The organism is Microbacterium sp. 05N427, from assembly GCF_056397105.1.
Genome location: NZ_JBFTMT010000006.1, coordinates 57,383 through 169,871, shown reverse-complemented (window position 1 = coordinate 169,871; position 112,489 = coordinate 57,383). Strand labels below are relative to the sequence as shown.

Annotated in this window: 107 protein-coding genes (1 of these 107 only partly in view); 61 read left to right on the top strand and 46 right to left on the bottom strand. The window is 70.2% G+C overall.

Annotated features, from left to right (window positions below; all coding sequences use genetic code 11):
- A protein-coding gene (locus tag AC1DG4_RS07520; RefSeq protein WP_477375702.1) for a class I SAM-dependent methyltransferase crosses the window boundary here: on the top strand, positions 1-589 show its 3' portion. Its footprint begins 203 nt before the window's first position; the window shows 589 of its 792 coding nt (coding positions 204-792); the start codon falls outside the window, past its left edge; it ends in the stop codon at positions 587-589.
- A 217-nt stretch (positions 590-806) separates the two neighbouring features.
- Here the strand turns inward: AC1DG4_RS07520 and AC1DG4_RS07515 are convergent, their stop codons facing one another.
- Positions 807-1,724, bottom strand: coding sequence for a helix-turn-helix transcriptional regulator (locus AC1DG4_RS07515; RefSeq protein ID WP_477375704.1), 918 nt, complete (start codon positions 1,722-1,724; stop codon positions 807-809).
- Positions 1,725-1,826: 102 nt separating this feature from the next.
- Here AC1DG4_RS07515 and AC1DG4_RS07510 point away from each other — a divergent pair, with 102 nt between their 5' ends.
- The 4 genes from AC1DG4_RS07510 to AC1DG4_RS07495 all read left to right on the top strand — a co-directional run bounded on the left by AC1DG4_RS07510 (position 1,827) and on the right by AC1DG4_RS07495 (position 4,957).
- Entirely contained in the window at positions 1,827-3,026 is a 1,200-nt protein-coding gene (locus AC1DG4_RS07510; RefSeq protein ID WP_477375706.1) for an MFS transporter, read from the top strand.
- An 11-nt stretch (positions 3,027-3,037) separates the two neighbouring features.
- Complete coding sequence (locus tag AC1DG4_RS07505) at positions 3,038-4,066, top strand: zinc-dependent alcohol dehydrogenase family protein (RefSeq protein ID WP_477421160.1); 1,029 nt, start codon at positions 3,038-3,040, stop codon at positions 4,064-4,066.
- Between the two features lie 151 nt (positions 4,067-4,217).
- Positions 4,218-4,628, top strand: a complete 411-nt coding sequence (locus tag AC1DG4_RS07500; protein ID WP_477375710.1) for a (R)-mandelonitrile lyase — start codon at positions 4,218-4,220, stop codon at positions 4,626-4,628.
- Positions 4,625-4,957: a carboxymuconolactone decarboxylase family protein gene (locus AC1DG4_RS07495; protein WP_477375712.1), complete on the top strand. Its 333-nt coding sequence runs from the start codon at positions 4,625-4,627 to the stop codon at positions 4,955-4,957. Before AC1DG4_RS07500 ends, AC1DG4_RS07495 begins: the two co-directional genes overlap by 4 nt.
- A 77-nt stretch (positions 4,958-5,034) precedes the next feature.
- Here the strand turns inward: AC1DG4_RS07495 and AC1DG4_RS07490 are convergent, their stop codons facing one another.
- The 4 genes from AC1DG4_RS07490 to AC1DG4_RS07475 form a co-directional block, all read right to left on the bottom strand.
- Positions 5,035-6,198 carry a PQQ-dependent sugar dehydrogenase gene (locus AC1DG4_RS07490; protein ID WP_477375714.1) on the bottom strand — a complete coding sequence of 388 codons (1,164 nt, stop codon included), beginning with the start codon at positions 6,196-6,198 and terminating at the stop codon, positions 5,035-5,037.
- Positions 6,199-6,623: 425 nt separating this feature from the next.
- A complete protein-coding gene (locus tag AC1DG4_RS07485; RefSeq protein ID WP_477375716.1) occupies positions 6,624-7,349 on the bottom strand; it encodes a phosphotransferase in 726 nt (241 codons plus the stop codon).
- A 98-nt stretch (positions 7,350-7,447) separates the two neighbouring features.
- Positions 7,448-7,612, bottom strand: coding sequence for a hypothetical protein (locus AC1DG4_RS07480; RefSeq protein WP_181158297.1), 165 nt, complete (start codon positions 7,610-7,612; stop codon positions 7,448-7,450).
- 115 nt (positions 7,613-7,727) lie between these two features.
- Positions 7,728-7,973, bottom strand: a complete 246-nt coding sequence (locus tag AC1DG4_RS07475) for a hypothetical protein (protein ID WP_477420174.1) — start codon at positions 7,971-7,973, stop codon at positions 7,728-7,730.
- A 190-nt stretch (positions 7,974-8,163) separates the two neighbouring features.
- Here AC1DG4_RS07475 and AC1DG4_RS07470 point away from each other — a divergent pair, with 190 nt between their 5' ends.
- Both AC1DG4_RS07470 and AC1DG4_RS07465 read left to right on the top strand, forming a co-directional pair.
- Entirely contained in the window at positions 8,164-9,048 is an 885-nt protein-coding gene (locus AC1DG4_RS07470; protein WP_477421159.1) for an SDR family oxidoreductase, read from the top strand.
- Between the two features lie 61 nt (positions 9,049-9,109).
- The gene (locus AC1DG4_RS07465) at positions 9,110-9,652 is read left to right on the top strand and encodes an FHA domain-containing protein (protein WP_477375722.1); all 543 of its coding nucleotides are present in this window, start codon (positions 9,110-9,112) and stop codon (positions 9,650-9,652) included.
- A 62-nt stretch (positions 9,653-9,714) separates the two neighbouring features.
- Here the strand turns inward: AC1DG4_RS07465 and AC1DG4_RS07460 are convergent, their stop codons facing one another.
- Positions 9,715-10,329, bottom strand: coding sequence for a TetR/AcrR family transcriptional regulator (locus AC1DG4_RS07460; RefSeq protein WP_477375724.1), 615 nt, complete (start codon positions 10,327-10,329; stop codon positions 9,715-9,717).
- Between the two features lie 199 nt (positions 10,330-10,528).
- Here AC1DG4_RS07460 and AC1DG4_RS07455 point away from each other — a divergent pair, with 199 nt between their 5' ends.
- The 5 genes from AC1DG4_RS07455 to AC1DG4_RS07435 all read left to right on the top strand — a co-directional run bounded on the left by AC1DG4_RS07455 (position 10,529) and on the right by AC1DG4_RS07435 (position 15,953).
- Positions 10,529-12,061 (top strand): amidohydrolase, encoded by a 1,533-nt coding sequence (locus AC1DG4_RS07455; protein ID WP_477421158.1) that lies wholly within the window; start codon positions 10,529-10,531, stop codon positions 12,059-12,061.
- 21 nt (positions 12,062-12,082) lie between these two features.
- Positions 12,083-13,591: an APC family permease gene (locus AC1DG4_RS07450; RefSeq protein ID WP_477421157.1), complete on the top strand. Its 1,509-nt coding sequence runs from the start codon at positions 12,083-12,085 to the stop codon at positions 13,589-13,591.
- A complete protein-coding gene (locus AC1DG4_RS07445; protein WP_477375730.1) occupies positions 13,588-14,799 on the top strand; it encodes a M24 family metallopeptidase in 1,212 nt (403 codons plus the stop codon). Before AC1DG4_RS07450 ends, AC1DG4_RS07445 begins: the two co-directional genes overlap by 4 nt.
- 47 nt (positions 14,800-14,846) lie before the next feature.
- Positions 14,847-15,110, top strand: coding sequence for a hypothetical protein (locus AC1DG4_RS07440; RefSeq protein ID WP_477375732.1), 264 nt, complete (start codon positions 14,847-14,849; stop codon positions 15,108-15,110).
- 324 nt (positions 15,111-15,434) lie between these two features.
- Entirely contained in the window at positions 15,435-15,953 is a 519-nt protein-coding gene (locus AC1DG4_RS07435; RefSeq protein WP_477421156.1) for an LppA family lipoprotein, read from the top strand.
- A 71-nt stretch (positions 15,954-16,024) separates the two neighbouring features.
- Here the strand turns inward: AC1DG4_RS07435 and AC1DG4_RS07430 are convergent, their stop codons facing one another.
- Positions 16,025-16,243, bottom strand: a complete 219-nt coding sequence (locus AC1DG4_RS07430; RefSeq protein WP_477375736.1) for a hypothetical protein — start codon at positions 16,241-16,243, stop codon at positions 16,025-16,027.
- A gap of 226 nt (positions 16,244-16,469) precedes the next feature.
- Between AC1DG4_RS07430 and AC1DG4_RS07425 the strand changes: the two genes are divergently transcribed.
- On the top strand, positions 16,470-16,808 hold the full coding sequence (locus AC1DG4_RS07425) for a DUF7882 family protein (RefSeq protein ID WP_477375738.1): 339 nt from the start codon (positions 16,470-16,472) through the stop codon (positions 16,806-16,808).
- Between the two features lie 24 nt (positions 16,809-16,832).
- Here the strand turns inward: AC1DG4_RS07425 and AC1DG4_RS07420 are convergent, their stop codons facing one another.
- Positions 16,833-17,144, bottom strand: a complete 312-nt coding sequence (locus AC1DG4_RS07420; protein WP_477375740.1) for a hypothetical protein — start codon at positions 17,142-17,144, stop codon at positions 16,833-16,835.
- Positions 17,141-17,710, bottom strand: coding sequence for a DUF6328 family protein (locus tag AC1DG4_RS07415; RefSeq protein ID WP_477375742.1), 570 nt, complete (start codon positions 17,708-17,710; stop codon positions 17,141-17,143). Before AC1DG4_RS07415 ends, AC1DG4_RS07420 begins: the two co-directional genes overlap by 4 nt.
- Before the next feature lie 164 nt (positions 17,711-17,874).
- Between AC1DG4_RS07415 and AC1DG4_RS07410 the strand changes: the two genes are divergently transcribed.
- From AC1DG4_RS07410 to AC1DG4_RS07400, 3 genes are all read left to right on the top strand, one after another.
- Positions 17,875-18,117: a DUF7218 family protein gene (locus AC1DG4_RS07410; protein ID WP_477421155.1), complete on the top strand. Its 243-nt coding sequence runs from the start codon at positions 17,875-17,877 to the stop codon at positions 18,115-18,117.
- 169 nt (positions 18,118-18,286) lie between these two features.
- Complete coding sequence (locus tag AC1DG4_RS07405; protein ID WP_477421154.1) at positions 18,287-19,048, top strand: SDR family NAD(P)-dependent oxidoreductase; 762 nt, start codon at positions 18,287-18,289, stop codon at positions 19,046-19,048.
- Between the two features lie 135 nt (positions 19,049-19,183).
- On the top strand, positions 19,184-20,041 hold the full coding sequence (locus AC1DG4_RS07400) for an SDR family oxidoreductase (RefSeq protein WP_477375748.1): 858 nt from the start codon (positions 19,184-19,186) through the stop codon (positions 20,039-20,041).
- 65 nt (positions 20,042-20,106) lie between these two features.
- Here AC1DG4_RS07400 and AC1DG4_RS07395 read toward each other — a convergent pair whose 3' ends face one another.
- Positions 20,107-20,703: a ribosomal protein L7/L12 gene (locus tag AC1DG4_RS07395; protein ID WP_477375750.1), complete on the bottom strand. Its 597-nt coding sequence runs from the start codon at positions 20,701-20,703 to the stop codon at positions 20,107-20,109.
- Between the two features lie 75 nt (positions 20,704-20,778).
- Between AC1DG4_RS07395 and rlmN the strand changes: the two genes are divergently transcribed.
- Positions 20,779-21,879, top strand: coding sequence for a 23S rRNA (adenine(2503)-C(2))-methyltransferase RlmN (rlmN, locus tag AC1DG4_RS07390; protein ID WP_477421153.1), 1,101 nt, complete (start codon positions 20,779-20,781; stop codon positions 21,877-21,879).
- A 35-nt stretch (positions 21,880-21,914) separates the two neighbouring features.
- On the opposite strand, the gene AC1DG4_RS07385 is transcribed toward rlmN, so the two are convergent.
- Positions 21,915-22,511: a SixA phosphatase family protein gene (locus AC1DG4_RS07385; protein WP_477375755.1), complete on the bottom strand. Its 597-nt coding sequence runs from the start codon at positions 22,509-22,511 to the stop codon at positions 21,915-21,917.
- A 196-nt stretch (positions 22,512-22,707) separates the two neighbouring features.
- Complete coding sequence (locus AC1DG4_RS07380) at positions 22,708-23,622, bottom strand: LysR family transcriptional regulator (RefSeq protein ID WP_477375757.1); 915 nt, start codon at positions 23,620-23,622, stop codon at positions 22,708-22,710.
- A 63-nt stretch (positions 23,623-23,685) separates the two neighbouring features.
- Between AC1DG4_RS07380 and AC1DG4_RS07375 the strand changes: the two genes are divergently transcribed.
- Positions 23,686-24,459 carry a 3-hydroxybutyrate dehydrogenase gene (locus AC1DG4_RS07375; RefSeq protein WP_477421152.1) on the top strand — a complete coding sequence of 258 codons (774 nt, stop codon included), beginning with the start codon at positions 23,686-23,688 and terminating at the stop codon, positions 24,457-24,459.
- Positions 24,460-24,581: 122 nt separating this feature from the next.
- On the opposite strand, the gene AC1DG4_RS07370 is transcribed toward AC1DG4_RS07375, so the two are convergent.
- A complete protein-coding gene (locus AC1DG4_RS07370) occupies positions 24,582-25,205 on the bottom strand; it encodes an NAD(P)H-dependent oxidoreductase (RefSeq protein WP_477375761.1) in 624 nt (207 codons plus the stop codon).
- Positions 25,206-25,270: 65 nt separating this feature from the next.
- Between AC1DG4_RS07370 and AC1DG4_RS07365 the strand changes: the two genes are divergently transcribed.
- Together AC1DG4_RS07365 and AC1DG4_RS07360 are read left to right on the top strand one after the other, a co-directional pair.
- Positions 25,271-25,849, top strand: a complete 579-nt coding sequence (locus tag AC1DG4_RS07365) for a TetR/AcrR family transcriptional regulator (RefSeq protein ID WP_477421151.1) — start codon at positions 25,271-25,273, stop codon at positions 25,847-25,849.
- 193 nt (positions 25,850-26,042) lie between these two features.
- The gene (locus AC1DG4_RS07360; protein WP_477375764.1) at positions 26,043-28,052 is read left to right on the top strand and encodes a DUF4407 domain-containing protein; all 2,010 of its coding nucleotides are present in this window, start codon (positions 26,043-26,045) and stop codon (positions 28,050-28,052) included.
- A 164-nt stretch (positions 28,053-28,216) separates the two neighbouring features.
- On the opposite strand, the gene AC1DG4_RS07355 is transcribed toward AC1DG4_RS07360, so the two are convergent.
- From AC1DG4_RS07355 to AC1DG4_RS07340, 4 genes are read right to left on the bottom strand one after another with little or no spacing between them, the layout of a single operon-like run.
- Positions 28,217-29,110: a carbohydrate ABC transporter permease gene (locus AC1DG4_RS07355; protein WP_477375766.1), complete on the bottom strand. Its 894-nt coding sequence runs from the start codon at positions 29,108-29,110 to the stop codon at positions 28,217-28,219.
- Complete coding sequence (locus AC1DG4_RS07350) at positions 29,107-30,087, bottom strand: carbohydrate ABC transporter permease (protein WP_477375768.1); 981 nt, start codon at positions 30,085-30,087, stop codon at positions 29,107-29,109. The genes AC1DG4_RS07355 and AC1DG4_RS07350 overlap by 4 nt, the downstream gene beginning before the upstream one ends.
- A 4-nt stretch (positions 30,088-30,091) precedes the next feature.
- Positions 30,092-31,405, bottom strand: coding sequence for an ABC transporter substrate-binding protein (locus AC1DG4_RS07345; protein ID WP_477375770.1), 1,314 nt, complete (start codon positions 31,403-31,405; stop codon positions 30,092-30,094).
- A 53-nt stretch (positions 31,406-31,458) separates the two neighbouring features.
- Entirely contained in the window at positions 31,459-32,676 is a 1,218-nt protein-coding gene (locus AC1DG4_RS07340) for an aminotransferase class V-fold PLP-dependent enzyme (RefSeq protein WP_477375771.1), read from the bottom strand.
- Positions 32,677-32,852: 176 nt separating this feature from the next.
- On the opposite strand from AC1DG4_RS07340, the gene AC1DG4_RS07335 reads away from it, so the two are divergent.
- Together AC1DG4_RS07335 and AC1DG4_RS07330 are read left to right on the top strand one after the other, a co-directional pair.
- Positions 32,853-33,530, top strand: coding sequence for a FadR/GntR family transcriptional regulator (locus AC1DG4_RS07335; RefSeq protein WP_477375773.1), 678 nt, complete (start codon positions 32,853-32,855; stop codon positions 33,528-33,530).
- A 142-nt stretch (positions 33,531-33,672) separates the two neighbouring features.
- Positions 33,673-34,686, top strand: a complete 1,014-nt coding sequence (locus AC1DG4_RS07330; protein ID WP_477375775.1) for an aldo/keto reductase family protein — start codon at positions 33,673-33,675, stop codon at positions 34,684-34,686.
- A gap of 233 nt (positions 34,687-34,919) precedes the next feature.
- On the opposite strand, the gene AC1DG4_RS07325 is transcribed toward AC1DG4_RS07330, so the two are convergent.
- Positions 34,920-35,429, bottom strand: a complete 510-nt coding sequence (locus AC1DG4_RS07325; protein ID WP_477375777.1) for a glycine cleavage system transcriptional repressor — start codon at positions 35,427-35,429, stop codon at positions 34,920-34,922.
- A gap of 128 nt (positions 35,430-35,557) precedes the next feature.
- Positions 35,558-36,625: an L-cysteine desulfhydrase Cds1 gene (gene cds1, locus AC1DG4_RS07320; RefSeq protein ID WP_477375779.1), complete on the bottom strand. Its 1,068-nt coding sequence runs from the start codon at positions 36,623-36,625 to the stop codon at positions 35,558-35,560.
- 399 nt (positions 36,626-37,024) lie between these two features.
- Between cds1 and AC1DG4_RS07315 the strand changes: the two genes are divergently transcribed.
- Positions 37,025-37,513: a hypothetical protein gene (locus AC1DG4_RS07315; RefSeq protein WP_477375781.1), complete on the top strand. Its 489-nt coding sequence runs from the start codon at positions 37,025-37,027 to the stop codon at positions 37,511-37,513.
- Positions 37,456-39,444, top strand: coding sequence for a hypothetical protein (locus AC1DG4_RS07310; protein ID WP_477420176.1), 1,989 nt, complete (start codon positions 37,456-37,458; stop codon positions 39,442-39,444). Before AC1DG4_RS07315 ends, AC1DG4_RS07310 begins: the two co-directional genes overlap by 58 nt.
- A gap of 278 nt (positions 39,445-39,722) precedes the next feature.
- Here the strand turns inward: AC1DG4_RS07310 and AC1DG4_RS07305 are convergent, their stop codons facing one another.
- On the bottom strand, positions 39,723-40,259 hold the full coding sequence (locus AC1DG4_RS07305; RefSeq protein ID WP_477375785.1) for a CGNR zinc finger domain-containing protein: 537 nt from the start codon (positions 40,257-40,259) through the stop codon (positions 39,723-39,725).
- 39 nt (positions 40,260-40,298) lie between these two features.
- Between AC1DG4_RS07305 and AC1DG4_RS07300 the strand changes: the two genes are divergently transcribed.
- The 5 genes from AC1DG4_RS07300 to AC1DG4_RS07280 all read left to right on the top strand — a co-directional run bounded on the left by AC1DG4_RS07300 (position 40,299) and on the right by AC1DG4_RS07280 (position 45,894).
- On the top strand, positions 40,299-41,279 hold the full coding sequence (locus tag AC1DG4_RS07300) for an EamA family transporter (RefSeq protein WP_477375787.1): 981 nt from the start codon (positions 40,299-40,301) through the stop codon (positions 41,277-41,279).
- Between the two features lie 93 nt (positions 41,280-41,372).
- On the top strand, positions 41,373-42,113 hold the full coding sequence (locus tag AC1DG4_RS07295) for a GntR family transcriptional regulator (protein ID WP_477377318.1): 741 nt from the start codon (positions 41,373-41,375) through the stop codon (positions 42,111-42,113).
- On the top strand, positions 42,110-43,654 hold the full coding sequence (locus AC1DG4_RS07290) for an MmgE/PrpD family protein (RefSeq protein ID WP_477375789.1): 1,545 nt from the start codon (positions 42,110-42,112) through the stop codon (positions 43,652-43,654). Before AC1DG4_RS07295 ends, AC1DG4_RS07290 begins: the two co-directional genes overlap by 4 nt.
- A 104-nt stretch (positions 43,655-43,758) precedes the next feature.
- Entirely contained in the window at positions 43,759-44,658 is a 900-nt protein-coding gene (gene prpB, locus AC1DG4_RS07285; protein WP_477375791.1) for a methylisocitrate lyase, read from the top strand.
- Between the two features lie 102 nt (positions 44,659-44,760).
- A complete protein-coding gene (locus AC1DG4_RS07280; RefSeq protein ID WP_477375793.1) occupies positions 44,761-45,894 on the top strand; it encodes a bifunctional 2-methylcitrate synthase/citrate synthase in 1,134 nt (377 codons plus the stop codon).
- A 142-nt stretch (positions 45,895-46,036) separates the two neighbouring features.
- Here the strand turns inward: AC1DG4_RS07280 and AC1DG4_RS07275 are convergent, their stop codons facing one another.
- From AC1DG4_RS07275 to AC1DG4_RS07255, 5 genes are all read right to left on the bottom strand, one after another.
- Positions 46,037-46,633, bottom strand: coding sequence for an antibiotic biosynthesis monooxygenase (locus AC1DG4_RS07275; protein WP_477375795.1), 597 nt, complete (start codon positions 46,631-46,633; stop codon positions 46,037-46,039).
- 184 nt (positions 46,634-46,817) lie between these two features.
- On the bottom strand, positions 46,818-47,783 hold the full coding sequence (locus tag AC1DG4_RS07270; RefSeq protein WP_477375797.1) for an acetylxylan esterase: 966 nt from the start codon (positions 47,781-47,783) through the stop codon (positions 46,818-46,820).
- A gap of 10 nt (positions 47,784-47,793) precedes the next feature.
- Positions 47,794-49,131: a xylulokinase gene (xylB, locus tag AC1DG4_RS07265; RefSeq protein WP_477375799.1), complete on the bottom strand. Its 1,338-nt coding sequence runs from the start codon at positions 49,129-49,131 to the stop codon at positions 47,794-47,796.
- A 125-nt stretch (positions 49,132-49,256) separates the two neighbouring features.
- Positions 49,257-50,447, bottom strand: a complete 1,191-nt coding sequence (xylA, locus tag AC1DG4_RS07260; protein ID WP_477421150.1) for a xylose isomerase — start codon at positions 50,445-50,447, stop codon at positions 49,257-49,259.
- A gap of 90 nt (positions 50,448-50,537) precedes the next feature.
- Positions 50,538-51,536 carry a LacI family DNA-binding transcriptional regulator gene (locus AC1DG4_RS07255; protein WP_477375803.1) on the bottom strand — a complete coding sequence of 333 codons (999 nt, stop codon included), beginning with the start codon at positions 51,534-51,536 and terminating at the stop codon, positions 50,538-50,540.
- Between the two features lie 147 nt (positions 51,537-51,683).
- Between AC1DG4_RS07255 and AC1DG4_RS07250 the strand changes: the two genes are divergently transcribed.
- Genes AC1DG4_RS07250 through AC1DG4_RS07225 form a run of 6 tightly spaced genes read left to right on the top strand, consistent with a single transcriptional unit; the run spans position 51,684 to position 60,070 of the window.
- On the top strand, positions 51,684-52,976 hold the full coding sequence (locus AC1DG4_RS07250) for an extracellular solute-binding protein (protein ID WP_477375805.1): 1,293 nt from the start codon (positions 51,684-51,686) through the stop codon (positions 52,974-52,976).
- A gap of 27 nt (positions 52,977-53,003) precedes the next feature.
- Entirely contained in the window at positions 53,004-53,993 is a 990-nt protein-coding gene (locus AC1DG4_RS07245) for a carbohydrate ABC transporter permease (RefSeq protein ID WP_477377320.1), read from the top strand.
- Positions 53,990-54,880 carry a carbohydrate ABC transporter permease gene (locus AC1DG4_RS07240; RefSeq protein ID WP_477375807.1) on the top strand — a complete coding sequence of 297 codons (891 nt, stop codon included), beginning with the start codon at positions 53,990-53,992 and terminating at the stop codon, positions 54,878-54,880. The genes AC1DG4_RS07245 and AC1DG4_RS07240 overlap by 4 nt, the downstream gene beginning before the upstream one ends.
- A 2-nt stretch (positions 54,881-54,882) precedes the next feature.
- The gene (locus AC1DG4_RS07235) at positions 54,883-57,306 is read left to right on the top strand and encodes a beta-xylosidase/alpha-l-arabinosidase (RefSeq protein WP_477375809.1); all 2,424 of its coding nucleotides are present in this window, start codon (positions 54,883-54,885) and stop codon (positions 57,304-57,306) included.
- Positions 57,303-58,871: a glycoside hydrolase family 43 protein gene (locus tag AC1DG4_RS07230; protein ID WP_477375811.1), complete on the top strand. Its 1,569-nt coding sequence runs from the start codon at positions 57,303-57,305 to the stop codon at positions 58,869-58,871. Before AC1DG4_RS07235 ends, AC1DG4_RS07230 begins: the two co-directional genes overlap by 4 nt.
- Before the next feature lie 38 nt (positions 58,872-58,909).
- Positions 58,910-60,070 carry an ROK family transcriptional regulator gene (locus AC1DG4_RS07225; protein WP_477375813.1) on the top strand — a complete coding sequence of 387 codons (1,161 nt, stop codon included), beginning with the start codon at positions 58,910-58,912 and terminating at the stop codon, positions 60,068-60,070.
- 126 nt (positions 60,071-60,196) lie between these two features.
- Here AC1DG4_RS07225 and arfA read toward each other — a convergent pair whose 3' ends face one another.
- The 5 genes from arfA to AC1DG4_RS07200 all read right to left on the bottom strand — a co-directional run bounded on the left by arfA (position 60,197) and on the right by AC1DG4_RS07200 (position 66,100).
- Entirely contained in the window at positions 60,197-61,732 is a 1,536-nt protein-coding gene (gene arfA, locus AC1DG4_RS07220) for an arabinosylfuranosidase ArfA (RefSeq protein WP_477375815.1), read from the bottom strand.
- Positions 61,733-61,751: 19 nt separating this feature from the next.
- Positions 61,752-62,648 carry a carbohydrate ABC transporter permease gene (locus tag AC1DG4_RS07215; protein ID WP_477375817.1) on the bottom strand — a complete coding sequence of 299 codons (897 nt, stop codon included), beginning with the start codon at positions 62,646-62,648 and terminating at the stop codon, positions 61,752-61,754.
- On the bottom strand, positions 62,645-63,601 hold the full coding sequence (locus AC1DG4_RS07210) for a carbohydrate ABC transporter permease (protein WP_477375819.1): 957 nt from the start codon (positions 63,599-63,601) through the stop codon (positions 62,645-62,647). Before AC1DG4_RS07210 ends, AC1DG4_RS07215 begins: the two co-directional genes overlap by 4 nt.
- Positions 63,598-64,932, bottom strand: coding sequence for an extracellular solute-binding protein (locus AC1DG4_RS07205; protein ID WP_477375821.1), 1,335 nt, complete (start codon positions 64,930-64,932; stop codon positions 63,598-63,600). The genes AC1DG4_RS07210 and AC1DG4_RS07205 overlap by 4 nt, the downstream gene beginning before the upstream one ends.
- 121 nt (positions 64,933-65,053) lie before the next feature.
- Positions 65,054-66,100, bottom strand: coding sequence for a LacI family DNA-binding transcriptional regulator (locus tag AC1DG4_RS07200; protein WP_477375823.1), 1,047 nt, complete (start codon positions 66,098-66,100; stop codon positions 65,054-65,056).
- 79 nt (positions 66,101-66,179) lie between these two features.
- On the opposite strand from AC1DG4_RS07200, the gene AC1DG4_RS07195 reads away from it, so the two are divergent.
- The 13 genes from AC1DG4_RS07195 to AC1DG4_RS07135 all read left to right on the top strand — a co-directional run bounded on the left by AC1DG4_RS07195 (position 66,180) and on the right by AC1DG4_RS07135 (position 81,893).
- Positions 66,180-67,427, top strand: coding sequence for an FAD-binding protein (locus AC1DG4_RS07195; protein ID WP_477375825.1), 1,248 nt, complete (start codon positions 66,180-66,182; stop codon positions 67,425-67,427).
- 158 nt (positions 67,428-67,585) lie between these two features.
- Positions 67,586-68,617, top strand: coding sequence for a LacI family DNA-binding transcriptional regulator (locus AC1DG4_RS07190; RefSeq protein WP_477375827.1), 1,032 nt, complete (start codon positions 67,586-67,588; stop codon positions 68,615-68,617).
- A 171-nt stretch (positions 68,618-68,788) separates the two neighbouring features.
- On the top strand, positions 68,789-69,736 hold the full coding sequence (locus AC1DG4_RS07185) for an endonuclease domain-containing protein (RefSeq protein ID WP_477375829.1): 948 nt from the start codon (positions 68,789-68,791) through the stop codon (positions 69,734-69,736).
- 228 nt (positions 69,737-69,964) lie between these two features.
- Entirely contained in the window at positions 69,965-70,687 is a 723-nt protein-coding gene (locus AC1DG4_RS07180) for an L-ribulose-5-phosphate 4-epimerase (RefSeq protein WP_477375831.1), read from the top strand.
- Positions 70,688-70,793: 106 nt separating this feature from the next.
- Positions 70,794-72,377 carry a xylulokinase gene (locus AC1DG4_RS07175; RefSeq protein WP_477375833.1) on the top strand — a complete coding sequence of 528 codons (1,584 nt, stop codon included), beginning with the start codon at positions 70,794-70,796 and terminating at the stop codon, positions 72,375-72,377.
- A 10-nt stretch (positions 72,378-72,387) separates the two neighbouring features.
- Positions 72,388-73,905, top strand: coding sequence for an L-arabinose isomerase (gene araA, locus AC1DG4_RS07170; protein WP_477375835.1), 1,518 nt, complete (start codon positions 72,388-72,390; stop codon positions 73,903-73,905).
- Between the two features lie 2 nt (positions 73,906-73,907).
- Positions 73,908-74,921 (top strand): aldose 1-epimerase family protein, encoded by a 1,014-nt coding sequence (locus tag AC1DG4_RS07165; protein WP_477375836.1) that lies wholly within the window; start codon positions 73,908-73,910, stop codon positions 74,919-74,921.
- Positions 74,922-75,007: 86 nt separating this feature from the next.
- Positions 75,008-76,384: a hypothetical protein gene (locus AC1DG4_RS07160; protein WP_477375838.1), complete on the top strand. Its 1,377-nt coding sequence runs from the start codon at positions 75,008-75,010 to the stop codon at positions 76,382-76,384.
- Positions 76,385-76,699: 315 nt separating this feature from the next.
- Entirely contained in the window at positions 76,700-78,202 is a 1,503-nt protein-coding gene (locus AC1DG4_RS07155) for a CoA-acylating methylmalonate-semialdehyde dehydrogenase (protein ID WP_477375840.1), read from the top strand.
- A 40-nt stretch (positions 78,203-78,242) separates the two neighbouring features.
- Positions 78,243-79,478: an acyl-CoA dehydrogenase family protein gene (locus AC1DG4_RS07150; RefSeq protein WP_477375842.1), complete on the top strand. Its 1,236-nt coding sequence runs from the start codon at positions 78,243-78,245 to the stop codon at positions 79,476-79,478.
- Positions 79,475-80,359, top strand: a complete 885-nt coding sequence (mmsB, locus tag AC1DG4_RS07145) for a 3-hydroxyisobutyrate dehydrogenase (RefSeq protein ID WP_477375844.1) — start codon at positions 79,475-79,477, stop codon at positions 80,357-80,359. Before AC1DG4_RS07150 ends, mmsB begins: the two co-directional genes overlap by 4 nt.
- A gap of 215 nt (positions 80,360-80,574) precedes the next feature.
- Entirely contained in the window at positions 80,575-81,351 is a 777-nt protein-coding gene (locus tag AC1DG4_RS07140; RefSeq protein WP_477377322.1) for an enoyl-CoA hydratase-related protein, read from the top strand.
- Entirely contained in the window at positions 81,348-81,893 is a 546-nt protein-coding gene (locus AC1DG4_RS07135) for a putative immunity protein (protein WP_477375846.1), read from the top strand. Before AC1DG4_RS07140 ends, AC1DG4_RS07135 begins: the two co-directional genes overlap by 4 nt.
- A gap of 18 nt (positions 81,894-81,911) precedes the next feature.
- On the opposite strand, the gene AC1DG4_RS07130 is transcribed toward AC1DG4_RS07135, so the two are convergent.
- The 4 genes from AC1DG4_RS07130 to AC1DG4_RS07115 form a co-directional block, all read right to left on the bottom strand.
- Entirely contained in the window at positions 81,912-82,334 is a 423-nt protein-coding gene (locus AC1DG4_RS07130) for an organic hydroperoxide resistance protein (protein WP_477375848.1), read from the bottom strand.
- Between the two features lie 41 nt (positions 82,335-82,375).
- Positions 82,376-82,825, bottom strand: a complete 450-nt coding sequence (locus tag AC1DG4_RS07125; protein ID WP_477375850.1) for a MarR family winged helix-turn-helix transcriptional regulator — start codon at positions 82,823-82,825, stop codon at positions 82,376-82,378.
- Between the two features lie 132 nt (positions 82,826-82,957).
- Entirely contained in the window at positions 82,958-83,398 is a 441-nt protein-coding gene (locus tag AC1DG4_RS07120; protein WP_477375852.1) for a YdeI/OmpD-associated family protein, read from the bottom strand.
- A gap of 60 nt (positions 83,399-83,458) precedes the next feature.
- Complete coding sequence (locus tag AC1DG4_RS07115) at positions 83,459-83,995, bottom strand: MarR family winged helix-turn-helix transcriptional regulator (protein ID WP_477375854.1); 537 nt, start codon at positions 83,993-83,995, stop codon at positions 83,459-83,461.
- A 219-nt stretch (positions 83,996-84,214) separates the two neighbouring features.
- On the opposite strand from AC1DG4_RS07115, the gene AC1DG4_RS07110 reads away from it, so the two are divergent.
- From AC1DG4_RS07110 to AC1DG4_RS07100, 3 genes are read left to right on the top strand one after another with little or no spacing between them, the layout of a single operon-like run.
- On the top strand, positions 84,215-84,991 hold the full coding sequence (locus AC1DG4_RS07110) for an electron transfer flavoprotein subunit beta/FixA family protein (RefSeq protein ID WP_477375856.1): 777 nt from the start codon (positions 84,215-84,217) through the stop codon (positions 84,989-84,991).
- A gap of 2 nt (positions 84,992-84,993) precedes the next feature.
- On the top strand, positions 84,994-85,974 hold the full coding sequence (locus tag AC1DG4_RS07105) for an electron transfer flavoprotein subunit alpha/FixB family protein (RefSeq protein ID WP_477421149.1): 981 nt from the start codon (positions 84,994-84,996) through the stop codon (positions 85,972-85,974).
- 2 nt (positions 85,975-85,976) lie between these two features.
- Positions 85,977-87,767 (top strand): cytochrome b/b6 domain-containing protein, encoded by a 1,791-nt coding sequence (locus AC1DG4_RS07100; RefSeq protein ID WP_477375860.1) that lies wholly within the window; start codon positions 85,977-85,979, stop codon positions 87,765-87,767.
- Positions 87,768-87,921: 154 nt separating this feature from the next.
- Here the strand turns inward: AC1DG4_RS07100 and AC1DG4_RS07095 are convergent, their stop codons facing one another.
- Positions 87,922-88,428 carry an N-acetyltransferase family protein gene (locus AC1DG4_RS07095; RefSeq protein WP_477375862.1) on the bottom strand — a complete coding sequence of 169 codons (507 nt, stop codon included), beginning with the start codon at positions 88,426-88,428 and terminating at the stop codon, positions 87,922-87,924.
- 141 nt (positions 88,429-88,569) lie between these two features.
- Between AC1DG4_RS07095 and AC1DG4_RS07090 the strand changes: the two genes are divergently transcribed.
- Positions 88,570-89,133, top strand: coding sequence for an acyl-CoA thioesterase (locus AC1DG4_RS07090; RefSeq protein ID WP_477421148.1), 564 nt, complete (start codon positions 88,570-88,572; stop codon positions 89,131-89,133).
- A gap of 59 nt (positions 89,134-89,192) precedes the next feature.
- On the top strand, positions 89,193-90,563 hold the full coding sequence (locus AC1DG4_RS07085) for a hypothetical protein (protein WP_477375866.1): 1,371 nt from the start codon (positions 89,193-89,195) through the stop codon (positions 90,561-90,563).
- 7 nt (positions 90,564-90,570) lie between these two features.
- Here the strand turns inward: AC1DG4_RS07085 and AC1DG4_RS07080 are convergent, their stop codons facing one another.
- From AC1DG4_RS07080 to AC1DG4_RS07070, 3 genes are read right to left on the bottom strand one after another with little or no spacing between them, the layout of a single operon-like run.
- Positions 90,571-91,122 carry a hypothetical protein gene (locus AC1DG4_RS07080; RefSeq protein ID WP_477375868.1) on the bottom strand — a complete coding sequence of 184 codons (552 nt, stop codon included), beginning with the start codon at positions 91,120-91,122 and terminating at the stop codon, positions 90,571-90,573.
- Positions 91,122-91,763 carry a DUF4352 domain-containing protein gene (locus tag AC1DG4_RS07075; RefSeq protein WP_477375870.1) on the bottom strand — a complete coding sequence of 214 codons (642 nt, stop codon included), beginning with the start codon at positions 91,761-91,763 and terminating at the stop codon, positions 91,122-91,124. The genes AC1DG4_RS07080 and AC1DG4_RS07075 overlap by 1 nt, the downstream gene beginning before the upstream one ends.
- Positions 91,760-92,452 carry a hypothetical protein gene (locus AC1DG4_RS07070; RefSeq protein WP_477375871.1) on the bottom strand — a complete coding sequence of 231 codons (693 nt, stop codon included), beginning with the start codon at positions 92,450-92,452 and terminating at the stop codon, positions 91,760-91,762. The genes AC1DG4_RS07075 and AC1DG4_RS07070 overlap by 4 nt, the downstream gene beginning before the upstream one ends.
- A gap of 122 nt (positions 92,453-92,574) precedes the next feature.
- Here AC1DG4_RS07070 and AC1DG4_RS07065 point away from each other — a divergent pair, with 122 nt between their 5' ends.
- From AC1DG4_RS07065 to AC1DG4_RS07050, 4 genes are all read left to right on the top strand, one after another.
- Positions 92,575-96,411, top strand: a complete 3,837-nt coding sequence (locus tag AC1DG4_RS07065) for a proline dehydrogenase family protein (RefSeq protein ID WP_477375873.1) — start codon at positions 92,575-92,577, stop codon at positions 96,409-96,411.
- A gap of 161 nt (positions 96,412-96,572) precedes the next feature.
- On the top strand, positions 96,573-97,484 hold the full coding sequence (gene ddaH, locus AC1DG4_RS07060; protein ID WP_477375875.1) for a dimethylargininase: 912 nt from the start codon (positions 96,573-96,575) through the stop codon (positions 97,482-97,484).
- Positions 97,481-98,752, top strand: coding sequence for an ornithine--oxo-acid transaminase (gene rocD, locus AC1DG4_RS07055; RefSeq protein WP_477375877.1), 1,272 nt, complete (start codon positions 97,481-97,483; stop codon positions 98,750-98,752). The genes ddaH and rocD overlap by 4 nt, the downstream gene beginning before the upstream one ends.
- Positions 98,753-98,872: 120 nt before the next feature.
- A complete protein-coding gene (locus AC1DG4_RS07050; RefSeq protein ID WP_477375879.1) occupies positions 98,873-99,148 on the top strand; it encodes a helix-turn-helix domain-containing protein in 276 nt (91 codons plus the stop codon).
- A gap of 68 nt (positions 99,149-99,216) precedes the next feature.
- Here the strand turns inward: AC1DG4_RS07050 and AC1DG4_RS07045 are convergent, their stop codons facing one another.
- The 7 genes from AC1DG4_RS07045 to AC1DG4_RS07015 form a co-directional block, all read right to left on the bottom strand.
- Positions 99,217-99,705, bottom strand: coding sequence for a GbsR/MarR family transcriptional regulator (locus AC1DG4_RS07045; protein WP_477375881.1), 489 nt, complete (start codon positions 99,703-99,705; stop codon positions 99,217-99,219).
- Positions 99,706-99,733: 28 nt separating this feature from the next.
- Complete coding sequence (locus AC1DG4_RS07040) at positions 99,734-101,344, bottom strand: ABC transporter permease (protein ID WP_477375883.1); 1,611 nt, start codon at positions 101,342-101,344, stop codon at positions 99,734-99,736.
- Entirely contained in the window at positions 101,344-102,342 is a 999-nt protein-coding gene (locus tag AC1DG4_RS07035) for an ABC transporter ATP-binding protein (RefSeq protein ID WP_477375885.1), read from the bottom strand. Before AC1DG4_RS07035 ends, AC1DG4_RS07040 begins: the two co-directional genes overlap by 1 nt.
- 216 nt (positions 102,343-102,558) lie before the next feature.
- Complete coding sequence (locus tag AC1DG4_RS07030; protein WP_477375887.1) at positions 102,559-104,217, bottom strand: molybdopterin-dependent oxidoreductase; 1,659 nt, start codon at positions 104,215-104,217, stop codon at positions 102,559-102,561.
- Between the two features lie 69 nt (positions 104,218-104,286).
- On the bottom strand, positions 104,287-105,510 hold the full coding sequence (locus AC1DG4_RS07025; RefSeq protein WP_477375889.1) for a multidrug effflux MFS transporter: 1,224 nt from the start codon (positions 105,508-105,510) through the stop codon (positions 104,287-104,289).
- A complete protein-coding gene (locus tag AC1DG4_RS07020; RefSeq protein ID WP_477377324.1) occupies positions 105,507-106,868 on the bottom strand; it encodes an MFS transporter in 1,362 nt (453 codons plus the stop codon). Before AC1DG4_RS07020 ends, AC1DG4_RS07025 begins: the two co-directional genes overlap by 4 nt.
- Before the next feature lie 5 nt (positions 106,869-106,873).
- Positions 106,874-107,320: a MarR family winged helix-turn-helix transcriptional regulator gene (locus tag AC1DG4_RS07015; protein ID WP_477375891.1), complete on the bottom strand. Its 447-nt coding sequence runs from the start codon at positions 107,318-107,320 to the stop codon at positions 106,874-106,876.
- 149 nt (positions 107,321-107,469) lie between these two features.
- Between AC1DG4_RS07015 and AC1DG4_RS07010 the strand changes: the two genes are divergently transcribed.
- Genes AC1DG4_RS07010 through AC1DG4_RS06995 form a run of 4 tightly spaced genes read left to right on the top strand, consistent with a single transcriptional unit; the run spans position 107,470 to position 111,262 of the window.
- Positions 107,470-108,213: a copper homeostasis protein CutC gene (locus tag AC1DG4_RS07010; protein WP_477375893.1), complete on the top strand. Its 744-nt coding sequence runs from the start codon at positions 107,470-107,472 to the stop codon at positions 108,211-108,213.
- A 57-nt stretch (positions 108,214-108,270) separates the two neighbouring features.
- A complete protein-coding gene (locus AC1DG4_RS07005) occupies positions 108,271-109,137 on the top strand; it encodes an alpha/beta fold hydrolase (RefSeq protein ID WP_477375895.1) in 867 nt (288 codons plus the stop codon).
- Between the two features lie 44 nt (positions 109,138-109,181).
- Positions 109,182-110,231, top strand: a complete 1,050-nt coding sequence (locus AC1DG4_RS07000) for a lipoate--protein ligase family protein (protein ID WP_477375897.1) — start codon at positions 109,182-109,184, stop codon at positions 110,229-110,231.
- Between the two features lie 20 nt (positions 110,232-110,251).
- On the top strand, positions 110,252-111,262 hold the full coding sequence (locus AC1DG4_RS06995; protein WP_477375899.1) for a DNA-methyltransferase: 1,011 nt from the start codon (positions 110,252-110,254) through the stop codon (positions 111,260-111,262).
- A gap of 77 nt (positions 111,263-111,339) precedes the next feature.
- Here AC1DG4_RS06995 and AC1DG4_RS06990 read toward each other — a convergent pair whose 3' ends face one another.
- Positions 111,340-112,236 carry a LysR family transcriptional regulator gene (locus tag AC1DG4_RS06990; protein WP_477375901.1) on the bottom strand — a complete coding sequence of 299 codons (897 nt, stop codon included), beginning with the start codon at positions 112,234-112,236 and terminating at the stop codon, positions 111,340-111,342.
- Positions 112,237-112,489 lie beyond the last annotated feature (253 nt).

The following is a 112,489-nucleotide window of genomic DNA, read 5'->3' as shown; positions in this document are numbered from 1 at the left end:
GCTGCAGCTCAGCCGCACCACCGCCGCGGAACGCGGTGTGACGAACATCGAGTTCCGCGTCGCCGACGTGCACGCCCTGGACTTTCCGGACGACAGCTTCGACGTCACCCACGCGCACCAGGTGCTGCAGCACGTCGCGGATCCGGTGCAGGCGCTGCGCGAGCTGGCCAGGGTCACGAAACCGGGCGGGATCGTCGCCGTCCGCGACAGCGACTACGGCGGATTCCGGTGGTGGCCCGCGTTGCCGGCGCTCGACACGTGGCTCGACCTGTACGGCACCGCGGCTCGGGCGAACGGCGGAGAGCCCGACGCGGGACGCGTGCTGCTGTCGTGGGCCCACGCTGCAGGGCTCACCGACGTCGTGGCCACCTCGAGCACCTGGTGCTACGCGAACGCCGGGGACCGCGCCTGGTGGGGCGGCATGTGGGCGGATCGGATCCTCGACTCCGCGATCGCGCCCCAGCTCCTGGATTCGGGAGCGGCGACCCCCGACGACCTGCAGCGCGTCAGCGACGGCTGGCGGGAGTGGGCGGCCAGCGAAGACGGCTGGCTCTCGCTCCTCCACGGCGAGCTCCTCTGCCGCGTGTGAGCCTGCCCCCCCGGGGGTCCGGCCCGTCCCGCTTCCGCCTCCCCGGTGACACCCTCCCCACCTTCGAGTCGTCCCCACCAGCGCACGCCAGAGGCTCCGCTGGCGGGGACGACTCGAAGGTGGGGAGGCAGAACCGGGGGGCGTCCCTGTGAGCGCACGCTAGAGGGTGCGCTGGCGGGGACGACTCGAAAGGTGGGGGATCCGGGAGCCAGGGGGCTCAGGCTTCGGAGGGGGCCGAGGTCGCCGGATCCGGTTCGTGGGAGGGGGCCGGATCCTGTTCGTGCGAGGCGGCCCAGGAGGCGAGCAGACTGAGACGCTCTGCCGATGGCGAACCCGGTTCAGCGGTGTAGACGAGGAGCACGTTGCCGGGCTCGGCGGTGAGGGCCAACTCCTCGTAGGCGAGGGTCATCTCGCCCACGACCGGATGGTGGAAGCGCTTGGTGCCCGCGCCGTGGGTGCGCACGTCATGCGCGGCCCACAGCCGGCGGAACACGTCGCTGCGCGTGGACAGCTCGCCCACCAGCTCCTGCAGCGCGGTGTCGTGCGGGTCCCGCCCCGCCTCGGCCCGCATGACGCCGACGCACATGCGCGCCATCAGATCCCACTCGGGGTAGAAGTCGCGGGCGACCGGATCCAGGAATTGGAAGCGGGCGAGGTTCGGGGCGCGTCCGCCGTCGCCGATCACGGGCGAGTAGAAGGCCCGACCCAGGGTGTTGGTCGCGAGCAGGTTCTGCCTCGGGTCGCGGACGAACGCCACGCCGTCGGTGATCGACGACAGCGCCCACTGCAGGCTTGGACGCAGCGCACCCGGACGTCCGCTGCCACGCCGGCGGGCCCGACCGCTGGTGGGGATGCCGTCGGCGGCGCGGGCGAGGTCGAGCAGATGCGTGCGCTCGGCGTCATCGAGCTGCAGCGCGGTGGCGAGCGCGTCGAGCACCGCCGAGGAGGCCCCGGCGATCGCGCCGCGCTCGAGCTTCGCGTAGTACTCCACACTCACCCCGGCGAGCGCGGCGACCTCGCTGCGGCGCAGACCCTCCACACGGCGGTTCGGGCCCGCGGGCAGCCCCGCGAGCTCAGGGGAGAGGCGGGCGCGGCGTGTCATCAGGAACTCACGCACCTCGGCCCGGTTGTCCATGCACAGCAGAGTATGCCGAACCCGGCGCCGGAGGGAGTCCCTGCCGGTACACCCCTCATCAGGGACTCCCGGGCCCGTGCGCAGCGGAGGACAGTGGAAGCCATGACCACGCCGAAACGCACGCCCGAGGCCGCGAACTGGAGCGGCGTGCTCGCAATGACCCTGTGCGTCTTCGCGCTCATCGCGGCGGAGTTCATGCCCGTGAGCCTGCTCACCCCGATCGCGGCCGGGCTGCACGTCACCGAGGGCGCGGCCGGGCAGGGGATCGCGATCTCCGGCCTGTTCGCCGTCGTGACCAGCCTGTCGATCTCGCGCCTTGCGGGAACGATGAATCGCAAGACGCTGCTGCTCCTGCTCACGGCGGTGATGTCGGTCTCGAGTGCGCTCATCGCCGTGGCGCCCTCCTATCCGGTCTACATGATCGGCCGGGCGCTGATCGGCGTGGTGATCGGCGGCTTCTGGTCGATGTCGATCTCGGCGGCGATGCGGCTCGTGCCGGATCATCATGTGCCAAGGGCGCTCGCGATCTTCAACGGCGGGAACGCTCTCGCGGCCGTCGTCGCCGCCCCGATCGGGAGCATCCTCGGGGCCACCGTCGGCTGGCAGGGCGCGTTCTGGTGCCTGGTTCCGGTGTCGGCGCTCGCCCTGGTCTGGCAGTGGATCAGCCTGCCGTCCATGCCGGCCCTGCGGAGATCCGCCACGCACGTGTTCGGTGCGCTCCGGTCGCGCACCGTCGCACGGGGAATGGCCGCATGCGGGACCTTCTTCGCCGGGCAGTTCCTTCTGTTCACCTATGTGCGACCGTTCCTGGAGCGCGTCACGCACCTTGACGCGACCACCGTTTCCGTCGTCCTGCTCCTGGTCGGGGTCGGGGGGCTGCTCGGTACCGTCCTGATCGACCGAGTGCTCCGGCGCGGGCTGCACATCGCGCTCGTGGCGATTCCGGTGCTCATGGCCGTCATCGCCTCAGCTCTCGTCCTGCTCGGATCCTGGCTCGCGCCTGTCGCCGTGCTGCTGGCGCTGTGGGGCATGCTGGGCACCTCGGCGCCCGTGGGCTGGGGCAGTTGGGTCGCGCGGACCATGTCCGACGACGCGGAGGCCGGTGGCGGGCTCCAAGTGGCGGTGATCCAGCTGTCGATCGCGCTCGGATCCACCGTCGGCGGCGTGCTCTACGACCACGCCGGCCATGTCGTCACGTTCCTGACCAGCGCCGCGGTGCTGTTGCTCTCGGCGGCGCTCGCCGCCTCCATCCGTCCCCTGGGGCGCCAAGGAGTCCCTGCCGTCATCACCACCACCAATTGAGGAGGACCACCATGCGTGGAGTCGTCATGCACGCCCCGGGCGATGTCCGGACCGAAGAACTCGAGATGCCCGTCATCCTCGAGCCGACCGACGCGATCATCCGCGTCACCGCCACCTGCGTCTGCGGATCCGACCTGTGGCCCTACCGCGGCGCGGAGGCGATCCGCGCCGGTGGRCAGCGGATGGGCCACGAGTACATCGGCGTGGTCGAGTCCGTCGGCGGGGAGGTGACCCGGATCCGGCCAGGGGATCACGTCGTCGGATCCTTCGTCGCGAGCGACAACACCTGCGAGATCTGCGCGGCGGGCTATCAGTCCCGCTGCGTGCATCAGGTGATGATGGGCTCGATCGGCACCCAGGCGCAGTATGCGCGGATCCCCCTCGCCGACGGGACGCTCGTGGCAATGCCGGGGGAGCCGCCCGCAGACCTCGTCCCGTCGCTGCTCGCCGCATCCGACGTGCTGGGCACCGGCTGGTTCGCGGCGGTCGCCGCCGAGGCCGGTCCCGGCAAGACGGTCGCGGTCGTGGGCGACGGCGCCGTGGGCCTCCTCGGCGTGCTCGCCGCGAAGCAGCTCGGCGCGGAGCGCGTCATCGTGATGTCCCGCCACGCCGACCGGCAGGCCCTCGCCCGCGGCTTCGGGGCCTCCGACGTCGTCGAAGAGCGCGGCGAGGAGGGCGTCGCCCGGATCAAGGAGCTCACGGGCGGTCTCGGAGCGCATTCCACGATCGAGGCCGTCGGCACCCAGGAGTCGATGGAGCAGGCGATCCGCGCCACGCGCGCCGGAGGGCACGTCGGGTTCGTAGGCGTGTCCCACGACGTCGCGCTGGACGGCGCGGAGGTGTTCTTCTCGAGCGTGCACCTGCACGGCGGCCCGGCGCCGGTGCGCCGTTTCCTGCCGGAGCTCGTCGAGCTGATCTTCCAGCGGCGCATCGATCCCGGTGCCGTTTTCGACCTCACGCTCTCGATCGAGGATGCCGCCGAGGGCTACCGCGCGATGGACKAGCGCCGCGCCACCAAGGTGCTGCTCACGACGGACTGACCCCCCGGATCCAGTTCGTCCCGGGGCGTGGATTCGGGGTGGGTCTCGGGTGGATATGCGTGGATCCGGGTCGTCCCCGTCAGCGCACGCCAGGGGGTGCGCTCCGGGGGACGACTCGGAGAGAAAGAAAGAAGCGAAGGAGAGAGTACGCATGAACATCGAACCGGCCGCTCCGACGGTCAAGAACCCGCCGGAGCAGTTCCACGGCGACGTGTGGCTGGACCGCATCGCCGCTCCGCATGAGGCGGATCAGCGCATGAACGTCGCCCTGGTGCGCTTCGCGCCCGGAGCCCGCACGGCCTGGCACTCGCACGCCCGCGGTCAGTACCTGCGCGTGACCAGCGGCGTCGCGCGGTTCGGCAGCCGCGACGGCAGCATCATCGAGGTGCACGCCGGCCAGACGGTCTACACGCCGCCGGGCGAGGACCATTGGCACGCGTCGGCACCCGGGTGCTTCATGGAGCACCTGGCCATGTTCGAGTCCGGCGACGATCCCGCCACCTCGACGGTGTGGATGGAGCACGTGACCGACGCGCAGTACGAGGGGCGGGCGGACGCGTGACCGGCTGGACCGGCGGGCAGCGCTCCGTGGGCGACATCGCCCCCGCGCTCGCGCACTACACCGACGCGGTGCTGTTCGACGAGGTGTGGGAGCGCGAGGCGTTCACCAAGCGCGATCGCAGCCTGGTCACGGTATCCGCCCTGGTGACGCTCGGCGCGGTGGAGCAGCTCGACTTCCACCTCGTCTTCGCCCGAGACAATGGTGTCACCGAGACGGAGCTGGTGGAGGCGATCACGCACCTCGCGTTCTACGTGGGGTGGCCCCGCGCGATGGCCGCGGCGGCTCGCGCCAAGGCGGTTTTCGCGGACACGGGCGAAACCCCGGCCTGACGCCCCCACTGTCGAGTCGTCCCCCTGAGCGCGACCTATAGACCGCGCTCAGAGGGACGACTCGGAAGATCGCCGGCTCAGGTCCGCGGCGGGAGCTGCAGTAGGCGGTCGTCTCCGTCCCGCGGTGAGCCGCGGCCGTCGGTGTTGTTCGTGAGCGCCCAGAGTGCGCCGTTCGGGGCGGCCACGACGTCGCGCAACCGGCCGAACTCGCCGGCGTACGCGGCCTGCGGCTGCGGATCCGGCGTCGTCGTGTCGAGCGTCCAGAGCCGCTCGCCACGCAGGCCAGCGACGTAGACGACGTCGTCGACGATCGCGATGCCGCTCGGACTGGCTTCCGACGGACGCCAGGTCACGACCGGATCGATCGCATCGGCTGCACCGGCGCGGCCCTCGTGATGGGGCCAGCCGTAGTCCCCGCCGGGCTGGATGCGGTTCAGCTCGTCCCAGGTGTCCTGCCCGAACTCGCTCGCCCACAGCGTGCCCGCACTGTCCCATGCCAGCCCTTGCACGTTGCGGTGCCCGAGACTGTAGACCGCGGTTCCGAACGGATTGCCCGGCGCGGCCCGGCCCTCGGACGTGAGCCGCAGGATCTTGCCGCCGAGATAGTCGGGGTCGCGGGCGCGATCGCGCTGCCCGGCGTCGCCGGTCCCGACGTAGAGCATCCCGTCCGGGCCGAACGCGATCCGCCCGCCGTCGTGGTTCGCAGCCCGGGGGATGCCGGCGAAAACGACCTCCGCCGTCGCGGGATCGAACCGCAGCGCGCCCGGATCGCCGGTGAGTCGCAGCCGCACCACGCGGTTGTCGGCTGAGGTCGCGTGATAGGCGTAGAGCCACCGCGTTCCGCCGACATCGTGGATCGCGATCCCGTTCAGACCCGCTTCGCCGCCCGAGACCACATCGGGAACCACGCCGACATCGTGCACGCCCGCGGTCGGGGTCCACTCCATGACGCGCCCGTCACCCCGCTGCGAGATGAGCGCCCCGGATCCGATCGGCACGACCGACCAGGGCGCCACGAGCCCGGTCGCCAGGACGGAGGGCGTGGTCGGCGCCGAGGGAGATGAGGGAGACGAGGGAGCCGAGGGCGTCGGGGTCGAGGAGGCGACGGGCCGGGTCGGAGCGCCCGTCACGGTCGGCGCGGTCGGTGCGCAGGCCGTGAGCGCGCCGCCCGCCAGCACGATCACGAGCAGTGCGCTGGCATGCGCCGAGCGCGCCGGCATGCGCTGTGCGGATCCGCTCATGGTCACCTCCCGTCGCCGGTGCGTCCTCTCAGGATCCTCGCCGTCCGGGGTTCCCGCCAGAGCCACGCAACCCGCGCCCAGGTCCGCCCCGGCGGGACCGCCCCACTTCCGAGTCGTCCCTAGGAGCGCATGCCATAGCGTCCGCTGACGGGGACGACGCGGAAATGGGGGAACACCACAGGGGAGTCGTCCCCAGGAGCGCACGTCATGGGGTCCGCTGACGGGGACGACGCGGAGTGGGGAGCCACGGGGACGACGCGGAAATGGGGGAGCACCACAGGGGAGTCGTCCCCAGGAGCGCACGCTATGGGGTCCGCTGACGGGGACGACGCGGAAAGTGGGGAGCCACGGGGACGACGCGGAAAGTGGGGAGCCACGGGGACGACTCAAAGTGGGGAGCCACGGGGGCAGCGCCCCGTGACGCGTCAGCTCGCGTCCCAGAGGGCGCGGTAGTAGGCGAGACGTTCGCGATCCGGATCCAGGCCGTACGCCTCGATGAGGAGGTCTTCGTATCCGGGACCGTAGTTCCACTCGGTGCTCATCGAGGCGACCGCGATGTCGGCCCAGCGGTCGGCGGTTCCGAGCGCGGCGAGGTCGACGTGCGCGATGCCGTGACCGGCATCGTCGAGCAGGGTGTTCGGCACGCACGCGTCGCCGTGGCAGACGACGAGTCGGTCGACCGGCGGCGCGGCGTGCAGGCGCTCCGGCACGACGATCCCGCGCTCCGCGGCGTTCACGATCCGGTCCTCGACGCTCCAGCTCCACGGGCATTCGCCGGCCGGGAGCGCGTCGTGCAGCTGTCGCAGCGCCGATCCGACGGCGCGCACGGCCAGCTCGGGCCGGGCGATCCAGTACGGATCCACGGCGCTGCGTCCGGGGATCGACGACGTCACGAGCCATTCGTGCGTGCGGTCCTCACCCTGGTCCAGGACGTGCGGCACGAGGGTCCAGGCGCTCGCCCAGCGCATCCGCTCCGCCTCGGCGCGCATCGACGCCTCGAGGTGCCGCGGGCCCCATTTGAGGTATCGCCCGTCGTCGGTGCGGAAGGTGAGCCCGCCGATCCCGTTCTCCCACACGGGAGTGAGGGCGGCGGATCCGGCCAGCGCCCTCACGCGGTCGGGAACCTTCACGTCGTCGACGGGGATGCTCATGGTTCCATCCTGCCCGCACGTGGGGGAGCACGTGAGGGAGCACGTGAGGCAGGGGGAGCCGACGACGCCGGCTCCCCCTGATCAGCGACCTGCGGTCGTCAGGGCGCCCGGCGACCCGTGACAGACCGGAGCAGCCAGGCGATCACGGCGAGGACGAGCAGTACCAGACCCACCCAGAGCAGGAAGTTCAGGGACTGCACGAGACCACCCGTGATGGCCAGGATGATGGCCACGATGATGATGATGACGAAGAGGATGTTCATGACGGACTCCTTCCACGTGCCGCAGGTGCGACCGCTGACCCACCGTAGGCAGCGACGGCCGCCGCTGCACAGGGGCTTGACGGCGGGGGCTTCCAGATGGCAAGGGGATCTCTCTTCACGCCGTGCCTCCCGCGAGACTCGCACGGGAGGCCGCGCTCCGGACGACGTCCAGGACATCGGCGACCGTGGGGTAGTGCCGTCTCTCGGCGACCGGTCGCAGCCAGACGACCTCGACCTCATCGGCGGAGACGCGGCTCACGCACGCGACCGTGTGCCTCGCGTCCGTGGGGTCGAAACCGTCGTCCAGGATCAGCCATTCGCTCTCGGTGAGCCGGCGCATCTCGAAGCGGGTCGGAGTCATCATCGACATCTCACTCCCATCGTTCACCGACGAGGATGAGCCCTTCATTGCCCGGCGTCACGGCTCTTGACAGCCTGGGCGACGGAGGGCTATCAGGCGCGTCTGTCCGCCGAAGCCGGACCCGTAGACAAACCATGCGCGAACGTCAAGCCCCTCGTCGATCCGGTGCGTCCTGTCTACCGTGCCGGGCATGAGCTACCGAATGACCGACCCACGCACCAAGTACCCTCCGCTGCCCGATCCTCCGGACCCGAACAACGATCAGCCAGGGCTGCTGGATGAGACGGAACCGCGTCCGGACCACGGTGAGGAGAGCTATCGAGGTTCCGGCCGTCTCCCCGGCCGCCACGCGCTGATCACCGGTGGCGACTCCGGCATCGGCCGGGCCGTCGCGATCGCCTTCGCGCGCGAGGGGGCGGATGTAGCGCTCAGTTATCTGCCCGAGGAGCAGCCGGATGCCGAGGAGACCGCGGAGTGGATCCGCAGCGCCGGGCGGCAGGCGACGCTGCTCCCCGGGGATCTGACGGATGAGCAGCAGTGCGCGGATCTGGTCGCGGACGCGGCGGAGAGCCTCGACGGTCTCGACATCCTCGTGCTGAACGCCGGATACCAGCGCAGCAGGGGCGAGGTCGACGAGATCCCCACGGAGGAGTTCGACAAGGTGATGCACACCAACCTCTACGCGCCCTTCTGGCTCGCGCAGGCCGCGCTGCCGCATCTTCACCCGGGATCCTCGATCATCGCGACCACCTCCATCCAGGGATACGACCCGTCGCCGGGGCTCTTCGACTACGCGCTCACGAAGGCGGCCCTGGTCGCTTTCGTGCAGATGCTCGCCGAACAGCAGGGCCCGCACGGCATCCGCGTCAACGGCGTCGCCCCCGGTCCCATCTGGACGCCCCTCATCCCTGCGACGGACTGGCCGGRGAAGCTGCCGACGTTCGGGGATGACACCCCGCTCGGGCGCGCCGGCCAGCCGGCAGAACTCGCGGGCGCGTACGTCTTCCTCGCGTCCGAGGACGCTTCCTACGTTTCCGGTGGAATCATCCCCGTCACCGGGGGGCGCCATCTCTGACCGGCGACGGCACGCGGCGGATGAGACCGCACCCGGCGGGACCCACGAAAGGAGCGGCGCCATGAATGAGGCGGAAGAGCAGACCGGTACGACCGAGACCACGACTCACGCGGACTGGGGGGCCGGGCGGCCCCGGCTGCTCGTCGCCTCTGCGACGAGCAGGTTCGTGTTCGACATCCCGGACGAGGACGTCGTCACGATCGGCTCGGCCGCGGACGCCGGCCTGCGTCTGCCGGACACGGATCCGGTGCACGCCGTGATCCGGCACGATTCCCACGACGAGTACGCGCTGGAGATGCGCGGGCCGGGGGAGACGAGCGCGAACGTCGAGAAGTCGGCCGAAGAAGAACGCAGGGCCGTCGAGGTCCTGCGCACCGGGGCGCGCTTCACCCTCGGGCCGTGGCGGCTCGTGTTCATGCGCGAGGAGTTCGCCGACCACGGCCGCCCTTTCGGTGGACGCGAAGGAGGGGAGTTCTCGGATCAGCAGGAGCAGCCGGACCGTCCCGACTACGCGCGACGGTCGCCGCAGGCGAGGGACGCCGCGCGGCACGAGGCCATGGCCGAGCAGCGCGATCTGGAGGAGCGACGCGACGCCGAGCGCTAGGGCGTGTCTCCTCATCGGTGATCGGTCGGTGACCGATCGACGCTGGGAATCGGATGCACCGACTACCGGGCCCGCCACTGGCGAAGCCCGGTGATCAGGGCTTCGAGCCCCAGATTGAATGCTTCGAGTGCGCGAGTTTTTGGCGCAGGCGCTTCCTGCAGGATGCGTTCCAGCACCGGGTAGCCGCCGATGTCCGGGCGCACCATTTCGACCGGTGCAACCAGGTCGAGTACGGAGCCGAGGACGAGGCTCTCCACCGAGGTTATGACCGCCATCACCTCGCTGGCGGGCCATCCCGCTGTGAGCAGCGCCCCGGCGACCGTCTCGTATTGCCGGATGAGATCGGGGCTCTGCACCGGGTTGGTGGCGAGCAGGGGAATCGTCTCGGGATGCCGCGCGAACGCGGCTGCATAGGAGCGGGCCCAGTCGGCGAGTGCCAGATCCCAGCTTTTCGTCGCGAACGAGGAGCAGTCGATGCTGGCGACGACCTTGGAACGGACCCGCTCGATGATGTACTGCTTGCTCGGCACGTGGCTGTAGAGCGACGGGGCGCTCACCCCAAGCCGCTTCGCAAGCGCGTTGAGCGTGAAATCCCCTGAGCGTTCCTCGGCGATGAGCTGCATGCTCATCTCGACGATGACCTCTTCGGTGAGGTGCGCGCGCGTGGTCCGTGCCATCTCGTCCCCCTTACCGGTATCGGACAGAACGCCTCTTGACAGAACCGCCTAGGAGGCCCATCCTAATGAAACTAGTGATTCCTAATCACATTAGGAATACCTATCAGGATTAGTCACTTCGCGAAGGAGCGAGATCATCGAGACGGTTGTCTTCCGCAATGCGATCATCTTCGACGGAGATCGCTTCGACCTTGCCGACGTGGTCGTCGCTGCCGGGCGGATCGAAACCAAGTCCGCTCCGTGGTGCGCTGTCGTCCCGTCGGACATTGAGGAAATCGATGCGACAGGGCGCACTCTGCTTCCGGGGCTGGTGGACGCGCACGCACATCCTCTTATCGCGGGTTCCGAGGCAGCGGGTTTGAGCGTGCGCGGCTGCCGCTCGGTCTCAGAAGTCGTCGACCGGGTCGGTGCGTACGCTGCGGCTCACCCCGCGCAGGGCTATCTGATCGGCGAGGGCTTCGAACTGTCAATCGCCGACGGTGGTCGGTTCTATGCTGCCGAGCTGGACGCGGTGGTGAGGGACCGCCCGGTCGCGTTGCGTTCGAATGACATCCATACGTACTGGGCCAACTCGGCGGCCCTGCGACAGGCCGGCATCGAGGCACAGACCCCAGACCCGATAGACGGCGTGATAGAACGCTTCGGCGACGGCACGCCGACCGGAACGTTGCGGGAGTGGGGCGCGTTCCAGGCTCTCCGGGCTTCGTTCCCTGCGTCTGCGGTCTCCGAACGTGCCGAGCAACTGCTCGCTGGACTGTCCGACCTCGCCCGATGGGGCATCACCTCCGCCCTCGACGCATGGGTAGACCCCGTCGACGTCGATGCGTACGTCGTGGCCGCGGAGAAGGGGCTGCCCCTGCGACTGGACATCGCGCTGCGCGCCGAACCGTCACGCTGGCGTGACCAGCTTGCGGAGTTCGCCCGCATCCGCGCCAGGCTCGCGTCCTTGCCCGACTCGGCACGACTAACGGCCACAACGGTGAAGTTCTTCGCCGACGGCATCATCGAAGGCGGGACTGCCGCCGTGCATGAGCCATACACGGGGTCGTCCTGCTGCGGGCTGCCGAACTGGCCTTCGGAAGAACTCGCCTCCGCTGTGCAGGCGTTCGACGCTGTCGGCTTTGGCATCCATATACACGCGATCGGTGACGCCGCAGTGTCCTCCGCGCTTGATGCGATCGAGGCCGTTCCCGGTGGAACCAAGCACGGCGCGGCCATCGCCCACGCTCAACTGSTCGCCGAGCGCGACCGCGTCCGGTTCGCGAGAACCGGGACGACCGCGGTCATGCAGCCGTACTGGGCGAAGCTCGACGACACGATCGTCCGGCTCACGCTGGGACGACTGGCCGACGGTCGCGATCTCGCGCAGTATCCCGTGCGCTCGTTGCTCGCGACCGGCGCCCCCGTCGCGTTCTCCAGCGACTACCCCATCAGCACAGGCGACCCGCTAGCCGGCGTCGCAGTCGCGATGACCCGCAATGAGATCGGTGACCCATCCGGGGCATGGATGCCTGACGAGCTCTTGACCCGGGAACAGGCACTTGCCGCGTACACCGTAGGTGCCGCTGGCATTACCCGTTCCGCCTCTGGCGACGGCCGGCTCGAGGTCGGCGCCATCGCCGATCTCACGCTGGTCGATACCGACCTCCGGACGGCGTCTCCCGCCGTTCTCCTATCCGAGCCCGCCCGCACCACATGGCTCGCTGGCGAGCGTCCCTTCATCGTCGCATGACCCGAACCTAGCGAGGCTGAGATGAGTACCCCACGCAGTGCCGCCGCCCCTCCGTTCCCGGAGAGCCCACGCACGTCGCCCGTCGCCACCGGTCCCGGCCCCATGAAGAGGGAGTTCACGCTGTGGTCCGCGTTCTCCCTCGCCTTCGTTTTCGTCTCGCCCATCGTGGCGATGTACGGCATCTTCGGCCTAGGGCTGCAGAGCATCGGTCCCGGGTTCTGGTRGGGTTGGGTCGTCACCCTGCTGGGCCAGCTGACCGTCGCGATCGCGTTCGGGGTGCTCGCCTCTCGCTGGCCCTACGCCGGCGGCGTCTACCAGTGGTCGCGACGTCTGCTCGGCCGCACCTACGGGTGGTTCGCCGGTTGGGCGTACTCGTGGGCACTCATCATCGCCCTCGCAAGCGTGTCCTACAGCGGCGCGCGCTTTGTGGCGCTGCTCGTGGGTGTCGATGCCGACAGCACGCTCGTCCTGACTCTGCTCGCGATCGGGCTGCTCGTGGTGACGTCGGCCGTGAACTTGATCGGCCGGACCGCGGTCAAGGTCGTGAGCACGCTATGCATCATCGCGGAGATCGTCGGCTCGATCGGGATCGGCATCTGGTTGCTGGTATTCGACCGGATCCAGCCGCCCAGCGTCATGTTCGACGGTCTCGCGAGCGATCCGGCAACACCCGCGATGATGACGCCGATCATGCTGGCGGTGGCGATCGCGGGGTGGACGTTCCTCGGTTTCGAGAGCGCAAGCAGCATCGCGGAGGAGGTTGAGAACCCGAAACGATCGGTGCCGATCGCGATTGTGGCCTCGCTCGTCGGCGTCGCGGCGGTAATCCTGTTCACGAGCTTCGCGATCATCCTCGCGATCCCCGACATCCCCTCTCTAGCCAAGAGCGGTGGAGATCCCGTCATTGCCGTCCTCACCCACCACTTCCCTGCACCGGTGATGGAGGGCATTCTCGCTCTTTTCGTTGTCGCATTCCTCGCGAGCCTGGTGGGGATCCAGGCGGCGGTTTCCCGGGTCATCTGGGCGAATGCGCGTGAGGGCGAGCTGCCAGGTGCGCGCTGGCTTTCCGGGTTGAGCGGCCCCAACAGGCTGCCCCGACGTGCGATCGTACTGGTCGGCGTGGTGTCGATCCTGCTCTTCCTGCCGTTGCAGAACCCCTACATCAACACCCTGCTCGTCGCCTTCACGACGGTCGGGTTCTACGTCGCGTTCCTCTTCCCCATCCTCGCTCTCGCGATCGCCCGACTCACCCGGAAGTGGCGCCCCGAGGGACGTCTCTTCCTCGGGCGCACCGGCCTCACGATGGCGTGGATCGCCCTCGCCTGGCTGCTCTTCGAGATCACAAATGTGCTGTGGCCGAGAGAATCGGCCGACCTGTGGTTCGTCAACTGGGCTCCGCTCATCGTCTCGGTCGGAATGGCACTCATCGGCGGAATCGTCATGCGCATGTCGCCCGCCTTCCGATCCTCGGCAACCCACATCGAACGCACGGAATCGGCCCCAGAGAAGCAGAAGGAGTACACAGAATGACTGGCTACTACCGTTGGCCCGAGATCGATGCCGCCCAGCTGCACCGCGACCGCTTCGCACGTGTGTCCGAGGTGATGCGCACCGCAGACCTTTCCGCGCTGCTGCTCGTCGCACCAGACAATATTCGGTACGCGACAGATTTCCGGGCACACCTGACCAACGAGTCAGAGTGGTTCACCGCAGTCGTCCGACGCGACGGCGACGTCGACGTCTTCGTGCCGTACGTCGACGAGGTCATCGATGCCCCGTTCGCCGACAAACCGTGGATCCAGTCCCTGCGGCCGCTGCCCTCATGGGCGCCCGTGACAGCGAACCCAGCAACCTGGACCCGAGACGTCTCGGCTGCCCTAGAGGGGCTCGCTGGACGGGTAGGTGTCGACGGGGTCGACCTCGGTCTGCTCACCCGCCTCGCTGCCGCACGGCCCGACGCCCAGTTCGTGTCGGTGTCGTACGAGCTACAAAAGATCCGCCGCCAGAAACTCCCCGCAGAGGTCGTGCTGCTGCGCGCCGCCTCACGCGTCAACGCCGGAGCGATGCAAGCAGCACTCTCGGCGGCGCGCATCGGCGGCACTGACCATGAGGTGCTCGCCGCCGCGATGCACTTTCAGCAGACGTCCGGTGCCGAGTTCGTCACGCACTCGGTCTGCAACCTGCGCAACGGAAGCGGTGACTGGTTCGCTGCAGGCCGCCGCTTCGCGGAGGGCGACCCGTTCTTCTTCGATATCGGAATGTACGGCCCAGGCGGCTACGGCTCCGACGCGGCAAGGACCGGCTTCGTCGGCGAACCAGCACCGAGCCTGCATCGCGCGCACGACACGCTGGTCGAAGCGCACGAGCTCGCCCAGTCACTCATCCGCCCGGGTGTCCGTGCGTCAGCCGTCCAGATCGAGGTCGAGGCGTTCCTGGCAGGGCACGGGCTCCGCGGCACGCCCTACGGCATCGGACACGGAGTCGGCCTGCGGATCTGCGAGCTACCCACGATCTTCGTCGCACAGTATCAAGACGAGGACGCAGTGTTCGAGGAAGGAGAAGTCATCGCGCTCGAGCCCGAAGCAACCCTCATCGAAGGCGACTGTGAGACCGTCATGAAGATCGAGGACAACTTCGTCGTGACGTCGACAGGTCTCGAACGCCTGACCGAAGTCCCCGCCGCGGATGAATTCGTCGCGGCTTCGATGGGATCGCCGGCATCGCCGGCGCCGCGGTGAGCGCTGCGGGATACCTCGTGAGTCGGACGTCGACGCCGTTGATCGCTATGGCACTCGGCATCGTACCGATCTGGCTGTTCCTCGGTGTGAGGCAGTCGCGAACCGTCAATGGAGCGCTCGTGTGGGACTCGAGTTTCAATCTGCTCGGCGTCATTCTTGCCGGCATCGGTCTGGCGATGGCGGTCAAACTTCTATGGACGGACGGCCCGTGGGCCAAGCGCTGGTGGCTCCGTACCGTCCTGGCCACGCTCGCTGCGGTGATCTGCCTGCTGCAATTTGGATACTCTCTCGGGCTCGGTCTGGTGCATTAGACGTGGCCGGCCATGCGGCTGTGACGTTCGCTGTCGCGACGTTCCGGGCCGGTTGTGGCCCAGGAGAAGGACGAACGACGACTCGGTCTCGGGAGGGGGCATGTGGAAGATGGGGAATGTGCGTGTCGCAGGGGTGCGGGCGATGATGTTCGGCGACAAGGTAGAGGGGCGGCTGTAGGCGCCGCGGCCGGGAACCGTGGCCCTCGCCGAGGGCCTTACGGAGCCATGACGAGGCGTCGCCGCACACGCTACGGCGTGCTGCTCTCGCGGTGATGGCAGCCGAGTTCGGGGTGCTGATGGCAGTTCCATACGGAGGAAATTGACATGATGACTGTCCGCTCGTGGAGATCTCTTCTGGGCACGGCTRCTGTTCTCGTTAGTGCCTCCCTCATGCTGAGCGGCTGCTCTGGGGGAACGGGTGCCATACCCCCTGTTGACTTCGGCTCCAGGCCGACACTGTCGGCTGCCATCGAGAAGTACGATTCGATGCTCGAGGAGATGAAGAGTGAGGTCTCGAGTTCTTTCGGCGGAGTCGACTGGACCGAGTTTCAGCAGGGCGCCACGATCGACGTGGATACCCCGCGCGAATCCGCCGCGGTCGTGAACTACTCCAGCGCCGCATGGGAGGCAAATCTGGCGGTGCGCGGAGACGAGCGCGACGAGGCCCTCCGTGTACTCGACCGGGTCGGCTCGAAGTACGGATTCGACGACCCCCAGATCGTGCAGGAGTCCGAGGACCACTTCGAAGTGACCGGAACAGACAGCCTCGGCGCACATTACGAGTTCAGCAGCGGGAACAAGACGACGCTGGCATACGTGACTGGGCTACATCTCAAGGAGTGACGTCCTTCGCTGACGAGCGACCATTCCCTGCGAGGCGGACCGTTCGAGCCGGCCACGAGGAGACACGCGCGCTAGTCGACCTCCTCCTGCTGAGTGTGGATGAACGTGCGGTCGCCGTCGCTGAGCCGCGCCGACGGATCCACCTCCTCGCCGACGATCCGCTCGATCTCCTCGCGGACCTCGTCGGGCACGACCCCGTCATCCGCCTCCTCCAGCCTCTGCTTGGAGCGGGCGGACAGTCGGGGCCACCACTGGTGGACCTCGGGCAGCAGATGGATCTCGGGAACCATGATCTTCTCCTTCTCCTTCTCACCGCCGGAAGTCAGTGCGGTGTGGTGTCATGACGCTCCTCCTGGGGCCACGGTAAGGGCGAGCGCGGCCTGGCGCCCGGGGGTTCCGGTCACGGACGCGGCGACGTATCATCACAGCGCGGTGCGCGCCGGCGGGCTCGCGTCGTTTTGCAGACCATGATGGTGGGGGGCGATACGCGGGGAAGAACCAGGGAGACAGAACGACATGGGCAGATTCAGCTACGAGGGCCAGACGCATGCGGATCTCGACGACCGCGCTCTGGCCCACGTGCAGATGGTGGTCGCCAACAAGCTCCGCCGCGGAGAGCCCTTCTACTTCACCTGGAAGGACGACCCGAGCATCGGGCACGGCCGCACCTCCGTCTGGATCCACCCCTCCTGCACCATGGTCTTCACCTATCACGGCGGACGCCGCCCGCCCCTGAACCGGCTGTGGATCGAAGCGCTCAGCCAGCTCGCGAACACTCCGGGCGGTCTCCGGCTGATCCCCGAGCCGACACAGGTCGATGAGATGCAGTTCGACGACAGCGGTCACATCCAGTGACGCAGGGCTGAACGGGCCGGGCCGTCAATCCGACGGCTCGCCCCGCCCTGGGGCGTCGTCGCTTTCGCGCCGTTCCGGCGTCGCCGCTCCGCCCGTGCCGTAGGGATCCTCCCCTGGCTTCGCATAGGGATCGTCCGAATCCTCCGGTGCACGATGCCTCGTGGTGGGCTCCGTGCGGGGATGCCGCGTCCCTGGGTCGTCGTCCGGATCCCCGTCCCACTCGCTGCCCTCCGCGACGCGCTTGCGGTCGGCATCCTCCTCGGGCTGCCCGGGTTTCTCGGGACCCGCGTGATGCACGTTCGGCGGCAGCAGTCCCTGGTCGTCGATCTCGCTCATGGCTCTCTCCTCTGCTGATCGTGGTCTCGGTCCAGGGTCCGCGATCGCCGAGTTCGCGACGAGGGCCTTGACAACGCCGTCACTGCCTCGTCGGTCCGCTCCTGCCCGCGCTGAGTGCGTCGGATCCGAGAATGTGCGGGGATCGCCCAGATCGCCACCGCGCCCGCCAGCGCGATCCCGCCGGCGGCCCACGCTGCTGCCACACCGAGGACGACGTCGAAGACGAAGACCGCCACGCCGACCGCGAGCAGGGTGACGAGAAGGAGCAGAGCGACCAGGATCCGCGAGCCGGTCGTGACGAGCCGGCGATCCGGGTCCCGGGAGGGACGTTTGCGGTGCTGTACGACGGGCAGGAGCCCGAGCAGCGTCGCGGCGCATGCGAGGACGACCAGCGCGAGATAGATCACGCGCGCGTGCCGGGGAAGGCTCCTGAACGTCGGCTGGAACGCCACGGAGAGCAGGAAACCGGAGATGATCTGCGTCCCGGTCTGCGTGACCCGCAGCTCCTGCAGTATTCGCTCCCAGTGCTGCGAGACGTCGGCTCCTGTGTCGGTGCGGTCTTCCATGTCTTCAGGGTCTTCGTCACCCGCGTCGGCGCGCCAGTGGCTTGACGGGCGGCGGGTCGCGTGCCAGGGCTCCGGCGTCGTTGTCAACCCCGTGGTCCGCGTCGGGGCGGCTTCGTAGCGTGGCGAGTTACCGACCGACCGCACCACGACCGAAGGAGGACGACATGCCCCGTCAACCGGAGCTCAAGGATCCGGAGCTGTACGAGAAGCTGCGCGACGAGGGGAACTCGAAGGAGAAGGCGGCCCGCATCTCCAACGCGGCGGCGAAGGAGGGGCGCAGCGCTGTCGGCCGTCGCGGCGGCGAATCCGGCTCGTACGACGACTGGACCGTCGAAGAGCTGCGCCACCGCGCGAAGGAACTCGGCCTGCGGGCCACAGCTGTGACGGCCGCGGGCGCAGGGCCGTAGGCTCGCATCGACGACGATCCCCGCCGTCCGTGCCGCCGGATCCCTGATCCGCGCGTGCGCAGCGCGTGCGGGGTGAGACGCAGACTCACGTAAGCTGAGACTCAGTCGCAGGTCTTGAAAGAGACCGTGCCGTCTCACACGGAACAGAGCTGTTCGAAAGGAGTGGGCAATGCAGATCCAGGGATCCGGAGCCCTTGTCACCGGCGGTGCCTCGGGGCTCGGCCTCGCCACCGCGCGCCGCCTGGCCGCCGCCGGCGCGACCGTCACGATCATCGACCTGCCGAGCTCGAAGGGCGCGGAAGTCGCGGCGGAGCTGGGCGGCGTCTTCGCCCCGGCCGACGTGACGAACCCGGCGGAGGTCGCTGCGGCCGTCGCCGCCGCCCAGGCCGCGGCACCGCTGCGCATCGTGGTGAACTGCGCCGGCATCGCCCCGCCCGCGAAGGTCCTGGACCGCGACGGCAACCCCGCCGATCTCGCCGGCTTCGAGCGGATCGTCCGGATCAACCTCGTGGGAACGTTCAACGTGATCTCGCAGGCCTCCGCCGTCATCTCCAAGAACGAGCCCCTCGATGGCGGTGACCGCGGCGTCATCGTGAACACGGCGAGCGTCGCGGCGTTCGACGGGCAGATCGGGCAGCCCGCGTACTCGGCGTCGAAGGGCGGCGTGCACGCGATGWCGCTGCCGATCGCGCGGGAACTCGCCCGCTATGGCATCCGCGTGTGCACGATCGCCCCCGGGATCATGGAGACCCCGATGCTCGCGGGGCTGCCGCAGGCCGCGCAGGACTCGCTCGGCGAGCAGGTGCCCTATCCCGCCCGCCTCGGCCGCCCCGACGAGTACGCGTCGCTCGTGCAGCAGATCGTCGAGAACGGCTACCTGAACGGCGAGACCATCCGCCTCGACGGCGCGATCCGGATGGCGCCGAAGTAAGGCGGATCCGGATGGCGCCGCGCTGGGCGCCTCCTTCTCCGTTCCGGTCGCGAATATTGCCGTTCTGAGGGCGCGAAAGCGGCAGATATCGCGACGGGAGCACACAGCTGACAGCCCCACGAAACTGAGGAAGACATGACCGAGACCGCGTTGTCCGACGACAGGCCCCTCGCGGGCAAGACCATCCTGATGTCCGGCGGCAGCCGCGGCATCGGCCTCGCGATCGCTCTGCGCGCGGCGGCCGACGGCGCCAACATCGCGCTGCTGGCGAAGACGGACACGCCGCATCCGAAGCTCGAGGGCACGATCCACACCGCCGCCGAGCAGATCCGCGCGGCAGGCGGCCGGGCGCTGCCCATCCTCGGCGACGTGCGCGACGACGAGAGCGTGACCGAGGCCGTGCTGAAGACCCAGGGCGAGTTCGGCGGCATCGACATCGTCGTCAACAACGCGAGCGTGATCGATCTGTCCGGATCCCTCGACCTCGCCGCCAAGAAGTACGACCTCATGCAGGACGTCAACGTGCGCGGGACGTTCATGCTGTCTCGCGCCGCGGTACCGGTGCTCAAGGACGCGCCGAACCCGCACATCCTGTCGCTGTCGCCGCCGCTCAACATCACGCCGCGGTGGCTCGGCGCGCACACCGGGTACACACTCGCGAAGTACGGCATGACGATGGCGACGCTCGGCCTCGCGGCCGAGTTCGCGAACGACGGCATCGCCGCCAACACGCTGTGGCCGCGCACGACGATCGCGACGGCCGCGGTGCAGTTCGCGCTCGGCGGCGACCGGATGATGAAGGTCAGCCGCACGCCCGAGGTGTATGCCGACGCCGCGTACGCGGTGCTCGCCCAGCCGGCTCGCGAGTACACCGGGCAGACGCTGATCGTGGAGGACGTGCTCGAGGCCGCGGGTGTCACGGACTTCTCCGGCTACGCCGCCGTCCCAGGGACCCCCGACGACCAGCTGTTCCCGGACATCTTCCTGGACTGAGGCGGATCGTGATCCCTCGGCGGAGAACCGGATCGCGATCTGTCGGCGGGCGTGAGAAGCGCGGCTCAGCGCCAGGACTCGATGGCGTCCTTGGAGTCCTTCAGCCCGAGGCCGGTGGCCTCGCGCAGCAGCTTGATCGCCGAGATCTTCTGACCCGCGGCGATCAGGCGGCCGATCTCGGCGCGCACATTCGGGTCGAGGTGTGCGACCGCGTCGGAGGGGGACGGCTGGCCGGCGTAGGAGGGCGCTCCGGCAGGGCGGGAGTCTGATCGGGCGAGCGAGACGGGCGTCGGGTCCATCGTGCCCGATGAGGTCGGAACCCAGGCGTCGATCTGATCCTTCGCCTCCCGCAGAGAGAGGCGGGAGTGCTCGCGCAGCACCTTGATCGCCGAGATCTTCTGCTCGCCGGCGACCAGCGCGTCGATCTCGGCGATGACGGATGGGGTGAGCGGGCCGGGAGTCACAGGCCGCGGGTCGCGGCGCGCAGGGAGGGAGGAGGCCGCAGCGGGCGTCGCGGATGACAGCGTCGCGGATGACGGCGTCGCGAAGTCGGTCCCCAGCGGCTCCGGCGCCTTGGGTCGGATCGCGCGAAGGGTCACGGCGATGACGATGAAGAGGATGACGATCACGCAGGCGAGGAGGATCCAGATCCAGAGGTCCATGCCGCCAGCGTACGGGGCGGATCCGCGGGGCCGTGCCCAGCGCCTTCGCACCTTGCAGGCTCTACCCTGGAAGACATGTCCGAGACTCCTGCGTCCGCCCGCTCCGGCGCGCCCGCGACGCGCACCGCCCAGGTGCGCCCCGCCACCGAAGGCTGGACGCAGAAGAAGGACGCCGAGGGGCGTCCGCTGCTGCAGTTCGCCAGCCCCAAGCGGGGCAAGCCCCCGGTGCACCTCGCCGATCTCACGCCGACCGAGCGTGTCGAGAAGGTGAAGGAGCTGGGGCTGCCCGGCTTCAGGGCCAAGCAGCTCGCGACGCACTACTTCACGCATTACACCTCGGATCCGGCCCATATGACGGATCTGCCCGCAGGTCAGCGCGATGAGCTCGTCGCGGGCATGCTGCCGCCGTTGCTCACCGAGGTCCGGCGCCTGGAGACCGATCGCGGCGACACGATCAAGTTCCTCTGGCGCCTGCATGACGGTGCGCTCGTCGAGTCGGTGCTCATGCGCTACCCCGGCCGCATCACGCTGTGCGTGTCGAGCCAGGCCGGCTGCGGCATGAACTGCCCGTTCTGCGCCACGGGTCAGGCCGGGCTCACGCGCAACATGTCGACGGCCGAGATCGTCGAGCAGATCGTGCGCGCCAACCGCCTCATCGCGGAGGGGGGCCTCGGCGGCAAGAAGGCCGACGACCACTCCATGGAGCGCGTGTCGAACATCGTGTTCATGGGGATGGGCGAGCCGCTCGCGAACTACAAGCGCGTGATGGATGCCGTGCGCAGAATGGTTGCGCCGCAGCCGGACGGCCTCGGGATGAGCGCCCGTGGCATCACCGTGTCGACGGTGGGCCTGGTCCCGGCGATCAACAAGCTCGCCGACGAGGACATCCCCGTCACGTTCGCGCTCTCCCTGCACGCGCCGGACGACAAGCTGCGCGACGAGCTGATCCCGGTCAACTCGCGCTGGAAGGTCGACGAGGCGCTCGACGCGGCCCGCCGCTATTTCGAGAAGACCGGGCGCCGCGTCTCGATCGAGTACGCGCTGATCAAGGACATGAACGACCACGCCTGGCGCGCCGACCTGCTCGCGGAGAAGCTCAACGCGCGCGGTCGCGGCTGGGTGCACGTGAACCCGATCCCGCTGAACCCGACCCCCGGCGCCTATGGCGTCCGCTGACGGGGACGACTCGGAAGTGGGGGAGCGGAGCGGGGTCAGTTTCGGGGAGTGCGCAGGCGGCGCAGGCTGCCGGAGCCTTCGATGAGCTCGGACCAGGAGGTGACGTCGACCGCGCATTCGGCGATCGCGCACGTCGGGAACTCCACGAAGGATCCGGTGAGTTCGGCGACCGCATCCGCCATCCCGGGGTTGTGGCCCACCAGCATCGCGACCTCGACGTCATCGGGGAGGGTGGACGCGATCCCGAGGATCGTTCGGGCGGACGCCGCGTAGAGCGCGGGCTCCTCGACGACGGCGAGCCCGAACGCCGCCGCGTAGGCGTCGGCCGTGCTGCGTGCGCGAACCGCGGTGCTCGATACGATCCGGCGCAGACCGTCGTTGCGCAGGCGCCGGCCGTCCCGGCCTAGGCCCGCACTGTCGTCGCGCAGGCCCGCGCTGTCCTCGCGCTGCTCCGCACCGTTCTCGCGCGAGCGCCCGCCGCCCCCGCTCCGGCCCACGCCGTCCTCGCGGAGGCGCCGGGCCATCGCCGGGGCATCCCGGCGGCCGCGCGCGTTCAGCGGCCGGTCGTGATCGCGCAGATCCGCGGTGCCCCAGTCGGACTTCGCATGGCGCGCCAGCAGCAGGGTCTTCATGGCCCCCAGCGTGCCACCAAGGACCCGCCGACGCACGCCCCCACTTCCGAGTCGTCCCCATGAGCGGAGCCCCTGGCGTGCGCTCGCGGGGACGACGCGAAAGTGGCGCGTGCGCGCGGTACCGCTACTCCGAGTCGTCCCCGTGAGCGGAGCCCCTGGCGTGCGCTCGCGGGGACGACGCGAAGGGAGGAGGCTGCTACGGCCGGGCGCCGAGCAGCTGCGGGCGCACCTCGGCCAGCCGGGCCTGCAGCGCTTCGAGGAACGCCGCGATCGCGGGCTGATTCAGTGCCTCGGGGCGCGCGATGAGCCAGTACGGCAACCGCTCGTCGATCGCCTCGGGCAGCACGCGCACCAGATCCTCGTGCTGATCCGCGAGGAATGCGGGCAGCAGCCCGTAGCCGGCACCGCCGCGGGTCGCGTCGACGTGCACGTATACGTTGGTGCTCGCGACGGCGTCGAGCATTCCCGGAACCGCCCGCCGTGCATCGTCCAGGGAGTCGACGTGCAGCATCGACTCGATGAAATAGACGAGGGGCTGCCCGGCCAGCTCCTCCGGATCCTGGGGCACCGGGTGCTCGCGCAACCAGTCGCGGCTCGCATACAGGCCGAGCGCGTAGTCGGCGAGGTGGATCGCGCGCGCTCTCCGCACCTGGGGGCGCCCCACCACGACCTCGAGGTCGGCGCCCGCGCGCTGATGCGAGGCCTGCCGGGTGCCCGTGATGAGCTCGAGCCGCACGTCGGGGTGCGCGCGGCGCAGGGCCGCCATCGCGGGAGCGGCCACGAATCCGCTGAAGCCGTCCGTCGCGGACAGTCGGATCAGCCCGCCGACCCGCGTCGCGTCTCCGCCGTCCAGGCGTCCGAGCGCGCGCTCCACGCCCTCGGCCGCGGCGAGGGCCCGCGAGCCGAGCGGAGTCAGCTCCCATCCCGCACCCTCGCGTGAGAGCACTCGTCCGCCCAGCTGCGCCTCGAGGGCGGCGATGCGGCGCGCGACCGTGGTGTGATTGAGCCCGAGCTGCTGCCCGGCGGCGGTGAACCGGCCGCTGCGCGCCACGGCGAGCAGCACGAGCAGGTCGTCTGCGCTGAGCGGCGGTGCGGGGAAGTGCGCGTCCATCTGTGCAGTTTTGCATAGCCGGATCCCCTTCCGTCGTGCGCGAGGGTGAACTACCGTGCAGGCATGGCAGCGCAGCGATCCCCGGCACCCGATACCGACCTCCGGGGGCGCACCGCCCTCGTCACAGGAGCCGGAAGCGGCATCGGGGCCGCGTGTGCGAGGGCGCTCGCGCGGGACGGCGCGCACGTGCTGCTGCTGGATCGCGATGCCGAGGGGGCCGCCGTGGTGGCCGCGGAGATCGGTGGCGAGGCCCTGACGATCGACCTCGGCGACCTCGATGCGCTTGCAGCGCGGACCTTCGACGCCGACATCCTCGTGAACAACGCGGGGCTGCAGACCGTCGCGCCCATCGTCGATTTCGACCCTCGGATGTTCCGCCGGATGCTCGACATCATGGTCACCGCGCCGTTCCTGCTCATCCGCGCCGTGCTCCCCGGGATGTACGCCCGCGGGTGGGGGCGGATCGTCAACATCAGCTCCGTGCACGGCCTGCGCGCGAGCGAGTACAAGTCGGCCTATGTCACCGCCAAGCACGCACTGGAGGGACTCTCCAAGGTGRCCGCGCTCGAGGGCGGCCCGCTCGGGGTCACGAGCAACTGCATCAACCCGGGATACGTCAACACGCCCCTCGTGCAGAAGCAGATCGCGGATCAGGCCCGCACGCACGGCATCCCTGAGGCCGAGGTGATCGAGAAGGTCATGCTCGTCGAGTCGGCGATCAAGCGGCTGCTCGAGCCCGACGAGGTGGCGGATCTGGCCCGTTGGCTCTGCGGTCCGACCGCTGCCTCGGTCACCGGCGCGTCGTACACGATGGACGGCGGATGGAGCGCGCGGTGACCTGACCCGCCGCGCCCCTGACCACCTCTACTTCCGCGTCGTCCCTGTCAGCGCACCCCATAGCGTGCGCTGACAGGGACGACTCAGGGATGGGGGCGGCGCTTCGGATCCGGCGGGCCGGGTCAGAAGGTGACGGTCGCGGGCGCGGGCGATGCCTGCGTCGGGGTCGCGTTCTTCGCATCGCGGGCGCCGTCGGCCGCACCGAGCCGCGCCGCACGATCGAACCAGGCCTCGATGCGCGCGGGGGAGGCGTCCTTCACGCCGAGCATCCGCGTGGTCCGCACGTCGTGGATGCCGCAGAAACGCATCGTTGCACGGGTGACGTGCGTCTGCGCCGGCAGGCCGGTGATGGGGGCGTAGTACCAGGGCGTGTCCGCGAGCAGCATCAGTCGGCCGTGCGGCGCGGTCAGCAGGCCCTCGGGCAGTCCGGAGGGGCGGTATCGGTACTCCTGCTGGGGAAGCAGGCTCCGGTCGAAGAAGCCCTTGAGCAGCGCGGGCACGGATCCCCACCAGAGCGGCGTCGCGACGACGATCGTGCGGGCCGCGTGCAGGGCCTCCCGTGCCTCGACGAGGTCGGGTTCGAGCGTCATGCGCTGGCGATAGCCGAAACGCAGGCTCGGATCGAAGGCGAGATCGCGCAGGGCGAGCACGCGCGCATCGCCGTGCGCCTCGGCGTATCGGCGGGCGAGCGCGGCGGTGAGGGAACGGGCGTCGGGGTGGCCGTCGATGACGAGGGCGGCGGACATGCGGTCTCCTATCTTGACACTGTCAACTATGTTGGACACTGTCAAGATAGGAGAGGATGTTGCTCGTGTCAAGTTCACGATCCGGATATCACCACGGCGATCTGGCGCACGCGCTCGAGACCGCGGCGATGCAGCTGCTCGCGGAGAAGCCCGCGCAGGAGATCAGCCTGCGCGAGGTCGCGCGCGCCGCGAACGTGAGCCACAACGCGCCCTATCATCACTTCGCCGACCGGAACGGCCTGCTCAAGGCGATCGCCGAGCGCAGCATGGCGGATCTGCTCGCGCGCGTGCGGGAGGCGATCGCCGCGAGCCCTGATGCGAGAGCGGCGCTGCGGGACGGCGGTGGCGCCTACATCCGTTTCGCGGTCGAGCACCCGAACGCCTTCGACGCGATCTACGATCCGACCGTGTGCGTGCCGGGCTCGCCCACCGAGACGATGGCACCGCTCATCGACGGCCTCGAGGACGCGCTGGGGGAGGCCGCCATCGCCGCAGGTCTGGACCGCGCGCAGGATGCGGTGGGCTTCYGGGGTCTGGTGCACGGCCTCGGCACGCTCTGCGCCGCCGGGCATTTCCCGATCGAAGTCGCCCTCGCCGGATACGCGAGCGCCGTCGATCGCATGCTGCCCGCCTCGTCCGTCTGACGCCCCGCGGATCCGTTCCTTCAGCGTCCGAGCCCCCTCCACGTCCGGGTCGTCCCCATCAGCGCACCCCATGGCGTGCGCTGATAGGGACGAGGCGAAGGTGGAGGGTCCATAGGGGGCACCTCGGATCCGCCCGGCCCACGCCCAGGGTTCGCCCACCGCTCTTACAGGCGGGTTTTCGTACGGTAGGGGGATGTCCTATTCCGCCCACCGCCCCGGCCGTATGGATTCCCAGGGCCGGATCGCCTTCGACGTCGATGGACAGCCCGACCCCGCGAACCCCGCCGACCCGACCGCCGAGGACCCGTTCATCTTCGTGCGCGACTACACGCCGACCGGATCCGATCCCGCAGCCGGATCCGCTGCCGAGGCCGTGACGGCTCCGATCGATCCCGTCGTGCCGCCGCGCCCGCCGGTGCCGGAGACCGAGCCGACGCTCGATGCGGAGCCCGAGCCCGCGACCCGGATCGAGGACCTGTTCGCCGCGGCCGATGCGCCGACGGCGCAGCCGACTCCGGAGCCGGAGCCGCTCCCGCAGCCGACTCCGGCGCTGACCTCGGTCGTCGAGCCCGTCCCCGTCGTCGCGCCCGCACCGATTGCCGCCAATCCCCCGAAGCAGCCCAAGCCCCCGAAGCCGCCCAAGCAGCCGCGCGAGCCCCGTCCGCAGGGCTGGTTCTGGCGCAGGCTCGCGATCCTCGGCGGCGCCGACGGCACGATCCTCGATCGCGTCCCCACCGAGCAGCCGCGCTTCGTGCAGATGTTCTTCGTGCTGGCCGGCACCGCGCTGGTGTCGGCGCTCTCGATGCTGTTCGCCCTCACCACGGGCGTGCAGGTGCTCGTCTGGCTGGCCGTGCCGCTCGCGATCGTCTGGGCGCTGCTGATCTTCAACCTCGACCGCTTCCTCACCTCGACCATGCGCTCGACCCGCAACCTCTGGCGGCTGCTGGGACTCGCGATCCCGCGTGTGCTGATGGCGGCGATCATCGGGTTCGTCGTGGCCGAGCCGATCGTGCTGCAGGCATTCCACAACGACATCGCCCGTGAGGTCACCGCGACCAACCTGGTGCAGGCGCAGTCCGACCAGAAGGCCGTGACCAGCGGCCCCGAGAAGAAGGCGCTCGACGCCGCCTCGGCCCGCCTCGCCGACCTGCAGAACCAGGCATCGACCGGCATCGTGAAGGGCACGTCGAGCGACTCCGCCTCGCAGAAGGCGGCGCAGGACACGGTCACCAAGATCACCGCTCAGATGACGGACCAGCAGAAGGTCATCGACCAGGCCCGTGCGCTGTACCAGTGCGAGCTGACCGGACAGGGCGCCGGCACGGTGCCCGGCTGCACCGGAGTGCAGGGCGACGGCGCGAGCTCGGGCGCCGCGAAGTCGCAGCTCGACCAGGCGCAGCAGACCTACGACGCGCTCGCCGCGCAACTGCGCCAGGCCAACACCGATCTGGAGTCCGCGGACAGCTCATCGAAGACGGCGACCTCGGCCACCGAGGCCCAGAACCGCCAGCAGGCGAAGGACCAGATCCCCACCGCCGAGCAGGCGTACAAGACCGCGCTCGACGCATACAACGCACGGGCCGCGTCCGTGGCGGGCACGAACGCCGGCGCGGTCGGACTGCTCAGCCAGATCTCTGCGCTGGACCGCCTCTCCGCGAAGGAGCCCGTGCTGGGCTTCGCGCATTGGCTGATCGCCGCGCTGTTCTTCATGATCGAACTGCTGCCGGTCATCGTGAAGGTGCTGACGAGCTGGGGCGACCCGTCGCTCTACGAGAAGGCCGAGACGATCGCGAAGCAGGTCGAGCTCGACCGCGTCACATCCAAGGGCTACCGAGACCGCGCCGCGATCATCGCCGAAGAGGCGAAGCACCGCGCCTTCGCCGACGCGCACGAGGCCGAGACGGCTGCCGCGGCGGCTCCTTCGCCCGCACCTGTGACCGCGGCGGATCCCGCACCCGCACCCGCGGTCGCGACGGATCCCGCGCCCGCGACTGCGCCGGTCCCCGCCACGTCTGCGGTGCCGGCTCCCGCCACAGCGCCGGGCGCGGCCGACGGGGTGCCGACAGAATCCGGCGACGTTGTGCGAGCAGAATCCGGAGAGCACGCCCCTGGGCACCTCGCCGCTGCGCCGTCCGCGCGATCCTGGCCGGTGCCGTCGCACCCGGGCGTCGCCTCCGCCCACCCCGACACGGCCCGCGTCTGACGCCCGCAGACGTCTCCCAACCTCGTTCCCGTCGCAAAGTCTGCCGTTCTGAAGGCGCTTGAGCGGCAGAAATCGCGACGGGAACACAGGGATCCGACAAGAACCGCGACGGGAACGGGAATCGCGACGGGAACCGGAACGGGGAACCCGGGGAGGCGGAGGGGCTACTCCTTGACGGAGCCCGCCGTGAGGCCGGCCACGATCCAGCGGCTGGCGACGGCGAAGAGCACCATGGTCGGCAGGATCGTGAGCACGGCGGCGGCCGACATCGAGCCCCAGTCCACGTTGAAGGTGGAGATGAAGCTGTTCAGCGCGGCCGGGACCGTGCGGTTCTCCTCGGACTGCATGAGCACCACCGAGAGGAACAGCTCGTTCCAGCAGTTCACGAAGTTGAAGATGAACGCGGCGATGATCCCCGGCGTCATGACCGGCACCAGGATCCGGAACAGCGCGCCGAGCCGGGAGCAGCCGTCGATCATCGCCGACTCCTCGAGCGCGTCCGGCACGTTCTCGAAGAAGCCGCGCAGCATCACGGTCGAGAACGGGATGCACACGGCGATGTAGACGAGGATCAGGCCGGGCTTGCTGTCCACCAGACCCAGGTCGGTCATCATCGTGTACAGCGGCCCGAGCGCGATGAACGCCGGGATCATCTGGGTCAGCAGGAAAGCGATGAGCACCGCACCCTTGCCGCGGAATTCGAACCGCGAGATCACGTACGAGCTGAGCAGCGCGATGAGCGTCGACGTGGCGCCCGCGATGAGGGCGACGACCGCGGAGTTGGCCAGGAACACCCCGAAGTTCGCGTCGGAGAACAGCTTGGCGTAGTTCTGCACCGACGGTTCGGAGGGCCAGTACTCGATCGGGAAGCGGTTGACGGTCTGCGGTGATTTGAACGACGTCAGCACGATCCAGTACAGCGGGAACAGCGTGATCAGCAGCCAGAGCGCGAGCCCGACCACCTTGACGACGCCGCCGACGGTGATCCGGGAGCGGGAGGAGCGCGCCGGGCGCGAGGAACCCGTGCGCCCGGTCGTCAGGGTCATGGTGGCGCTCATCGTCTGGCCTTCCTCATCGCGAAGAGGTAGAACGCGCAGAACACGAACAGCACCGCGACGACGATGAGGCCGATCGCGCTCGCCGTGCCGTAGTTGCCCTGCTGCGTGAAGTTGATCATCCAGGTCGTGATGATGTGAGTCCGGTTCGCCGGCCCTCCTCCCGTCATCGCCCAGATGATGTCGGGGAAGTTGAAGATCCAGATCACGCGCAGCAGCACGGTGAGGAACAGGGTCGTGGAGATGTACGGGATCACGATCGAGAAGAGCTGCCGCGCCTTGCCTGCGCCGTCCAGGCTCGCGGCCTCGAGCACTTCGTCCGGCACGGACTGCAGAGCGGCGAGGATCATGATCGCGAAGAACGTCACGCCGTACCAGATGTTCGCGACGATCACCGCGAACATCGCGAGCTTCGGATCGGCGAGCCACGGCAGCGGCGCCGAGATGAGGTGCGTCTTCATGAGCAGGTCGTTGATCACGCCGAACTCGGCGTTGAACATCCAGCGGAACAGCATCCCGATGAGGAATCCGGACACGGCCCAGGGGAAGAACACGAGCGCCTGGTAGACGCCGCGGAAACGGAACCGCTGACGCAGGGCCAGAGCGAGGAGGAACCCGATCACGAACTGCGGGACCAGGGATCCGATCACCCACAGCACGGTGTTGCCCGCGACGGTCGGGAAGACAGGGTCCGAGAGCACCTTCACGAAGTTGTCGAAGCCGACGAACGGCGTGGAGGTGAGATCCCAGAGGTTGTAGTCCAGGAACGCCATGCGCGCGCCCTGAAGCATCGGCAGATACGTGAACCAGCACACGAACACGATCGCGGGCGCGAGGAAGGCGAGAATCGTGAGAGCGTGCCGGGCGCGGAACGTGGTGCGGCGGCGCCCCGCGCCCGTAGGGGCGGGATGCGGCCGCGCAGGCCGAGCGGCCCGGCCGGACGAACCGGCCGGGCGCTCGGTGGCGGAGGTCGAGGTCACGACATCAGCCCTTCTTGTACTTCGCAGTCCAGTACTGGTCCCACGAGGTGAGCAGTTCCTTCGTGCTCATGTTGCCGAGCAGTACGCTCTGCACGTCCTGATCGGACTTCTGGATCCACTCCGTCCACCAGGCGACGCCGCGGGGCTGCTGCACGTTGACGTAGGTGTCCGGGTGCTCGGTCATGGTGACGTAGCTCGTCCACGGACCGGTCGAGTAGAACGGATCCTTGGCCGCCGCCGCGATGATCGGCACCAGGCTGTTCGTCTGCGCGAACGTGGTGGCGGGCTTCGCGGAGGACAGGTACTCGACCAGCTTGACCGCCGCGTCCTTGTGGGCGCTCGACTGCGCGACACCCCAGCCGGCGACGGCGAGGGGCTGCGCGGCCTTGCCGCTCGGGCCGGTGAGTAGCGGCGCGGTGTTCCACTGGTCCTGCTTCAGGCTTGACGCCGAGACGGTCGCGATGACCTCCGGGTCCTGCAGCAGGAACGCCGTGGTGCCGTTCGTGAACCCTGCCACCATCTCCGGGTAGCCCCAGGACACGGCCGACGGAGGGGAGGCCTTCTTGAACAGTGCGAAGTAGTCGTCGACGCCCTTCTGCGCGTCGGGCGAGGAGAAGATCGTCTTGCCGTCCTTGAGTAGGAACGCGTTCGAGGTGTCGAGGTCGTCGATCGTGTACGCCTCGATCGCGGCGACGACGTTCGAGTTGGCGTTCTTGCCGCCGCGGAACGCGTAGCCGTACTGGTTCTTCTGCGGATCCTGGATCTTCGAGGCCTGGTCGAGCAGGTCCTTCCAGGACTTGGGCGGTCCGTCGAAGCCCGCGGACTTCACGAGATCGGTGCGGTAGAAGAGCGAGAGGCCGTAGAAGCCGTAGGGGACGAACCAGGTCTTGCCGTCGGAGACGCCCGCCTTCTTGGCGTTGTCGGTGAGCGCGCTCCAGCCGTCCCAGCTCTTCAGATCCGCGGTCATGTCGTAGAGCCAGTGGTTGTTCGCGAACGGTCCGACCGTGATATCGCGGGTCTCCAGCACGTCGATGCCCTTGCCGGACTGCAGCATCTGCTGGATCGTGGTGTCGGCCTGCTCGGTCGGCGGCGAGACCAGCTTGACGGTGATGTTCGGGTTGGCCTTCTGGAAATCGTCGAGCAGGCCGCGGAGGAGCTTGGTACGGTCCGGGTTCGTCAGGCTCTCCACCATCTGGAGGGTGACCTTGCCGTCGGCGGATCCGTTTCCGCTCGAGCTTCCGCCGGAGCAGGCGCTGAGCGCCAGGAGGGCGACGATGCCCACCCCGGCGATCGAGGCGAGTCGGGTGCGCTTCACCATGAGGCTTCCTTTCATTGGGGTGTTGCAGGGATGGTGCAGGTAGGAGGGAAGGGTCAGCGACCGGCGAGCTCGAGGATCCGCGGCACGCAGCGCTCGGCGAAGGCCTCGAAGTCCGAGGCCTCGTTGTACAGGTGCGCCGAGAGGCGGAAGTAGCCGGCTCCGGCGAAGCTCGTGAAGGCGGTCTCCACTCCGACCTCGTCGAAGAGGCGCATGCGCAGGTCGTCTGCTTCCTCGCGGGTCCGGCCGATGCCGAGCGGCAGCCGGATCAGGCGCATCGACGGGACCGGCATGGGCAGGTCCACGAGCGCCGGCTCGTCGGCAGCGCTCTCGAAGGCCTCGGCGATGATCCCGGCGCCGGCGTCCGCGATCTCGGAGACCGTGTCGCGCGTGCGGTCCCAGCCGTGTTCGCGCTCGATGAACGCGATCGCGGCCGGGGTGGCGAGGTAGGCCGTGGCGTCGAACGTGCCCTGCGTGTCGAAGCGCACCGGGTACGCATCCGCCGCGGCCCAGGAGTCGATGAGCGGCCAGAGCTCGTCGCGGTCGGGCGCCTGCGTCACGAGCAGGGCGGATCCGCGCGGGGCGCACGGCCACTTGTGCATGTTGCCGAACCACCAGTCGCCGCCACCGGCGACCGCGGCGTCCGGGATCAGGCCGGGGGCATGGGCGCCGTCCACGAGCACGCGCACACCGTGCTCGTGCGCGAGCGCGGTGATCTCGGCGGTGGGGAAGCGCCGGCCCGTGGAGGACGTGATCTGGTCGACCACGATGAGCCGCGTGCGCGGACCGATCTCCTCGGCGAAGCGAGCGACGACGGTGTCGGCGTCGTCCAGCAGGCCGAGCGCGACCGTGCGCAGGCGGGCGCCGAACCGGCGGGCCAGCCGGGCCGCGCCCATGGTCACGGCGCCGTAGCCGTGGTCCGTGACGAGGATCTCGTCGTCGCGATCCAGCTGCAGGGCGTTGTAGACGACCGTGGCCGCGGCGGAGGCGTTCGGCACGAAGGCGGTATCGGCGGGGTGGGCGCCCACGAACGGCGCGACCTCGGCGCGGGCGGCCTCCACCTTCTCCGCGATCCGGGGGAACCAGCCGACCGGGCTGAGGTCGGCCTCCCGGCGCAATGCGTCCTGGTGGGCGACGACCTCGCTCGGCACTGCGCCGAAGGATCCGTGATTCAGATGCACGATCCGAGGGTCGAGGGGCCAGGCGTCACGCGCCCTGTCGTACGACAGGAGCGGCACCGGGGCGATGCGGGCGGCCGTGCGGGGGTCGTCCATGGCGGTCTCATCCTTGAAGGGCGGGGGCGGAAAAGTTCAACTTGTCGCACAACTTTGGCACAAGGGTGCTTCTGTGGCCAGAGCTAGGCGACTTTTGGCCCAAAGTTGTCCGACGACTATTCTCAAACCTGACCGTGCTCCACACTCGTGAGAGGACTCGCCCAGGGAGGGAAACCATGAGCGCACTCGAGACAGCGCTGCACGGGCTGCGCGCACTCGTCGCTGACGGCGAGCTGCGCCCCGGCGACAAGCTGCCCAGCGAGGGCGAGTTGTGCGAGCAGCTCGGGGTCTCCCGCGGCTCGGTCCGCGAGGCGATCCGGATGCTCGCCGCCCTCGGCGTGCTGGAGACCCGGCACGGATCGGGCAGCTATGTGAGCACCCTCCGGCCCGCGGACCTCATCCGTGGCCTCTCGCTGACGGTCGACGTGCTGCCCCTGGACGCGATCCTGGAGCTCGTCGAGATCCGGCGCCCGCTGGAGGCGCACGCGGCGTCGATCGCCGCGGCGCGTGCGGACGACGGCATGCTCGCAGAGCTGGCCGAGCTCGTCGAGCGCATCGCGGACTGCCCCGATCACGATGAGGCATCCCGGCTGGATCACGAGTTCCACATGCGCATCGCGGAGCTCGCCGGCAATGCCGCGCTCACGAGCCTCCTCGAGGTCCTGCGCTCGCGCACCCGTCAGTACCGGATCTTCGACGACGCCGATGCGGCGCAGCTCAAGGTCCTCTCCGATGCCGGGCACCGCGCGATCGCCCGCGGTCTGGTCGCACGCGACCCGGCGGCGGCATCCGCGGCCGCGGCCGGGCACGTCGCGCAGACCGAGTACTGGCTGCGCAAGCAGATGTCCGAGTAAAGGTTGGCCCCGGCCCCAACCGCTCCCGTCGCGAAAACTGCCGGAATACCAGCCGGAAAGCGGCAGCGGATGCGACGGGAACACCGGTGTCTGGATGACGGATCCGGATCCCGACATCGGCGGGCGCGCCTACGCTGGAGCCATGGTCAACTACCGATACCTGGGCAACAGCGGTCTGAAGGTCTCCGAGATCACCTACGGCAACTGGGTCACGCACGCCTCGCAGGTCGAGGACGATGCCGCGGTCAAGACGGTGCACGCCGCGCTGGACGCCGGCATCACGACGTTCGACACCGCCGACACCTATGCGAACACGGCCGCGGAGGTCGTGCTCGGCAAGGCGCTCGAGGGTCAGCGCCGCGAGAGTCTGGAGATCTTCACCAAGGTCTACTTCCCGACCGGCCCCAAGGGCCCGAACGACACCGGCCTCAGCCGCAAGCACATCCTCGAGTCGATCAACGGATCCCTCCAGCGCCTCGGCACCGACTACGTCGACCTGTACCAGGCGCACCGCTTCGACCACGAGACCCCGCTGGAGGAGACGTTCCAGGCGTTCGCCGACGTCGTCCGACAGGGCAAGGCGCTCTACATCGGCGTCTCCGAGTGGACGGCGGAGCAGCTCCGCGCGGGTCACGCCCTGGCGAAACAGCTGGGCGTTCAGCTCATCTCGAACCAGCCGCAGTACTCGATGCTGCACCGCGTGATCGAGGGCAGGGTCGTGCCGGCGTCGGAGGAGCTCGGGATCTCGCAGATCGTCTGGTCGCCGATGGCGCAGGGCGTGCTGAGCGGCAAGTACCTGCCGGGTCAGCCGGTGCCGGAGGGCTCGCGCGCGACGGATCCGCACTCCGGCGCGCACTTCATCCAGCGGCTCCTGCAGGATGACATCCTCACCGCCGTGCAGCGGCTGAAGCCCATCGCCGCCGACGTGGGGTTGACGATGCCGCAGCTCGCGATCGCGTGGGTGCTGCAGAACAAGAACGTCGCGGCCGCGCTCGTCGGCGCGTCCCGCCCGGAGCAGCTGGCCGACACGGTCAAGGCCTCCGGCGTGGTGCTCGACGCCGACACCCTCGCCGCGATCGACGAGGCGCTCGGCTCCGTCGTCCACGACGACCCCGAGGACACCTACGAGGTCTCCCCGAAGCAGCGCCTGGTCTGAACCCGGTTCTCCGCTTCACGACTGACCGCGACAACTGACCGCGGGAGCTGACCGCGGGAGCTGACCGCGAGAACTGACCGCGAGACCGAACCTCCGTCCCGAGACCGCCGATGCGATGCGCGGTCTCGGGACGCGGGTTCGGTCTCGCGGTCAGTTCGAGGGGCGGAGCGGGCGCGGAGAGGGGCGGAGCGGGCGTGCGGGAGCGGGAGCGGGTGCGGAGCGGGTGCGCCGGGTCAGACGACCGTGATGTCGACCTGGAGGTCGTGCGCGATCCGCTCCAGAGCGGTGCGCAGGGCCTCCGGATCCGCGTCCGCGGGCACCCTCGCGACGACCGACGCCTCGAACAAGCGCCCACCCGCCATCGCGGCGTCGCGGACCTCGGTCGTCATGCTCTCGATGCTCAGCGCATGCGCGTTCAGCACGCTCGAGATCTCACGCACGATGCCGGCCCGGTCGTTGCCGAGCACCTGGATCGACAGCTCCCGCGCGGCCTCGGCCGTCTCGGATCCGGATCCGGGATGCACCGCGACCGTCAGCAGCCCATCGAGCCCGCGCAGCGACGCGCGCAGTTCCTCGACCCGCTCGACGGGCACCGACACCTGGATCACGCCGGCGAACGTTCCCGCGAGCTCGGCGAGACGGCTGTTCTCCCAGTTGCCGCCGTGCTCGTCGACGATGTGCGCGACGGTCGCGACGAGGCCGGGGCGGTCGGATCCGACGACGGTGAGGATGAGCGTGGTCATGCCGCCAGCGTAGGGGAGGGTGGTCCTGGACCGCGAGACCGAACCTCTGTCCCGAGACCGGCGATTAAAGCGTCGGTCTCGGGACGGAGGTTCGGTCTCGCGGTCGACGGGGATTCCCCGCGGTGCGCTCAGTCCTCGATCCACTCCCCGGCCGTGAGGAAGTGCTCCATGCGCGCGCGATGCGGGGCCAGATCCCAATCCTGAGCCGCGACCCAGTCGTCGGAGTAGTACGTGTCGAGATAACGGGCGCCGCCGTCGCAGATCAGGGTGACCACGCTGCCGCGCTCGCCGGCCCGCAGCATCCGGGCGATGAGCTGGAACGCTCCGACGAGGTTCGTCCCGGTGGATCCGCCCGCCCAGTGCAGCGTGTGTTGCTTCAGCAGCCGGATTGCGGCGACCGACGCGGCGTCCGGGACGGGGATCATCTCGTCGATGACGCCCGGTACGAACGACGGCTCGACGCGCGGGCGGCCGATGCCCTCGATCCGGCTCGGGGTGCCCGTGGTGAACGAGGGATCACCGTTGCGCCAGCCTCCGTAGAAGGCCGAGCCCTCGGGATCCACGACCGCGATGCGGGTGTCGTGGCAGCGGTAGCGCACGTAGCGGCCGAAGGTCGCGCTGGTCCCGCCGGTGCCCGCGCCGACCACGATCCAGCTCGGGACGGGGTGGCGCTCGCGGCTCAGCTGGCTGAAGACGCTCTCGGCGATGTTGTTATTACCGCGCCAGTCGGTCGCGCGCTCGGCATAGGTGAACTGGTCGAGGTAGTGCCCGCCGCACTCGGAGGCGAGGCGCTCGGCCTCGGCGTACATTGCCGCTCCGGAGTCGACGAAATGGCAGCGCCCGCCGTAGAACTCGATGAGGTCGATCTTCTCCTGGCTGGTCGAGCGCGGCACGACGGTCACGAACGGCAGCCCCAGCATTCGCGCGAAGTACGCCTCGGACACGGCCGTGGATCCGCTCGAAGCCTCGACCAGCGTCGTGCCTTCGTGGATGCGCCCGTTGACCAGCCCGTACAGGATGAGCGACCGTGCGAGCCGATGCTTGAGGGATCCTGTCGGGTGCACCGACTCGTCCTTGAGGTACAGGTCGATGCCCCACTCCGCGGGCAGGGGGAACACGTGCAGGTGCGTGTCGGCGCTGCGGTTCGCGTCCGCCTCGAGCAGTGCGATGGCGGATCCGGTCCAGTCGGAGGTCATGTCACGAGGGTAGCCGGACCCTCTGACGCCCGCCCGCGCCCCTCGCGCCCGCGCGCCTCGCGCCCGCCCGCACAGCGCTCTCGCACTGCCCTCCTACTTTCGAGTCGTCCCCGCCAGCGGCGGCTATGCGGTGCGCTCATGGGGACGACCCGAGGTAGAAGGGGGAAGGTCGGGTTTGGGATGCGCGCGGGCATCATGCCGTGCTTCGGGCCAACGGAGGCGGTGGTATGGCTGGCCGAAACCAAGGAATGCGATTTTCTCTATTCGGTGCAGTAAATCCCTATCGTTTGGCTATGCTCAGCCGCGAGGGCTGGGGTGCGTGCCAGCAGAGGGCATTGACGATCGCATCGATGTGCTGGAGACACCGCTGACAGCAGCCCTCGGACATCGGAGGGGAAGATGAAGACGATGACGTTCGGCGCGCGTGCGGGCGCGATTGGGTTGGGTGCTTGTGTGGCGATGATGGCCGTGTCGGGGTGCGCGGGAGGCCCGCCGAGCAGCCCGACACAGGCGGCCCAGGACTTTTACAACGCGGCACTGGGCGGGGACTATGCAAAGGCCTGCGCGCTGGCGCTGGACAAGGACGGGATGCCGCTCAAGAAAGGTCAGGCCAACTTCGCGGCCTGCGCGAGTGATCTCGAGCAGCAACGCACCTACTACACCGTGGGTTACGGGATAGAAGGCGTGACCGTGGAGGACGCGGCGGTGGATGGCAGTAACGCGCGCGTCGAGCTCGGTGACATCAAAGGCTTGCCTGAAGGAATCGCGGGGACGGACTTCCAGCTGTATCGGACGCCCTTGCCGCTCACGCAGGTGGGGGGGAGCGTGGTATGTCTCCGTCCGCTGAAGCCACGCAGCGCCAGCGCACCGTGCGCTATCGCCTTCTGACCCTTCTTGGTCTGTTGTCCGTGCTGTTGCTGACCGCTTGTGGCGCGGTCGTCGACACGACACTCACCGTGAACGCCGACGGCTCGGGCGTGCGGGCCATGACGGCGACGATCAGTGCCGCGGATCTGGAGACGGTGCCGGGCGGGGTTGCGGCGATCGAAAGCGCGATCAACGCGAACCGGCCCGAAGGACTGGACTACGGCGGAGCGACCACGAACGGACAGGGAGCAACGGTGCTCGCCTTCAGCGTGACGTTCGCGAACGCCGCCGAGTACACGACCAAGGTGCAGTCCATCCTCGGTGCCGGGGACCAGCTCGAAGAGGATACGAGAATAGAGCTCGTCGTCGCGGACAGCGTCTTCCGAACGGGCACGAGCGTCAAAGAGAACTTCACTTCGCAACAGCTCCTCGCCTGGCTCGTGAAGGCGCTCGTCGCGGCGGGAACCGTGAAGGACAGCGACAAGGGCAACGCGTCCGCGGCCGGCACGACCGCGGTGTCGTTGGGAGGTGTCGCGCACCAGACGAGTGCGCAGATCGGCTATTCGAACATCGCCGACCACGGTGTGCGAAAGCTCACCGTGTCCACCGAGGGTGCGGGGACCGGGAAGCTGACGCGAACGATCGCGTACGACCTCTCACGGGAGACGTACTCCACGGATCCTGAAGGCTTCGATGCCTTCTTCAAGAAGGCTGTGCCCGAAGGAGGTTCGCTCGCCGAACCGGATGCGACCGGCAGCGTCTGGACGATTAGGTTCACGGCAAAGGATGCGGCGGGCATCATTTCGGGCACCAACCAGGCGCTCGCGGCGAACGGCACCTTGTTCGCCGTCGAACGGTCGATCGATGCCGAGGGTGACGGCGCTGTGCACACGAGCGTCATTGACCGTTTCGATTGCTCGGCGATCTGCGCCGAGGACGCCGAGGTGCTCTCCCTTCTGTCGATGCCGAAGGGAACGTCGGCGCAGAGCGGAGGGGTATCGGCCGCCGAGGGTGGCAAGTGGACGATGCCGCAGACAGCGGATCCGGTTGAGTTCAGGTACACCGTGCCTTTCAAGGCCGTTCGAATAGACGTCTATCCATCGGTCGGTGGGGAGAACCGGATCACCATCGACTACACGATCGCCGAGGAGTACGCGAAGCTCTTCGGCAAGGAACTCCGTTCAGTGGTCGACCCCGGCAAACACGGTGCAGTAGAGCAGGGGAAAGACGGCAAGGATGCCACCTTGCGTGTCACGTTCACCGCGCCCACGGCGGCGGGCTTGCAGCAGAAGCTGGAGACTTATTTGCCAGGCGCGCGGGTCGGAGCGACTTCTCTGCGCGGCGATCTCTTCGGTGAGGATGCGGCGCTGAGCTTCCTCCTCGACGGCTCGCAACCCCGCCTGGCGGGCGAGGTCACGCAGGGTATCGGCTACGCGGTGCATGCCCCGCTCTTCGCGGGCATCGCGGCGGATCGCTCCAGGCTTCCCGAGGGTGCGGAGGTGAGGGACGGCGCGGTCGTAGCGACGAGGAAGGGCGCGAGCGCGATGCAGTTCGGCGTGCAGGTGCGCACAATCAACCTCACCTCGATCGCCGTGGCTGCTTTCCTCGGACTGGCTGTGATCGGCGGCATCGTGGTCATCCTGATACGTCAACGGCGTCGTGCTGCCGCCCGTGAGGGCGTTGCGCTAGCGACTCCGCGGCCGGTTGTGGCGCGCGAAGGACAGGTGCCGCCCGGACCTGCGGTGTCGGCCGAGCAACCGGGTCCGGACGGCGCTGCGTGGTCAACGGATCCTGACCAGGCCTCGCCGATGCGGCGAGCAGAGATCCCGCGAGTCAATGATGTCGGCTCGTCCGACGCGGACGAGGGACGCCTCTCACGTGTGGAGGATCCTGCCGAAGCGGAGGAGGGCGTGGACGGGGAGCCCGGGGAACCGGCTGACTCACCGCGTTAGGACCCTGCTGCGGGTCGTCCCTGTCAGCGGAGGCCATGGCGTGCGCTGACAGGGACGACCCGGATGTGGGGTGCACTCCCATGAAGGTGTCGTCCCTGCCAGCGGTGGCCATAGCGTGCGCTCATGGGGACGACTCTGATGTGGGCTGCTCCGATGACAGAGTTCGTCCCCGCCAGCGGCGGCTAGGGGGTGCGCTCACGGGGACAAACTCGGAAGCGGAGCGGGGAGACCCGGAAGCGGGCAAGGGGCCGGGGGCAGGGTAACGGGCAGAGGTGGGGCTACGCCTCGGCCCGGCGGGCGCGGTAGGCGGCGACGGCGTTGCGGTTCGCGCATACCGTGGAGCAGTAGCGCTTGGAGCGGTTGCGGGAGAGATCCAGCGCGAGGGCCTCGCAGGTGTCGTCGGCGCAGACGGAGATGCGGGATCCCTCCTCGGCGCGGATCACGTCGATCAGGGCCATCGCGGTCTCCACGATCACGCGCTCGGGCAGGGGGTGATCGTCGGCGACGGCGTGCAGGTGCCAGTCCACCGTGCCGTGCCGGGCGAGGCGGGGCGTCAGGGCGATGCCGGCAAGGGCCTCGTTGACGGCGGCGGCCATCTCGTCGCGCGGCGCGAGCAGCATCGTGCGCAGCTGCGGACGGATCTCGCGCAACCCTGCGAGCTCGACGTCATCGCGATCGATCCGGCCGGTGTAGCCGAACTGGCTCAGGAAAGTCGCCTCGTCGCTGAGGGAGGTGAGCGTGTCAGGATCCTCCGCCGAGTTCACGAGCCACACGGCGGCCCGGAGGGTCTCCTCGGTGTCATCGGTGAAGATCATGTTGACATCTTACATCTGCTCGGAGTAGCGTCACATGCCATGGGCACTGTGGCGAATGACACGCGCGCGACCGGCGTGCGTTCGGGGCTGGTCTTCGCCCTCGGCGCGGCGCTCTCCTTCGGGATGAGCGGGGCCTGGGCCCGCGGCCTCATGGACGTGGGATGGAGCCCCGGTGCGGCGGTCACGGTGCGCATGTGGGTCGCCGCGCTCGTGCTGCTCGTGCCGACGCTGCTCGCGCTGCGCGGTCGCTGGGGGATGGTCCGGAAGAACGCCGGCATGATCCTCGTGTACGGGCTGCTCGCCGTCACGGCCGCGCAGCTGTGTTACTTCCAAGCCGTCGCCGTGATGGACGTCGGTCTCGCGCTGCTCATCGAGTACACGGCGCCGATCGCGGTCGTCCTCTGGCTCTGGCTCCGGCGCGGGGAGCGCCCCGGTGTGCGAGGCATGGTCGGTGCCGTCGTCGCATTCATCGGACTCGTGCTCATGCTGGAGATCTTCACCGGCTCCCGGATCGACCCGGTGGGAATCCTCTGGGCGCTCGGGGCGATGGTGGGCGCCGCGACCTACTTCCTGCTGTCGGGGCGCAGCGACACCGGGCTCCCTCCTATCGCGCTCGCCGGGCTCGGCCTGCTGGTCGGCGCGATCGGCCTGAGCCTCGCCGGCGCGACCGGGATCCTGCCGATGGCCTGGAACACGCACGACGTCACCTACCGGTTCGGCACTCTGCCGTGGTTCGTGCCCGTGCTCGCGATCGGGGTGATCGCGACCGCGGTCGCCTACGTGCTCGGTGTCGTATCGACGCGGAGGCTGGGATCCCGCTTCGCGTCGTTCGTGGCGCTCTCCGAGGTGATCGCCGCGCTGCTGTTCGGCTGGCTGCTCCTCGGGCAGCTGCCCGATCTGCTGCAGGCGTTCGGAGGCGCGCTCGTGCTCGTCGGAGTGGTGCTGGTGAAGCTCGGGGAGCCCGTCGTCGACGAGGTGGATCCCGATGCGGTGCCGGAGCCGGTGCAGGCGCTCGGCTGATCTATGTATACGAAATAGCCTACTTCTGAGAAGTAGGCCCCCATGGCCTGCCTTTGTGTATACACTGGCGTCATGACCATCGTGGCCGAGGGGATGCGTGCGGGGGAGTTCGCCTACCGTGCGCTGCTCGAGGAGATCCAGTCCGGATCCCTCGCCGCCGGCACCGTGCTCGCCGAGGTCGAGCAGGCCGAGCGTCTCGGCGTGAGCCGCACCCCKCTGCGCGAGGCGCTGCGCCGGCTGACGGCGGACGGGCTCGTCGAGCAGCTCTCACCGCGCGTCACGGTGGTCGCCGCGATCGACGTCGACGACATCCGTGACCTGTTCGCACTGCGCCGCGCGCTCGAGGAGAGCACGGCGCGCGCGGCCGCGGGCGCGCCCGCATCCGACCGTGCGGAGTTCACCGAGCTCGCCGCTCGCTTCGCCCACGCCGCCGAGGCGCTCGGAGACGAGGAGGGGCGCGCGCGGTACTACGCGCTCATCGCCCGCTTCGACGAGGCCCTCGACGAGGCCGTCGGCAACGACTACCTCACCGCCGCGCTGCGCACCGTGCGCACCCACCTCGTGCGCGTGCGCCGGATGGCGCGGGACAAGCCCGCGCGCCTCGCCGCGAGCGCCGGCGAGCACCGCCTGATCGCCGAGGCGATCGGATCGGGTGACGGCGACCTCGCCGCACACGCCACCCACGTCCATCTGCACAACGCGCTCGCGAGCATCCTCGACTCGCTGACCGGTGCGGATCCCGAGCGTCCTTCGTCTCGCTCCGCTCGCTCAGGAACCGCTCGGCGGGACGAAGGACCCACCACGACCCCGTCCGGAAAGAAGGCCAGCGCATGACCGTCACCCACCACCTCCGCGTGCACCGCAGCGACGAGCAGCTCCCGCGCGAGGGGCAGCTCGCCTGGCGCATCGCCGAGATCGCGGCCGACCCGGTCGAGGTCGATGCCGACGTCGTCGACATGATCATCAACCGCGTGATCGACAACGCGTCCGTCGCCGCCGCCTCGCTCACCCGCGCCCCCGTCAGCGCCGCCCGTCAGCAGGCGCTGGACCATCCGGTCTCGGTGAACGGATCCGGATCCACCGTGTTCGGCTGCGCCCTCGAGCGCCGCACCAGCCCGGAGTGGGCGGCGTGGGCGAACGGCGTGGCCGTGCGCGAGCTCGACTACCACGACACCTTCCTCGCCGCCGAGTACTCGCACCCCGGCGACAACATCCCGCCGGTCCTCGCCGTCGCGCAGCACGTCGGCGCCGACGGCCGGGCTCTCGTCCGCGGCATCGCGACCGGCTACGAGATCCAGGTCGACCTCGTGAAGGCGATCAGTCTGCACGCGCACAAGATCGACCACGTCGCGCACCTCGGACCCTCCGCCGCCGCCGGCATCGGCACCCTGCTCGGCCTCGATGTCGAGACCATCTACCAGGCCGTCGGCCAGGCCCTGCACACCACGACCGCCACCCGGCAGAGCCGCAAGGGCGAGATCTCCACGTGGAAGGCGCACGCCCCGGCCTTCGCCGGCAAGATGGCGGTCGAGGCCGTCGATCGGGCGATGCGCGGCGAGACCTCCCCGAGCCCGATCTACGAGGGCGAGGACGGCGTGATCGCCTGGATGCTGGACGGGCCCGACGCGTCGTACGACGTGCCGCTGCCCGTGACCGGCGAGTCCAAGCGCGCGATCCTCGACACCTATACGAAGGAGCACTCTGCGGAGTACCAGGCGCAGGCGTGGATCGACCTCGCCAGGAAGCTGCACAACGAGCGCCCGGCCCTTCGACAGGCTCAGGGTCCGGACCAGTGGGCCGACATCGAGTCGATCGTGATCCACACCAGCCACCACACGCACTACGTGATCGGATCCGGCGCCAACGACCCGCAGAAGTACGACCCGCACGCCTCCCGCGAGACGCTCGACCACTCGATCCCGTACATCTTCGCGGTGGCCCTGCAGGACGGCGCCTGGCACCACGTCGACTCCTACGCCCCGGAGCGTGCGCAGCGCGAGGACACGGTCGCCCTCTGGCACAAGATCACCACCGCCGAGGACCCGGAGTGGACCCGCCGGTACCACTCGATCGACCCCGCTGAGAAGGCCTTCGGCGGACGCGTCGAGATCCGTCTGACGAACGGCGAGACCGTGATCGATGAGATCGCCGTGGCCGACGCGCATCCGCTGGGTGCACGGCCGTTCGCCCGCGAGGACTACATCCGCAAGTTCCGGATCCTCGCCGAGCCGGCGCTCGAGCCGGCCGAGATCGAGCGGTTCCTCGCCCTCGTGCAGCGCCTGCCCGAGCTCACCGCGGACGAGGTCGCCCAGCTCTCGATCGTCGCCGCCCCTGGCGTGCTCACCTCGGCGCCGGCGCCCAAGGGCCTGTTCTGAGTTCCACCGTGTTCCGAACTCAGTCGATTCGGTGCGTTGCGGCGCCTTCCGCCCCTGGAACGGCCCGAATCGACTGAGTTCGACACTTCGAAGGGAGTCTGACCATGCTGTACGCCACCACCCCGGCCGCCGAGAAGCGGCGGATCCTGCGGGAGCGGCTCGCCGCGGGGGAGCTCCTGCGGTTCCCCGGCGCGTTCAATCCGCTCTCCGCCCGGCTGATCGAGCGCAAGGGCTTCGACGGGGTCTACATCTCCGGCGCCGTCCTGTCCGCCGACCTCGGGCTGCCCGACATCGGCCTCACCACTCTCACTGAGGTGGCGGGGCGGGGACAGCAGATCGCGCGGATGACCGAGCTGCCGGCCATCATCGACGCCGACACGGGCTTCGGCGAGCCCATGAACGTGGCCCGCACGATCCAGACGCTCGAGGACGCAGGGCTCGCGGGCACCCATATCGAGGACCAGGTCAACCCCAAGCGCTGCGGGCATCTCGACGGCAAGGCCGTGGTCGACGAGTCCACGGCGACCAAGAGGATCCGCGCCGCGGTCGACGCTCGGCGGGATCCGAACTTCCTCATCATGGCGCGCACCGACATCCGCGCGGTGGAGGGCATGGACGCCGCCGTCGACCGGGCCAAGGCGCTCGTCGACGCCGGGGCGGACGCGATCTTCCCCGAGGCGATGCGCACGCTCGCCGAGTTCGAGCGGATGGCGTCCGCGCTCGACGTGCCGATCCTCGCGAACATGACCGAGTTCGGCAAGAGCGAGCTGTTCACCACGTCGCAGCTGAAGGATGCCGGAGTGAGCATCGTGATCTGGCCGGTCTCGATGCTGCGGATCGCGATGGGTGCGACCGGGCGCGCGCTGGATACGCTGAACGAGGAGGGCACTCTGACCTCTGCGCTCGGCGAGATGCAGCACCGGGCGGATCTGTACGACCTGATCGACTACGAGTCCTACAACCATTTCGACACGAACGTCTTCAACTTCACGATCCAGCAGTGACCGCACCGTGTCCCACTTCTGGCTTGGCGATGTCCCACCTGTGGTCGTCCTGACGCACAGGAGGGACCAAAACTGGGACGCAGTCTGTAAAGGAGTAGCACCATGAGCGACCCCGACATCAAGAAGGGCCTCGCGGGCGTCGTCGTCGACACGACGGCGATCTCGAAGGTCAACCCCGAGACCAACAGCCTGCTCTACCGCGGCTACCCCGTGCAGGAGCTCGCGGCGACCCAGCCGTTCGAGGCCGTCGCCTACCTGCTCTGGAACGGCGAGCTGCCCACCGCAGACCAGCTCGCGGCCCTGCGCGCGACCGAGCGGGAGCATCGCGCGCTCACCGCCAACGTCAAGGCAGCGATCGACCTGGTGCCGGTCGAGGCGCACCCGATGGACGAGATCCGCACGGCCGTCAGCCTGCTCGGCGCCTCTGACTCGGTGGGATCCGGATCCGTGCTCGATGCGAGCGGGACTCCGGAGCAGAACCTCGAGCGCAGCGTCCGGCTGTTCGCCGCGCTCCCCGCGATCGTCGCCTACGGGCAGCGCCGTCGGCGCGGCGAGGACATCGTCGCCCCGCGCGACGACCTGGACTACTCCACGAACTTCCTCTGGATGACCTTCGGCACCGAGCCGGATCCGGTCGTCGTCGATGCGTTCAACCGCTCGATGATCCTGTACGCCGAGCACTCGTTCAACGCGTCCACCTTCACGGCGCGCGTCATCACCTCGACTCTGAGCGACCTGTACTCCGCCGTGGTCGGAGCGATCGGCGCGCTCAAGGGACCGCTGCACGGCGGCGCGAACGAGGCGGTCCTGCACATCTTCGACGAGATCGGCGAGGCGTCGAATGTCAACGCATGGCTGGACACGGCGCTCGCGGAGAAGCGCAAGATCATGGGCTTCGGGCACCGCGTCTACAAGAACGGCGACTCCCGGGTGCCGACCATGAAGGCGGCACTCGACACGCTCGTGGAGCACTACGACCGTCCCGATGTCGAGGCGCTGTACACGACGCTCGCGAACGAGTTCGTCGCGCGCAAGGGGATCCATCCGAACCTCGACTACCCGTCGGGCCCGGCCTACAACCTCATCGGCTTCGACACCCTGACCTTCACGCCGCTGTTCGTGGCGTCGCGGGTCACGGGCTGGACCGCGCACGTGATGGAGCAGGCCGCGTCGAACGCCCTGATCCGTCCGCTCTCCGCCTACGACGGCCCCGCCGAGCGGCACATCGAGGTCTGATCGGGCCGCCCTGACCGCTGCACGATCACAGGACGATTGTCATTCCGCAGGAGGATCCGATCGGATCCGCCCTGCGGAATGACAATCGTCCTCTGTTCTGGGCGCGGGGCGGGGCGGGGCGGGGCAGGGTGGGGCGGGGGTGTCAGCGGTTCAGCCAGTGGCGGATGGAGCGCGTCACCCAGGGCAGCACCCAGTACGTCATGATCGGCGTCAGCACGATCGTGGTGGCGAGCACGCGGAGCCAGATCGGCAGGTCGTTCCAGCCGGGCACGGGGCTCATCAGATACGTGAAGACGAGGTTCACCGGGAAGAACCCGAGCCAGATCGAGACCGCCTGCTTCCACCGCGGCGGCGACGGCGCGACCATGACCGTGGTCGTTCCGGTCGAGGAGGGCACCGAGATCGTCTCGGTGGACGGCTCATCGAACCAGCCCTCGATCCCGGTCCGGCGCCGGGTGCGCTCGCTGCGCACGAAGCCTTCGCCCATCGACAGCCACCACGCGCGCTCCCTCGATGCCTCCCACGCGTCCAGGGCCGCTTCGTCCGCGAAGCGGTAGAGCATGTGCCAGTGGTGCGAGTCCTCGCCGTCGCGCACCCAGCCGGATCCGAGGAAGCCGGGGTGCGAGCTCGCGAGGTTCACCCCCGTCTGCACCCAGGCCGTGGCCTCGGAGATGCGGGCGGGATCGACCTCGCGGCGGATCGAGACGGTGATGGGCGCGGATGACGGCGTACCGGACATGGTGGGTCCTTCGGGGAGTGCGTGCTTGTGGCGTCCCCGAGTGTACGCATCCCGTGTTTCCCGGATGTTGCCGACCGGTCGCCCCTGCTCCCGCTCAGGTGGCATTGCCCGGTTCAGGTCGCACTTTCTGCTCGAAAGCCGGGATCTTGGCGCCGAAAGTGCGACCTGAACGGTAGCGGGCAGATCAGATGCGCTCGGCGAGCCAGGCGGTCTGCCGAAGCCACTGGGCGAAGCCTCCGCCTTCATGGCCGTTGAACTCGTAGACCTCGATCGACGCGTCCTGGGTGGCGAGGTGGTTGAAGGCGGCGAAGACGCTGGACGGCAGCACGATGTCGTCCATGAGCGCCACCGAGAACAGCGCGGGCCGCGTGATCCGGCGTGCGAAGTTCACGCCGTCGAAGTAGGACAGCGTCTGGAAGACCTGCTCGACGCGGTCGCGGTGCACGGAGAGATAGCGCTCGATCTCGCGAAACGGGTTCTCGGGGGTCAGCAGGACCGAGCGGCGGAAGTGACTCAGGAACGGCACATCGGGCATGACCGCAGCGACGGCGGGGTGCAGGGAGGCTGCGGCGATGCTGATGCCACCGCCCTGGCTGCCGCCGGTCACCGCGATCCGCGCGGGGTCGGCGAACGCGAAGTCCTGCACCGCGTCCACGAGCAGCACGGCGTCGGTGAACACCCGGCGGTAGTAGTAGTCCTCGGGGTGGGCGATACCGCGCGTCATGAAGCCGGGCGTCGCCCCGTCCGATCCGTGCGGATCCGGGGTGGCGCCGCCCGATCCCCAGCCGGCGCCCTGGCCGCGGGTGTCCATGAGCACGTGCATGTATCCCGAGGCCGCCCACTGCAGGCGCTCACCGGGGATGCCGCGGCCGCCGCCGTAGCCGAGGTACTCGATGACGACAGGCAGGCGCCCCTCACGGCGAGGCCGGGTGACCCAGCCGCGGACCCGCTCGCCGCCGAAGCCCGAGAACGCGAGGTCCTCGACGATGAGCTCGTCGATCGGAGTCTTCGCGGGCGAGAGGTCCGCGGTGGTCGCAAGCTTGCGGGATCCGGCCAGCGTGTCGCGCCAGAACGCGTCGAAGTCGGCGGGTTCGGCGACCTCGGGGCGGTACGTGCGCAGGTCGGCGAGGGGGAGATCGGTCAGCGGCATGCCCGTCAGCCTAGGGGCGATCCGCGCGGCGGGATCGGAGCGGCGGGTGTCCCGTCAGGGCCGCCGCCTGCCGAGCGGCGCCGAGGGCGACGTACTCGCCGGGCTCCGGCACCACGACGGGCAGGCCGAGGATCTCCGGTGCGATGCGGCGCACGGCTTCGGACTGCGCACCGCCGCCGATGAGCAGGGCGCGGTCGAGGGGGATTCCGAGGTCGCGGAGGGCGTCGAGACCGGCGCCCAGGCCGCGCAGCATGCCTTCCACCGCGGCGCGCGCGAGGTTCGCTCGTGTGGTGGAGGCGAGCGTCATGCCGGTCAGCGACGCGGTGGCGTCAGGGAGATTCGGGGTGCGCTCGCCCTCGAAGTACGGCAGCAGGGTCAGCCCGTCGGCGCCGGCGGCCGCCGAGAGCGCGAGGCTGCTGAGTTCGTCGTGCGTGACACCGAGAAGCACGGCGGTGACGTCGAGCACGCGCGCCGCATTCAGCGTCGCCACCAGCGGCAGGAAGTTCCCCGACGCATCCGCGAATCCTGCCACCGTGCCGGAGGGGTCGACGATCGGATCCCGGCTGATCGCGCATACGGTGCCCGAGGTTCCGATCGACACGACGACGTCGCCCGGTTCTGCGCCGAGCCCGAGTGCCGCCGCCGCGTTATCGCCGGCACCGGGGGCCACCCGGCGACCGGCAGGATCCGTCACCCCTTCGAAAGGGCTGAGCACACGCGGCAGGATCGCATCGTGGCCGAGCGCGGCGATCAGCAGGTCGCGATCGTAGGATCCGTCGGCGGGGCACCAGTAGCCGGTGCCGCTCGCATCGGAGCGGTCGGTGACGAGTTCGCCGAGTTGCGGCCCCAGCGGCGACTCGCCCTCGGGCCCGAATCCGCGCAGACGCCAGGTGAGCCAGTCGTGCGGCAGTGCGACTGCCGCTGCCCGGGCCGCGTGGTGCGGCTCCGCGTCGCGCAGCCAGCGCAGCTTCGTGATCGTGAAGGAGGCGACGGGAACGAGGCCGGTTCGAACGGCCAGGTCGGTCGCACCGAATTCGGCGATCAGGTCTGTCGCCGCGCCGGCCGAGCGCGTGTCGTTCCACAGCAGCGCGTCGCGGATCACAGATCCTGCCGCGTCGAGGGCGACCATGCCGTGCTGCTGGCCCCCGATCGACCACGCCGTGACGTCGTCGATCCCGCCGGCGTCGGCGATCGCCGCGTTCAGCGCACGCCACCACGCTTCGGGATCGACCGCCGTGCCGTCCGGATGCGCCGCGCGGCCGGTGCGCACGACGGATCCGGACTCTGCGTCGACGATGACGACCTTGCACGACTGCGTGGACGAGTCCACGCCCATGACGAGCGGCATGTGTCTCTCTCTCCTACTTCGGTGCGATGTGCCGACGCCCCTCCCCAGCATCGAGGCCCCCTCTGAGCAGCGGATCTGCGAGGGGGCGTCGATGCTCGGAGGGGGCCTCGGCGACGATGGTGGGCTCAGCGGGCGCCGAGGAGGTGCTCGGTGGCGAGCTGCTGCAGTCGCACGAAGCCGAAGCCCTTGCCGCCGAAGTACGCGTCCACGTCGAAGTCCTCGTAGGCGGAGYGGTCGGCGAGGAGTGCGTCGTAGCTCTCGCCCGACGCGAGGGTCGGGGCGGACAGCTCGTCGACGCGGGCGGCGGCCAGCGCCTCCTGCACCTCGGGATCGGCGCGGAACGCCGCGGCACGCTCCTTGAGCAGCAGGTAGGTGCGCATGTTCGCGGCCGCGGAGTCCCAGACGCCGGTCTCGTCCTCGGTGCGGCTCGGCTTGTAGTCGAAGTGGCGCGGGCCGTCGTATGCGGGCACGCCGCCGGGGCCGCCGTTCTCGAGCAGGTCGACGAGCGCGAACGCGTTGTGCAGATCGCCGTGGCCGAACACGAGGTCCTGGTCGTACTTGATCCCGCGCTGCCCATTCAGGTCGATGTGGAACAGCTTGCCGTGGAAGAGCGCCTGTGCGATGCCCGCGGCGAAGTTCAGGCCGGCCATCTGCTCGTGGCCGACCTCGGGGTTGACGCCCACGAGCTCGGGGCGCTCGAGCGAGTCGATGAAGGCGAGCGCGTGACCCAGTGTCGGCAGCAGGATGTCGCCGCGGGGCTCGTTGGGCTTCGGCTCGATCGCGAAGCGGATGTCATAGCCCTTGTCGGTCACGTAGTCGCCGAGGAGGTTCACCGCCTCGCGGTAGCGCTCCAGCGCCGCGCGGATGTCCTTCGCGGAGTCGTACTCCGCGCCCTCCCGCCCGCCCCACATGACGAAGGTCTTCGCACCCAGCTCGGCGCCGAGGTCGAGCTGGCGCAGCACCTTGCGCAGTGCGTAGCGGCGCACGTCGCGGTCGTTCGAGGTGAAGCCGCCGTCCTTGAAGACCGGAGCGCTGAACAGGTTGGTGGTGACCATCGGCACGATCAGCCCCGTGTCGGCCAGTGCACCCTTGAGCCGGTCGATCTGGGTCTGCCGCTCCGCATCGGTGGATCCGAACGCGAACAGGTCGTCGTCGTGGAACGTGAGTCCGTAGGCGCCCAGCTCTGCGAGCTTCTCGACCGCGTGTACGACGTCGAGTGCCGGGCGCGTCGGGCCGCCGAATGGATCGGCGCCGTTGTAGCCGACGGTCCAGAGGCCGAACGAGAACTTGTCCTCGCGGGTGGGGGTGAGTGCCATGATGATCCGCCTTCAGCGTCCTCGATGAAATGTTGTAGCAGAGAACATATCAGCGGAGATCCTCGGTCGCAACGTCCGCGGAACTCGGCCTCAGTGGCGAACGGCCGCCGTCGAGCTCCTGACGATCAGCTCCGCCGGCATGCGCACATGCTCGTGCGGGGCCCCGTCGAGCATCGCCAGCAGCAGGCGAACGGCCTCGGCGCCCATCTCGGCGAGCGGCTGGCGCACGGTCGTGAGCTGCGGAACGTGCGCCGCAGCCTCGGGCACGTCGTCGAAGCCCACGACGGAGAGATCCTCGGGAACCCGCAGGCCGCGCTCGATCGCGACCCGGATCATCTCGATTCCGGACAGGTCGTTCGCGGCGAACACCGCGGTCGGCGGTGCGGCCAGGTCCAGCAGGGTGTGCGCGCCGGCGGTCGTGCTCGCAGCGCGGTAGCCGCCGTCGACGACGAGTTCCGGGTCGAACTCGATCCCAGCGGTCTCCAGGGCGCGCCGATAGCCGTCCTCGCGCTGGTGCGCCGATTCGAGATCGGTGCGGCCGCGCAGATGCGCGATGCGGCGGTGCCCGAGGGAGGCCAGATGCGTGGTCGCGGCGAACGCGCCCTCGGCGTTGTGCACGCTCACCGAGGCCGGGCCGTCCGGTCCGGTGTGCGGGTCGATCGCGACGAGCGGCACGGTGGCGTCGGCGGGCATCGTCGTGGGGGTGACCAGGATGGCGCCGTCGATGAGCGTTCCGCCGAGGCGGGACAACGAGCGGCGCTCCCAGCCGAGGTGCTCGCCCGCGGACACGCTGCCCGCATAGGCGAGGACGTCGAAGCGGGTGCCCTGCAGTGCCGCCGAGACGCCCTGCAGCAGCTGCACGGCGAACGGCTCGAACTCCGCGACGAGCACGCCGATGACGTCCGTCCTGCGCCGCCGCATGGAGGTGGCGACCAGGGAGCTCTCGTATCCGAGTCGCGCCACGACCTCCTGCACGTGTTCGAGCGTCGTGGGGGAGACGCCGTCACGACCGTTGATCGCCTTCGAGACGGTCGCGACGGAGACGCCGGCGGCGTGGGCGACGTCGTGGATCGTGATGCGGCGGCTCATCTGCCCAACCTAGCGAACGAAAACGTTATCGATATCGTTTGACATGCGGCGGATCCGGGTGTCAGAGTATGCCGACGGCACATTCGCTGTAGTCGGCAACAAATTGTCGGCTCGGTGCTGGAACTCGACGATGAGGAGAAACACAGCATGAAGATCCGCAAGGTGCTGACCGCCGCCGTGGCGGTCGCGGCCGTGGGGGCGATCGCGCTCACCGGCTGTTCCGGAGGCTCCGGTGGTGGCGACACGGGCGGCGCGCAGACGCTGACCCTATGGCAGAACTCGACCACGGGCGACGGCAAGCAGTTCTGGACCGACGCGGCCGCGGCGTTCCACAAGGCCAACCCCGACGTGACGGTGAAGGTCACCTCGATCCAGAACGAGGACATGGACGGCAAGCTGCAGACCGCCGTCAACTCGGGCGACATGCCGGACCTCTTCATGGCCCGCGGCGGCAGCAAGCTCGCCGACGTCGTGGCAGCGGGCAAGGTCAAGGATCTGACGGGCAAGATCGACCCCGGGGTCAAGAAGGCGATCGGGGACGCGGCTCTCAGCGCCTTCACGGTGGACGGCAAGATCTACGGCGTGCCCAGCGCAGTGCTTCCCGGCGGTCTCTTCTACAGCAAGGATCTGTTCGCGAAGGCCGGCATCACCGAGACCCCGAAGACCATGGACGACCTCGAGGCGGCCATCACCAAGCTCAAGGCCGCCGGGATCGCGCCGATCGCCCTCGGCGCCAAGGACGCCTGGCCCGCCGCGCACTGGTACTACTTCTTCGCCGTGCGCGCCTGCGGCAAGGATCTCATCACGAACCTCGCGACCAAGAAGGATTTCAAGGACGGGTGCTGGCTGACCGCGGCGAACAACCTGCAGAAGTTCGCGCAGGTCGAGCCGTTCAACGAGGGCTTCCTCACCACCTCGGCGCAGCAGGGCGCGAACTCCTCAGCCGGTCTGGTCGCCAATCACAAGGCGGCGATGGAGCTCATGGGAGCCTGGGATCCCGGCGTGATCGCCAGCCTCACCCCGGACCAGAAGCCGCTGGCCGACCTCGGCTGGTTCCCGTTCCCCGAGGTCTCGGGGGGCAAGGGCGAGGCGGGCGCGATGATGGGCGGCCTGGACGGCTACTCCTGCTCCGAGAAGTCCCCCTCGTCCTGCGAGAAGTTCCTGAACTTCGTCGCGTCGAAGGAATGGCAGGAGAAGTACGCCGTGGCATTCCAGACCATCCCGGCCAACCAGGACGCGAAGGGCGCCGTGGACAACCCGTCCCTGAAGCCGCTCATGGAGGCCTACACCACCGCGCCCTATGTGGCGCTCTGGCTCGACACCGCCTTGGGGCAGAACGTCGGCAACGCCCTGAACACCGGGGTCGTCGAGATGCTCGCCGGGCAGGGCGACCCGAAGACGCTCATGCAGAAGATCACCGACGCTGCGGCACGGGGCTGAGCGAGAACCATGACTGGCACCCAGGTGATGGCCGACGCCGTGCCTGAGAGCGATCGTCGCACCGGGACCGGGTCCTCCCCGGCTCCGGTGCGGCGACCCCGCGCCGACTGGCGCAAGCGCGGCGAGATCGCGCTGCTCTCGGGCCCCGCCCTGCTGATGTTCATCGGATTCGTCATCCTTCCCGTGGGGATGGCATCCGTCTACGGCTTCTTCAAGTGGAACGGCTTCGGCTGGCCGACGCAGTTCGTCGGTCTCGACAACTACGTCCACATGTGGCAGGACCACACGTTCCGCGACGCGGTCGTGCACAACTTCGCGATCGTGGTGCTCTCACTCGTGCTGCAGGGACCGATCGCGATCCTGTTCGCCCTCCTGCTGAACCAGAAGTTCCGCGGGCGGTCCCTGATCCGCGTGCTGATCTTCGTGCCCTACGTCATCTCCGAGGTCATCGTGGGCACGGGGTGGAATCTGATGATGCAGGATGCCGGTGCCGTGAACTCGCTGCTCGGGAAGCTGGGGCTCGACTTCCTCCAGCACTCCTGGCTCGCGGATCCGAAACTGGCGCTGTGGACGCTGATGGTCATCATCACCTGGAAGTACATCGGCTTCGCGGTCATCCTCATGCTCGCGGGAATGCAGTCCATCCCCGAGGAGCTCTTCGAGGCCGCGGCGATCGATGGCGCCGGGTTCTGGAAGATCCAGTGGAACATCACCGTGCCGCTGCTCGGGCCGACCATCCGGATCTGGGCGTTCCTGTCCATCATCGGATCGCTGCAGCTCTTCGACCTCGTCAACATCATCTGGGGCCAGTACATCTCCGCCACGGCGGGGACCTCGACGATGGCGACCTACATGTACCAGAACGGGCATCTGGCCGGCAGCTACGGCTTCGGCAACGCGGTCGCCGTGATGCTCTTCCTGATCACTCTCGTCGTCGCGGTGATCTATCAGCGCTTCGTGCTTCGGCGCGACACCGACGGCGCTCTCACCGGCGACAGTGGAAGGGCCCGCAGATGACCACCGACATCCTCCGCACGACGGCGATCGTGCAACCGCGCGACCGCAAGGGCGTGCGCCGCTCGCCGAAGGCCCCGTGGGGAAGCCCGGGCCTGTACCTGATCGCTCTCGTGCTCGTGACGATCTGCATCACCCCGGTGCTCTACATCATCATCGGCGGCTTCCGCACGAACTCGCAGATCACGAAGGATCCGTCCGGCCTCCCCGGTCCGTGGCAGATCGGCAACTACACCGATGTGCTCGCCGGATCCGAGTTCTGGACCGCCTTGGTCAACTCGACCATCGTGGCGATCGGGACGACGGCCGGAGCCGTGCTGCTCGGCGTGATGGCGGCGTACGTGCTCGCCCGATACGAGTTCGCGGCCAAGCCCGTCATGTACGCCTTGTTCGCCGCGGGGCTGATGTTCCCGGTCACCGTCGCGATCACTCCGCTGTACCTGCTGATCCGCAACCTCGGCCTGGTGAACAGCCTGGGCGGGATCATCGTGCCGCAGATCGCCTTCGCCCTGCCCGGCACGATCATCATCCTCGTGCCGTTCCTGAAGGCGATCCCGAAGGAGCTCGAGGAGGCGGCGGCGATCGACGGGGCATCCCGCCTCGGCTTCTTCTGGCGGATGGTCATCCCGCTCAGCCTGCCGGGCGTGATCACCGTCGGCATCCTCGCCTTCGTCGGATCCTGGAACGGGTACATGCTGCCGCTGTTCATCCTCAACGATCCGAGCCTGTTCACGCTGCCGCTGGGCGTACAGAACTTCTCTTCGCAGTATTCGGTCGACACCGCCCGCGTGCTCGCGTACACCTCGCTGTCGATGCTGCCCGCGCTCATCTTCTTCAGCCTCTTCGAACGCCGCATCGTCGGCGGCCTGACCGGCGCGGTGAAAGGCTGAGCATGGTTTCGGACACGTCCCTGGAGACCGTCCCCGCGACGGAGGAGATCCCGGCCTTCCCGATCGCCTCCGAGCGCGTCGGAGCACTGCTCGCGCAGATGACGCTCGAGGAGAAGGCCGCGCAACTCGTCGGCTACTGGCTCGACCAGGGCGGCGAGGTCGTAGCCCCGCTGCAGAACGAGATGGCGGCGGCCGGTCGCCACGACGCCCTCGCGGAGGTGACGCGACACGGCATCGGCCACTACACCCGCGTGTACGGCACCCGGCCCGTCGAGCCGGCCGAGCGCGCCGGATGGCTGTGGGCCGAGCAGCGCCGGCTGAAACGCGAGACGCGCCTCGGCATCCCCGCGCTCGTGCACGAGGAGTGCCTGACAGGTCTCGCCGCGTGGAAGGCCGCGACCTTCCCGACCCCGCTGGCGTGGGGCGCCTCGTTCGACCCGGAGCTCGTCGCGGAGATGGGCGCCCTCATCGGCGCATCGATGCGGAGCCTCGGCATCCATCAGGGGCTCGCGCCCGTGCTCGACGTCGTGCGCGATCCGCGTTGGGGCAGGGTCGATGAGTGCATCGGCGAGGATCCGTACCTGGTGGGCACGGTCGGCACGGCCTATGTGCAGGGCCTGCAGTCCGCCGGCGTGCACGCCACCCTGAAGCACTTCCTCGGCTATTCCGGATCCCGGGCCGGACGCAATCACGCGCCGGTCTCCGCGGGGCCGCGCGAGGTCGCCGACGTCTTCCTGCCGCCTTTCGAGATGGCGATCCGCGACGGCGGGGTGCGCAGCGTGATGAACAGCTACGCCGAGATCGACGGCGTGCCCGTCGCCTCGGATCCGGAGCTGCTGACCGGCGTGCTCCGGGAGCGGCTCGGCTTCGACGGCGTCGTGGTGGCCGACTACTTCGCCATCGCCTTCCTCGAGATCATGCATGCGCTGGCTGCCGACCGGGGCGAAGCCGCCGAGCTCGCGCTGCGGGCGGGGATCGACGTCGAGCTGCCCTCGGGCGACGCCTATGCATCGCCGCTGATCGAGCGGATCCGTTCGGGTGCGCTCGACGAGGGATATCTGGATCGCGCGGTGATCCGCGTCCTCGCCCAGAAGGAGCAGCTCGGACTGCTCGAGCCCGATGTCTTCGAGGACGACCCGCCCGCGGTCATCGACCTCGACACTCCTCAGCACCGCGAGGTCGCGCGCCGCCTGGCCGCGGAGTCGCTCGTGATGCTCTCCAACGACGGCGTCCTTCCGCTGGCGAGGACGACCCGGCGCATCGCGCTCATCGGGCCGAACGCCGATCGTACGGAGGCCTTGCAGGGCTGCTACTCGTTCGCGAACCACGTGCTCGCCCATCACCCGGATCACGATCTCGGCATCGAGATCGCGACGGTGCGCGAGGCGCTGGCCGCCGCCCTGCCCGGCGCGGAGATCGTGCACGTGCGCGGGGCCGAGGTGGAGGGCGATGATCGGTCCGGCTTCGCGGATGCCGCGCGGGCCGCGGCGGACGCCGAGATCGCGGTCGTCGTCGTCGGTGACCAGGCGGGGCTGTTCGGGCGCGGCACGGTCGGCGAGGGCAACGACGTGGAGTCGCTCGACCTGCCCGGCGTGCAGCGCGAACTCGTCGAGCACGTGGTGGCGACCGGCACGCCGGTGGTCGCGGTGATGCTCACCGGCAGGCTCTACGCGATCGACTGGGCGCTCGAAGGGGCCGCGCGTCCGGGCGCGGTGCTGCAGGCGTTCTTCCCCGGGGAGGCCGGCGGCACCGCGATCGCCGACGTCCTCATCGGCGGCACGACGCCCTCGGGGCGACTGCCGCTCAGCCTGCCGCGATCGTCCGGGTCTCAGCCCTACAGCTATCTGCATCCGATCCTCGGCGGTCCCTCCGACGTCACGTCCGCGGATCCGACCCCGTTGCGGCCGTTCGGCTTCGGGCTGTCGTACACGACCTTCGCGTACGAGGCGTTCGAGGTGTCGGCCGAAGCGCCCACGAGCGGCGGGTTCGGTGCGACGGTGGTCGTGGCGAACATCGGAGATCGGCGCGGAGCCGAGGTCGTGCAGCTGTACGGACGGGATGTCGCCGCGAGCGTCACCCGCCCGGTCGCGCAGCTGCTCGGCTACGCGAGGATCGAGCTCGATCCCGGAGAGCGTCGCACGGTGCGGTTCGAGGTGCCGGCCGCACGGTTCGCGTTCAGCGACCGGCGCATGCGGAGAGTCGTCGAACCGGGCGAGGTGCGCGTGTGGGCCGCCTCCCACGCGGAGGCCGCCGCCCCGGTGCCCGAGATCGCCGGGGTCACCGGCGGCGCGATCTCGAACGAGCGCGCGCCGGAGCGTCGGGATCTTCCCGGCACCGCCACAGCCGCTCTCCCGCTCGTGCTCACCGGCGGCGTGCACGAGGTCACCGCCGCGGACGCCAGGGTGGTGGCGGTGTCCTTCACGTGATCGAGATCCCCAACCCGTTCCTGCCCGGGTGTCACCCGGATCCGTCGATCTGCCGCGCGGGGGACTGGTACTACCTGGTGTGCTCGACGTTCGAATACCTCCCCGGGCTGCCGGTGCTGCGCTCGCGCGATCTGGCGCGGTGGGAGACGATCGGACACGTCGTCGACCGGCCCGGGATGCTCGACTTCGACGGGATCGGATCCTCCGGAGGCCTCTACGCACCGACCATCCGGTACGGGCTCGGTCGGTTCTGGGTCGCGTGCACGCTGGTCGACCGGGAGGATCCGTCCCGCGGCGGGAACTTCCTCGTCACGGCGACGGACCCCGCTGGTCCGTGGAGCGACCCGGTCATGCTCGACGCCGAGGGCATCGATCCGTCGATCGCCTTCGACGACGAAGGGCGCGTCTGGCTGCACGGCACCCGCCTGGCAGCCGAGCCGGAATGGCATGACCAGACCGAGGTGTGGGTGCGCGAGTACTCGCCTGCGCGGCGTGTGCTGATCGGTGACGAGCACGTGATCTGGCGCGGTGCCGTGCGTGGCGCGGTGTGGGCCGAGGGTCCGCACCTGTACCGCATCGACGGCCGCTGGCTCCTCGTCGCTGCGGAAGGGGGCACCGAGTTCCACCACGCGGTGAGCGTGGCGCGCGCCGACGAGATCACCGGTCCGTACATCGGCAGCCCGGCGAACCCGGTCTTCACGCACCGGCACCTGGGACGGGGGAGCGCCGTGATCGGAGCCGGGCACGCCGACCTCGTGCAGGCGCCGGACGGATCCTGGCACGCCGTGATGCTCGCGATGCGCGCGGCCGACGGGCGGCACTACCCCCTCGGGCGCGAGACGTTCCTGTGCCCGCTGTCGTGGGAGGACGGCTGGCCGGTGTTCGCCCCGGACGCGGGACGCCTGCCGGCCGCGGTCCCCGCCCCCTGGGCGGTCGGCGCAGCGCCATCCGGCTCCTGGCAGCCCGACGACCGTGTGGCGGGGGTCGTCGGCCCCTCCGATCCGCGATGGACGGCGCTGCGCGCCCTGCCCGCCGAGGTCGGGTCCGTACGGGACGGCGCATGGCGGATCCCGGTGCGCGCCGCGACTCTGCGGGATCCGTCGGCGCAGGCTTTCCTGGGTGTGCGGCAACAGCACGCGGACGTCGATGTACGGTGCGTGCTGGACGTGGGAGGACTCGTCCACGGGGAGAGTGCGGGCATCGTGCTGCGGCAGTCCGAACGGGATCATGTGGCGCTCGCGGTCGTGCGTACCGCGGAGGGACTGCGACTCGTGTCGGAGCGCTGCCGTGCCGGCGACCTGCAGCGGCGGGATCTCGGCACGCTGCCGGGGGCGGACGAGGTGGAACTCGGGCTGAGCGGGCGCGGATACGACTACACGTTCCGGTGCGGCGGRGCCGAATCCGTCCTGGCGGACGGGCGCGAGCTGGACGCGTCCTCCACGGGCGGCTTCCTCGGACTCTGGATCGGCGCCTTCGCGACGAGCGCCGGCGCGGAACCGCGGGGCGAGGTGCGCATCGCCCGATTCGAGTACGCGCCTGCGCGGCCGGCTCCCGGCGATCGGTAGCCTGGGAGTCCCACCGCGTGCAGGAAGCGAGACGCCGCATGAACGAACGCGCCACGACCGTCGAGGGGGTGCGGCGCACCAACCTCGCCGAAGTGCTGCGCCTCGTGCATCACTCGGGCCCGCGCTCGCGCGCGGTGATCACCGCGGAGACCGGGCTGAACCGCTCCACGGTCTCGGATCTGGTCGGTCGCCTGGTCGAGGCGGGACTCGTCGAGGAGCACGAGCCTGATCCCACACGGCGGGTGGGGCGGCCCTCCCCTGTGGTCGTGCCCGGTCCCGGCGTCGTCGCGATCGGCGTGAACCCCGAGATCGACGCCGTCGAGATCGGCGCGGTGTCGCTGGGCGGCGCGGTGCGCGAGCGGGTGCGGATCCCCGTCGATCGACCGGACGTCGCAGACGTCGTCGAGATCGTCGCCGGCGTCGTCGCGGGCTGGCGCACCGGTGCGCTGGAGGGATGCCGCATCGAAGGCATCGGCGTCGCGGTGCCGGGCCTCGTTCGCGCCGCGGATGGCGAGGTGCGCTTCGCGCCTCACCTCGAGTGGCGCGACGCCGACATCGCGGGACCCCTCGCCGCTGCGCTGGCGCTCGATGTCGTGGTCGGCAACGACGCGTCGCTCGGCGCCCGTGCGGAGCGTCTCTTCGGCGCAGCGCGCGAGCACGAGGACGTGGTGTATCTGAACGGCGGCGCCAGCGGCATCGGCGGCGGGCTCATCCTGCACGGCAGGCTCATCGGCGGCGTCGGCGGATACGCCGGCGAGTGGGGGCAGACGGCGGCGAGCGTCGCGGATGCGGCCGATCGCCGGGCGGAGGGCGGTGTGCTCGAGGACGAGGTCAACCGCGCCAGACTCGTGGAGGCCGCAGCTCTCGTCGCGCCCGATGACGCCGAGCTCCGTGCGACGCTGGCCGCGTCCGAAGACGGTCCTGCTGTCGCCGAGGTCGCGCGGCAGCGCCGCATCCTGGCCGCGACCCTCGGCAACGCAGTGAACGTGCTGAACCCGGCGATGATCGTGCTGGGCGGCTTCCTCGGGATCCTGCGGGATCTCGATCCGGAGGCCTTCGACGAGGAGGTCCGCGGGCGTGCCCTCGCCCCCTCGGCCGAGGGGCTGCGGATCTCGGCGGCTGCGCTCGGTGCGGACCGCCTGCTGATCGGCGCGGCCGATGCGGCCTTCGAGCGGCTGCTGGCGGATCCATTGGGCTGACGCCCGTTCGTCGGACTCGGTCGGCTCGGGTCGCACTTGGCCCGCTTGGCCCGCGCAGGTCGCACTTCCGGCTCGCTCGGAGCCGTTGGCAGCGCCGAAAGTGCGACCTGCGCGTCTGCGGGCTGGCTAGGCGCGTGCCACGTCCAGCTCTACGGCRGACCAGGACAGCGCTGGCAGGGTCAGGCGCACGGCGCCGTCGTCCAGGGCCACGCCCTCCAGCGGGCGGAGCCCCACCGCATCCGGCGCGTCGAGCACGTTGGCGGTGTGCCGATCCCCGCCCTCCGGCACCGAGAGCACCTCGGCCGAGCGCAGGGCGGTCGCGCGCAGTCCGTGCAGATCCAGGTCCACCGTGGCGTCGGCATCGAGCGACCGGTTCGCGACGAACAGCGCGAGGCGGCCCGACTCCTCATCCCAGGTCGCGACGGCGTCGACCTCGTCCACATCGCCGTAGCGCGCGGTCGGGGCCTTCGTGGAGGAGACCGCGAGACGCAGGATCCGCCCCTTCGCCATCCGAGCCATGCGGGCGAACGGCCAGAAGATCGACTGCCGCCAGGCGGGGCCGCCCTCCTCCGACCGGATCGGAGCGATCACGTTCACGAGCTGGGCCTGGTTGGCGATCTTCACCCGGTCGCCGTGCCGCAGCAGGCTGTGCAGGAACGTTCCGACGACCACGGCGTCCGTGACGTTGTAGGTGTCCTCGATCAGGCGCGGGTGCTCGCGCCAGGACTTCTCCACCTGGTGCGGCTGGTCCTCGGAGTCCAGACCCGACTGATACCAGACGTTCCACTCGTCGAACGAGATGTCCACCTGCTTGGTGTGCTTGCCCGCGGCCTTGACGGCGTCGATCGTCGCGACGACGCCGTCGATGAACGCGTCCATGTCGACCGCCTCGGCGAGGAAGGACGCCGCGTCGCCGTCGTGCTCCTGGTAGTACGCGTGCATCGAGATGTAGTCCACCTCGTCGTACGCGTGCGTGAGCACGGTGTGCTCCCAGGTGCCGAAGGTCGGCATCTGCCGGTTCGAGGATCCGACGGCGACGAGCTCGATGCTCGGATCCACGAGCTTCATAGCCTTCGCGGTCTCCTGCGCGAGGCGTCCGTACTCGGCGGGCGTCTTGTGGCCGATCTGCCACGGGCCGTCGAGCTCGTTGCCGAGGCACCACAGCTTGATGCCGAAGGGATCCTCCGCGCCGTTGCGGCGGCGCAGATCCGACCAGTACGTGCCGCCGGGGTGGTTCGCGTACTCGACGAGCGCGCGCGCCTCCTCGACCCCGCGGGTGCCGAGGTTGATCGCCTCCATGACCTCGACCTCGGCTTCGCGCGACCAGTCCATGAACTCGTGCAGACCGAACGCGTTCGTCTCGATGGTGTGCCAGGCGCCGTCGATCCGTACCGGGCGGTCCTCGGCAGGTCCCACGCCGTCCTCCCAGCGGTAGCCGGAGACGAAGTTCCCTCCGGGGTAGCGGATCACAGTCGGGCCGAGCTCGCGCACGAGCTCGAGCACGTCGGTGCGGAAGCCGCGAGCATCGGCCGCGGCATGGCCCGGTTCGTAGATCCCGGTGTAGACGCAGCGGCCCATGTGCTCGACGAACTGGCCGAACAGGCGGCGAGGGACGTCGGCGATCGTGAAGTCGCGGTCGATGGTGATGCGGGCGTGGGGCATGGGGTTGGATCCGTTCGGGTCATTGACCGCCGAAGCCGCTGGTGGCGACTCCCTTGACGATCTGCTTCTGGAAGATGAGGAACACGATGATGAGCGGGAGCGCGGCGAGCACGGCCTGGGCCATGACCTGCGCGTACTGCACTCCATAGGCGCTGATGACGGTCTGCAGGCCGACCGGAAGGGTCATCAGGCTGGTGTCGTTGATGACGAGGAAGGGCCACAGGAAGTTGTTCCACGCGCCGATGAACACGAAGATCGCGACGGAGGCGAGGATCGGGCGGCTCAGCGGCAGCACGATCGACCAGAACACCCGGAACCTGCTCGCGCCGTCCACGCGAGCCGCATCCTCGAGCTCGACGGGGATCGCGTCGAAGAACCGCTTCAGGATGAACACCATCGCCGGCGCCACGACCTGCGGCAGGATCAGGCCCCAGTGCGTGTCGACCAGGTTGAACGCCAGCATTTCGTAGAACAGCGGGATGATCAGCACCTGCGGCGGCACGACGATTGCGGCGATGACCACGACGAACAGCCACTTGCGCCCGCGGAAGTCGAGCCGGGAGAACGCGTAGGCGGCGAGGGCCGAGATCGTGACCGTGATCACGGTCACGGCGGTCGCGGTCCACAGGCTGTTCCACGCCCAGAGATACACGTTGCCCTGCGACAGGATCGCGGTGAACGCCTGCGCCGTCGGTCCGCTCGCGCCGATCCAGCCCGGGTCGCCCGACGCGGCGTCGGTCTCGGTCTTGAACGCCGTGGCGACCGCCCACAGGAACGGGAGCAGCCACCCGATCGCGAGGATCAGCAGCACGGCGAAGGCGAGGACGGTGAGGACGGTGAACCGGCGGCCGATCGGCCGGCGGGTGCGGGCGCGCAGGGCGCCAGGGGCGACGAGAGTGCGGGTCGCGGTGGTCATCGGGCGTCCTTCCGCCGACGGGTGATCAGCGTCTGGACGACRCCGAGGATGATGATGATCGCGAAGAAGACGTACGAGATCGCCGCCGAGTAGCCGAACCGGTAGCCGACGAAGCCGGTCTCGTAGATGTACTGCACGATCGAGCGGGTGGTGTCGCTGGAGAGGCCGCCGAGCATCTGGTACGCCTGATCGAAAAGCTTGAGCGAGGCGAGGATCTGCAGCAGGCCGATGAGCGTCGTCGCCGGGCCCAGCTGCGGGAGCGTGATCGACCAGAACTGCCGCCAGCCGCCCGCGCCGTCGAGCGACGCCGCTTCGTACTGCTGCTGCGGAATGTTCTGGAGCGCGGCGAGGTACAGCAGGAAGTTGAAGCCGACCGTCCACCACACGGTCGCGACGACGATCGCGAGCATGTTGATCTTCGGATCCTGCAGCCAGGCGATCGGCTCGAGACCGAAGGCCTTGAGCACGTTGTTCGCGGCGCCGATCTGCGGGTTGAAGATCCAGATCCAGATCTGCGAGATGACGGTGGAGGCCAGCAGGTACGGCATGAAGAACGAGAGCCGCCACAGCCACTGGCCGGGAAGGCCGCGGTCGACCAGCACGGCCATGACGAGCGCGATGACGACGAGCGGGATGGTCGAGAGCACGGTGAACCACACCGTGTTGCCGAACGAACCCCACATGACGGGATCGGTGAGCGCCTCGACGTAGTTCGCGAACCCGATGAACCCTCCGCCGGAGCCGGTGAGGGACTGGTCGGTGAAGCTCAGGTAGAGCCCGTGCAGGATCGGCCAGGCGAGGAACAGGGCGAACGCGATCAAGAACGGCGTGAGGAACGCCCAGCCGATCAGCTGCTCGGTGCCCTTGGATCCGCCCGCATGCCGTCGTGTGGCGCGGGACGCGGCGCGGCCGGTGACGATCGTCGTCGTGGTGGGGGTGGCGGTCGCGGTCATCTCCGTGCTCCTTCCGGATCGGCGGGATTGGGTTGGCCGAGGAAGCCCTTGACGGCCTGCTCGAAGCGGTCGACGGCATCGGAGGCGCTGCCGCCCGTGAGGAGCGCGGGCTGCGCGGCGGCGCCGAACTGCCCTTGAAAATTGGAGCCGGAGCCGGTGAACCATGCGGGCGGGTCGTAGCGCACGAACTTCGCGGCCTCGGCGTAGTGCGCCTGGGGGACGAGGTCGGCGTATTTCGCGGACTCGGTGACCGGAAGGTAGGCGGGGATGTGCCCCGCCTCTGCCCAGCCGAACGAGCCCTTCAGCATGTCCGCGACGAAGCGGTACACGAGGTCGCGGCTCGCGGCGTCGGGACGGGTCTGATGCGGCAGCACGAAGGAGTGGGAATCCGCATAGGCGGTCCTGGTCCCGAAGATCGGCGGGATCATCGCGATGTCGAAGGGGATCTTCGCGGCCTGCATCGTGCGCAGCTCCCATACTCCGCTGAGGAACATGCCGCTCTTGCCGGTCGCGAACTCCGCCACGGCGGTGCCGTAGTCGGCCTGCTTGGCTGCGCGTTTGCCGTCGAGCAGCTTCTGCATGAACTCGAGCGAGGCGACGGCGGCGTCCTTGTCGATGACGGCCGGACCGCCCTGCGGCATCTCCATCTCGAGGCCGTGCTGCGTGTACAGCGTGTAGAAGAGCCGCCACATCTGGGAGCCGTCACCGAGGTAGCCGTAGGAGAGGCCGTGCCCGCCGGTGACGCCGGCGATCGCATCGACCATGGCGAGGAACTCCTCGGAGGTCGTCGCCTCCTTCAGCCGGCCGTCCTGGTCGAGCACGCCCGCCTTCCGGCAGACGTCGGTGTTGTACATGAGCACGAAGGGGTGCGCGTCGAGGGCGATGCTGAGGCGCCTGCCGTCGACCTCGCCCTTCTTCCAGATCGGATCCGGGAACGTGGACGAGTCCACGCCGAGGTCTGCCAGGCGTCCGGTGTCCCAGGCGTCGAGGAGGCCGCCGGGGGCCCAGCCGAGCACGCGGGTGGCGTGCATGATCGCGACGTCGGGGGCCCGCCCGCCGGCTGCGGCCATGGCGAGCTTCGTGTAGTACGGGGTGCCCCAGGCGAGCACGGTGGGGCGGATCCGATAGGCGGACTGCTTCTTGTTCACGGCGTCGAGCAGGCCCGACATCGTGACGCCGTCGCCGCCGGAGAGCAGGTGCCAGAACTGCAGGGTACGGGGGCCGGAGGGGACAGCGGCGGACGGAGCGCAGCCGGCGAGCAGGGCGGCACCGGCGGTGAGGCCCGCGGCGCCGAGGAACTGCCGCCGGTTCAGATCGAGAGGTGGGGTCATCGTCACTCCTTCGTGGACGATCGGGGATGCGGACATCATTACATCGATGGAATGGCCCGCGCAAGAGATTTCTGAGACCGGTCACGGGCACCGCGCCGACCTGATCCGGGAGCAGACGAGCTCAGGACCCGGGGGTCCACCCGCGGGGCGCGGCGCCCGTGCTGTCGCGTACGACGAGCCGATGCGGCACGGTGATCGAGCGCGGCGTCCCGGCAGGATCCGCGATCCGTTCGGCGAGCAGGTCGACCGCGGAACCGGCGAAGGCGGCCCTGTCGATCTGCACGGTCGACAGGGCCGGTTCGGTGAAGCGGGAGAGCTCCACGTCGTCGAAGCCGGTGACCAGCACATCGTCCGGCACCCGGATCCCGCGGCCGTGCAGCACGTGCAGGGCTCCGGTCGCGAGCGAATCCGTGAAGCCGATGATGGCGTCGAACGGCACGCCGCGCGAGAGCAGCTCGGCAGTAGCCTCGGCTCCGCCCGCGATGGTCCACTCGGCGTGGTTGACGGTCAGCCGGGGGTCGGCGGGGAGGCCGGCTTCGGCGAGGGCCTGACGCACGCCGTGCAGGCGGAGCCGGCTGGTCGCGGTCGCGATCGCGTGCTGGTCATCGCCGCCGACGACGGCGATGCGGCGGGCGCCGCGAGCGATGACGTGCCGGGCCATATCGGCCGCCCCCGCCACGCTGTCGATCCCGACGTGGTCGGCGAGCTGCTGTTCGACCTCGCCGATGAGCACGACGGGCAGCTGCCGGTCCTCGTCCGTGAGGGCGCTGTCCTCTAGGCGGATCGGGTTCAGGATCAGGCCGTCGACGAGGTGCGAGCGAGCGCGGGAGAGCAGTTCGCGTTCGCGGCGCGGCTCGGATCCGGTCTGCTCGACCTGCACGGCGAAGCCCTTGAGCCTGGCGGCCTGGACGATGTGGTCGAGCAGCTCGGCGGAGAACGACGTCGCAAGATAAGGCAGCGCCACCGCGATCACGCCAGAGCGGCCGTTGCGCAGGCTGCGGGCGCTGAGGTTGGGCACGAAGTCGAGCTTGCGCATCGCCTGCTCGACCCGCTCGCGGGTGTCCTCGCGCACGAAGGTCGCGCCGGTCACGACGTTGGACACGGTCTTCGCCGAGACCCCGGCCAGCGACGCGACGTCTCGCATCGTCGCGCGCGTCCCGGCTGCCATGCGCTCAGCCTATGCCCGGATGGGCGGCAGCCGGACCGACGTTGATTCAACGATGTAACACTGGCCCTATGATGTGGCGATGGGCATCGGCACGAACTGGGCGGGGAACCTGCACTACGGCGCGGCGGCGATCGCGCTCCCGCGAACACGCGAGGAGCTGCAGGACGTCCTCTCGGCACCGGGCCCACTCCGCCCGCTCGGATCCCGGCACAGCTTCAACGCGATCGCCGACACGACGGGCACCCTCATCGACCTCTCCGCGATGCCGGCGGTGGTCGAGCAGACCGCGCCTGATGCCGTGCGCGTACCAGGGGGCATGCGCTACGGCGAACTCGGGGTCGAACTGCAGCGCCGCGGGCTCGCCCTGGCGAACCTCGCATCGCTGCCGCACATCTCCGTCGCGGGCGCCGTCTCCACGGGGACGCACGGCTCCGGCGACGGGATCGGATCCCTCGCCACGGCCGTGCGCGCCGTCACGTTCGCAGGACCGGACGGAGAGCGCACCCTGCGTCGCGGCGACGCCGACTTCGCCGGGGCGGTCGTCTCGCTCGGCGCGCTCGGGGTGATGGTCGAGCTCGAACTCGACGTGGAGCCGATGTACGACGTGGCGCAGACGGTGCATGAAGGGCCGCAGTGGGATGGCGTGCTCGCCGAGTTCGACCGGGTCACCGCACTCGGCACCAGCGTCAGCATCTTCAGCCGCTGGACCGACCGGGATCACGCCGACCAGCTGTGGGTGAAGAACCGCGCGGACGGACCGGCTCTCGATCGGGATCTGCTGGAGCGGCTCGGCACGACACCGGCCACGATCCAGCGGCACCCGATCCTCGGCGCCCCCGCCGAGGCGTGCACTCCGCAGCTCGGCGAGTCCGGCCCATGGCACGAGAGGCTGCCGCACTTCCGGCGGGACTTCACGCCGTCGGCGGGGGAGGAGCTGCAGAGCGAGTACCTCGTGCCGCGCCGCGACGCGGTGCGTGCGATCGAGGCGGTCCGCGGGCTGGCCGACCGGATCGCCCCGCTCCTTCTCGTGAACGAGATCCGCACGGTCGCCGCCGACGACCTGTGGCTGAGCTCGTCGTACGGAGAGGCCGCGGTGGGCCTGCACTTCACGTGGCGACGGGACCAGCCCGCGGTCGAAGCCCTGCTGCCGGCGCTCGAAGCCGCGCTTCCCGACACCGCCCGCCCGCACTGGGGCAAGCTGTCGACGCTGCATCCTGCGGAGATCCGTCGCCGCGTCCCCCGCTGGGCCGACTTCGCGGCGCTCGCGCAGCGGATGGATCCCCCCGCCCGCTTCCGCAACGCGCACCTGCAGCGACTGGGCCTGTAGCCGGCTGCCCCCTCCCCTCTCTGTGGCGCAGGGTGGTGCTCAGGTCGCAGTTTCGGCGGCACAGACGCCCCTGGCGGAGCAGGAACAGCGACCTGAACACGACGAATGCGACCCGAGCCGGCCGTGGCGATCCGCGAGCGGCCCGTACACTCTCAGGCGTGAGTGAGTCGAAGCCGCAGCGCGCCGTGGGGGTGCGCGACGTCGCGGCGCGGGCCGGGGTCTCGCGGCAGACCGTGTCGCGCGTGCTCAACGATCATCCGGATGTGGCACCCGAGACGCACGCCCGGGTGGTGGCGGCGATGGACGAGCTCGGCTATCGGATGAACAACGCTGCGCGGGCGCTGGGCACGCATCGCACGCGCACGATCGGGGTGCTCGCCTCGGACGCCCTGCAATACGGCCCGTCGCGGAGCATGGCCGCCATCGAGGCGTCGGCGCGCGAAGCGGGCTACTGGATCACCGCGGCGTTCGCCGACTCCGGCGACGAGACATCGGTCGCCGCCGCGATCGAGCACCTTCGTGCGCAATCCGTGGACGGGATGATCGCGTTCGCACCGCACGCGCACACGCTCGAGGTGCTCGACGCGCTGCGGTTCGGGATCCCCGTCGTCATCCTGCATGCCGCGGAGCGGTCGGGCTTCTCCGTGGATCAGCGTGCCGGAGCGCGAGTGGCGGTGGCGACCCTCGCGGATGCCGGGCACCAGCGGATCGCCCACCTCGCGGGCCCCGCGGACTGGCTCGAGGCGGAAGCGCGCGCGGCCGGATTCGCCGAGGAGCTCGCCGCCCGCGGTCTGCCGCCCGGCGTGGTGCTCGGCGGCGACTGGAGCCCGCGCTCGGGGCACGAGGCCGCAGTGTCCGTGATCGCCTCGGGGGCGACCGCGGTGTTCGCGGCGAACGACCAGATGGCGCTCGGCCTGATCGGCGGCCTGCGTGCGGCCGGGGTAGCCGTCCCGGAGCGGATCAGCATCGTGGGTTTCGATGACGTGCCGGAGGCGGCGTACGCCTGGCCGCCGCTTACGACCGTGCGCCAGGACTTCGAGGAGCTCGCGCGGCGTGCGGTCGCGCAGGTCATCGCGGAGAGCGGATCCGGAGCGGGCGGGGCCGATGCGGACGCGCCGACCCCCCGCACGTCGGATCCGATCCCTCCGGTGCTGATCCTCCGCGACTCGGTGGTCCCGCCCCCGCTCTGACCGCCCTCCGCCACCTCGCCGGCCGGCCTCGTCGCAGTCCCTCGGTTCGGGTCGCGGTTTCGGCTCACGAAGGGGCCGATACAGCGCGGGAAGTGCGACCTGAGCCCGGGATGAGGGGCGGGGGCTGTGGATAACGTCGAGGGGGCGCGTCGGAGCTGACACCGTGGGGGAATGCCGCGATTCTCACCGCTCCCGGAGGACCTGGGCGCCTCGTTCACGGTCAGCGAGGCCCGCGATCTCGGAGTGGGTGCAGGTCGGCTGCGCGGGGCGGACCTTCTTCGGCCCTACTCCGGTGTCCGTTCCCGGATCCGGTCGACGCCCGAGCGCGAGGAGGATCCGTATGCGGCGCAGCGGCGGGTGCGGATCGAGCAGGCGCTGCGATACGCACCTCGCTTGCGCCCCGGCCAGTACTTCAGCCACGAGACCGCCGCCGCGCTCTGGGGTGGACCCCTTCCGCTCGCCCCGCCCGGACGGCGAATCCAGGTGCACGTGAGCACGCTCGGCGAGGGGCCGCTCGTGCGCGCGGCGGGAGTCGAGCGGCATCGCGGCGATCCGCGGCTCGTCCGGGTGCGCACCGATCTCGGCGTGCCCGTCGCCTCGCCGGTCTCCGCCTGGGCGCAGCTGGGGCGCCTGCCGTTCTCGGACCTGGTCGCTCTCGGAGACTTCGTCTGCCGGGTGTGGCGCCGGGGTGTGGGCCGTCCGCAACCCGGGCGCGCACCGCTGGCGACCCTCGCGCAGTTGCGCTCGGCGGTCGCCGCCGGTCGTCGACCCGGCGCCCCCGGATTGCGCGAGGCGCTCGAGTGGATCCGTCTGGACTCCTGGTCGCCCCGTGAGTCCGAGCTGCGCTGCCTGCTCGTCGGCGCGGGGCTGCCGGAGCCCGAGCTGAACGTGGACCTCTTCGAGGGAGGGGCGTTCCTCGGCTGCGTCGACATGATCTACCGCGCTCAGAAGGTGGCGATCGAATACCTCGGCCGGGTGCACGCGGGCAGCTGGGGAGCGGACGTCGAGCGCCTCGCGCGGCTGCGTGCGGCCGGGTGGACAGTGATCGAGGTCACGGCCGAGCTGCTGGCGGATCCGCGTGAGTTGCTCCGCCGTGTCCGCCGGGCGCTCGGCTCCTGACCCGCCGGATCCGCTGGATCCGCTTCAGGTCGCATTCCCTCGGTTCAGGTCGCGGTTTCGGCTCCCGGAGGGGTCGATACAGGGCCAAAAGTGCGACCTGGACGCCCGGCGACGGGAGAGGAGAGAGGAGGGGGCGGGGTTGACGGGGGAGGTTGGGGGTGTCAGAATCGGCCGTGACCGGTCACAGGCGTCCAGGGGAACCTCGGGCGCAACTCCGAGAGGATCCGAATGCCCTCCTTCGCCCCCGAGGTCGAGCAGGCGATCGCCGCCGTGCGTGCCGACGTCGCGCGACTGCACGCCGAGCTCGTCCGCTACGGCCTGGTCGTCTGGACCGGCGGCAACGTGTCGGGACGCGTCCGGCTGTCCGAGGACGGAGTCGACGATCTCTTCGTCATCAAGCCCTCCGGCGTGAGCTACGACGATCTCGCCCCCGAGAACATGATCCTGTGCGACCTGAACGGCACAGCGATCCCCGGCGCCCCCGGCAGCGACCGCAGCCCGTCCAGCGACACCGCCGCGCACGCGTATGTCTACCGGCACATGCCCGAGGTCGGCGGGGTCGTGCACACGCACTCCGACTACGCGGTCGCCTGGGCCGCGCGCGGCGAGGAGATCCCCTGCGTGATCACCGCGATGGCGGACGAGTTCGGCGGCCCGATCCCGGTCGGTCCCTTCGCGATCATCGGCGACGACTCGATCGGCCGGGGGATCGTACAGACCCTGCATGGGCACCGCAGTCGTGCGGTGCTCATGCAGAACCACGGGCCGTTCACGATCGGCGTCGATGCGAAGGATGCGGTCAAGGCCGCGGTGATGGTCGAGGACGTGGCGCGCACCGTGCATCTCGCCCGTGAAGCAGGACCGCTGATCCCGATCCCGCAGGAGGCGATCGACAGCCTCTACAACCGCTACCAGAACGTGTACGGCCAGAACACGGACGCCCGCCGATGAGCGCCGGGATGGCGTGGCCGGGATCCGCTCCCGTCGCAGAAACGGCCGGAAAGACGGCGGGAAAGCGACGGAAACCGCGACGGGAGCCCCTAGGAAGGTGCCGAAGGTGAGTGCTCGCGATGACATTCTCGCCGGGCGTACGAGTCTGGGGATCGAGCTGGGGTCCACGCGGATCAAGGCCTGCCTGGTCGGATCCGACCCTGCCGAGGTGCTCGCGACCGGATCCTTCGCCTGGGAGAACCGGCTCGAGGACGGCCTGTGGACCTACGGGCTGGACGAGGTCTGGGCGGGGCTGCAGGCGGCCTTCGCCGACTTCGTCGCCGACGCGCACGACCGCTACGGCGTGCGCCCCGAGCGGTTCGGCGCGATCGGCGTCTCGGCGATGATGCACGGCTACCTCGCGTTCGACGCGGTGGGGGAGATGCTCGTGCCGTTCCGCACCTGGCGCAACACGAACACCGGCGTCGCAGCGGCCGAACTCACCGCGCTGCTCGGCGTGAACATCCCGCTGCGCTGGTCGATCGCGCACCTGCACCAGGCCGTGGTCGACGGCGAGGCGCACGTGTCGCGGATTGCGAGTGTGAACACGCTGGCCGGCTACGTGCACGAGCGCCTCACCGGCCGTCGCGTGCTCGGCGTCGGCGACGCCTCGGGCATGTTCCCGATCGACTCGGCGACCGGTGGCTACGACGCGGCCATGGTCGCGGCGTACGACACGCTCGCCGCCGGCCGGCTTCCCGTGCCCCTGACCGCGCTGCTTCCCCAGGCGCTCCCCGCGGGCGCCGATGCCGGCGCGCTCACTGCCGAGGGGGCGCGGCTGCTGGACCCGACCGGATCCCTCACCGCCGGCATCCCGTTCTGCGCGCCCGAGGGCGATGCGGGCACGGGCATGGTCGCGACGAACTCGGTCGCGCCGCGCACCGGGAACGTGTCGGCCGGCACCAGCGTCTTCGCGATGGTCGTACTGGAGCGTCCGCTCGTGGGCGCGCACCACGAGCTCGACCTCGTCACGACTCCCGTCGGAGACGCGGTCGCGATGGTGCACTGCAACAACGGTGCCAGCGAGCTCGCCGCCTGGGCCGGCCTCTTCTCGCGCTTCTCGTCCGCTGTGGGACAGCCTCTCGACGACGACGCCGTGTTCGAGGTGCTGTTCCGCGAGGCGCTCGCGGGGGAGGCGGACGCGGGCGGTCTGCTCGCCTACAACCATCTCGCCGGCGAGCCGATCGCCGGACTGACCGAGGGCCGGCCGTTGTTCGTGCGCACGCCCGACAGCGCCTTCACGCTCGCGAACGCGATGCGGGCGCAGCTCTACGGGGTGTTCGGCACCCTCGCCCTGGGCATGCAGACGCTTGCCGCCGAGGGCGTGCAGATCGACCGGATGTATGCTCACGGCGGCATGTTCCGCACGGCGGGTGTGGCACAGCGCTTCCTCGCCGGCGCTCTGGGCGCCCCCGTCGCTGTGGGCGAGGGAGCCTCCGAAGGCGGAGCCTGGGGGATCGCGGTGCTCGCCTCCTACCTGGCGCACGCCGACGAGCTCAGCCTCGGCGCCTACCTCGACCGGCACGTGTTCGCCGCGGCGACGCTCGCCGTCGCGGATCCGGATCCTGCCGACGTCGCCGGATTCTCCACCTACCTCGACCGCTACCGGGCGGGCCTGGCCATCGAAGCCGCCGCCGTCGCCTCGCTCTAAGGACACGCACATGCCGAAGCTCACCACCTCCCTCGACGGCTACGAGGTCTGGTTCCTCACCGGGAGCCAGCACCTGTACGGCCCCGAGACGCTCGCGCAGGTCGCCGAGCAGTCGCAGCAGATCGCGCGGATCCTGGACCAGGCCGATGACGTGCCGGTGCGGATCGTCTGGAAGCCGGTGCTCACGGATTCGGCTGCCATCAAGCGCACCGCGCTCGAAGCCAACGCCGACGAGAAGGTCATCGGCCTGATCGCGTGGATGCACACGTTCAGCCCCGCGAAGATGTGGATCGCGGGTCTGGACGCGCTGCAGAAGCCGCTCGCGCACCTGCACACGCAGGCCAATGTCGAGCTGCCCTGGGCCGACATCGACTTCGACTTCATGAACCTGAACCAGGCCGCGCACGGCGACCGCGAGTTCGGCTACATCCAGACCCGGCTCGGCGTTCCTCGCAAGACGGTCGTCGGTCACGCCTCGGATCCGCGCGTGCAGCGCGAGCTCGGCACCTGGCAGCGCGCCGCCGCAGGTCTCGCCGCGAGCCGCGACCTCAAACTGGCGCGCTTCGGCGACAACATGCGCTTCGTCGCAGTCACCGAGGGCGACAAGACCGAGGCCGAGCTGCGCTTCGGCGTGCAGGTGAACACCTGGGGCGTGAACGAGCTCGCCGACGCCGTCGCGGCGGCCGAAGAGACCGACATCGATGCCCTCGTCGCCGAGTACGAGGAGCTGTACGAGGTCGTTCCCGAGCTGCGCAAGGGAGGGGAGCGACACCAGTCCCTGCGGGACGGCGCGGCGATCGAGCTGGGGCTGCGCTCGTTCCTCGAAGAGGGCGGCTTCAGCGCCTTCACCACGTCGTTCGAGGACCTGGGCGCGCTGAAGCAACTGCCCGGCCTCGCCGTGCAGCGCCTCATGGCCTCCGGCTACGGCTTCGGCGCGGAGGGCGACTGGAAGACCGCCGTGCTCGTGCGGATCGCGAACGTCATGGGTGCGGGCCTGCCGGGCGGGGCGAGCCTCATGGAGGACTACACCTACGACATGACGCCAGGGGACGAGCTCATCCTCGGCGCGCACATGCTCGAGGTCTCGCCGTCGCTCACGACCCAGAAGCCGACGCTGGAGATCCACCCGCTCGGCATCGGCGGCAAGGACGACCCGGTGCGCCTGGTCTTCACCGCGGATCCCGGATCCGCCGTCGTCGTCGCGCTCAGCGACATGCGTGACCGGTTCCGTCTGACCGCGAACGTCGTCGAGAACGTGGCGCCGCGCGAGGCGCTGCCGAAGCTGCCCGTGGGCCGCGCCGTCTGGAAGCCGCGACCCGACTTCACCACCTCGGCATCGGCCTGGCTGATCGCGGGCGCCGCGCATCACACGGTGATGTCGACCGCGGTCGGGATCGAGGCGTTCCGCGACTTCGCGGAGATGGCCGAGGTCGAACTGCTCGTGATCGACGAGGGGACGACGCTGCCCGAGTTCCAGAAGCAGGTGCGCTGGAACCAGGCGTACTACCGGCTCGCGCAAGGACTCTGACGATGACAGATCGCTCAGCCGCACCGGCCGACCGCGTCGTCGTTCCGCGCTCCGGCCGGCAGCTGCGCATCGCGGCGCACGGTTACGAGGCGGACATCGCCGCGGTCGGTGCGACGCTGCGCGCACTGCGCTTCGAGGGGCGCGACCTCGTGGTGCCGTTCGCCGCGGACGAGGTGCGCCCGACCTACCGCGGGGCGACGCTCGCGCCCTGGCCGAACCGCATCGTCGACGGGCGCTACGTCTTCGCCGGGGTCGAGCACCGACTGCCCCTGACCGAGCCGGAGCGCGGCCACGCCCTGCACGGGCTGGTCGCCTGGAGCGAGTTCTCGGATCGGGTTGTGGACTCCGATCGGGTCGTGCTCGCCGCGACCATCTCGCCGCAGAGCGGTTATCCCTTCCGCGTCGAGGTCGAGGTGGAGTACCGCCTCGACGCCGGTGGACTCACGCAGACCGTGACCGGCCGCAACCTCGGGGCGGATGCCGCGCCGTGGGGGACCGGCCCGCATCCCTATCTGGTCGCCGGGCCCGCCGAGGGCGCCGACGGGGTCGGACGGACGGGGCCCGAGCCCGCCGCGCCCCCCGTCGACGCCTGGACACTGCTGCTTCCGGCATCGGCGGTGCTCACGGTCACCCCCGATCGCCTCAGCCCCGTGGCTCTGGAGCCGGTCGACGCGCACGCGGAGTGGGACTTCCGCACGCCGCGACGGATCGGATCCACCTTCATCGACCATGCCTTCACGGCGTTGTCGCGCATGGACGGCGCCACGACGGTCGAGGTGCGCGGCCCTGACGGCAGCGGGGTCGCGATGGTGTGGGACGAGACCTGTCCCTGGGTGCAGATCCACACCGCYGACACCCCGGCCGATCCCGCCACGCATCGCCGAGGGCTCGCGGTCGAGCCCATGACGTGCGCGCCCGACGCCTTCACCTCCGGCGCCGGTCTCGTCGTGCTGGATCCCGGCTCCGCGCACTCCGCGAGCTGGCGCATCCTCGCTCTGCCGGCCGACGCGCCCTGAGCTCGAACAGAGGGCGCGCGGCATCCCCGGGACCGCGGGGAGTTCTGCCCATCGAAGTGCGGCGGGCTGCTCGGTAGTCTGAGTCCATGGCTACCGAGGGGGAACCGCCGCAGGGCGGGCATGAGCTCGATTTCGGATCCGGATCGCAGGATCCGACCCCGCCGTCACCGGCCGCGCCGCCGGCGCCGGGAGGGGACTCTGCATCTGTTCCGCCGGCTGCTCCGGAACAGCCGCATCCGGGGCCGGAACACGCCTTCCCGCCGCCCGGTCAGCCCTCGCCGCCGCAGCCGTATTCGGGGCAGCCGGGGCAGCCGTACGGCGCGCAGCCGGGACAGCCGTATCCGGGGCAGCCCGCGTATGCGGGGCAGACCGCCCCGACGCAGCCGGGCCAGGCATACCCCGCGCAGCCGGGCCAGGCATACACCGCGCAGCCGGGCCAGGCATACGCTGGTCAGCCTTACGCCGCGCAGGCTTCGGGGCCGCAACCGCCGCGCAAGTCCTCGAAGGGCCTCCTCTGGGGCCTGATCGGGGGCGGCGCAGCCCTGCTGATCGCCGCGATCCTGGTCGTGGCGCTGCTCGTGGTGCCGGCGATCACGCGGTCCTCGGTGACGGCCGCCGACACGGTCAAGGCCTACCTGACCGCGGTCTCCCAGGGTGATGCGAAAGCCGCACTCGGATACCTCGAGGGCGTCTCGAACAAGCAGCTGCTCACCGATGCCGTGCTCAACGAATCGAACAAGCTCGCCCCGATCACTCACATCTCCGTGGCGAAGGGCGGAGAGGGCAAGAGCACGGCCACCGTCATCGCGTCGTACCGGATCGGCGACAAGGCCGTGTCTTCGATGGCGTACGAGGCTTACCGGATCAAGGATGCGTGGAAGATCGTGAACGGCGTGAGCCCGGTCTCGCTCGACGGGCTGCGTGGCCTCGACGCCACGTTCAACGGAGTGCCCACGGCGAAGATCACGGACGCGTACGTCTTCCCCGGCACCTATGAGATCGCGCTGGATTCGAAGTACTTCTCGATCGACGGCGACGCAACCTTCACGATCGCCTCTCCCGAGGACGCCGCCGCGCTGTACGACGTGAAGACCGCGCTCAACGACGCCGGCGTCACGGAGTTCCGCTCGCTCGTGCGCTCCGCGGTCGAGGCCTGTGTGGCGATGAAGACGCTGGCGACGCCGTGCGGGATGGACATCACGGCGATCGACCTCTCCGGCGCGACACCCGTGGAGGGCACCGTCACCCGCACGCTGACCGCCGACGGCAGCGCCGCGCTCGGCACCCTGAAGCCGGAGTCCAGCGGATCCTCGCCCACGGTCGTGTCCAGCTACGACTCGATCAGCGTCGACATGACGCTGCAGGGCAGCGATGGGCAGACCTACTCGGTCACGTTCGGCGGTTATCTCAGCACACCGACCGTCGACTTCGGGGCGGCGTCCCCGACGGTCACCTGGGAGTAGATCCGGCCTCGTCCCCGAGGAGATCCGCAGAGAAAAGAGGACCCCCGCCGACCCGATTCGGCGGGGGTCCTGCGGTTCGTGACCGCGTAGGCGCCCGTGCGAGAAAGCCGGGCGCATCCCGTTGCGCGGGGAAGGCGAGCACCCGATCCGGTCAGCGTCCGCAGCCCGCGCAGAGTCTTTTGTACGTGTCGAAGGTGACGGGAAGGTGAACGGGCTGCCAGGTGTCGATGAATTACATGGAACCCCTACTAACTAGATGGATGGCCATGTAATCTGAATGCAGCGCCGACGACGACGCAGAACCAGGAGCACACGATGGTCCGCGACATCACCCACTTCATCGGAGGATCCTCGGTCCCCGGCACCTCTGGACGCTGGGGGGAGGTGTTCGAACCCTCGACCGGCGCCGTGCAGGCGCGGGTGCCGCTCGCGAGCGGGGACGAGGTGCGCGCCGCGATCGCGAATGCCGAAGCCGCGCAGCCAGGGTGGTCGGCGACCAACCCGCAGAAGCGGGCGCGAGTGCTCATGCGTTTCCTCGAGCTGATCCGCGATGAGATGGACGACCTCGCCGCCCTGCTCTCTCGTGAGCACGGCAAGACGCTGGACGACGCCAAGGGCGACATCCAGCGCGGCGTCGAGGTGATCGAGTTCTGCGTCGGCGCTCCGCACCTGCTCAAGGGGGAGTACTCCACCGGTGTCGGCACCGGCATCGACGTCTATTCGCTCCGTCAGCCGCTCGGCGTCGTGGCCGGCATCACCCCGTTCAACTTCCCCGCGATGATCCCGCTGTGGCAGATGGGCCCGGCGATCGCCGCCGGCAACGCCTTCATCCTCAAGCCCAGCGAGCGCGACCCCTCGGTTCCGGTGCGGATCGCCGAGCTGTTCCTCGAGGCGGGTCTGCCTGCGGGGATCCTCAATGTCGTGCACGGCGACAAGGAGGCCGTCGACGTGCTGCTCACCGACGAGCGGGTGCGCGCGATCGGCTTCGTCGGATCCACCCCGATCGCGGAGTACATCTACACGACCGCGAACGCGCACGGCAAACGCGCCCAGTGCTTCGGCGGGGCGAAGAACCACCTCGTCGTGATGCCCGACGCCGACCTGGACCAGGCCGCGGACGCCCTCATCGGCGCCGGCTACGGCTCGGCGGGGGAGCGCTGCATGGCGATCTCGGTGGCTGTTCCGGTCGGCGAGGAGACCGCCGACGCGCTCGCCGCGAAGCTCGCCGAGCGCGTGGCCGCGCTCCGGGTCGGGCCCTCGCTCGAGCCGGGCATGGACTACGGCCCGCTCGTGAACCGCGCCGCGGTCGAGCGCGTGACCGACTACATCCAGCAGGGAGTCGACGCCGGCGCCGAGCTCCTCGCCGACGGGCGCGGCTTCTCCGTCGCCGGACACGAGGAGGGCTTCTACCTCGGCCCCACGCTGTTCGATCGGGTCACGACCGACATGTCGATCTACCGCGAGGAGATCTTCGGCCCGCTACTCGTGATCGCCCGCGCGGCCGACTACGAGGAGGCGCTGCGCATGGCGTCCGAGCACGAGTTCGGCAACGGCGTGGGCATCTTCACACGCGACGGCGATGCGGCCCGCGACTTCGTCGCCCGCGTGAACGTCGGCATGGTCGGCGTGAACGTGCCGATCCCGGTGCCGATCGCGTACTTCACCTTCGGCGGCTGGAAGCGCAGCGGCTTCGGCGACCTCAACCAGCACGGCGCCGACGCCTTCCGCTTCTACACGAAGACCAAGACCGTGACCTCGCGGTGGCCGGCTGCGGGCGTCCGCGAAGGCGCCAGCTTCGTCATCCCCACGATGCACTGACCCGGCCGCACCTACGCCGAAACGCCAGAAGGAATACGACATGACCACCGTCGCCACCCCGATCACGATGACCAGCGAAGAGCGCGCCGCCATCCTCGACGCCGTCCGCGAATTCGCCGAGACCGAGCTCGCCCCGTTCGCCGCCGAGCGCGACGAGAATCACCTGTTCCCACGGGACGCCCTGCGCGTCGCCGGCGAGCTGGGCCTCGGCGGCATCTATGTGCGCGAGGAGTCCGGAGGCGTCGGGCTGCCCCGCGTCGACACCGTCGCGATCTTCGAGGAGCTCGCGCAGGGCGACCCGACGATCGCCGCCTACATCTCGATCCACAACATGGTGGTCTGGATGATCGACAGCTACGGCACCGACGCGCAGCTCGCGCGCTGGCTGCCCGAGCTCATCTCGATGGAGGGGGTCGGCAGCTACTGCCTCACCGAGCCGGGCGCGGGATCCGACGCGGCCGCGCTCGCGACGAGCGCGATCCGCGACGGTGACGAATACGTGCTCACCGGGGTGAAGCAGTTCATCTCCGGCGCCGGGGAGGCCGCGGTCTACATCGTGATGGCCCGCACCGGAGCCCCGGGCGCGCGGGGCATCTCCGCCTTCCTGGTCCCGGGCGACGCCGCAGGTCTGAGCTTCGGCGCGCTGGAGAAGAAGATGGGCTGGCACGCGCAGCCCACCCGCCAGGTCATCCTGGACGGGGTGCGGGTTCCTGCGACCAGCATGCTCGGATCCGAGGGGCAGGGGTTCGCGATCGCGATGAGCGCGCTGAACGGCGGCCGGCTCAACATCGCCGCCTGCTCGATCGGCGGTGCGCAGTGGGCGCTGGATCGTGCGGTGCAGTACGTGCACGAGCGTGAGGCGTTCGGGGAGCCGCTCGCCGAGAAGCAGTCGATCCTGTTCGCCGTCGCCGATATGCGCACGGATCTGCAGGCCGCGCGGCTCATGGTGCGCGACGGCGCGCAGGCCGTCGACGAGAAGGCCCCTGACGCCACGATGCGCTGCGCGATGGCGAAGCGCTTCGCGACCGACGCCGGCTTCGACGTCGCCAACAAGGCCCTTCAACTGCACGGCGGGTACGGGTACCTTCAGGACTACGGGATCGAGAGGGTCGTCCGTGATCTGCGGGTGCATCAGATCCTGGAAGGGACGAACGAGATCATGAGACTCATCGTCGGACGCGAGATGCTGCGTCCCTCCGGATCCGCGTCGCTCCAGCGCAGCGGGGAAAACCAGACGCGGAGCGGCGACAGCCAGCACCAGCGGAGCGCGTCATGACGCGGATCGCCTTCCTCGGGCTCGGCCACATGGGACTTCCGATGGCGAAGAACCTGCTCGCCGCGGGGCACGAGGTCGTCGGCTTCGACGTGGTGCCCGCCGCGGTCGAGTCCGCCTCCGCCGCGGGGCTGCCCGTCGCGCAGTTCGGGGTGGATGCGGTGTCCGGCGCGGAGGTCGTCATCACGATGTTCCCCGCCGGCAAGCACGTGATCGCCGCGTATCAGGACGGGCTGCTGGCTGCGGCCGATCCCGGAACCCTGTTCATCGAGAGCTCGACGATCGCCGTCGACGAGGCGCGCACCGCGCACGAGCTGGCGATCGAGGCGGGGCACCGCAACGTCGACGCGCCGGTCTCCGGCGGCGTGGTGGGCGCGGAAAACGGCACGCTCGCCTTCATGGTGGGCGGTTCGGACGAGGACTTCGCCGCCGCGCTCCCGCTGCTCGAGACCATGGGCAAGCGCATCGTGCACTGCGGCGGTCCGGGGCTCGGCCAGGCCGCGAAGGTCTGCAACAACATGATCCTCGGCATCTCGCAGATCGCCGTGGCCGAGGCGTTCGTGCTCGGCGAGCGGCTGGGCCTCGAGCACCAGGCGCTGTTCGACGTCGTGTCGCAGGCGTCGGGCCAGTGCTGGTCGATCACGACGAACTGCCCTGTGCCGGGTCCCGTGCCCACGAGTCCCGCCAACCGCGACTACCAGCCGGGGTTCGCGGGGACGCTCATGGCGAAGGATCTGGGACTCGCGCTGCAGGCCATCGAGGGCACCGGCACCGACGCGCAGATGGGCCGCCTCGCGCAGCAGATCTACGCGACGTTCGCTGCCGGCCCCGGCGGCGCCCGCGACTTCTCCGGCATCATCACCGACATCCGCGACGCGTCCTGACCGGATCCGTCGCAGCCGGATCCCACCCCGGACGTCTGTGGCCGCGAGACCGAACCTCCGTCCCGAGACCGCCGATCCGATCGTGGTTCTCGGGACGGAGGTTCGGTCTCGCGGTTATCGGGGTGGGCGGGGCGCGGGCGGGGGACACCGTCCGTTCACCGACATCGGAGATACTGGAAGCGCCACGACGGTGCGGCGAAAGGATGACCATGGCCATGAACGAGTACGAGACGATCCTCACGGAGCAGCGCGGACGAGTCGGCTGGATCACCCTGAACAGGCCCCAGGCGCTCAACGCGCTGAACTCGCAGGTCGCCGAGGAGGTCACCGCCGCCGCCACCGCGTTCGACGCGGATCCCGGCGTCGGGGCGATCGTCGTCACCGGATCCGAGAAGGCCTTCGCCGCGGGTGCCGACATCAAGGAGATGGAGGCGATGTCTGCGGCGGAGATCACCGCGACCGACCACTTCGGCGTGTGGCGCGACTTCGCCGCTGTGCGCACCCCCGTAATCGCGGCCGTGTCCGGCTTCGCCCTGGGCGGCGGATGCGAGCTCGCGATGATGTGCGACATCATCCTCGCCGCGGACAACGCGAAGTTCGGTCAGCCCGAGGTGAACCTCGGCGTCATCCCCGGCATGGGCGGCACGCAGCGTCTCATCCGCGCCGTCGGGTACTACAAGGCCGCAGAACTCGTGCTGTCAGGGCGGATCATCGGCGCGGAGGAGGCCGAGCGCGCGGGCCTGGTGTCGCGCATCGTGCCGGCCGCCGAGCTGCTCGCCGAGGCGTCGACGCTCGCCGAGACGATCGCGTCGAAGTCGCTGCCGTCGATCATCGCCGCGAAGGCGACCCTCGACGCGGCCATGGAGACCACGCTCGCCGTCGGGCTCGACATCGAGCGCGAGACCTTCGCGTCCCTGTTCGACACGGTCGACCAGAAGGAGGGCATGGCCGCCTTCCGCGAGAAGCGTCCGCCGCAGTTCGTGAACCGGTGATCGCCGTGGCCGACATCCACTCCCTCGGATCCTTCGCGGATCCGTCTCGCCAGGGCGCCTCGGGACGCGAGGACCAGGCATCGAACGTGGTGCCGCTCTTCGCCGACGGCGCTCTGCCCGACATCGAAGATCTGCGCCTCTCAGAGGACGACCGGCGCGAACTGGTCAGCTGGACCATCGCCTGCGCCGAGCGGCTCCTGCCGCTGTTCCAGGCGGAGCGGCCCGACGACGAGCGCCCGTACCAGGCGCTCGCCGCGGCGGAGGCGTTCCTGCGCGGCGAGCTCGATATCGATGCCGTGCGGGAGAAGGCGTTCGCGTGCCACGAGGCCGCCCGCCAGGCGCAGGATCCGAGTGCCGTCGCCGCCGCACGTGTGTGCGGCCAGGCGGTGGCCGTCGCGCATCTCGCCGGACACAGCAGGCAGGTGCCGCGGCACACGGCGCGGGCGTTCCCGGGCGACCGCTCCCGCCGGGACGAGGAGCTCGCCTGGCAGCGTATGAACATCCCCGCCCGCTTCGACGCCTACGTGTACGACGGCGACTGAGCCGCTGACGCGATGGCGTCAGTCCTCCGAGACGACGACCGTCACCTCGATGTTCCCGCGGGTCGCATTCGAGTAAGGGCAGACCTGGTGCGCGGCGTCTGCGAGAGCCTGGGCCTGCGACTGCTCGAGCCCCGGGAGGACGACCTCGAGGCGCACCGCGAGCTGGTAGCCGCCGTGGCCGTTCGGGCCGATCTGCACACGGCCGGCGACCGAGGAGTCCGCGATCGACACCTTCTGCGCGCGGGCCACGGACTGGAGGGCGGAGTGGAAGCACGCGCTGTACCCGGCGGCGAAGAGCTGCTCGGGGTTCGCGCCGTCGCCCGAGCCTCCCATCTCCCGAGGGATCGCGAGATCCAGCTCGACTCGGCGGTCGGTCGTGACGACCCGGCCGTTGCGGCCGGCTCCCGTCGCGATGGCTTCGGCGGTGTAGAGGACGTCCATGGGGGATCTCCTTCAGATCGGGGCGCGGGTGGTCGAGGGTGTCACTGCTGCGGTGCGCGGCCGGCGGCGACCGCGTGCATGGAGGAGGAGATCGTGTGCAGTCGGCGGATGAGATCTTCGGCGCTGGTGCGATCGGGGAGGGCGAACCCCTCGGCGATCTGCCGGGGGATCTCGCGGAGCTCCTCGCGCAGCCGGCGACCGTGAGCGGTCAGCCCGATCGAGACGACCCGCTCATCGGAGGAGCGCCGTTCGCGCACGATCAGGTCGCTGTTCTCCATACGGCGCAGGAGCGGCGACAGTGTGCCGGAGTCGAGCTGCAGGCGGTCGCCGAGCGACGAGACCGTCTGCTCGCCGTCCAGCCATAGGGTCACGAGCACCAGGTACTGCGGGTAGGTGAGGCCCCATGGTTCCAGCAGCGCGCGATAGGCCTGGGTCGTCGCGCGGGTCGCGGCGTAGAGCGCGAAGCACACCATCTCATCGGTTGCAGCCATGAGGTAAGGATTGCACACAAGTCAGTTGTGCACAACTTACTCGGAGGAGTCGCGCCTGTCGCACCCGTATCCACGGACGAATCCGTGTGGTGGCGCCGTCGGCTGGCGACCCGTTGCCGGGTGGGACCTCGTTCAGCCGCGGAGGTCGTCCAGGGCCTTGGCGATGCGGCGGTCGCGGGTCGCGTCCTGCTTGGCGTCGGCGACGGAGACGGCGATCTCCTTGCGGCGGGTGAAGTTCAGCGCGTCGTACGCGGCGGTGAGGCCGGCATCGGCGAGGGCGGCCGCGAGCGACTCCGGCACGTCGACCGTGCGCTCGGCGGTGTCGGGTGCGATGACCGCGTCGAACTCGGCGCCGAGCTCCAGCCTCATCGCGGCCCGGTTCGCCTTGCTGAAGCCGATGAGGTTTCTGCCGCCCATCCGCGAGAGCCGCAGGCGCGCGGTGCTCCCGCCGACCGTCACGACCACGGGGAAGGCCTTCGCGGTGCTGAGCTCGGCGACCTGCTCGTCGCTGAGGACGATGGCGCCGGCCGCGCCCGTGCCTTCGAGGGCCGTGTGGATCCGCAGTTCGCTCATGCGCGCCAGCCTACGACCGCTCCGCCAGGACGGCGAGCGCAAGGCGGCGAGCGGGGCCCATCAGAGCGGATCCGGTTGCGGACGCGGATCCGCGAAGTCCCCGGCCGCCTTGCGCATGCGCGCCACGATCGCGACGAGGTCTGCCGAGTCCTCGGGGGAGATGCCCGGGGCGGCGAACACCTCGTCGTTGAGCGCCGTGGTGGCGCGTTCGACGAGTTCGCGGCCGACCTCGGTGAGCTCGAGCAGCGCCGCACGGCCGTCGTGGGGATCGCGGTGCCGGGCGATGAGGCCGTCGCGGACCAGCCGATCCGCGGTGCTGGAGACGCTGGTCGCGTGCACCTGCAGTCGCGCGACCACGCTCGACAGCGGGAGCGTGCCGGTGCGGCTGAACGCGAGCAGGCGCAGCACCTCGTAGCGCGCGAATGACAGCGCGAACGGGCGCAGCGTGGCGTCCACCCGCGCGAGCAGCAACTGCTGGGCCCGCATGACCGAGGTGACGAGCGACATGCCATCGGCGGCGTGGTCCCAGCCGTGCGCGAGCCACTGCCGCTTCGCCTCGGCGAGAGGGTCGACGGGCAGAGGGTGCGGACGGGCCATTCCCCTACGTTACCGGGGCGGGAATCGGATCCTCGTCGGCTCGCTGGCATCCGAAAGGCACAGTCCTCGTGGCCGGGGAAGGCGGCGGCCGATGCGTTGCGCGGCGCCGTGCGGAGGTGCTCGTCAGCCTTAAGGATTGACACTGAATGTCACAGATCTTGAGATCGAATTCCACATCCGTCGCCCGCTAGACTCGTCGCAAGCGCAAACGGAGGTTCAATGAAGATCTACGTCCTGGTGAAAGAGGTGCCCGACACCTACGGGGACCGCAAGCTCGACCTGGAGACGGGTCTGGCCGATCGCGGCGCCGGAGACGTCGTGCTCGACGAGATCACCGAGCGCGCGCTCGAGGTTGCACTGAGCTACGCCGATGCCAACCCCGGGACCGAGGTCGTGGCGCTGTCGATGGCCCCGGAGTCGGCGACTGCGTCGATCCGCCGGGCGCTCGCGATCGGCGCGGGATCCGCGGTGCACATCGCCGACGAGGCGCTGCACGGCGCCGATCTGGGGCTGACCGCTGCGGTGCTCGCGGCGGCGATCCGGCGCGGCGCGCCGGATCTGGTCATCACCGGCAACCTCTCCACGGACGGATCCGGAGGCGTGATCCCCGCGATGCTCGCCGAGCACCTCGGCTTCGCGCAGGCGACGGTGCTCAGCGCCGTGACCATCGGCGCCGACGCCGTGGCAGGCACCCGCGCGACGGACTTCGGATCCCAGCAGGTGAGCGCGCCGCTGCCCGCCGTGATCTCGATCACCGAGGCGCTGCCCGACGCGCGCTTCCCGAACTTCAAGGGCATCATGGCGGCCAAGAAGAAGCCGCTCGAGGTGCTCTCCCTGGCGGACCTCGGCATCAGCGCGGATCCGGCGGAGGCGCCGCAGACGATCCTGACCGCGGTGGCAGAGAAGCCTCCTCGCGCCGCGGGTGTGAAGATCACTGACGAGGGCGACGCGGCCGCGCAGCTCGTCGAGTTCCTCGCGCAGAACAGGCTGGTGTGACCATGGCGTACCCCGAGAAGGCGATCCTCGTCCTCATCGACGTGACTCCGGCCGGTGCGGCCGCGCCGTCGACCGCCGGCCTGCTCGGCGCCGCGGCGCAGCTGGGCTCGCCGGTCGCACTCGTGGCCGCTCCCGCCGGAACCGCGCAGGCGGCGGTCGACGCCGCCACGGCCGCCGGTGCGCAGGTCGTGCTCACTGCGGATGTCGACGGCGGGTCCGTGACCGTCCCCGTGGTCGACGCGCTGCAGKCCGCGTACCGCGCGGTCGGCCCCGATGCGGTGCTCGTGTCGAACTCGATCGCCGGCCGCGACGCCGCAGGGCGCCTCGCCGTGCGCGAGCACCTGGCGCTGTCGGTCGACGCGATCGGCGTCTCCCGCGACGACGAGGGCGTGGTGGCGCACCACTCCGTCTATGGCGGCGCGTTCCTCACCGATTCCGCTCCGACGTTCGGCGCCCCCGTGATCACGGTGCGTCAGGGCGCGATCGACGCCAGGGCGGAGGCCGTGACCGACGCCCGCGTCGAGACGCTCGCAGTGGATGCCTCCGGTGTCGCCGCCGCGACCGGCGACCCGATCGAGGCTGTCGAGGCGGCCTCGTCCCGGCCTGAGCTGCGCGGCGCCAAGGTCGTCGTCTCGGGAGGACGCGGACTCGGATCCAAGGAGAACTTCTCCCTCGTGGAAGATCTCGCCGACGAGCTCGGCGGAGCGATCGGCGCCTCCCGCGCCGCCGTCGACGCCGGATACATCCCCTACGCGCACCAGGTGGGCCAGACCGGCGTCTCGGTCTCGCCGCAGCTCTACATCGCGCTCGGCATCTCGGGGGCGATTCAGCACCGCGCCGGCATGCAGACGGCCAAGACGATCGTCGCGATCAACAAGGATCCGGAGTCGCCCATCTTCGACGTCGCGGACTTCGGCATCGTGGGCGACCTGTTCACGGTCGTGCCGCAGGTGATCGAGGCGCTGCGGGCGCGGAAGAAGTAGCGATGACGACCGTGCGCAGGGGGCTGCCCCGCACCCGCGGAGGCGAGGCCTGGCCGCCCTCCGGGGTGATCGTGGCGGGCACCGAGGCCGAGCCCGCCGTGGACGTTGCGGCCCTCGTGGCCGCGGTCGCCGAGTCGGTCGCCACGACCCCTGTGGCCGCCGCCGCACCGGTTCCTGAGGCCGCCGCCACCCCGGTGCCTGAGGCGGCCGCCACCCCGGTGCCTGAGCTCCCTGCCACCCCGGTTCCTGAGGCCGCCGCCACCCCGGTGCCTGAGCTCCCTGTCACCCCGGTTCCTGAGCGAGGAGCGCAGCGACGAGACGAAGGACGCGCAGGAACCGGCCCGGAATCCGTCCTGCGCCGCGGACTGCCACGCACCGCGGGTGGAGAACCTTGGCCTCCCGCGGGCGCGGCTGGAGTCCTGGCCGCCGCAAGCCCGGCCCCTGAACGTGTCGAAGGGGCCCCTCTCGTCGTCTCGGGCGCTTCGACGGGCTCAGCGACCGAGGCAGGCTCAGTGGCCGAGGCAGGCTCAGTGAGCGCGAGCGCCCCGGCGGTCGCCGCGGGCGTGGCTGCCACCGCTGCGCCGCAGCAGACCGGATCCGCCCTGCGCCGCGGTCTGCCGCGCGTGTCCGGCGGGGATCCCTGGCCCCCGGCCGGGACTGTCGTCGTGGCCCGGAGTGTGGTCGAGTCCGCTCCGTCCGAGGCGACGGAGAGCGTCGTCGTCGCACCCGCCGTCGCGGAGGCTCCGGCGGAGCCGTCGACCGCTGTCGCAGCGTCCCCCTCCGTACCCTCGACCGCCGTCGTCACGCGGCCCGATGTCTCCGCACCGCTGCCGTTCACGCGCACCGTCTGGAACGGCTCGGCCCCGCGCCGTGCCGTCGCGGAGCCCGTCGGTTCGAAGCTCCGCCCGACCTGGCTGCAGGCGATCGGCGGCCTGTTCGCCGCGGCGGGCCTCGCGGTCCTGGCCGGCGCCGCGATCGTGCTCGTGCGCGCGTTCCTCAGCCTGCCCTTCATGCAGGACTTCCTCACGACCTACCCGGGCGAGTACCACCTGCCGGAGGGTGCGCCCGTCGGGATCCCCGGGTGGATCGGCTGGCAGCACTTCTTCAACGTGTTCCTGATGACGCTGATCATCCGCTCGGGCCTGCAGGTGCGCACGCAGAAGCGTCCGACCGCGTTCTGGACGCCGCGCGGCAACCCCAAGGGCAAGATCAGTCTGACCCTGTGGTTCCACCAGGGGCTCGACCTGCTCTGGATCATCAACGGCGTGATCTTCGTGGTGCTGCTGTTCGTCACGGGGCAGTGGATGCGGATCGTGCCGACGAGCTGGGATGTGTTCCCGAACGCGCTCTCCGCCGCCCTGCAGTACGTGTCGTTCGACTGGCCGACCGAGAACGGTTGGGTCAACTACAACAGCCTGCAGCAGCTCGCCTACTTCACGATCGTGTTCCTCGCCGCACCCGTGGCCATCGCCACCGGGTTCCGGATGTCGGGGCTGTGGCCGAAGAAGGCGGAGGGGCTGTCGAAGGCGTATCCCATCGAGCTCGCACGGGCGGTGCACTTCCCGACCATGCTGTTCTTCACGGCGTTCATCGTGGTGCACGTCGCGCTCGTGTTGCTCACCGGAATGCTGCGCAACCTGAACCACATGTTCGCCTCGCAGGATGCGGTGACCTGGACCGGGTTCTGGGTGTTCGTGCTCTCGCTCGCGGTGATCGCCGGGGGATGGGTGGCCGCGCGCCCGCTCGTGATCGCCCCCATCGCGAAGGTGTTCGGCCAGGTGTCAGGCCGGTAGATCCGCGCCCGTCGTGGCGGGATCCGTCGTCGGGTGCTGCCGTGGTCGGATCCGTCCGCGCCCCCTCGCAGCATCGAGGCCCCCTCCCAGCGGCGCACGCCTGTGGGGGCGTGGGTGCTCAGAGGGGGCCTCGGTGCAGAGGCGCGGCAGCGGGTCAGCGCACGAAGCGGACTTCCTTGATGGTCTCGCCGAGGAAGGGCTCCTGCTGCGAGGCGCCGTCGAGGGCGAAGCCGTTGCGCACGTAGAAGCGGTGCGCACGAGGGTTGTCCTCGGCGACCCACAGGTAGGAGTTCTCGCCGGCGCTGACGGCCGCATCGAACAGGCGCTGGCCGATGCCGGTGCCGTGCCAGGCGTCGAGGAGGTAGATGAAGTAGAGCTCGCGCTCCGCCGGGGGGTTCTCGTCCCGGGCGGGGCCGGAACCGACGAAGCCCACGATCTCGCCGTCGACGAGCGCCGCGCTCATGCGGTACTCCTCGCCCTGGGAGGCCCAGTGCGTCCACAGCTCGGCGAGCCGCTTGGGCGAGACCGCCTCGAGCGTCGCGGTGCTGATCAGGTGGTCGTAGGTCTCGTGCCAGCACTTCGCGTGCACACGGCCGAGCGCTTCGGCATCGACATCGCGAACGGGCCGGACGGTGACGGTGGGAAGGGCTTCGGCGCTCATGTTCGCGACTCTACGCGCGCCGTGCGCGGACGCGAAATCGAGCGTTACGAGCCTGTTTCGGCGTGCGACACGGTGTGTCACGACTGTATGGATCCGACAATCGATCAGAGGAATCCGTGCCGGATTCACTACGCTCCTGGTGTGAACGTGATCTGGCGCACCCTGCTCGTCGTCCTTTCCGCACGCCGGCGCTCCCGCCGGGGACGGACCCTGGCGCCGACGGCCGTCGGGCGGATCCGTCTGACGACGCTGCCGACGGACCTGGACATCCTGCGGCACATGAACAACGGCCGGTATCTCTCCCTGTTCGACCTCGGCCGGTGGGATCTGCTGATCCGCACCGGGCTGTTCGACGCGATGAAGGAGCGCGGCTGGTACGCGGTGGTCTCGAGCGAGACGATCACCTTCCGCAAGTCCCTCGAGCTGTGGCAGCGCTTCGACGTCGAGTCCCGCTTCATCGGTCACGACGACAAGGCGCTGTTCATGGAGCACCGCGCGGTGGTCGATGGCGAGGTGTACGCCAAGGTGATCGTGCGCGCCCGCATGCTGCGCCGCACCGGGGGGACGGTCTCGCATGAGGAGTTCTTCGGCGCTCTGGGGCGCCCGGAGGACGTGCCGGGCGTCGAGGACTGGATCCACGACTGGGCCGCCRCCTCCGCACTGCCGCCGACCAAGGCGCCCGCGCCGAGCGTCTGGGCCGACTGAGGACGGCTCGCATCCGGAGGGGCGAGCGTGCGGCGCCCGCTGGACGCTAATCTGAGCCCGTGGGGGCGATGCTGAAGACGACCGGCCGGGTGCTGTGGATGCACTGGCCGGCTCTGCTCGCCTGGTTCCTGGCAGGGACCATCGCCCACTATTGGGTGACGGCGCTGGCCGGCTTCGTCGGTGCCTACAGCTCGGTCGGGGGACTGCTGATCCTGCCGCTCGCCGTGCTGGCGCGACTGATCAGCCTGGTCGGCATGCTGCTGGTGCTGCGTGACGGCCTGCTCTCCCTGCAGAGCGTGGCGCCGCTTCCCGAGTCCGCCGTGGAACGGCGTCGGAGCTTCCTGACCGCCCTGCTCGCGAGCATTCTGCCGTTCTTCGCGGTCTACGCCGCGCAGGGGCTGCTGCGCGAGGACGTGCAGGCCTACACGCTGCGCGCACTCGCGAAGGTCAAGGAGGAGCACTATTCGCGAGTGCTCACCGACACTGTCTTCGACCCCGGTGACAACGTCACGGAGCTCTCGTTCAACGTCTGGACCGTACTCATCATCGTCGTCGCTTTCGCCGCGCGATGGGCGTGGGGCCGCTGGTCGGGCAGGCTGCCGAAGGCGCTCGCGTTGATAGCGGTGTACGGCGAGGTCGTCTGGGTGTTCTTCTCGCTGCTGCTACTGAAGGACCTCACCGCTGCGGCGTCGGCGTGGGTCGATGCCCGCATGGTGATGGTGTGGCTCGGCGACGTGCGTGCGACGCTCGCCGGCTGGTTCGCGCCGCTGGTGTGGGCCGGCGACGGCATCGGCTGGATCCTCTCGCAGGCGGGCCCCGTCCTGCTCGCCCCGCTGTCCTGGCTCACGGTCGCGGGTGTCGTCTACGGGCAGGCGATCGTCGCGGAGCAGCTGCAGCTCCAGCACCGGCTGGTCGCACAGATGCGCGAGCGCGCGGCGCGTGTGCCGAACCCCGTGATGCGCCGGCTGCGCGATCTCGGCACCGAGCTCGGTTCGCGCTTCCTGCCGATCTGGCGCGCGATCCTGCTGATGTGGCGTGCCGGGCCTGTGATCATCGGGGCATACGCGCTCCTGTACACGATCGTGATCGTGGCGCAGTCGTGGCTGCGCTACGGCGTCAGTCGTTGGATCGGTCCTCACGACATCGATGCGTTCTGGACCGTGTACTGGCCGGTGATCTTCCTGATCCCGCCGCTCATCATCGAGCCGATCCGTCTCGCCCTGGTAGCCGGCGCCTACGACACGACGTTCGGCATGCTCCGTCGCGCACAGGACGCGAGGACCGATGCGGCGGCCCCGACCACCACGGAGGAGGCCGACGCCGCGGCCATCACCGCGGCTGCAGGCGCTCTGCCGAGCGGGCCGCTGAGTTCCGAAGCGGCACTGCCTCCGGGCGCCCCTCCGCTGCCGGCCGGCGGCCCGCCGGCATGACCGGCGCTCACGGGTCGATGCTGAAGCGCACGAACTTGGATTGGGCCTGCCCGGGGTCGATGTCCACCCAGAACGGGCCCTCGACGTCGTCGGGCACGACGTACGGCAGGACCAGCTGGTAGGGCTCCGCCTTCTCACCGTCCAACGTGGGCACGCAGTCCTCGGGCTCGTCGGAGTTCCAGGGGAGGCCGAGCTCGCCGCGCACCGACTGCCAGACGCGTCCGGTGCTCTGCTGCACCAGCTCGGGCGCCCAGCAGCTCGGGCCCTCGTCGCCGTGAGGGGTGACCTTCACGGTCACGCCGATGAGCGTGGTGTTCTCGGGCATGTCCAGCCCCGCGGTGTCGCTGATCACTTTGGCCTTGACCGGCCCCCAGGTCGCCCCTTTGAGATCCACGGTCCCCGAGGTGCCGGGCTCGATCGCCCAGAGCGGCATGCCGGAGTCGGGGTAGGCGTACTTCCACTCCCACCACGCCGCGCCGAGCACGGTCGCCGGCAGCAGCACGGCCACCGCTGCGAGTGCAAGGGCGTTGCGACTCCACCAGCCTCGCGCGCCGGCCATCAGCGAGCCCATCCGATCGGATCCAGGACGACCTCGTTCTGCACGGCCAGATCGTCCAGATCGACGTCGACCTCGATCACGCCGTCGGCGGAGGGATCGTACTCGGTGGCGAAGACCAGCGTCGCGGGGCCTTTCAGACTGCCCTCGGGCAGCTCGAACGCGATGCTGCCATGCCGCGGGACGCCGGTGACGAGGGTCATGCCTTTGGCGGTCTCCCCGCGCTCCGTGGCGGAGAATGTGCGTCCGCCGAGGCGCAGATCGGAGGTGGACAACAGGGCCCCGAACTGATCCTGCACGGCGGCGGCGTCGAGATCGACGACAAGCCAGGTCCCCTCGGCATGCCAGCGATCGCCGTCGGACACCGACAGCGCGGCGTGGACTCCGGTCACGGTCACGGCGAGGTTGCGGGTCACGGCATGCTCGCCGACTCCAGCCGTGGTGACGAAACTGTCATAAGGGGCATCGTCGGGCTTCTGCACCTGGGTGATCCCCCATGCAGCGGCCACGAAGGCGACGGAGAGAGCCCAAGGAGCGGCGCGGCGCAGAACACCGCGCCGCGGCGCAGGCTCGACGGCCAGGCCGGCGGGGGCGGGACCCGGGGCGGGTGACGGGAAGGGGCCAGGGGGAGGAGGGGTGCTCATGACGTGCCCTCGTCGTCCGCGGGAAGGTCATCGACGCGCACCGTCACGTAGGCACCGGGGTGGACGTCATCCCAATAGTCGCCGCGCGTCACGAAGCTGCCTGTGAAGCGCGTGGAGTCGGGCAGCACGACCCGGATCTCGTCACCGGGTGAGACCGCATCCGCATCGACCGTCCAGGCGATGCGGACACGCGTGGGCACATCGGGCTGGAGAAAGCCGGCGCCACTGCCGTCGCTCGTGCGGTTGACGTCGTAGCGATCGGTCTCGATCCCGTCCAGGCTGACGCCGCCGAGCGTGTCTTTCACGCGGACCGGGCGGGGGGCGGTGTAGACGTTCGTCACGTCGAGCACAGCGATGACGGTGCTCTGACCTTCTTCGGGGGTGACCCCGGCACCGCGCACCTCGCCGTCGGCGACGCCGACGCTCACCACCGACATGTCGAGGTCGGATCCGACGAAGTGCTGCCCGGCGTGCAGCTCTGGAGGCTTCGGTTGTGGGACGTCCGCGAGTCCCCCGAACGCCGCCGTGGATGCGAGCAGGACTGCGCCGGCGCCGCTGATGAGCCAGGCCGTCGGAACCTTGTCGGCCATCTTCCGCGCCCAGGCCGCCGCACGGGCCTCCGACGCCGCGCGCGTGGCGGCGTCCGCCTCCGCCGGTGTCGCGGGCTCCGCCTCCTGCTGTTCCCCCACGTGCACAGCATATAGAGAGGTGCGGAGGGCGTGCCGCCGGGCTGTGCGCGGCGAGGAGCGCCATGCTGGAGGGGAGCATTCCGCGCCCACTCCGAAGGCGCGAGGCGGGAAGGACGGAACCGATGCCGCAGTGGCTGAACGCCGCGGAGACCGAGCGTGCCCGTCGGGCCGTCGTCCTCGCCCAGCGCTGGATCGACGAGGCCGCCGCCGCGCACGCGGATCCCGCCGCCGAGCGGCTCGCCGGGGTGCTGCGCGACCCGAACGGGCTGCCGTTCACCCTCGGCTTCGTCGACGACGTGATGCGGCCGGAGAGCCTGGGCGCGGCGGCCGCCGGGCTCAACCGCGTGGCGCCGCTCGTGCCCGGATTCCTGCCCTGGTACCTGCGCGCCGCCGTCCGCGCGGGCGGACTCGTGGCGCAGGGGCTCCCCGCGCCCACCGTGCCGATCGCGCGCACCGTGCTGCGCGAGATGGTCGGCCACCTCATCGCCGATGCCCGCCCCGCCAAGCTCACCCCGACGATCGCGAAGCTGCGCGCGGGCGGCGCCAGGCTCAACCTCAACCTGCTCGGCGAGGCCGTGCTCGGGGAGGACGAGGCGCAGCGGAGGCTGGACGGGATCCACGAGCTCATCCGCCGCGACGACGTCGATTACGTCTCGGTCAAGGTCTCGGCGGTCGTGAGCCGCATCTCGATGTGGGCGTTCGACGAGGTCGTCGAGCAGGTCGCCGAGCGGCTGCTGCCGCTGTACCTGACGGCGGCCGGCCCTTCGACGGGCTCAGGGACCGACCCTTGGACGAGCCCCAAGAGCACGCAGACCTTCATCAACCTCGACATGGAGGAATACCGCGATCTCGATCTCACGATCGCGGTGTTCACGCGGATCCTGGAGGATCCGCGGCTCAAGGATCTCGAAGCGGGAATCGTGCTGCAGGCGTACCTGCCCGACGCCCTGCCGGCGCTGCGCGAGCTGACCGCATGGGCGAAGGACCGCGTCGACCACGGCGGCGCGCCGATCAAGGTGCGCCTCGTGAAGGGCGCGAACCTCGCGATGGAGCGAGTCGAGGCGGCTCTGCACTGCTGGACGCCGGCGCCTTATGACACCAAGATCGACACCGACGCGAACTATCTGCGCTGCCTGGACGAGGCGCTCACGCCCGAATCCGTTCGGGCCGTACGCATCGGCATCGCCGGTCACAACCTCTTCGACATCGCGTACGCGTGGCTCCTCGCCGGCGACCGCGGCGTGCGCGCGTCGGTCCCTGAGCTCGTCGAAGGGGCGGGCAGCGAGCCAGGTGCCTCTGCGACGGGACCCGCGCCGATCGAGTTCGAGATGCTGCTCGGCATGGCGCAGGGCCAGGTCGAGGCGGTGAGCCGCGAAGTCGGGCACGTACTGCTCTATGTGCCGGTCGTGAAGCCGCGTGAGTTCGACGTCGCGATCAGCTACCTCGTGCGGCGGCTCGAAGAGACCGCCTCGCCGGAGAACTTCCTCTCGTCCGCCTTCCGGCTGCATGAGGACGCGGATGCGCTGGACCGCGAGATCAACCGCTTCGCGCTCTCGCTCGAACGCTCCGCCGATCCGGCGCTGCCCGCACGGCCGCGCCGCCGGCAGAACCGGCTCGCTCCGGTGCACGAGTCGGCCGCGCTCACCACGGATCCGGATGCGGAGTCCGCCGCGCTCACTCAGGCGGTGCTCGGGATCGCGGAGGCCGTGGATCCCGGCGACACCTTCGTCGAGACGGCGGTCTTCGCCGAACGCGAGGACGAGTCTGCGATCGCTGCGGGCGCCCCGGGCTTCCGCAACGCCGTCGACAGTGATCCGGCCCTCCCCGCGAACCGGGAGTGGGCGCGCGAGATCCTCGCCCGCATCCCCGTGTCGACCGCCGGCGACGGGATCGTGCGCAGCGCCCGCGTCACCGAGGAGGCGGAGCTGGAGCGGATCCTGTCCCGCGTGCGCGCGGCGGCGGGGGCGTGGGGCGCTCGTCCGGCCGCCGAGCGCGGCGAGATGCTGCTGCGGGCGGCAGCCGTGCTCGAGTCGCGCCGGGCGGAGCTCATCGAGGTCGCGGCCGCCGAGACCGGCAAGGTGATCTCCGAGGGGGACGTCGAGGTCAGCGAGGCCGTCGACTTCGCGCGGTACTACGCGGCCAAGGCCCGCGAGCTCGACGCGATCGGTGGGGCCGCGTTCGTGCCGTCCAGGGTCACCGTGGTCGCTCCGCCGTGGAACTTCCCGCTCTCGATCCCCGCCGGCGGGGTGCTCGCCGCGCTCGCCGCAGGATCCGGCGTCGTCTTCAAGCCCGCCCCGCAGGCGCGTCGCTCGGCCGCGGTGATCGCCGCCGCGCTCTGGGACGCCGGGATCCCGCGGGACCTGCTCGCGTTCGTCGACATCTCCGAGGGCGAGCTCGGCCGGGAGCTCATCTCGCACCCGGACGTGGACCGGGTGATCCTCACCGGATCCTTCGAGACCGCCGCGCTGTTCCGCAGCTGGCGGCACGACCTGGCACTGCATGCCGAGACGAGCGGGAAGAACGCGATCGTGATCGCCCCGTCCGCGGATCTGGATCTCGCCGTCGCCGACCTCGTGAAGAGCGCGTTCGCGCACGCCGGGCAGAAGTGCTCCGCCGCATCGCTCGCGATCCTGGTCGGTCCGGTGGGGCGCTCGAAGCGGTTCGCGCGCCAGCTGGTCGACGCGACCCGCTCGATGCGCGTGGCGTGGCCCGACGATCCGCGCGCCGAAGTCGGGCCGGTGATCGAGTCGCCGCAGGGCAAGCTGAAGTGGGCGCTCACCGAACTCGCCCCCGACGAGAAGTGGCTGCTGAAGCCGCGCGAGATCCCCGGATCCGAGGGGAGGTTGTGGACGCCCGGGATCCGCCTCGGCGTGCAGCCGGGATCGCGCTTCCATCGCGAGGAGTTCTTCGGCCCGGTGCTCGGCATCATGCACGCGCCGACGCTCGCGCGGGCCGTCGACCTGCAGAACGCCGTGGACTACGGGCTCACCGCGGGACTGCACACGCAGGATCCGGGCGACCTCGCGCTCTGGCTCGATCGGGTGCAGGCCGGCAACCTGTATGTGAACCGCGGGATCACGGGCGCCATCGTGCAGCGTCAGCCCTTCGGCGGCTGGAAGCGCTCCTCGGTCGGCACCGGTGCGAAGGCGGGCGGGCCGAACCATCTCATCGGGCTGGGATCCTGGCGGGACACCGGCGGCGCCGGATCCACGACCCTGCATCTGCGCGGGCTGGACTCGCGGATCACGGCGCTCATCGAGGCCGCGCAGCCGTCGCTCGACTACGCGGCGTTCGAGTGGCTGCGTCGCGCGGCGCTCTCGGATGCGCTGGCCTGGGACCGAGAGTTCGGCCGGGTGCGCGACGTCTCGCGCCTCGGCGTGGAGCGCAACCTGTTCCGGTACCGCTCGGTGCCGGTCGCTGTGCGCGCCACAGGAGAGGCGCCGCTGCGGGCGCTGCTGCGAGTGGCGATCGCGGCGATCCGCGGCGGGGGAGCGTTCACGCTGTCCTCGCCGATCGGCCTGCCCGCCGCCGTGCGCCGCGTGCTGGGCGAGGCCGGCGTCACCGTGTTCGTGGAGAGCGACGCGGAGTGGACCCAGCGGTTCACCGGACCGGCGGCGACGCCGACCGCGAACGGATCCGATCCGCTCCCGTCGCAGAAACTGCCGGAAAGCCGGGCGGAAAGCGGCAGAAATCGCGACGGGAGCGAGAAGGAACCGGCCGTGGGGGAGACGCCGGCGCGGGCCTCGCGCGTGCGCATCGTGGGTGCGGCGGAGGACGTCGCGGCACTGCATGCCGCGCTCGCCGAGGCGGTGCAGGGGGATCCGGATCTGGCGATCTTCGCCGGAGAGGTGACCACGGCCGGCCGGATCGAGCTGCTGCCGTTCCTGCACGAGCAGGCGATCGCGATCACGGCGCACCGTTACGGCAACCCCGATGACTGGAGCGCGGGGGTGATCTGAGCCGGCACCGCGCCGTGATGGTCACGCCCAGGCTCGGGTGAGACAATGGACGACGGCGTGCCCGTGTCGCATCTTCTCCTCGCATCCACGATGTGCCGGATCGAAGGACCGCCGGGCCTCAGGACAGCGTCCGCCGCGACCGAAGATTCGCAAGGAGCCTCATGTCGACGCCTGAGACCGCCACCGCCACCGCCACGCCGGCCCGTACCGCGCACCACCGCCGGTACCTGATGTGCAAGCCAGAGCACTTCACGGTGAACTACAGCATCAACCCGTGGATGGAGCCGGCGAACCCGACCGACACGGCCAAGGCGGTCGCGCAGTGGCAGAAGCTGCACGACCTGTACCTCGAGCTGGGCCACGAGGTCGAGCTCATCGAGCCGCTCGCCGGCTACCCCGACATGGTCTACACCGCGAACGGCGGCTTCGTGATCGACGGCCGTGCGTACGTGCCCTCGTTCTACTACGCGCAGCGCCAGGGCGAGGCGCCCGCCTTCGCCGACTGGTTCCGTGCGAACGGCTTCGACACCGTGATGCCCGAGGAGATCAACGAGGGCGAGGGCGACTTCCTGCTCGCCGGCGATGTGATCCTGGCCGGCACCGGCTTCCGCTCCGCCGGAGACAGCCACCGCGAGGTGAGCGAGGTCTTCGGCCGCGAGGTCGTGACGCTGACCCTCGTCGACCCGCGCTTCTACCACCTCGACACGGCGCTGACCGTGCTCGACCCGGTCGTCGGGGAAGAGAACGGCGGACCTGCCGCCGCGAACATCGCCTACCTGCCGCACGCCTTCGACGACGCCAGCCGCAAGGCGCTCGAGGAGCGCTTCCCTGACGCGATCCTGGTCTCCGACGAGGATGGCGCCGTGTTCGGGCTGAACTCCGCGAGCGACGGCTACAACGTCATCATCTCGCCGCGCGCCACGGGCTTCGAGAAGCAGCTGCGCGAGCGCGGCTACAACCCGATCATGGTCGACCTCAGCGAGCTGCTGCTCGGCGGCGGCGGCATCAAGTGCTGCACGCTGGAACTGCGCGGTGCGGTGAGCGAGCGCAGCGAGACGAACCGGGGCGCATGATGACGGCCGACCTTCGACCGGCTCARGTGCCGGATCTGGACTTCCCGGAGCACGGGGCGATCGCCGGGCAGGATCCGCATGCCGGTGCGGAGCGACCCGAAGCACACGTCGCGCGCAACTACGCGCCGCTCGAGGTGACGATCGCCCGCGGCGAGGGCGCCTGGGTCACCGACGTGGAGGGCAAGCGCTACCTCGACCTGCTTGCGGCGTACTCGGCCGTGAACTTCGGGCATCGGCACCCGGCGCTCGTGGCCGCGCTCGAGGAGCAGCTCGGCCGGGTCGCGCTGACCAGCCGCGCCTTCCGCAGCGACCGCCTCGAGCCGTTCGCCGCCGCCCTCGCGCGGCTGTGCGGCAAGGATCTGGTGCTGCCGATGAACACCGGCGCCGAGGCCGTCGAGACCGGCATCAAGGTCGCGCGCGCCTGGGGCTACCGCGTCAAGGGCGTGCGCCCTGACGCCGCCCGGATCATCGTCGCCGAGGGCAACTTCCACGGCCGCACCACGACGATCGTCGGCTTCAGCGACGATCCCGCCGCGCACGACGACTTCGGCCCGTACGCCCCCGGCTTCGACACAGTGCCGTACGGCGACGCCGAAGCGATCGCCGCCGCGATCACCGACGACACGGTCGCCGTGCTGATCGAGCCGATCCAGGGCGAGGGCGGCGTCGTCATCCCGCCCGAGGGGTACCTGCGGCGGATCCGCGAGATCTGCGACGAGCGGAACGTGCTTTTCGTCGCCGACGAGATCCAGTCCGGCCTGGGACGCGTGGGCGAGACCTTCGCCTGCGACCGCGAGGGCGTCGTGCCCGACCTGTACCTGCTCGGCAAGGCGCTCGGCGGCGGGCTCCTGCCCGTGTCGGCCGTCGTCGGGAACGAGGATGTGCTGGGCGTCATCCGCCCCGGCGAGCACGGATCCACCTTCGGCGGGAACCCGCTCGCCGCGGCCGTCGGGCTGCGCGCGGTCGAGATGCTCGAGTCGGGCGAGTTCCAGGAGCGCGCTCGCGTGCTCGGGGCGCACCTGCGCGAAGGGCTCGAGGCGTTCCTCGGGCGCGGGGTGAGCGAAGTGCGCGTGGCAGGTCTCTGGGCCGGCATCGACATCGATCCGTCCCGCGGCACCGGCCGGGAGATCGCGGAGAAGCTCCTCGATCGCGGCGTGCTCGTGAAGGACACGCACGGTCAGACGATCCGCATCGCCCCGCCGATCGTGGTGCGCGCGACCGAGCTGGACTGGGCCCTCGAGCAGCTGCGCGTGGTGCTCGGAGGCTGAGACTTCGGCGGGCCCGCTGAGGCGGGCCCGCCGGCCTCACGCCGCCGAATCGTCGCAGGTGCTTAAAGCCCGGGTAGGTGCGCCCTGGCACATCTCGCCGGTATTTCGGACTCTTGAAGGGTGCCCCGAGTTCCGTCCGCCGCTGCCTCGCTCATCGGCGAGAAGATCCGCGGGGCCCGTCTGGCCGCCACGTTGACGCAGGATCAGGTCGCCGCGCACAGCGGGATCGACTCGTCGAACATCCGCGCCTATGAGACGGGCCGTGCGATGCCGAGCGTTCCGACGCTCGTGCGGATCGCCGACGCCCTGGGCATCGCGCCCGGCAGCCTGCTCGACGGCCTCACGGTGGAGATGCTCCCGATCGCGGAAGCCGACGGGCGTCGCCGGGCGAGCTGACAGCGCGTCCGATCCCGGTTCCTCGCCGGACGATCCCGGTTCCTCGCCTGAGCGGATCCGCAGCGCGGTCAGCGCCCGCGGAGTCCGGCGCGATAGGCCTCCCATTCGTCGACGAGCTCCGGCATGCGCCGCGCCATGAAGCGGAAGAACTCCGCCATCTCGGATGCCCTGTCCTGGGCGGCGTTGTCGTCGTGCTCCGCGCCGATCGCCTCGATGTGCGCGGCGAGGCGATCGTAGATGGGCCCGTTGTTCGTCATGAGCCCGTACCAGGTGTCGGGGATGATCAGGTAATGGTCGCGCCGGCGATCGGGCCGCGAGACGCGGCGGATGACCTGGATCGTCTGCAGATAGCGCACGGCGCCGGAGACCGCCGCGGGGCTCACCCCGAGACGGTCTCCGAGCTCTGCCGCGGTATAGCCGTCGGCGGGCGCCGCGATGAGCGCCATGAGCACACGGCCGGGCATACGCGGAAAGCCGACGGCGGCGATCATCGCCGCCGCGGCCTCGGCGGCATCGACCCCGTGATGCACGGAGGCTGCCGGATCCTGCTCGTTCATGACACCATCTTCCCGCGGTCGGCCGGGGTCAGCCCGCAGCATGCAGCTCGCGGCGACGCATGAGCGTGAGCCCCGCGGCGGCGCCGGCCGCGACGACGAGGACGAGCCACCAGGTGCCGCGCAGGTCGACGCCGCCGTTCATGACGATCGGAGTGACCGAGAACGGCGAGAACCGTGTGGTCCACTCCGGCAGCCCGAACAGCGGTCCGAACAGTCCGAACAGCGTGGCGAGCAGCACGAGCGCCCAGGCGATGCCCACGGTGCCGCGGGGGAGCAGTACGAACACGAGGCCGGTGAGCACCGTGAACACGCAGGCGGCGAGCCCCTGCCCGAGCCCGACCACCGTGACGACCTGCGCGAGCGAGGACGCGTCCTTGCTGCCCGCGAGTCCGGTGTACGCCGCGAGCATCGCCGCGACGACGATGATCGCGATGGCGAACGTCGCCACGAGCAGATAGTCGAGGAGCCATCGCACGCGGCCGACCGGCTGGGCGAGCACGATCTCGGCCGTGCCGTGCGCCTCCTCCTGTCGTGCGCGTGCGACGATCTGCACGGCGGCACAGGCTGCCAGGATCCCCATCATCGTGAAGAACACCGAGACGACCGTCTCCTCAAGGCTGCCGGCCTTGCCTATCTTGTCGAGGATCTGCTGCACCGCGGGGTTCTGCCCGGAGATCTGCCCGGCGAGCCCGGACAGCGTGGTCGCGAGCAGGCCCGTGAGGGCGCCGCCGATGGCCCAGCCGATGATCGCGCCGTTGGTGAGTCGCCAGACGAGCGCGTGCGGCGTGGACAGCGCGGGACGCGCATGCACCCGGCCAGGACGGGCCGGGACGAAGCCCTCGCCGATGTCGCGGACCGACTGCAGCGCCACGGCGACGATCGCGAGGACCACGCCGACGACGAGCCCGAGCAGCGCCGGCCATCCGTTGTCCGTGTCGTACGGGCGGGCCTGCTCGGCCCAGCCGAAGGGCGAGGCCCAGACCAGGCCGGAGCTCGTGATGCGGGTGAGATCGTCGCTGGGGGTGCCCGCGACGTTGCCGATCCCGTTCACGAGGAACGTGCCGACCAGGATCCACACCGTGAGTGCATTGGCCCCGCGCGAGGTGCGCATGAGCTGCGCGGCCATGAGACCGATCCCGAGGAACACGATGCCGGTGGCCGCGGAGGTCGCGCCCATGAGCCAGGATCCGGGAGCGTCGAGCTTGGATCCGATCAGCGCGAGGGCGACCAGCACGCCGAGGACGACGTTCGCGGCGACGCCGTGGATGATCGTCGCGATGGTGGGGAGCGCGCGCCCGACGGGTGTGGCCGCGACGAGCTCGGTCCGGCCCGACTCCTCGTCGCCGCGCGTGTGCCGGACGGCGAGGAACGTGCTCATCAGAGCCGCGAGCATCGTCAGCCAGGGCAGGATCTCGAACGAGAGGAACTGCCCCTCGGATGCGCCGGAGGGGAGGCCGCGGAACATCATGATGACGGGGTTCGCCATCACGGCCGAGAGCACCTCGACCCGATCGGTGTGCGTGGCGTAGGACTGGGTGACGCCGGCGTAGCCGGCGAAGGCCATCAGAACCGTGGCGAGGATCCACAGGAGCACCTGCAGCCAGTCGCGGCGCAGGCGCTGCCGGAGCAGGGCGCCCATCATGACTCCTTCGCGGCGGCCCGGCGCGATGCGCGCGTGCCTGAGCCTGTCGTGGTCCCTGAGCCTGCCGAAGGGTCGTCCTCGGCGGCGCGGAGGGCGGCGAGGTCGTCGCCGTAGTGCCGCAGGAACAGCTCCTCGAGGGACGGCGGCTCGATCCGCAGACCCGTCACGCTGCGCTGGGCGAGCACGGGGAGCACTCCGGGGATCGCGTCGCTGTCGACCGTGAATCGCGCACGGCCGTCGTCGATCATGCCGTCGTGCGCCCCCGGGATCCCGGCCAGAGCCGATGCGTCCGCGGCCTCGAACGACACCTCGGTGCGGGTGAGGTGGCGGAGCTCGGGGAGAGTGCCGGACTCCACGATCCTCCCGGCGCGGATGATGCTGACCCGGTCGCAGAGCAGCTCGACCTCGGACAGGATGTGGCTGGACAGCAGCACGGTCGCGCCGGAGCGTCGGATCCGCTGCACCTCGTCCCGGAACACGACCTCCATGAGCGGATCCAGCCCGCTCGTCGGCTCGTCCAGGATGTAGAGGTCGGCCGGGACGGCGAACGCCGCGATGAGCGCAACCTTCTGCCGGTTGCCCTTGGAGTAGGCGCGACCCTTCTTGCGCGGGTCGAACTGGAACGCCGTCATCAGCCGCTCCCGCTCGGCGCGGTAGCCCTGGTCCTTCGTCGTCGCGCCGCGCAGTCGCGCGAGGAAGTCGATCGCCTCGCCGCCGGAGAGGTTCGGCCAGACGCTCACGTCGCCGGGCACGTAGGCGACGCGGCGGTGGATGCCGACGGCCGCGGTCCACGGGTCGTCCCCGAAGACCGTGGCGGATCCGCCGGTCTTGCGCGCGAGACCCAGCAGGATCCTGATCGTGGTGGACTTGCCGGCCCCGTTCGGGCCGAGGAAGCCGTGCACCTGGCCCTCGTCGACACTGAGGTCCAGCCCGTCGAGCGCATGCACGCGGCCGTAGTGCTTGGTGAGGCCGTCCGTGCGGATGATCGTGTTCATGGCCGCGATGCTACGCCAATTTCACAAATTCGTGAAGGAAGTGAAGCGTATGGATTCCGTGAGGATCCCCGGCGAGGTTCGGGGCGGTGCCGGGAGCCCGGTTTGGGGCGCCCTTTCCCGTTTTGGGGCGCACGGTGCCGGGAATCCGTGACGAGGGGCGCCCCAAAACGAGGTGGTGCGCCCCAAAACCAGGCGAGACGACCGGGCTGGGGCGGGTCAGGCGTTCACCGTCACGCTGACGGTGTGCCAGCCGGTCGCGCCGTCCGGCGCCGGGGGTGCCATCTGCGAGGTCTGCACCGTGCCGTCCGCGCCGATCGCCCGGCAGCGGAGCACGCGCTGCCCCGCGGCCGCGCTCCAGGGCAGCCGCCACTGCACCCACGTGTCGGCCGAGATCGCCGGGGCGAGCTCGGCGCGCTGCCACGGGCCGTCGTCGACCTGCACCTCGACCGCGGAGATGCCGGCGTGCGGCTGCCAGGCCACGCCGGCGATCACGGCGTCGCCCGCGGGGATCGGACGGTTCGGGCGCGGCACGTCGATGCGCGAGGAGAGTTTGATCGGGCCGCGGGGGGACCAGCCCCGGTCTGTCCAGTACGCGGTGGCGCGGTCGAAGCGCGTGACCTCCAGATCCGTGACCCACTTCGTGGCCGAGACGTATCCGTACAGGCCCGGCACGACCATCCGCACCGGGAAGCCGTGCTCGAGCGGGAGCGGCTGGCCGTTCATGCCGATCGCGAGCATCGCGTTGCGGTCGTCGGTCAGCGTCTCCAGCGGCGTGCCAGCCGTGAAGCCGTCGACCGAGGTGGAGAGCACCATGTCGGCGTCGGCGGAAGGCTGCGCCTTGGCGAGCAGCTCGCGGATCGGGTAGCCGAGCCACACCGCGTTGCCGACGAGGTCGCCGCCGACATCGTTCGACACGCAGGACAGGGTCGCGGCCGACTCCACGAGCGGGAGCGCCAGCAGCTCGTCCCAGGTGAGGGTCACCTCGTGCGCGACCAGCCCATGGATCCGCAGCCGCCACTGCGCCGGATCCACCTGCGGGACGATCAGGGCCGTGTCGATGCGGTAGAAATCGGCGTTCGGGGTGATCAGCGGGGTGATCCCGGCGACTTCGAGCGCGGCGCCGGCGGGGATCGGCGGGGCGGCAACGGCCGGCTTCGGCAGGTGCAGTGCGGCGCGCACCGCTCCGGCGGCGATGGATCCGGCCCGGCCCGCGGTGGCCGCGACGGCGGCGAGGATCCCGATCGCGGCGGTGCCGACGGTCCAGGCGAGGAAGCGGCGGCGGGACGTGCCGTCACCGGTCGTGGTCGCGGCGTGCGCGGCCGGTGCGGCGGAGCCCGAGCCCGAACCCCGCCTCGATCCGGATCCCGGTCCCGAGGCCGACGCCACGGCCGAGCCGGCCCCCGGGTCGGCCCCCGAGCCCGACGCCGCGATCGACTCGCTCAGACGTCGCGCGAGCATCCGCAGCACGACGGCCGCGACGATGCCGGCCAGCAGTGCGGGCAGCCACGAGAGGGTGGCGGCGTCCGCGCGCAGCGGCGCGAGCACGGCGACGGCGGCTCCCAGCACCACGAACACGGTAACGCCGATACCGCGCCAGCGCTGCTCGACGAGCCCGAGCGCGGCGGCCGCGGCGAGCAGCACGATCGCGATCCCCGTGAGCAGCGCACCCTTGTCCCCGGTGCCGAACCACGCGATCGCCGTGTCCTTCGCCCACGCAGGGGCGGCGTCGATGAGAAATCCGCCGACGACCGCGAACGGACTCGACGACGGCGCGAGCAGGGTTGCTGCGAGCTCGCCGGCGCCGATGCCGAGCAAGGCCGCAGCGACGCCGGCCGAGGCGGCCAGCGCTCTGTCGCGCGACGCGGATCCGATCATGTTCTCAGCGTAGGAACCTGCGTCGCGACCGGGGCGTCGAGATCACGGATTCGTAAGAAGTTCCCGGCATCAGTCCCGGGCGCGGGTGACGCGTCGGGTCGCGGCCAGCAGCGCCAGCGCGGCCGCGAACGCGATCAGCATCGTCGCGCCCATCAGGGTCGCCGAGACTCCGGCGTGCGACAGCAGCGGCGGCAGAAGTGCACCCAGCAGGGCGGCGAGGGTGCCCAGCACGGCGGAGGCGGATCCGGCTCCGCGCGTGATGCGGGACAGGGCGAGCGCGGTCAGTGTCGGGTTGTTCAGGCCGTGCAGCCCGACGAGCACGAAGAGCGGTGCGAGCAGCCAGGGGAGCGGGCTGTGCAGCAGTGCACTGAGCAGGACCGCCGCGGCCGCCGCGGTCCCGAGCGTGAGCGAGGTCAGCACGATGCGGCGTCCGTCGAGGCGGCGCTCTCCGGTGCGACGGGCAAGTCGGCGGCTGATCCAGGCGCCGAGCACGATGCCTCCGGAGTTCATCGCGAAGATGAGCGCGAAGCCCTGCGCATCGACGCCGAACTGGTTCTGCAGCACGAACGACGACATCTGCAGATAGGAGAAGAATCCGGCCGAGGCCAGGCCGAGGGTGAGGGCGAACACCATGAACGGACCGTTGCCGAGCGCCGCCCCGATGCCGCGCAGGTCGTTGCCGAGCCCGCCCGTGGTGCGCTCGGCCAGGGGATGCGTCTCCGGCACGCACAGCGCCGCCGTCAGCAGCAGCAGCGCGCCGATCACGCCCAGCGCGACGAACAGGCCGCGCCAGTCGGTGAAGGTCAGCAGGGCGCCGCCCAGCAGCGGTGCGAGCACGGGCGCCGCTCCCGAGATCGCCGTGAGCGTGGCGAACCCGGCCGTCGCCTCCGGACCCTTGTACACGTCGTGCACCACCGCGCGGGCGATCGCCATCCCGGCCGCGCCGCAGAGACCCTGCAGCAGGCGCACCAGGATCAGCAGCTCGATCGACGGCGAGACCGCGCACACGAACGAGGCGACCGCGAAGCCCGCCACGGCCCACAGCAGCGGCCGGCGGCGGCCATAGCGGTCGCTGATCGGTCCCCACAGCAGCTGGCCGAGGGCGAGCCCGATGAGGCACGCGCTCATCGTCACCTGGGCGAGCGCCTCGGTGGTGTGCAGCTCGAGGCCGAGTTCCGGCAGCGCCGGGATGTACAGGTCCATCGAGAGCGGCCCGAACGCCGAGAGCGCGCCGAGCGCGGGCAGCAGCGAACGACGGGAGCGTGCGTCGCCGACTCCGGCGGCGCCGCTCACGCGCCGTCGCCCGATCCGTCGCGCTTCGTGGGGTCGGTGCGCGGCTCGACGCGGATCGGCGTGGTCGCGCTCGTGATCGGCGGGACGAAGGCGCGCTGCATCGCCTCGACCACCCGCACCGGGCGGGTCTCGTCGAGGGTGAGCAGGAAGCGGGCGTCCTCCCGGCGATGCAGCCGCCCGGAGTGGAGCATCCAGCCGGCGCCGATCGCGAAGGACACGAGACCTGCGGCGCCGCCGACCATGATCGCCGCGCGCGGTCCGAAGGCGTCCGCCACCCAGCCCGCGATCGGGGCGCCGATCGGGGTCGCGCCCATCACGACCGCCATGTAGAGCGCGAGCACCCGGCCGCGGAGGGCCGGATCCGTCGTCGTCTGCACATAGCCGTTCGCGGTCGTGAGCATCGTGACCGTGGAGAAACCCACGAAGACGAGCGTGATCGCATAGGACACGTAGGTCGGCATCTGCGCGGACACGATCGACGCGACCCCGAACCCGCCGGCGGCGATCATGAGCACCCGCACCCTGGCGCGATCGCGCCGGGCTGCCAGCAGCGCCCCGGTGAGGGATCCGATCGCGAGCACCGAGCTGAGCACGCCGTAGCCGTCGGCCTGCTTGTGGAACTCGAGCGCCATGGTCGAGGCGAAGATCGGGAAGTTCATGCCGAACGCGCCGATGAGGAACACCATCGCGAAGACGACCAGGAGGTCCGGGCGGCTGCCGACGTACCGCACGCCCACCATGAGCCCGCCCGCGCGGCGGTTCTTCGGGCGCGGCATGAGTTCGCGCGTGCGGATCATGAGCAGCGCCACGATCATCGCGAGGAACGTGGCCGCGTTCGCGACGAACACCCAGCCGGATCCGAGGGCGACGATCGCGAGGCCGCCGACGGCGGGGCCGATCAGGCGAGCCATGTTGAAAGAGGCGGAGTTCAGTGCGACCGCGTTCGAAGCGTTCTCCATCGCCACCATGTCGGACACGAACGCCTGCCGGGCCGGGGCGTCGAACGCGTTCGCGATGCCGAAGCAGGCAGCGAACACGAACATCAGAGGCAGCGTCATCACATGCGTGAGCAGCAGCACGGCCACCCCGATGGCGAGGAGCATCAGCGTGGTCTGCGTGACGAGCAGGATCCGGCGCCGGTCGAAGCGGTCCGCGACCCGGCCCGTGAGGCCGACCAGCACCAGGGGCGGCCCGAACTGCAGCGCCATCGTCGCGCCCATCGCGGTGGCGTCGTTGTGCGTGAGCTCGGTGAGCACGACCCAGTCCTGCGCGGTCGACTGCATCCAGCCGCCGATGTTCGAGACGATTGCGCCGAAGAACCAGACCCGGTAGTTGAACACTCCGAAGGAGCGGAACATCTGGCTCACAGCTCGGCCAGCTTCCGCATCAGGATGCTGGCCTCGTGCAGGGTCCGCAGCTCCTCCTCGGTCAAGTCCAGCTCGTCGATCTCGGTCATCAGGAGCTGGGTGCGCCGCTCGAACGTCTCCACCACGATGGATTCGCCCGCCGGGGTGATCTCCACGTGCACGCGGCGGCGATCCTGGTCATCGGGGATCCGGATCGCGTAGCCCTGCTCCTCGAGGCCCGTCACGAGCGCACTCATGGTCGGGGCTGTCACGCGCTCGCGGTCGGCGAGTGCGGTGAGGGAGTGGCGGCCATGCGCGCGGAGCGCGGCGAGCACGCCGAGCTGGGCGTCGCTCATCGCGGTGTTCCGGCTGTCCACGGCGCGGACGGAGCGCAGACGTCGGGCGAGCCGGAAGGTGGCGAGGCGCAGTTCGGTGGCGGTCTCGTGCAGGTTCTCAGAAGTCATTGCTTAGATAGCCTAACTAAGTATTCGAGACAGAGGATGCTGATCGGGACCGCGTGGCGCCGAATCGGACCGATACCGGTTATGCAAGAGGCTGAACAAACGCCAGCGCGTCCGTTCCGGTTGGCTCGTCGACCGGTGAGAATGGACCAATGCCGCTCGCGCTCGAAGTCGCCGTCCAGGATGCCGCAGGGGTGCGCATCGCCCGTGAGATCGGCGCGCGTCGCGTCGAGCTGACGCAGGCCCTCGCCCTCGGAGGGCTCACCCCGTCGCCGGCGACGCTCGAGCTCGCCGTCGAGGCGGCGGCGCACGGCGGGCCCGAGGTGCATGTGCTGGTGCGTCCGCGCGCAGGCGGTTTCCACTACGACGGGGACGAGATCGCGACCGCGGTGCGCGACGTGCGGTGGATGCTCGCGCACGGCGCCGCCGGAGTCGTGATCGGCGCGCAGACGGCCGGAGGAGAACTCGATGCGGATGTCCTGGCCCGCTTGCGCGATGCGGCCCGCGAGACGCGCGTCGACGCCGAGGTGACGCTGCACCGGGCGATCGACGCGACCCCGGATCCGCGGACGGGGTTCGACGTGGCGCTCGCCCTCGGCCTCACCCGCGTGCTGACCTCGGGCGGCACGTCGGTCGCGCGCGACGGGATCGGCGTGCTGCGCGCCCTCGTCTCGGCCGCCGGAGGGCGGATCGAGGTGATGGCAGGCAGCGGGATCACCGCGGCGAACGCGGCCGAGATCGCCGCGACCGGCGTGGACGCGCTGCACTTCTCGGCCAAGCGCACGGTCGCTGCGGCCGGATCCGTGCGGATGGGCTCCGCGGCCGACGACGGCGGCGGCCACGAGGTCACCGACCTCGTCGAGGCGCTCGCCGTGCGCGCCGCGGTCGGGCTCTGACCGTGTCATCTGCGGACCCGGTCCGCGCGCGGCGGTCCGGATCCGTAGACTCGGGGCATGGCTGAGCCCCGCACCGCCGAGTTCACCGACGCACACGGCATCGCGATCGTCTACGACGTCCACCCCGCCGTCGGCGTCGCCCCCCGTGGAGTGGTGCAGCTGCTGCACGGCGTCGGCGAGCACGCGGGCCGCTACGGCGCGCTGATCGCCGCGCTCACGGCCGCCGGCTTCACGATCTACGCCGACGACCATCGCGGTCACGGGCGCACGGGCATGAAGCAGCACGGCGACGCGGCGAAACTGGGACGGCTCGGCCCCGGCGGCATGCGCGCGGTCGTCGCCGACGAGTGGCAGCTGACCGAGCTGATCCGCGACGAGAACCCCGGGCTCCCGCTCGTGCTGCTCGGTCACTCCTGGGGGTCGTTCCTCGCGCAGATGGTCTTCAACGCGCACCCGGACGGCTACGACGCCGTGATCCTGACCGGATCCGCCCACCGCACTCCGACCGACCTCAACTCGCTGCCGCTGAACGCGCGGTGGAAGGGACCGGACGCGCACGGGCTGGAGTGGCTCACCCGCGATCCCGCGGTGTGGGAGGCGTTCCGCGCCGATCCGCTGACGACCGAGGTGCCGCTGCTGAAGCTGTTCGGTCCGATCGAGGCCGCGCGGCTCTACGGCCGCCCTGGCAAGGACTTCCCGAACGACGTGCCGGTGCTGCTCATGGTCGGCCGGGACGACCCGGTCGGCGGACCGCGCAGCGTGCACCGGCTCGCCGACGACTACCGCAACCGCTCCGGCCTCGGCGACGTGACCACGCTCGTCTATCCGGAAGCGCGCCACGAGATCTTCAACGAGTTGCAGCAGGACGAGGTGCGGGCGGATCTGCTCGCCTGGCTCGACAAGCACATCCCGCGCCGCGACTGAGTCGCGCGGATCCGCGTCCTCACGCCGCCGCGTAGTCTGGAGCGGTGCACGGTGAGTACAAGGTTCCTGGCGGCAAGCTGGTCGTCGTCGACTTCGAGGTGACGGACGGCGCGATCGCCGACTTCCGGTTGGCGGGGGACTTCTTCCTCGAACCCGACGACGCCCTCGACGACATCAACGCCGCGGTCACGGGGCTGCCCGTCGAGACGGACGCATCCGCGATCGCCGCGGCCGTGCGCGCAGCGCTCCCCGAGGGTGCGCAGCTGCTCGGCCTCACGCCCGAGGCGGTCGGCACCGCGGTGCGTCGCGCCCTCGTGACGGCGCCGGGCTGGGGCGACTTCGACTGGGAGATTCTGCACGACAAGGCCGTCTCGCCGCGCATGAACCTCGCCCTGGACGAGGTGCTGACCACGCGCGCCGGTGAGGGCCGGCGCCGTCCCACGCTGCGGATCTGGGAGTGGGACGAGTCCGCGGTCGTGATCGGATCCTTCCAGTCCTATCGCAACGAGGTGGATCCGGAGGGGGCGGCGAAGCACGGCTTCGACGTCGTCCGGCGGATCTCCGGTGGCGGCGCGATGATGATGGCCGCGGGGCAGATCATCACATACTCGCTGTACGTGCCGGCGTCGCTCGTGCAGGGCATGACGTTCGCCGACTCCTACGCGTTCCTCGACGACTGGGTGCTGCAGGCGCTGCGTTCGCTCGGCATCGACGCGGTCTACCAGCCGCTCAACGACATCGCAGGCCCCAGCGGCAAGATCGGCGGCGCCGCGCAGAAGCGCCTCGCGAACGGCGGAGTCCTGCACCACGCCACGCTCTCCTACGACATCGACGGCCAGATGATGACCGAGGTGCTGCGGATCGGGCGGGAGAAGCTCAGCGACAAGGGCACCGCCTCCGCCGCGAAGCGGGTGGATCCGCTGCGCAGCCAGACCGGCCTCAGCCGCGCCGAGATCATCGAGCGGTTCAAGGACACGTTTCGCAGCATCACAGGTGCCGAGGACGGCGCGATCGCCGACGACGAATACGAGGCCGCGGAGGAGCTCGTGCGCACGAAGTTCGCCACCGAAGCGTGGCTGCATCGGGTTCCGTGAGCCCGGCGGCGAAGGGCTCCGTGGGCACTGCGGGTTCGGGGGAGGCGGGGAACGAAGCGCTCGGTACCCGTACCGGATCCGTCGAGATCGTGCACGGCGAGGCGCTCGACGTGGCCAGGACCCTGCCCGACGGATCCTTCACACTCGTCTATCTGGATCCGCCCTTCAACACCGGCCGCACGCAGGAGCGGCACGCGGTCTCGACCCGTCGTGCCGACCGTCCGGCGTCTGAAACTCAGTCAAATCCGGACCCGCATGCGGAGGGATCCGCGGAACTCCGAGGATCCGTCGACGTGCCTGTGCAGAATCGACTGAGTTCCGAACGCAGCATCGCGGAGACGCGCCCCCGCGAGGTCAACCACGGCTTCCACGGGCACCGGTACGAACGGGTGCGCGAGCTGCTGCACGCCTATGACGACCGCTTCGACGACTACGGCGACTTCCTCATGCCGCGGCTGGAGGAGGCGTGGCGCCTGCTCGCCGACGACGGCACGCTCTACCTGCACCTCGACTACCGCGAGGCGCACTACGCCAAGGTCATGCTCGACGCGGTGTTCGGGCGGGACTGCTTCCTGAACGAGCTCATCTGGGCCTACGACTACGGCGCCAAGCCGCGCACCCGCTGGCCCACGAAGCACGACACGATCCTGGTCTACGTCAAGACGCCGGGCGGGCACGTGTTCAACGTCGACGACATCGAGCGCGAGCCGTACATGGCGCCGAGCCTGGTCAGCGCCGCCAAGCGCGAGCGCGGCAAGCTGCCCACCGACGTGTGGTGGCACACGATCGTCCCGACCACGGGGCGGGAGAAGACCGGCTACCCCACGCAGAAGCCGGAGGGGATCCTGCGCCGCGTCGTGCAGGCGTCCAGCCGTCCTGGCGACCGGGTGCTCGACCTCTTCGCCGGATCCGGCACGACGGGTGCCGTCGCCGCGGCGCTCGGCCGCGACGCCCTGCTCGTCGACGTGAGCCCCGAGGCCGTGCGGGTGATGCGGCAGCGGATCCCGCACGCGAGCGTGCGCGAGGCCTGACCCCGCCGGCGTCGCCCCGGGGCAGCGCAGATTCGTTCGCGCCGGGCCGCGCCGCGGTCGGGAGGAGTGCGCCGCGCTCAGCCCTGCTGCCGTGGCCGGCGGTGCTGCGCGAACGCGTCCGTCAGTGCGCCGCGGACGGCGCCGATCGCCTCCGAGGCGCGCGCCGATTCGCGTACCGCCGTGAACACTTCGCGCACCGGGGATCCGGGCAGCTCGGACAGCACGACCCGCGCGGGGGCGTCGCCCCAGATGAGATCGGGCAGCATCCCGACCGCGTGACCGGACTCAATGAGCCGCACGTGCGCCGTCAGATCCGCCGCCTCGAAGCGCACGTCGGGTTCGAACCCCGCCGCCCGGCACTGCTGCACGGCCCACTGCCGTGCGGCGGATCCGATCGGCTCCATCACCCAGGCGCGATCCCGCAGTTGGGGGAGCGACACCGTGTCCTCGCCGGGCGGCAGGACGAGCCGGATCGGATCCTCGCCGATCAGCTCGTGCACGTTGCCCGTATGCCGCTCACGCGTGTGTCCCGGGTACTGCTCGGCGATGACGAGGTCGAAGCGGCGCGCGGTCAGCTCGAACAGTCCCACCTCGGGAGGCGCCTCGGACATCTCGACGCGCAGGTGCGGGTGCGACGCGGCGACCGCGGTGAGCGCCGCGGGGATGATGGTCTCGGCGGCGGTCGGCATCGCGCTGATCCGCACGGCCTCGGCGGGCGCCTGGCTGAGTTCCTGCCTTGCCTGCTCGTCGAGCTCGAGCGCGCGGGCGGCGTGCGCGGCCAGCACCCGTCCCTCGGCCGTCAGCCGGATACGCCGCCCGTCCGGTTCGAGCAGTGCGACGCCCGCCTCGCGCTCCAGCAGGGCCAGCTGCTGCGACACCGTGGACGGGCTGTACGCGAGGGAGCGCGCAACCTCCGCGATCGTCCCGCGCAGCGCGAACTCGTGCAGCAGTCGCAACCGACGCAACTCGAACAAGTTACCCCTCTCTCTCTCTCCTTTTTGCCCGCCCCGCGCCCGCCCCGCGCCCGCCCCGCTCGCCGTTCCCGGTGACCGCGAGACCGAACTCACGTCCCGAAACCGGCGATGGGATCGTCGGTCTCGGGACGCAGGTTCGGTCTCGCGGGTAGAGGCGTTGATGGCGGGTGCAGCGGGCCGGGGGTGCGATACGTCGATAATAGCGAAGGATACTCGGTGTGAAAGGTTGCTTTTCCTGCAGGGAGATCGGATC

Excerpts from the sequence above, each read along its gene's own strand:
- AC1DG4_RS07515 (WP_477375704.1), bottom strand. The coding sequence starts at position 1,724 with ATGGACAACCGGGCCGAGGTGCGTGAGTTCCTGATGACACGCCGCGCC.
- AC1DG4_RS07510 (WP_477375706.1), top strand. The coding sequence starts at position 1,827 with ATGACCACGCCGAAACGCACGCCCGAGGCCGCGAACTGGAGCGGCGTG.
- AC1DG4_RS07500 (WP_477375710.1), top strand. The coding sequence starts at position 4,218 with ATGAACATCGAACCGGCCGCTCCGACGGTCAAGAACCCGCCGGAGCAG.
- AC1DG4_RS07490 (WP_477375714.1), bottom strand. The coding sequence starts at position 6,198 with ATGAGCGGATCCGCACAGCGCATGCCGGCGCGCTCGGCGCATGCCAGC.
- AC1DG4_RS07485 (WP_477375716.1), bottom strand. The coding sequence starts at position 7,349 with ATGAGCATCCCCGTCGACGACGTGAAGGTTCCCGACCGCGTGAGGGCG.
- AC1DG4_RS07480 (WP_181158297.1), bottom strand. The coding sequence starts at position 7,612 with ATGAACATCCTCTTCGTCATCATCATCATCGTGGCCATCATCCTGGCC.
- AC1DG4_RS07475 (WP_477420174.1), bottom strand. The coding sequence starts at position 7,973 with ATGACTCCGACCCGCTTCGAGATGCGCCGGCTCACCGAGAGCGAATGG.
- AC1DG4_RS07465 (WP_477375722.1), top strand. The coding sequence starts at position 9,110 with ATGAATGAGGCGGAAGAGCAGACCGGTACGACCGAGACCACGACTCAC.
- AC1DG4_RS07460 (WP_477375724.1), bottom strand. The coding sequence starts at position 10,329 with ATGGCACGGACCACGCGCGCGCACCTCACCGAAGAGGTCATCGTCGAG.
- AC1DG4_RS07445 (WP_477375730.1), top strand. The coding sequence starts at position 13,588 with ATGACTGGCTACTACCGTTGGCCCGAGATCGATGCCGCCCAGCTGCAC.
- AC1DG4_RS07440 (WP_477375732.1), top strand. The coding sequence starts at position 14,847 with ATGGCACTCGGCATCGTACCGATCTGGCTGTTCCTCGGTGTGAGGCAG.
- AC1DG4_RS07430 (WP_477375736.1), bottom strand. The coding sequence starts at position 16,243 with ATGGTTCCCGAGATCCATCTGCTGCCCGAGGTCCACCAGTGGTGGCCC.
- AC1DG4_RS07425 (WP_477375738.1), top strand. The coding sequence starts at position 16,470 with ATGGGCAGATTCAGCTACGAGGGCCAGACGCATGCGGATCTCGACGAC.
- AC1DG4_RS07420 (WP_477375740.1), bottom strand. The coding sequence starts at position 17,144 with ATGAGCGAGATCGACGACCAGGGACTGCTGCCGCCGAACGTGCATCAC.
- AC1DG4_RS07415 (WP_477375742.1), bottom strand. The coding sequence starts at position 17,710 with ATGGAAGACCGCACCGACACAGGAGCCGACGTCTCGCAGCACTGGGAG.
- AC1DG4_RS07410 (WP_477421155.1), top strand. The coding sequence starts at position 17,875 with ATGCCCCGTCAACCGGAGCTCAAGGATCCGGAGCTGTACGAGAAGCTG.
- AC1DG4_RS07400 (WP_477375748.1), top strand. The coding sequence starts at position 19,184 with ATGACCGAGACCGCGTTGTCCGACGACAGGCCCCTCGCGGGCAAGACC.
- AC1DG4_RS07395 (WP_477375750.1), bottom strand. The coding sequence starts at position 20,703 with ATGGACCTCTGGATCTGGATCCTCCTCGCCTGCGTGATCGTCATCCTC.
- rlmN (WP_477421153.1), top strand. The coding sequence starts at position 20,779 with ATGTCCGAGACTCCTGCGTCCGCCCGCTCCGGCGCGCCCGCGACGCGC.
- AC1DG4_RS07385 (WP_477375755.1), bottom strand. The coding sequence starts at position 22,511 with ATGAAGACCCTGCTGCTGGCGCGCCATGCGAAGTCCGACTGGGGCACC.
- AC1DG4_RS07380 (WP_477375757.1), bottom strand. The coding sequence starts at position 23,622 with ATGGACGCGCACTTCCCCGCACCGCCGCTCAGCGCAGACGACCTGCTC.
- AC1DG4_RS07370 (WP_477375761.1), bottom strand. The coding sequence starts at position 25,205 with ATGTCCGCCGCCCTCGTCATCGACGGCCACCCCGACGCCCGTTCCCTC.
- AC1DG4_RS07360 (WP_477375764.1), top strand. The coding sequence starts at position 26,043 with ATGTCCTATTCCGCCCACCGCCCCGGCCGTATGGATTCCCAGGGCCGG.
- AC1DG4_RS07355 (WP_477375766.1), bottom strand. The coding sequence starts at position 29,110 with ATGAGCGCCACCATGACCCTGACGACCGGGCGCACGGGTTCCTCGCGC.
- AC1DG4_RS07345 (WP_477375770.1), bottom strand. The coding sequence starts at position 31,405 with ATGGTGAAGCGCACCCGACTCGCCTCGATCGCCGGGGTGGGCATCGTC.
- AC1DG4_RS07340 (WP_477375771.1), bottom strand. The coding sequence starts at position 32,676 with ATGGACGACCCCCGCACGGCCGCCCGCATCGCCCCGGTGCCGCTCCTG.
- AC1DG4_RS07335 (WP_477375773.1), top strand. The coding sequence starts at position 32,853 with ATGAGCGCACTCGAGACAGCGCTGCACGGGCTGCGCGCACTCGTCGCT.
- AC1DG4_RS07330 (WP_477375775.1), top strand. The coding sequence starts at position 33,673 with ATGGTCAACTACCGATACCTGGGCAACAGCGGTCTGAAGGTCTCCGAG.
- AC1DG4_RS07325 (WP_477375777.1), bottom strand. The coding sequence starts at position 35,429 with ATGACCACGCTCATCCTCACCGTCGTCGGATCCGACCGCCCCGGCCTC.
- cds1 (WP_477375779.1), bottom strand. The coding sequence starts at position 36,625 with ATGACCTCCGACTGGACCGGATCCGCCATCGCACTGCTCGAGGCGGAC.
- AC1DG4_RS07315 (WP_477375781.1), top strand. The coding sequence starts at position 37,025 with ATGAAGACGATGACGTTCGGCGCGCGTGCGGGCGCGATTGGGTTGGGT.
- AC1DG4_RS07310 (WP_477420176.1), top strand. The coding sequence starts at position 37,456 with ATGTCTCCGTCCGCTGAAGCCACGCAGCGCCAGCGCACCGTGCGCTAT.
- AC1DG4_RS07305 (WP_477375785.1), bottom strand. The coding sequence starts at position 40,259 with ATGATCTTCACCGATGACACCGAGGAGACCCTCCGGGCCGCCGTGTGG.
- AC1DG4_RS07300 (WP_477375787.1), top strand. The coding sequence starts at position 40,299 with ATGGGCACTGTGGCGAATGACACGCGCGCGACCGGCGTGCGTTCGGGG.
- AC1DG4_RS07290 (WP_477375789.1), top strand. The coding sequence starts at position 42,110 with ATGACCGTCACCCACCACCTCCGCGTGCACCGCAGCGACGAGCAGCTC.
- prpB (WP_477375791.1), top strand. The coding sequence starts at position 43,759 with ATGCTGTACGCCACCACCCCGGCCGCCGAGAAGCGGCGGATCCTGCGG.
- AC1DG4_RS07280 (WP_477375793.1), top strand. The coding sequence starts at position 44,761 with ATGAGCGACCCCGACATCAAGAAGGGCCTCGCGGGCGTCGTCGTCGAC.
- AC1DG4_RS07275 (WP_477375795.1), bottom strand. The coding sequence starts at position 46,633 with ATGTCCGGTACGCCGTCATCCGCGCCCATCACCGTCTCGATCCGCCGC.
- AC1DG4_RS07270 (WP_477375797.1), bottom strand. The coding sequence starts at position 47,783 with ATGCCGCTGACCGATCTCCCCCTCGCCGACCTGCGCACGTACCGCCCC.
- xylB (WP_477375799.1), bottom strand. The coding sequence starts at position 49,131 with ATGCCGCTCGTCATGGGCGTGGACTCGTCCACGCAGTCGTGCAAGGTC.
- AC1DG4_RS07255 (WP_477375803.1), bottom strand. The coding sequence starts at position 51,536 with ATGAGCCGCCGCATCACGATCCACGACGTCGCCCACGCCGCCGGCGTC.
- AC1DG4_RS07250 (WP_477375805.1), top strand. The coding sequence starts at position 51,684 with ATGAAGATCCGCAAGGTGCTGACCGCCGCCGTGGCGGTCGCGGCCGTG.
- AC1DG4_RS07245 (WP_477377320.1), top strand. The coding sequence starts at position 53,004 with ATGGCCGACGCCGTGCCTGAGAGCGATCGTCGCACCGGGACCGGGTCC.
- AC1DG4_RS07240 (WP_477375807.1), top strand. The coding sequence starts at position 53,990 with ATGACCACCGACATCCTCCGCACGACGGCGATCGTGCAACCGCGCGAC.
- AC1DG4_RS07235 (WP_477375809.1), top strand. The coding sequence starts at position 54,883 with ATGGTTTCGGACACGTCCCTGGAGACCGTCCCCGCGACGGAGGAGATC.
- AC1DG4_RS07225 (WP_477375813.1), top strand. The coding sequence starts at position 58,910 with ATGAACGAACGCGCCACGACCGTCGAGGGGGTGCGGCGCACCAACCTC.
- AC1DG4_RS07215 (WP_477375817.1), bottom strand. The coding sequence starts at position 62,648 with ATGACCACCGCGACCCGCACTCTCGTCGCCCCTGGCGCCCTGCGCGCC.
- AC1DG4_RS07205 (WP_477375821.1), bottom strand. The coding sequence starts at position 64,932 with ATGACCCCACCTCTCGATCTGAACCGGCGGCAGTTCCTCGGCGCCGCG.
- AC1DG4_RS07200 (WP_477375823.1), bottom strand. The coding sequence starts at position 66,100 with ATGGCAGCCGGGACGCGCGCGACGATGCGAGACGTCGCGTCGCTGGCC.
- AC1DG4_RS07195 (WP_477375825.1), top strand. The coding sequence starts at position 66,180 with ATGGGCATCGGCACGAACTGGGCGGGGAACCTGCACTACGGCGCGGCG.
- AC1DG4_RS07185 (WP_477375829.1), top strand. The coding sequence starts at position 68,789 with ATGCCGCGATTCTCACCGCTCCCGGAGGACCTGGGCGCCTCGTTCACG.
- AC1DG4_RS07180 (WP_477375831.1), top strand. The coding sequence starts at position 69,965 with ATGCCCTCCTTCGCCCCCGAGGTCGAGCAGGCGATCGCCGCCGTGCGT.
- araA (WP_477375835.1), top strand. The coding sequence starts at position 72,388 with ATGCCGAAGCTCACCACCTCCCTCGACGGCTACGAGGTCTGGTTCCTC.
- AC1DG4_RS07160 (WP_477375838.1), top strand. The coding sequence starts at position 75,008 with ATGGCTACCGAGGGGGAACCGCCGCAGGGCGGGCATGAGCTCGATTTC.
- AC1DG4_RS07155 (WP_477375840.1), top strand. The coding sequence starts at position 76,700 with ATGGTCCGCGACATCACCCACTTCATCGGAGGATCCTCGGTCCCCGGC.
- AC1DG4_RS07150 (WP_477375842.1), top strand. The coding sequence starts at position 78,243 with ATGACCACCGTCGCCACCCCGATCACGATGACCAGCGAAGAGCGCGCC.
- mmsB (WP_477375844.1), top strand. The coding sequence starts at position 79,475 with ATGACGCGGATCGCCTTCCTCGGGCTCGGCCACATGGGACTTCCGATG.
- AC1DG4_RS07140 (WP_477377322.1), top strand. The coding sequence starts at position 80,575 with ATGAACGAGTACGAGACGATCCTCACGGAGCAGCGCGGACGAGTCGGC.
- AC1DG4_RS07130 (WP_477375848.1), bottom strand. The coding sequence starts at position 82,334 with ATGGACGTCCTCTACACCGCCGAAGCCATCGCGACGGGAGCCGGCCGC.
- AC1DG4_RS07125 (WP_477375850.1), bottom strand. The coding sequence starts at position 82,825 with ATGGCTGCAACCGATGAGATGGTGTGCTTCGCGCTCTACGCCGCGACC.
- AC1DG4_RS07120 (WP_477375852.1), bottom strand. The coding sequence starts at position 83,398 with ATGAGCGAACTGCGGATCCACACGGCCCTCGAAGGCACGGGCGCGGCC.
- AC1DG4_RS07115 (WP_477375854.1), bottom strand. The coding sequence starts at position 83,995 with ATGGCCCGTCCGCACCCTCTGCCCGTCGACCCTCTCGCCGAGGCGAAG.
- AC1DG4_RS07110 (WP_477375856.1), top strand. The coding sequence starts at position 84,215 with ATGAAGATCTACGTCCTGGTGAAAGAGGTGCCCGACACCTACGGGGAC.
- AC1DG4_RS07100 (WP_477375860.1), top strand. The coding sequence starts at position 85,977 with ATGACGACCGTGCGCAGGGGGCTGCCCCGCACCCGCGGAGGCGAGGCC.
- AC1DG4_RS07095 (WP_477375862.1), bottom strand. The coding sequence starts at position 88,428 with ATGAGCGCCGAAGCCCTTCCCACCGTCACCGTCCGGCCCGTTCGCGAT.
- AC1DG4_RS07080 (WP_477375868.1), bottom strand. The coding sequence starts at position 91,122 with ATGGCCGGCGCGCGAGGCTGGTGGAGTCGCAACGCCCTTGCACTCGCA.
- AC1DG4_RS07075 (WP_477375870.1), bottom strand. The coding sequence starts at position 91,763 with ATGAGCACCCCTCCTCCCCCTGGCCCCTTCCCGTCACCCGCCCCGGGT.
- AC1DG4_RS07065 (WP_477375873.1), top strand. The coding sequence starts at position 92,575 with ATGCCGCAGTGGCTGAACGCCGCGGAGACCGAGCGTGCCCGTCGGGCC.
- ddaH (WP_477375875.1), top strand. The coding sequence starts at position 96,573 with ATGTCGACGCCTGAGACCGCCACCGCCACCGCCACGCCGGCCCGTACC.
- AC1DG4_RS07045 (WP_477375881.1), bottom strand. The coding sequence starts at position 99,705 with ATGAACGAGCAGGATCCGGCAGCCTCCGTGCATCACGGGGTCGATGCC.
- AC1DG4_RS07040 (WP_477375883.1), bottom strand. The coding sequence starts at position 101,344 with ATGGGCGCCCTGCTCCGGCAGCGCCTGCGCCGCGACTGGCTGCAGGTG.
- AC1DG4_RS07035 (WP_477375885.1), bottom strand. The coding sequence starts at position 102,342 with ATGAACACGATCATCCGCACGGACGGCCTCACCAAGCACTACGGCCGC.
- AC1DG4_RS07030 (WP_477375887.1), bottom strand. The coding sequence starts at position 104,217 with ATGATCGGATCCGCGTCGCGCGACAGAGCGCTGGCCGCCTCGGCCGGC.
- AC1DG4_RS07020 (WP_477377324.1), bottom strand. The coding sequence starts at position 106,868 with ATGTTCCGCTCCTTCGGAGTGTTCAACTACCGGGTCTGGTTCTTCGGC.
- AC1DG4_RS07015 (WP_477375891.1), bottom strand. The coding sequence starts at position 107,320 with ATGACTTCTGAGAACCTGCACGAGACCGCCACCGAACTGCGCCTCGCC.
- AC1DG4_RS07010 (WP_477375893.1), top strand. The coding sequence starts at position 107,470 with ATGCCGCTCGCGCTCGAAGTCGCCGTCCAGGATGCCGCAGGGGTGCGC.
- AC1DG4_RS07005 (WP_477375895.1), top strand. The coding sequence starts at position 108,271 with ATGGCTGAGCCCCGCACCGCCGAGTTCACCGACGCACACGGCATCGCG.